The organism is Diaphorobacter sp. MNS-0, assembly GCF_019602835.1.
Taxonomy (GTDB): domain Bacteria; phylum Pseudomonadota; class Gammaproteobacteria; order Burkholderiales; family Burkholderiaceae_C; genus Diaphorobacter; species Diaphorobacter nitroreducens.
Genome location: NZ_CP080761.1, coordinates 2,726,400 through 2,836,385, shown reverse-complemented (window position 1 = coordinate 2,836,385; position 109,986 = coordinate 2,726,400). Strand labels below are relative to the sequence as shown.

The window sequence follows — 109,986 nt, the reverse complement described above, 5'->3', positions numbered from 1 at the left end:
TGCGGTTGCCCACGCGGAAGATGTGCGTGTCCACCGCCATGGTGGGCTGGCCGAACGCCACGTTCAGCACCACGTTGGCGGTCTTGCGGCCCACGCCGGGCAGGGCTTGCAGCGCCTCGCGCGTGCGCGGCACCTGGCCGCCGTGCTGCTCCACCAGGATGCGGCAGGTCTGCATCAGGTTCTTCGCCTTGGTGCGGTACAGGCCGATGGTCTTGATGTAACCCTCCAGGCCGTCCAGGCCCAGCTCCAGAACGGCCTGCGGCGTATTGGCGACGGGAAACAGCCGGCGCGTGGCCTTGTTCACACCCACGTCGGTGGCCTGCGCCGACAGCAGCACGGCGGCCAGCAGCTCGAATACGTTGGTGTATTCCAGCTCGGTGTTGGGCTGCGGGTTGGCGGCCTGCAGCGCCGCGAAGAAGGGCTCGATGTCCTGGGGCTTCATGGGCGGCGATTGTCGCCGGCTGAGGGGCGCGCCGCAGGAAAGCTGCGCGGCAATTGGCGACAATGGGGGCTACCGTCTTTCACCCATCCACCCGATTGCCGTCCATGCCGCTTGCCTTTGCCGACCGCCTGAATAACGTTGAAACCTCCGCCATCCGCGAACTGTTCAAGCTGCTGGGCAAGCCCGGCATCATCAGTTTTGCGGGCGGCTTCCCGGACAGCGCCATGTTCGACGTGGCCGGCATCCGCGCCGCCAGCGAGCGCGTGCTGGCCGAGGAGCCCGGCGCCGCGCTGCAGTACGGCGCCACCGAGGGCTACCAGCCGCTGCGCGAGCAACTGGCCACCTTCATGCAAGGCAAGGGCGTGGCGGGGCTGGCGCCCGAGCAGCTCATCGTCACCACGGGCAGCCAGCAGGCGCTGGACCTGCTCGGCAAGACCATGATCGACCCCGGTGACAAGGTGATCGTCGAGGGCCCCACCTTTCTTGCGACCATCCAGTGCTTTCGCCTCTATGGCGCCGAGGTGATCAGCGCGCCCGTGGACGGCGAGGGCGTGCAGCCCGATGCGCTGGAGCGGCTGATCGTCGAGCACCGCCCCAAGCTGGTCTACCTGATTCCTACCTTTGGCAACCCCAGCGGCGCCACCTTGAGCCTGGAGCGCCGCAAGCGCGTGCTGGAACTGGCTGCGCGGCACCAGGTGCTGGTGGTGGAGGACGACCCCTATGGCGACCTGTACTTCGGCGAGGCGCCGCCGGCCAGCCTGCTGGCGCTCTCGGCCCAGGTGCCGGGCAGTCGGGAGTGGCTGGCGCACTGCGGCAGCCTGAGCAAGGTGCTGTCCCCCGGCCTGCGCGTGGGCTGGCTGATCGCACCGCCCGAGCTGCTGGCGCGCGCCGTGATGTGCAAGCAGTTCAGCGATGCGCATACCAGCACCTTTGCCCAGGCCACGGCCGCGCAGTACCTCAAGAGCGGCGCCATGCCCGCGACGCTGGCCCATGTGCGCGCCGTGTATGCCGAGCGCGCGCAGGCCATGGGCGATGCGCTGCGTGCGGAACTGGGCGACGCGGTGGAGTTCGTGCAGCCGCGCGGCGGCCTGTTCCTGTGGGTGCGCCTGACAGGGGCGCGCGGGCTGGAGCGTGATGCCGGCGCATTGGCCAAACGCGCGATCGACAAGGGCGTGGCCTTCGTGCCCGGCACGCCGTTCTTCAGCCAGAACCCCGATGCGGCCACGCTGCGCCTGTCGTTCGCCACGGCCGATGTGGCCAAGATCCGCGAAGGCGTGGCGCGCCTCGGGCAGGCGCTCAAGGGTTGATGGCGATGGTGGACGCACGCACGCAGGAGCGGGTGGAGGCGCTGGAGGTCAAGGCCGCCTTCACCGAAGACCTGCTGGACCAGCTTAACCTGACCATCTACCGCCAGCAGCAACAGATCGACGAGTTGGCGCGCACCGTGGCGCAGTTGCGCCAGCAGGTGCCCGAGGGGGGCGGCGCCACCGTGCGCAGCCTGCGCGACGAACTGCCGCCGCATTACTGAGGTTTACGTCAAATTGGCCGCTAGCGCCCGTCCATCAAGCGCTAGCAGCTCTTATTTATATAGCGAAGGCTGCCCCATGCAATACCGCTTTCTTGGCAAGAGCCAGCTCCAGGTGTCCACGCTGTGCCTGGGCACGATGATGTTCGGCGACCAGACGGATAAGGCCGAGGCCGCTTCCATCGTGGCCCACGCGCGTGCGCATGGCGTGAACTACATGGACACGGCCGACGTGTACACCAAGGGCGCGTCCGAGCGCATGCTGGGCACGCTGCTGCAGGGCCAGCGCCACGACTGGGTGTTGGCCACCAAGCTGGGCAACAAGATGTCTGAACGGCCCAACGAGGGCCGCTACTCGCGCGCCTGGATGCTGCGCGAGGTGGAAGCCAGCCTGACGCGGCTGCAGACGGACCATGTGGACATCCTCTACCTGCACCGCGACTACGAGGGCATGGACCTGGAGGAGCCGCTGTTCGCCATCGATGCGCTGCTGCGCGCGGGCAAGATCCGCTACTGGGGCGTGTCCAATTTCCGCGGCTGGCGTATTGCCGAGCTGGTGCACGGTGCGCGCCGCATCGGCATGCCCGGCCCCGTGGTGTGCCAGCCGTACTACAACCTGCTCAACCGCATGCCCGAGGTGGAGATCCTGCCGGCCTGCCAGCATTACGGGCTGGGCGTGACGCCCTACAGCCCCGTGGCGCGCGGTGTGTTGACCGGCAAGTACCTGCCAGGCCAGGCACCCCAGCAAGGCACACGTGCCGGGCGCGGCGACCGCCGCATGGGCGAGACCGAGTTCCGCGAGGAGTCGCTCCAGATCGCCCAGCAGCTCAAGCTGCATGCCGAGGCCCGGGGCATCACGCTTGCGCAGTTCGCCACGGCCTGGGTGCTGGCGCACCGCGGCGTCAGCTCCGTCATCGCCGGGCCGCGCACGCTGGCGCAGTGGCAAGACTACCTGCCGGCGCTGGACTATGCGGTCACGCCCGAGGACGAGGCGCTCATCGACAGCCTGGTGGCCCCCGGCCATCCGTCGACGCCGGGCTTCACCGACCCGGCCTATCCGCTGCAGGCGCGCCGCGCCTGACGCCCGAGGACCGGCGCCATGTATCCCTACGTCTTTGCATTGCACCTGCTGGCCGCCACCGTCTGGACCGGCGGCCATCTGGTGCTGGCATTCACCGTGCTGCCGCGCGCGCTGCGCCAGCGGTCGCCCCAGGCGCTGCTGGACTTCGAGCAGGGCTACGAACACGTGGGCATGCCCGCGCTGCTCATCCAGGTCGCCACCGGGCTGTGGATGGCCTTGCAACTCGTGCCCGACTGGGGGCGGTGGTTCAGCCCTGATGCGCCACTGGAACGCGCCGTGTCGCTCAAGCTCGCGCTGCTGGCCGCCACGCTGTTGGTGGCCGCCCATGCGCGGTTGCGCGTCATTCCCACGCTGAGCGCACGCACGCTGCCGCTGATGGCGTGGCACGTGGCGGCCGTCACGCTGCTGTCGGTGGGCTTCGTGCTCACGGGCATCGCGTTCCGCTACGGTGGACTGGGGATGTGATGGAAGGGGCGGGTCCCGCGGTGCCGGGCTGCGATGCGCGGCGCCTGCAGTTGCTGCTGACGCGCGAGATGCCGTTTGGCAAACACCGTGGCACGGTGATCGCCGATCTGCCCGCCAACTACCTGCATTGGTTCGCCCGCGAGGGGTTTCCGCGCGGCGAGATCGGCCAGCTTCTCGCGCTGATGTACGAGCTGGACCATAACGGCTTGCGCGATCTGCTGGCCCCGCTGCGCGCTGCGCCAGGGCGGTGAGCGGCAGTCGCGGGCCGCTTTCACGCTTTTTACGCAAGGGCGCGGAGCGCCGCCATGCGGGCCCCGTCCGCGCCTACCGGCTCACGCCCGTTGGCGCGCGCCGCTGACGGGCATCAGCCGCCGCTGCACGAACATGCCGAGCCGCTGCCGCAGCCCTGCGAGGCGCCGGCCTCGAACTGCGGGAACAGCACGTTGTTCTCCAGGTGGATGTGGTTCACCAGGTCGTCGCTGAGCTGCGCGAGGCCCGCATACAGCGCGCGCCAGGTGTTGCAGGCGCCCATGGGCGGGGTGATGTCGTTGGTCAGGCGCGCGATCTGCTCCAGTGCCTCGCCGTGGTCCACGTGCTCGCTGCGCATCATGCCGATGGGTTGGGTCACGAAGGCGTTGCCGCCGCTGCGCAGCATGGGGAACAGGATGGCTTCCTCCTTGTGCATGTGGGTCAGCAGCTCCTGCTGCATCTCTTCCAGCGCGTCGGCCAGGCCGTGCGGCGTGTTGGGGTTGTCGCGGTGCACGGCTTCCACGCGGCGCGCCATGCGCACCAGCTCGGGCAACTGGGCGCGGTGCACCTCGTGGTAGCGCGCGACGATGTGGTCGATCAGTTCCGTGGGTGTGCCCGCGTCGGGCAGCTCGTTGGGGCGTTGCAGGGCGGAAAGCTCATCCACCACGGCCTGCAGGTCCAGGCCTTTGTCCGCGGCCGCCTGTTCCAGCGGCACTTGGCCGCCGCAGCAGAAGTCCAGCTTCAGGCGGCGGAACACGGCGGTCGCGCCAGGCAGTTCAACGGCAATCTGGCCGATGGCCTGACGGGGGTCGAGGGAGGGAGATGTGGCGGTATTCATGGGGCTTCCTTAAAGGTTCACTTGTGATGAATATTTTATTCATTAAAATCCACATAGAGTGAATCTTTGTGTGAACCCTTGGTGCAACCATGCGACTGACCCAGTGGACCGACTACACGCTGCGCGTGCTCATGTACTGCGCCGCCTGCCAGGAGCGCGAGCAGCCCGTGACCATCAGCGAGGTGGCCGAGGCACACGGCATCTCGCGCAGCCATCTCACGAAGATCGTGCAGCAACTCGCGGCCCAGGGGCTGCTGGACACCACGCGCGGGCGTGGTGGCGGCATGCGCCTGATGAAGCCCGCCAGCGAGATCAACCTGGGCCAGATCGTGCGCATGACGGAGACCGACTTCGACATGGTCGAGTGTTTCAATGCCGAGTTGAACCAATGCCGCATGAGCAGCCACTGCCGTCTGCAAGCCGTGCTGTCCGACGCCACGCGGGCCTACCTTGCAGTGCTGGACAGCTTCACCGTGGCCGATCTGGTCACCCCGTCCATCGCTGCGCAGCGGCAGGGCGGGGCGGCGCTGGTGCAGTCCATGCGCTGGGTGCCTGGGTTGCCCATCACCCGCCCCGAGACATTGGCATAGAAACAGGCTCCAGCGCTTTACCTGCAAGCGCGAAGCGCTCTACTTTTTGATGATTCAGGCCGCCAGCGGCGGCTCCAGCCACTGGCGCGCCGCCGCCATCACGCACTGGGTGAGGCGCTCCAGCGCCACCTGCGCCGTGCGCGGGTGGGCCCAGTACAGCGGCACGTCCATGGCGGTGTTCGGCAGCAACTGCACCAGACGGCCCTCGGCCAGTTGCTGGCCGATCAGCGTCAGCGGGTGCATGCCCCACCCCATGCCCACCTCGCAGGCGCGCACGTAGCCAAAGTTGGACGGCAGGAAGTGCCTGGGTGCATGCGTGCGCGACGTGAGGCCGTGCGCCTGCATCCATTGGTCTTGCAGCCGGTCCTTGCGGTCGAAGGTCATGATCGGCGCGCGCGCCAGCGTGGCCGCCGTCACACCGTCGGCAAAGTGCCGCGCAATGAATCCGGGGCTGGCGGCGGCCACATAGCGCATGGTGCCCAGCGGCCAGGTGTTGCAGCCGGCGATGGCCGTGCCCGTGGCGGTGACGGCGGCAATCACCTCGCCCTGGCGCAGCCGCTCGCCCGTGTGCTCCTGGTCGTCGATGCGCAGGTCCAGCAGTTCGTTGCCGCCCGCGGTGAAGGCGGCCATGGCGTCCATGAACCAGGTGGACAGCGAATCCGCGTTGACGGCCAGCTTGAGCGTTGGTGCCGGCGCGGGCATGTCGGGCAGCAGGTCGGGGTTGGTACGGCGCAACTGGTTTTCCAGCAGCGCCACCTGTTCCAGGTGCAGGCACAGCCGGCGTCCGGCGTCGGTGCCGGTGCAGGGGCTGCCGCGCTGCACCAGCACCTGTCCCACGCGCTCCTCCAACTGCTTGATGCGCTGCGACACGGCCGATGGCGTTACGTGCAGGCGGCGCGCCGCCCGCTCGAAGCTGCCTTCGCGCACCACGGCGGCCAAGGCTTCCAGTCCAGCGTAGTCCAGCATTCAGTTTTACTTAATATCGGTTAGAAGTTTGAAGTGTACTTAAATGAATGCGCGGCCTACCATCAGGCGCATGTTCACTCAACACGCCGCCGCTTCCTCCTGGCTCACGGGCTTCACCGTGTGCCTGTCGCTCATCGTCTCCATCGGAGCGCAGAACCTGTACGTGCTGCGCCAGGCGGTGCAGGGTCAACACGTGCGCGCCTGCGTGGCGTGGTGCGTGGCCAGCGACGCGCTGCTGGTGGCGCTGGGCGTGGCCGGCATGGCGCAGGTGCTGGGCCGTTCGCCCACGCTGGCGCATGCGCTGCAACTGGGCGGGGCGCTGTTCCTGCTGGCCTACGGCTTGTTTGCCTGGCATCGTGCTTTCTTCGCACCGGACGCGGGGCTGAACGCCTCGGGTGGCGAACGCGTGGCGCGCGGGGTGCTGGGCGTGCTCAGCGGCCTGGCCGTCATCACGCTGCTCAACCCGCATGTGTACCTGGACACGGTGGTGCTGATCGGCTCCATCGGTGCGCGCCAGGATGGTTGGCTCAAGTGGGTGTTCGTGCTGGGGGCGGCGTCGGCCAGCCTGACCTGGTTCGTGGTGCTGGCCTTCGCCGGGCGGCGCCTGCAGGGCGTGTTTGCCAACCCGCGCGCCTGGCGCGTGCTGGACACGCTGACGGGCGCGATGATGTTCGTGCTGGCCTGGTGGGTGTGGCAGGGTGCCTGACGTCGTGCCCCACCCATGAAAAAAGCGCTGCCGCGGCAGCGCTTTTCTTCGTACAGCGTTGCCGCTGCGCGGTGCGCGGTCAGAACGCGGGGACCACGGCGCCCTTGTACTTGTCCTGGATGAACTTCTTCACCTCGGGCGTGTGCAGCGCCTTGATCAGCTTGGCGATGTTGGGGTCGTTGGCGCGGTCGGCACGGGCCGCCACGATGTTGGTGTAGGGCGAGTCGGCGCCTTCGATGAACAGCGCATCCTTGGTGGGGTTGAGCTTGGCTTCGATCGCGTAGTTGGTGTTGATCAGGGCCAGGTCCACATCGGCCAGCGCACGCGGCAGCAGCGGGGCTTCGAGCTCCTTGAACTTGAGCTTCTTGGGGTTCTTCACCACGTCCAGCGGCGTGGGCGTGAGGCTCTTGGGATCCTTCAGCTCGATCAGGCCCTGCTTGGCCAGCAGGATCAGCGCGCGGCCGCCGTTGGAGGGATCGTTGGGAATGGCCACGGTGGCGCCGTCCTTCAAGTCCTTCACGTTCTTGATCTTGCTGGAGTAGGCGCCAAAGGGCTCCACGTGGATCTTGCCGTTGGGCACGGCCACCAGGCTGCTCTTGCGGTCCTTGTTGTAGCTGTCCAGGTAGGGCTGGTGCTGGAAGAAGTTGGCGTCCAGCTGCTTGTCCTCGACGGCGGCGTTGGGCTGCACGTAATCGCTGAATTCCTTGACCTGCAGGTCCAGGCCCTGGGCCTTGAGCTGGGGCTTCACGAAGTTCAGGATCTCCGCGTGCGGCACGGCCGTGGCGGCTACCTTGAGCACGTCGGCGGCTTGCGCGCCCAGCGCGGCAGCGGCCAGGGCAATGGCGGACAGGGTTTTCTTCAGCATGGAGAACGGTTTCCTTGTAGCGGTGACTTGAGAGCACCGCCCTGTGCAAGAGGGCGATGGCCAGGGTGTGAAGTGTAAGCGGGACGACTCAGCCGCAAGTCGTTTTTATTTTTATATTCATATATGGAATGGGTTCTTTATCCTATGAAATTTTGCCAAAAAACCATTCAAGCGCTTATTTAAAAAGCGCTAACAGCTATGAATATGAGAGCTTCAATGGGTTGCCGTATGAGACTCAGCGCAGCACTTCCAGCAGCCGGTCCAGTCCACCCTGGTTGATGGCCACGCGGGCCTGTGCGCGCACGGCGGGCTTGGCGTGGTAGGCCACGGACAGCCCGGCCGCGCCCATCATGGGCAGGTCGTTGGCCCCGTCGCCCACGGCGATGGTCTGGCGCGCGTCGATGCCCATCAGCGAGGCGACCTCCAGCAGGGTGCGCCGTTTTTCCGCGCCGTCGCAGATGTCGCCCCAGGGTTGGTCCACCATGCGGCCGGTGAGCAGGCCGTTCTCGATCTCCAGCACGTTGGAGCGTGCGAAGTCGATCCCCAGGTGCGCCTTCACGCGGTCGGAGAAGAAAGTGAATCCACCCGAAACGAGCAGCGTGGCCAGCCCCGCGGCCTTGGCGGCGGCGATGAGTTCGGCCGCGCCGGGGTTGAAGCGCAGGCGCTCGGTGAACACGCGCTCCAGGTGGTCCGTGCCCACGCCCTTGAGCAGCGCCACGCGCTGGCGCAGGCTTTCCTTGTAGTCGGCGATCAGGCCCTGCATGGCGGCCTCGGTGATGGCAGCCACCTCGGCCTTGCGGCCGGCGGCGTCGGCGATCTCGTCCACGCATTCGATGCTGATGAGCGTGGAGTCCATGTCGAAGGCGATGAGCTTGTAGTCGGCCAGCCGCAGCGGCGGCGTGATGCCCTGCACGACGAGACCTGGGGCAAATTCAAAAGGAGTCTGGGACATGGAAGCGGAGTAGAGCGGATGCGAAAAAGAGGGATTGTCGTTCAGGGCTTGGGCAGGTACAGCTGGTCGGACCAGGTGGCCAGCCACCCGGGCTTGAAGGCCACGAACACCGCGCACAGCATGCCCGTGACCATGCCATCGCCCCAGGCCATGAGCCAGCGCGCCACCAGCGACAACTGCTCGCCCACGCCCGGCAGCACATGGCCCGCCCATTGCGACAGCGAGCCTGCCACGAACACGCACAGCGCCGTGCCCAGGAAGCCCCGGCCCAGCACGTAGATGAAGATGCGCACGCCGGTGAGCGCACGCGCGCCCGCCAGGCGCCGCAGCAGCACGCCCACGAGCAGCGCGAGCGTGGCGGGGACGATGCCCTGCCACACGGCCAGGCCCAGCGCGTCGCCCCAGCCCAGGCTGGGCGAGACCAGCGCGGCGATCGTGCCGACGGCCAGCAGGGCCGGAACCGCCAGCGGCCAGCCCAGCATGAGCAGCACCAGGCAGGCGCCTGACCACTGCAGCTGCAGCGGCATGCGGTGCAGCGTAGGCAGGGCCCAGGCCCAGGGCAGCAGCACGAGCGTGGCGAGCAGCGGCGTCCACAGCGTGGCAGGTGCGCCATGGGCCTCGTGCGCCAACGGTTTGCGGCTGCCCAGCAGCCGCCAGGGCCGCGCGGCCAGCGCGAAGGCCAGTGCCAGCAGGGCGAGGGCGGCTTCCAGTGCCATGGATCTGCCTAGGCGGGGACGGCGGCCTGCGCCTCGGCCAGCGGCTGGCCCAGGCTGCGCAGCACGTCGCGCACCATCTGGGCGCGCGCGGCGGGGTCGGGCAGCTCGCGTTCGATGCGCAGCTTCTCATTGCCCGCCAGCTTGATGTGCTTGTTTTTCTGGATCAGGTGGATGATGGCCATCGGGTCCACCGGGGGCTGCGGCTTGAAGGTGATGGTGATCACGCCGGGGGCGGCATCCACCTTCACGACGCCGTAGGGCGCGGACAGCACGCGCAGACGGTGCACGTCGATCAGCGTCTGCGCCTGCGGCGGCAGCTTGCCGAAGCGGTCCACGATCTCTTCGAGCAGGCCATCGATCTGGTCGCCGGTCTTGGCCGTGGCCAGCTTCTTGTAGAACGACAGGCGCAGGTGCACATCGCCGCAATAGTCGTCGGGCAGCAGGGCCGGGGCGTGCAGGTTGATGTCGGTGGCGGCCTGCATGGGGGCGAGCAGGTCGGGCTCCTTGCCGGCCTTGAGCTGCTTCACGGCCTCGGCCAGCATCTCGTTGTAGAGCTGGAAGCCGATCTCCATCATGTTGCCGCTCTGGCTCTCGCCCAGCACCTCGCCCGCGCCGCGGATCTCCAGGTCGTGCATGGCCAGGTAGAAGCCGCTGCCCAGCTCCTCCATCTGCTGGATGGCGTCCAGGCGCTGCTGCGCCTGCTTGGTCAGGCCGTCGATGTCGGGCACCATCAGGTAGGCGTAGGCCTGGTGGTGGCTGCGCCCCACGCGCCCGCGCAACTGGTGCAGCTGCGCCAGGCCGAACTTGTCGGCGCGGCTGATGATGATGGTGTTGGCCGTGGGCACGTCGATGCCGGTCTCGATGATGGTCGAGCACAGCAGGATGTTGTAGCGCTGGGCCACGAAGTCGCGCATCACGCGCTCCAGCTCGCGCTCGGGCATCTGGCCGTGGGCCACGGCGATGTGCGCCTCGGGCAATATCTCTTCGAGCTTCTGGCGCCGGTTCTCGATGGTCTCGACCTCGTTGTGCAGGAAGTAGCACTGGCCGCCGCGCTTGAGCTCGCGCAGCACGGCCTCGCGGATCACGCCCGTGCCTTCGTTGCGCACGAAGGTCTTGATGGCCAGGCGCCGCTGCGGCGCGGTGGCGATCACGGACAGGTCGCGCAGCCCCTCCAGCGCCATGCCCATGGTGCGCGGGATCGGCGTGGCGGTGAGCGTGAGCACATCCACCTCGGCGCGGAACTGCTTCATCGCCTCCTTGTGGCGCACGCCGAAGCGGTGTTCCTCGTCGATGATGAGCAGGCCCAGGTTCTTGAACTGGGTCGATTCGCTGAGCAGCTTGTGCGTGCCCACGACGATGTCCACCGTGCCGTCGGCAATGCCTTTCACGGCGGCGGTGATCTCCTTGCCCGAGCGAAAGCGCGAGACCTCGGCCACCTTCACGGGCCACTTGCTGAAGCGGTCGCTCAGCGTGCGGTAGTGCTGCTCGGCCAGCAGCGTGGTGGGCGCCAGGAACGCCACCTGCTTGCCCCCGGCCACGGCCACGAAGCAGGCACGCAGTGCGACCTCGGTCTTGCCAAAGCCGACGTCGCCGCAGACCAGCCGGTCCATGGGGCGCGGGCTGATCATGTCCTGCACCACGGCGTGGATCGCGGCCTTCTGGTCCGCGGTCTCCTCGAAGCCGAAGTCGTTGGCGAACTGCTCGTAGTCGTTGGGCGAGTAGCGGAAGGCATGCCCCTCCCGCGCGGCGCGGCGGGCGTAGATGTTGAGCAGCTCGGCCGCGGCGTCGCGCACCTGCTCGGCGGCCTTGCGCTTGGCCTTTTCCCACTGGCCGCTGCCCAGCTTGTGCAGCGGGGCCTCGTCGGCAGACACGCCCGTGTAGCGGCCGATGAGTTGTAGCTGACTCACAGGCACGTAGAGCACGGCCTTGTCGGCGTATTCCAGGTGCAGGAACTCCTGCAGCGCGGGGCTGCCGTCGGGGTTCTTGTTGCCCACATCCATGTGGATGAGGCCGCGGTAGCGCCCGATGCCGTGCTGGTTGTGCACCACGGGGTCGCCCACCTTCAGCTCGGACAGGTCCTTGATCAGCGCTTCGACGTCGCTGGCCTGCTCCTGCTTCTTGCGCCGGCGCGTGGTGGAGCCAGCGGCGAACAGCTCGGTCTCGGTGACCAGGTCCAGGCCTTCTTCCATCCACGCGAAGCCCGAGGCCAGCGCCGCCGTGGCGATGCCCACACGTTCCTCGGGCGTGGACTGGAACTCAGCCAGCGAGTCGAAGGCCGGCGGGTTCAACCCCGAGGCCCGCAGGAAATCCAGCAGGCTCTCGCGCCGGCCGTCGCTTTCAGCCAGCAGCAGCACGCGCTGGCCGGTCTGCCCGGTGGCGCGGATGTGCGCCTGCAGCCGCGCCAGCGGGTCCTCGGCGCCGCGCACCACGGACAGGTCGGGCAGCTTCTGGAACTGCGCGTTGTCCGCCACGTCTTCCACACCGGGGCGCAGCGACAACTGGGCATGCTGGTTGGCCTGGGCGTAGAACTGCTCGGCGCCCAGGAACAGCGCCTCCGGCGGCAGGGTGGGGTGGTCCGGGTCGCCCTGGATCAGGCGGTAGCGGTCGCGCGTGTCCTGCCAGAAGCGCTGGAAGGCTGTCTCTAGGTCGCCGTGCAGCACCACGGTGGCTTCGTTGCCCAGGTAATCGAACACGGTGGCCGTCTCATCGAAGAACAGCGGCAGGTAGTACTCGATGCCCGCCGTGGCCACACCGTTGCCCATGTCCTTGTAGATGCGGCTGCGCGTGGGATCGCCCTCCAGCAGCTCGCGCCAGCGCTGGCGGAACTTGGCGCGCGCCGCGTCGTCCATGGGGAACTCGCGCCCGGGCAGCAGGCGCACCTCGGGCACCGGGTAGAGGCTGCGCTGGCTGTCGGGGTCGAACGTGCGGATGGAGTCGATCTCGTCGTCGAACAGGTCCACCCGGTACGGCACGGCCGAACCCATCGGGAACAGGTCGATCAACCCGCCGCGCACCGCGTATTCGCCATGGCCCACCACCTGGGACACATGCTGGTAGCCCGCGAGCGTGAGCTGGGCGCGCAGCTTGGCCTCGTCCAGCTTCTGCTTGACCTTGAAATGGAAGGTGTAGCCCGCGAGGAACGACGGCGGCGCCAGCCGGTACAGCGCCGTGGTGGCCGGCACCAGCACCACGTCGGCGCCCGTGTCCTTGTCGCGCTGCTGGATGCGCCAGAGTGTGGCCAGCCGCTCGCTGATCAGGTCCTGGTGCGGCGAGAAGCTGTCGTAGGGCAGCGTTTCCCAGTCGGGAAACAGCGCGCAGCGCAACTCGGGCGCGAAGAAGGCCATCTCGTCGATGAGGCGCTGGGCGTCGGTTGCATCGGCGGTGACGATGGCGGTGGTGCGGCCTGCGGCCTTTTCACGCTCGCCCAGGCGGGCCAGCAGCAAGGCGTCGGCGCTGCCCACGGGGCGGGGCAGGGTGAATCGTTTTCCGGGGGAGAGTTTGGGCAGCTGCATGCAGGTGGCGTCGCCCCATGGTGTGGGATAGGGCGCAGGACACGGAGCAGTGTGCGCCACGAGGCTCAAGACGACGACCGGGGATTTTAGAATGCCCGCCCATGACCGACCTGCTGCCGCCCACCACCCCTGCTCGCCCTGTGGCCGGGCGCTTCTGGGGGCTGGTGCCCTGCGCCGGCACCGGCACGCGCGCCGTGCGCAGGGGCGGGCAGGACGGCCCCCCCGTGCTGCCCAAGCAGTACCACACGGTGGCGGGTCACCCGATGGTGCTGCACACGCTGGCGGCCTTTGCGGGCGTGGCGCGCCTGGCGGGCACGCTGGTGGCCGTGGCCGCGGGCGACACCTTCTTCGACGGTCACCCCCACCCGGCCTTCTTTGCCGTGCCCTGCGGCGGGCCCGCGCGCGCCGACACGGTGCTGGGCGGCCTGAAGGCCCTGCAATCGCGCGGCGCGCAGGATGAGGACTGGGCGCTGGTGCACGATGCGGCGCGCTGCCTGGTGACGGCGCAGCAGATCGATGCGCTCATCGACGCCTGCCAGCACGACAGCGTGGGCGGGCTGCTGGCGCATAAGCTGGCGGACACGCTCAAGGTGGCGAGCGACGGCCCCGGTGGCGTGCGCGTGGCAGCCACCGTGGACCGCAGCGACAAATGGCTGGCGCAGACGCCGCAGATGTTCCGCATCGGTGCGCTGCGCCATGCGCTGGAGCGGGTGGGCGCCACCGCCACCGACGAGGCCAGTGCCATGGAGGCCATGGGCCTGCGCCCGCGCCTGGTGCCTGGCGGCGCGCAGAACTTCAAGGTGACCTACCCCGAGGACTTCGCGCTGGCCGAGGCCGTGCTGGCCCAGCGCATGCACGGCGCCACGCTGGAGCGCTTTGGCGGCGAACGCGGCGCCGCGGCGAGCGACCCGGTCAAGACTTTCTTTTCTTCCAAGGCATGAGGGCGGCGAACGCAATGGGCATGAATTTCAGAATCGGCGAAGGGTGGGACGTGCATGCGCTGGTGCCCGGGCGGCGCCTGGTCATCGGCGGGGTGGAGATCCCGCACGCCATGGGCTTGCTGGGCCATTCCGATGCCGATGTGCTGCTGCATGCCATCACCGATGCGCTGCTGGGCGCTGCGGCGCTGGGCGACATCGGCAGCCACTTCCCCGACACCGACGCGCGCTTCAAGGGCGCGGACTCGGTGGCGCTGCTGGAGGAGGCGGCGCGCCGCGTGGGCGACACGGGCTACGCCATCGGCAACATTGACAGCACAGTCGTTGCGCAGGCGCCGCGCCTGGCGGCGCACATCCCCGCCATGCGCGAGCGCATCGCCGGCGCGCTGGGCCTGGTGCTGGACCAAGTGAACGTGAAGGCCAAGACCGCCGAGCGCCTGGGCCCCGTGGGGCAGGGCCTGTCCATCGAGGCGCGCGCCGCCGTGTTGCTATTCAAAAAATAGCTGCTTGCGCTGGAAGAGTGCCGGTTTCCGGCAGGAAACGCTGTAAATCAGCCACGCAGCAAGCGCTGGCTGCTATCAATTTTGCTGAGATGGCGGCACACCGCTGCGCGGTGGCAGGTGGCGCTTGATCTGCGGGCGCTGCAGGCGCTGCTGGGGGTCCTGGCCCTGCCGTAGATTCATCGCGCGCTGCAACTGGATGTGGGCCACCAGCCCGCCCGAGCCCGAGTTGGCCAGCGCGAAGATGCCCCCCATGCGCTGCACGGTCTTGTCCACGATCGACAGGCCCAGGCCCGCGCCGGCCGCGGCCGTGCGCGCGGAGTCGCCGCGAAAGAACGGTTTGGTGAGGTTGGCCAGTTGCTCGGGTGGTGCGCCGGGCCCGTGGTCGCGCAGCTTCATCAGCACCCACTTCTCGCGCGCCTTGGCGGCGATGTCCACGGTGGTGATGCCGGTTTCGCGGTTCTTGCCGTAGCGACGGGCGTTCTCCAGCAGGTTGGAGATCACGCGCGCCAGCTCCACCTCGTCGGCCATCACGATCAGGTCCTCGGGCACGTTCATCGAGATCTGCAACTCGCGGTGGTCCTGCACCGCGTACACGCAGGACGACACCACGCCATGCAGGTTGACGGGGCTCAGGGCCACCGTGGTGTCGGGCCGCGCATAGTCCAGGAACTTGTCGATGGTGGCGTCCAACTGCACGATGTCGGCCACCATGTGCTCGCGCGCCACGTCGTCGGTGACGCTCATCTCGGTTTCCAGGCGCAGCCGCGCCAACGGCGTGCGCAGGTCGTGCGAGATGCCGGCCAGCATCACCGCGCGGTCCTGCTCCAGCTTGGCGAGCTTTTGCGCCATGCGGTTGAAGCCGATGTTGACCTCGCGGATCTCGCTGGTCACGGCCTCTTCGTCCAGGCGGCTGTTGGCAAAGTCGCCGTCGCGCACGCGGTTGGCCGCGTCGCTGAGCTGCTTGAGCGGACGGTTGATCAGCCGCGCGATGACGGCGGCACCCGCCAGCGACAGCGCGCCTGCGGTGATCAACCAGATCATCCAGGTCTTGCCGCCAGCGGCACTCAGGCGCGAACGGTCCATCAGCATCCAGTTGGGGTCGCCATTGATGGTGAAGCCCACCCACAGCCCCTTCTCGCCATTCACGCTGGCGGCCACGATGGTGCCGGGCCCCAGGCGCTGGGTGAGTTCTTCGGTCAGGCGCGAGCCGAGCGGGGAGGGCGAGAGCAGCTCGAACTTGTCACCCGGCTCGCGCGGCAGGATGCGCACGCCCTCCTGGTCGGCCATGGTCTTGAGCAGCGACACGCGCGCGATGGCGTCGGAGTGAATGAGCGCCGCGCGGCTCAGGTTGACCAACGATGCAATCTGCTGCGCCGTCTGCAGAGCGCGGGGCTCGAACTCCAGCGCGCGCAGCGTCTGCAGCCACGCCATGATGCTGCCGATCAGCAGCACCGCCAGCAGGAAGAAGGTGCGCCAGAAGAGGTTCAGCCCCACGCGCGCACGCTGGGCCCGCCGGCTGGCGGACGTTTCCAGCGGCGCGGGGCTGGTGGCATCGGAAGGCGCGTCGTGGGTGGCGCTCATGTCAAGGTGGCGTGCAAGCGGTCATGCAGGGCACGGCGTGCCGATGGAGTGGGCCGCCGTTCCTTTCGGATGGGATGCCCTGGTCAGTTCGTGCCGTCCGGCACGAACACGTAGCCCACACCCCAAACGGTCTGGATGTAGCGCGGCGCGGCGGCGTCCACCTCGACCAGCTTGCGCAGGCGCGAGATCTGCACGTCCAGGCTGCGGTCGAACGGCTCGAACTCGCGCCCGCGCGCCAGCAGCGCGAGCTTTTCGCGCGACAGCGGCTGGCGCGGGTGGCGCACCAGGGCTTTCAGCATGGCGAATTCGCCCGTGGTCAGCGGCAGTTCCTCGCCGTTCTTTTGCAGCGCGCGCGTGCCCAGGTCGAAGGTGAAGGGGCCGAAGGTCACCACTTCGTTGTCGCCCGACGGTGCGCCCGGGGCCTCCTGCGGCGGGCGGCGGCGCAGCACGGCGTGGATGCGGGCCAGCAGTTCGCGCGGGTTGAAGGGCTTGCCCAGGTAGTCGTCGGCGCCCACTTCCAGGCCCACGATGCGGTCCACGTCCTCGCCCTTGGCGGTCAGCATGATGATGGGCGTGCGGTCATTGGCCGCGCGCAGGCGCCGGCAGATCGACAGGCCGTCTTCACCCGGCATCATCAGGTCCAGCACGATCAGGTCCACGGTCTCGCGCAGCAGGATGCGGTTGAGGGCCTTGCCGTCTTCCGCGACCATAACTTCAAAGCCTTCCTGGGTGAGGTAGCGGCGCAGCAGGTCGCGGATGCGCGCATCGTCATCCACCACGAGAACTTTGTCGGTACGGTTGGTTGTTGAAGCCATGCTTTCTTTCCCAGTCCAATTTGTAACAGAGCCGATTCTGACCAGCTTGCGAACGGAAAGTCCGGTTTTACCCCGGGGTCTGACCAACTGTTACAGGTTTTGCGACACCTCGCAACGACATTACCCGGCATTCATGCCAGCGCTGCGCTGACGCGGTTAGCGTCGGTCCTGGGGCATGCTGCACATGCCCGTACAACGTCAACCCAAGAAAAGGAACACCATGCAAAGAACTATAAAAACAATAGCTGCTTGCGCACTGATGGCGGGCGCTGTGGCCGCTTACGCTCAGAATCCTTTGGCGCCGCCGCAGAACGTGCTGCAGCTCTCCGCATCGGGCACGGTGCAGGTGCAGCAGGACTTGCTGGTGCTGACGCTGGCCGCCACCAAGGAAGCCGCGGACGCCGCAGGCGTGCAAACGCAACTCAAACAGGCGCTGGACGCCGCGCTGGCCGAAGCCCGCCGCGCCGCCCAGCCGCAGCAGATGGACGTGCGCACGGGGGCCTTCGGCATGTACCCGCGCTACGGCAAGGACGGCAAGATCACCGGCTGGCAGGGCCGCGCCGAGCTGGTGCTGGAAGGGCGCGACTTCCCGCGCATCACGGCCACGGCGGGCAAGATCCAGAGCATGTCCATCAGCCAGATCGCATTCGACCTGTCGCGCGAGGCGCGGGCCAAGGTGGAGACCGAGGCCCAGGCACAGGCCATCGAGGCCTTCAAGGCACGCGCCTCCGAACTGGCGCGGGGCTTTGGTTTTGGCGGCTACTCGCTGCGCGAGGTGGCGGTGAACAGCAATGAGATGTCGCCCGGCCCGCGCCCGCGCATGATGGCCATGGAGGCCAAGGCAGCATCCTATGCGTCCGACGCTCCCGTGCCTGTGGAGGCCGGCAAGGCCCAGGTGGTGGTGACGGTGGCTGGCTCGGTGCAGCTCAAGTGACCCCAGCGGCCGCTATCAGCCATTTTGGACTGCAGCGCCCGCCAATCGGGCGTTACCAGCTATCTTGTTGATAGCGATCTTACTGCGCCACCCAGCCGCCGTCCATATTCCATGCCACGCCGCGCACGTTGTTGGCGGCGGCCGAGCAGAAGAACACGGCCAGTTCACCCAGCTCTTCGGGTGTGGTGAACTGCATGGAGGGCTCCTTCTCGCCCAGCAGCACTTTCTTGGCTTCTTCATTGGAGATGCCCAGCGCGGCGGCCTTGGCGTCCACCTGCTTTTGCACCAGCGGCGTGAGCACCCAGCCGGGGCAGATCGCGTTGCAGGTCACGCCCGTCGGGGCGGTCTCCAGCGCCGTCACCTTGGTCAGGCCCACGATGCCGTGCTTGGCCGCCACGTAGGCCGACTTCTGCGCCGATCCCACCAGGCCGTGTACCGACGCCACGTTGATGATGCGGCCCCAGTCATTGGCCAGCATGCCGGGCAGTGCCAGGCGCGTGGTGTGGAAGGCGCTGGTCAAGTTGATGGCGATGATGGCGTCCCACTTCTCCACGGGGAAGTCCTGCACGCTGGCCACGTGCTGGATGCCGGCGTTGTTGACCAGGATGTCCACGCGGCCGAACTGGGATGCGGCGTACTTGAGCATGTCCTCGATCTCCGCGGGGCGGCTCATGTCCGCGCCGTGGTAGGCCACGCGGGCGCCTGCGGCCTCGCCGGCGGCCAGCACCTCGGCGCGCGGACCGTCCACGTCGCCAAAGCCGTTGAGCACGATGTTCGCCCCCTGGCGCGCGAGCGCCTTGGCGATGCCCAGGCCGATGCCGCTGGTGGAGCCGGTGACGAGGGCGGTTTTGCCGTTCAACATGAGAGTCTCTCCGAATGAATTAGGATGCAGCGCAGGCATTATCGAGCGCTGCATGACGGTACCGTTTCCATGATTCAACCTACGCTGAAATACGTACCGTGCCCCGGCCCCGCGGCCGCCGGCCACCCGGAACAAGGCCATCGCATGGCCTACTGGGAGTGGAACGAGACGGGCGACGCGGCCCATCCCCATGTGATCATCTGCGTCCACGGGCTGGCACGCCAGGGGCGGGACTTCGACACCCTGGCACGCGCGCTGGCCCGCCATGCGCGCGTGGTCTGCCCCGATGTCGTGGGGCGCGGACGCAGCCATTGGCTGGCCGATCCGATGCAATACCAATTGCCGGTGTACGCGGCCGACATGCGGGCCTTGCTGGTCCAGCTGCATAGCCAGGGCCCCATCGCCACCCTGGATTGGGTGGGCACGAGCATGGGCGGGCTCATCGGCACGGGCCTGTGCGGCCAGCCGGGAGTGTTGCCGGTACCCGTGCGGCGCCTGGTGCTCAACGATGTGGGACCGCGGGTGGAGTGGCAGGCGCTCGCGCGCATCGGCCAGTACCTGGGCCAGCCCGCGCATTTCGCGACGCTGCAGCAGGCGGCCGACGCGCTGTGGGCGGTGTCGCGCAGCTTCGGGCCGCACACACCTGCGCAGTGGCTGGAACTGTCTCGCGCCATGGTGCGCGAGGCGCCCCAAGGGGGCTTGGCCCTGCACTACGACCCGGCGATCGCCGTGCCCTTTCGCGCCCTCACGCCCGAGGCCGCGCTGGCGGGTGAGCAGCAGCTATGGCAGCTGTACGACCAGATCCCGGCCCAGGTGCTGCTGCTGCGCGGCGCGGACTCGGACCTGTTGTCCAGCGCCACGGCGCGCGAGATGACCGCGCGCGGCCCGCGTGCGCGGCTGGTGGAGTTCGCCGGCGTGGGCCACGCGCCGACGCTGGTGCAGCCGGACCAGGTGGCCGTGGTCGCGCAGTTCCTGCTGGAGCGGCAGGAGGAGTTGACAGCATGAAGAGCAGTTCCATCGGCCATCTGCCCATGGGGCAGGGCGCGGCCGCCGGGCCCCGACCCGAGGCGGTGCCGCAGCTCATCGCAGCCACCGCGCAGGCGGGACCGGAGCATGCCGACGCCCTGGTGCGCGCCCGCGCCTTTGCCGAGCCGCTCTTGATCGGCGAAACGTTGGAAACCGGAGAGAACACCCTCGTCCATGCCGATGCGGTGTCCGCCATCCTCAAGCACCTGGGCGGCTCGGAAACCATGCAGGCGGCGGTCTATCTGGTGTATGCCTGCTCGCACCTGAACAAGCCCGAGGAAGTGATCACCAAGGCCTTCGGTAGCAATTTCGCCGCGCTGGCGCTGGAGACCACCAAGCTCATGCGCGTGCAACTGCAGGCGCGCGAGGCGCAGGTGACGGGCCAGCAGGTGGACGATGCGGCCACGCAGACCGAGAACGTGCGCAAGATGCTGCTGGCCTTCTCGCGCGACCTGCGCGTGGTGATGCTGCGCCTGGCGTCCCGCCTGCAGACGCTGCGCTTTTATGCCGCAGCCAAGCGCCCGGTATCGCCGGCCATCGCGCGCGAGGCGCTGCAGGTGTTCGCGCCGCTGGCCAACCGCCTGGGCATCTGGCAGATGAAGTGGGAGCTGGAAGATCTGGCCTTCCGCTTCCTGGAGCCCGAGACCTATAAGGAGGTGGCCCGCCTGCTCGACGAGAAGCGCGTGGAGCGCGAGCTGTACATGGAGCAGGTGCGCAGCCGTCTCGAATCCGAGCTGCGCGCGCGCAGCATCAGTGCCAGCGTGCAGGGCCGGCCCAAGCACATCTACAGCATCGTCAAGAAGATGCGCGGCAAGTCGCTGAACTTCGACCAGGTGTTCGACATCCGTGCGCTGCGTGTGGTGGTGCCGAGCGTCAAAGACTGCTATGCCGCTTTGAGCTGGGTGCACAGCCAGTTCAAGCCCATCGAGGCGGAGTTCGACGACTACATCGCCCGCCCCAAGCCCAATGGCTACCAGTCGCTGCACACCGTGGTGCGCGACGAGGCGGGCAAGGCCATCGAGATACAAATCCGCACCCAGGCCATGCACGACCATGCCGAGCATGGCGTGGCCGCGCACTGGGCCTACAAGGAGGCGGGCACCAAGGGCTACGCCGGCGTGTCGGCCAGCAGCGAGTACGACGCCAAGATCGCCGTACTGCGCCAGCTGCTGGCGTGGGAGCGCGACCTGGTGGGCTCCGCCAGCCGCAGCGGGTTGTTCGAAGACCGCATTTATGTGCTGACCCCGGACGCGGCCGTGGTGGAACTGCCCCAGGGCGCCACGCCCGTGGACTTCGCCTATGCCGTGCACACCAGCGTCGGCCACCGCTGCCGGGGCGCGCGTGTCGACGGCAACATGGTGCCGCTGAACACGCCGCTGCAGAACGGCCAGACGGTGGAGATCATCACCGTGAAGGAAGGGCGTCCTTCGCGCGACTGGCTCAACCCGGAACTGGGCTACCTCACCAGCAACCGCGCGAAGGCCAAGGTGCGCGCGTGGTTCAACGCACAGGCCACCCATGCCACGGTGGCGCGCGGCCGCGAGCTGGTGGAAAAGCTGCTACAGCGCGAGGGCAAGACGGCCCTCAAGCTTGACGACCTGGCGGTGCAGCTGGGCTTCAAGTCGGCCGAGGCCTTGTTCGAAGTGGTGGGCAAGGACGAATTCTCGCTGCGCAGCATCGAGACCCTGTTGCGCCCACCCGAGCCAGCGGTCGACGAGCCTGACGTGCTGCTCAAGAAGGCGCGCACACCCGACGGCGCGCCCAAGGGCGGCGTGCTGGTGGTGGGCGTGGATTCCCTCATGACGCAGTTGGCCAAGTGCTGCAAGCCCGCGCCGCCCGATGAGATCCGTGGTTTCGTCACGCGCGGCAAGGGCGTGAGCGTGCACCGCGCCGACTGCAGCAACTTCCGCGAGATGGCGGCGCGCAATGCGGAGCGCGTGATCGACGTGGAGTGGGGAAAGTCGCAGCGCGCTGCCGGAGAAGCCGCCGTCTACCCCGTGGACGTGGCGGTGGAAGCCTCGGACCGCCAGGGCCTGCTGCGCGACATCTCGGAAGTGTTCGCCCGTGAGAAGACCAACGTCATCGGCGTGCAAACACAGTCCGTCAAGGGAACGGCATGGATGACCTTCACCGTGGAGGTGTCCGATGCGGGGCGGCTCAACAAGGTGCTGGGTATCGTGGCCGCGGTGCAGGGGGTGCGGTCGGCGCGCCGGCGATGACGGCCGCCAGGGCCGAGGCGGCATTTTTTGCTGCTATACTCCCGCTTCTCGAACAAACACAGGCGCGTAGCTCAGCTGGTTAGAGCACCACCTTGACATGGTGGGGGTCGTTGGTTCGAGTCCAATCGCGCCTACCATTTCTCTCTGCTGAAGCCACCCAGACTTCAGCATGCAAAGAGAGAAATTCTGTACAAAACGCCGCTCGACAGAGCGGCTTTTTTGTTTCCGGATCCCCCGCATTCCGCCTGGAGCAGGCGGTCGTGCAAGCCATCAGGGTATTCCTGCGCGCTGCGCGGGTGCGGCCTGCCTAGAATCTGCTGCACTGCAATACAAGCCATGACGGGCCATGTACCCGAGGAGCCGCCTGTGCCAGACAAGAACCCAGCACCTGACCCAAAAACCGCCCAGCGCGTGATCAAGAAGTACCCCAACCGCCGGCTGTACGACACGTCCACCTCCACCTATGTCACGCTGGCCGAGGTCAAGCAGCTGGTGATGCAGGGCGAATCCGTCGTGGTGCGCGACGCCAAGACCAGCGAAGACCTCACGCGCAGCATCCTGCTGCAGATCATCCTAGAGGAGGAGGCAGGCGGCGCGCCGATGTTCAGCGAGGCGGCGCTGGCCAACATCATCCGCTTCTATGGCCACGCCATGCAGGGCTTCATGGGTGCGTACCTGGAAAAGAACGTGCAGATGTTCACCGAGATCCAGGCCAAGCTGGCCGAGCAGTCGCAAGGCCTCACGCCCGAGATGTGGACGCAATTCATGAATCTGCAGTCGCCCATGATGAAGGGGCTGATGGGCAACTACGTGGAGCAGTCGCAGAACATGTTCCTGCAGATGCAGGACCAGATGCAGAAGCAGACCGAGCAGATGCTGGGCGCGTTTGGCCTCAAAAAACGCTGAGCCTGGCAGAACTGGGAAAATGCGGGGATGAGCCAAGCACTCTCCCCCGCCAAGACCCCCAAGATCGGGTTCGTCAGCCTCGGCTGCCCCAAGAACCTCACCGACTCCGAACTCCTCCTCACGCAACTCAGCGCCGAGGGCTACGAAACCTCCAAGACCTTCGAGGGCGCAGACCTCGTCATCGTCAACACCTGCGGCTTCATCGATGAAGCCGTGAAGGAAAGCCTGGACACCATCGGCGAGGCCCTGGCCGAGAACGGCAAGGTGATCGTTACCGGTTGCCTGGGCGCGCGCGCCGGCGAGACGGGCGGCAATCTCGTGAAAGAGGTGCACCCCAGCGTGCTGGCCGTGACCGGGCCGCATGCAGCACAGGAAGTGATGGAGGTTGTTCACACGCATTGTCCCAAGCCGCACGACCCCTTCCTTGACCTGGTGCCGGGCAGCTTCGGCGAGGCGGGCATCAAGCTCACGCCGCGCCACTATGCCTACCTGAAGATCAGCGAGGGCTGCAACCACCGCTGCACCTTCTGCATCATCCCCTCGATGCGCGGCGACCTGGTGTCGCGCCCGGTGGGCGATGTGCTCAAGGAAGCCAAGGCGCTGTTCGAGGGCGGGGTGAAGGAACTGCTGGTCATCAGCCAGGACACATCGGCCTATGGCGTGGACGTGAAGTACCGCACGGGCTTCTGGGACGGCAAGCCCGTCAAGACGCGCACGCTGGAGCTGGTGCAGACGCTGGGCGAGATGGCCGCCACCTACGGCGCGTGGGTGCGCCTGCACTATGTCTACCCCTACCCGAGCGTGGACGACATCATTCCGCTGATGGCGCAGGGCTTGGTGCTGCCGTACCTGGATGTGCCCTTCCAGCACAGCCACCCCGACGTGCTCAAGCGCATGAAGCGCCCCGCCAGCGGCCAGAAGAATCTGGAGCGCATCCTGCGCTGGCGCGAGGCCTGCCCGGAGATCGTGATCCGCAGCACCTTCATCGCGGGCTTCCCCGGCGAGACGGAAGAAGAGTTCCAGCACCTGCTGGACTTCGTGCGCGAGGCGCAGATCGACCGTGCGGGCTGCTTTGCCTACAGCGACGTAGAGGGCGCCGCTGCCAACGAGCTGCCGGGCATGCTGCCCATGGAACTGCGCGAGGAGCGCCGTGCGCGCTTCATGGCGGTGGCGGAGGAAGTCTCCACCGCCAAGCTGCAGCGCCGCGTGGGCCAGACCATGCAGGTGCTGGTGGACCAGGCCGTGGGCCTGGGCAAGAAGGGCGGCGTGGGCCGCAGCTACGCCGATGCGCCCGAGATCGACGGCGTGGTGCACCTGCTGCCGCCCGAGAAATTCAGCAAGACCTACAAGGTGGGCGACTTCGTGAAGGCGCGCATCGTGGGAACGCAGGGGCATGACCTGGTGGGCGTGCCGGTGTAATCAACGGCGGCCATACAGCGCCCACAAAAAAGGGAACGTGCGAACCACGTTCCCTTTTTTTTCCGGGCGCCCCGCCAGCGGGGCGCGGAGTTCCGTCAGACGCCGACGGCCAGCAGCTCCACGTCGAACTTCAGCGTGGCGTTGGGCGGGATCACGCCGCCGGCGCCGCGTGCGCCGTAGCCCAGGGCTGCCGGGATGATCAGTGTGCGCTGGCCGCCGATCTGCATGCCTTGCACGCCCTCGTCCCAGCCCTTGATGACCATGCCCGCGCCCAGGGGAAACTCGAACGGGTCGTTGCGGTCGCGGCTGGAATCGAACTTGGCGCCTTGCTGGCCGTCGTTGTAGAGCCAGCCGGTGTAGTGCACGCGCACCGACTGGCCGCGCGTGGCCTGCGCGCCGGTGCCGACGACGGTGTCTTCATACTGCAGGCCGGAGGCGGTGGTGGTGAATGCCATGGTGAACGGTTCCTTGATTTGATTCAAAAAAGATAGCTGTTAGCGCTTATCCAATAAGCGCTAGGGGCCAAAAAGACCACAACCCGCACACGGCGGGCTGGTGGGGGCCGAAGGGCTTGCGGGGCGCTTTACTTCTTCACGCGCGCGGCGGACCAGCGGGTGGCAAAAGCCTGCACATCGGACAGGCGCTTGAGCAGATCCTGGCCCACGGGGGTGACGGTGTAGCCGTCGCTGCCGTGGTCCAGCAGCCCGCACTCGCGCAGTTCCTTGATGCGGGTGTTGAGCGTGTTGGGCGTGATGCCGCCTACGCTGTCTTGCAGCAGGCGGAACGTCTGCGGATGGCCGTCGCGCAGGGCCCACAGCACGCGCAGCGCATAACGGCATTCGAGTTTCTCGAACAGCTGGTTGACGGCGGCGTTTTCCTTGGAGCTCATGAACGCTTCTCCTTGCGCATAGGGTGGTGGGGTGCCGCGCCGCGCAGGGGCGGAGCGGCGGTGGTTGCAAAAAACGATAGCAATATAGCCTGGAAATGTACCTGCTACAAGTTTAGTAGCTCGTTGCGTCCGGCTGACATGTGCAAACCCTGAAAAATGGGGTAGCCATGCGGCTCACTCCGGCGCCCTGCGCACGAGGTGCTCCACCAGCAGCCGGGCGGCGGGTGACAGGCCATCCTCGCTGCGAAAGCAGATGGCAAAGCGCCGCCGTGCCCAGCCGTCGGCCAGCGGAATCACGCGCACGCCGGTGGCGGCGGCAAACGGCTCGGCCACTTCGCGTGGGATCACGCTGATGGCCAGGTTGGCGCGCACCACGCGCAGCGCAGCGTCGAAGTTGGACACCTGCACGCGGTGTGCCAGCATCTTGCCCTCCACGGCCGCGGCGCGCGCCAGCAGCACCTGTACGGCGCTCAGCGCCGGCATGCTGACGAACTCATGCCCCAGCACGTCGGCAAAGCGCACGCGCGCTGACTGGGCCACGGGGTGATCGGGGTGCGCGACGATGGCCAGATGGTCGTGGCGGTAGCTGCGGGTCTGCAGCCCCTGCAGGTCCGCCGCGTCCCAGCAGATGCCCACGGTGGCGCTGCCCTCGCGGATGCCGCGCACGACCTCGGGGCTCACGCGCTCCTCCATGCTCACCTGGATGTCGCGGTGCGCGGGGTCCTGCAGGAACGCTGCTACGTCGTCGGCCAGCGACTCGGCCATGACCGAGGCGGTGACCAGCATGCGCACCTGTCCGCGGATGCCGGTGTTGAACGCGGCCATGTCGCGCTCGATGCGCCCCACGCTGGCCAGCATCTCGCGCGCATGCTCCAGCAGCGCCTCACCCGCCGGGGTGGGCGCCACGCCATGCCGGCGGCGCACCAGCAGGCGCGCGCCCACGGTGTCTTCCAGTTGCGCCAGCCGTTTGCTGACGGCCGAGCCCACGATGGCCTCCTGCTGCGCGGCACGCGCAATGTTGCGGTGCTCGCACACGGCGACGAACAGCTTGAGCGAGAGCAGGTCGGGCAGACGCATGAAAATTTCCGTTTGGGAACGCTTGGGGTTCCTAAATTGAGGTTTCGTAGTGTGCTGGAATTTTTAAAATCCACAACGGCACTGACGCACATCAACCCTCCAGGCAATTCCATGGCTTCGCTACCCACCCTCTGCGACCCGTGTCCCGGCCACGCCACCGTGCGCGAGGTGGGCCTGCGCGATGGCCTGCAGAGCATCGCCACCACGCTGCCGACAGCACACAAGATCGCGTGGCTGGACGCCGCCTACGCCGCAGGCCAGCGCGAGATCGAGGTCGGCTCCTTCGTGCCCGCGCGCCTGCTGCCGCAACTGGCCGACACCGCCGAGGTGCTCGCGCATGCGCTCACGCTGCCGGGGGTGGTGGCCTCGGTGCTGGTGCCCAACCTCAAGGGGGCCGAGCGCGCCATCGACGCGGGTGCGCACTGGATGATCGTGCCGCTGTCGGCCAGCCATGCGCACAGCCTGGCCAACCTGCGCAAGACGCCCGACGAGGTGGTGGCGGAGGTGGCCCGCATCCGCGCCACCCGCGATGCAGCGGGCAGCGTGACGCGCATCGAGGGCGGCGTGGGCACGGCCTTTGGCTGCACGCTCCAGGGCGACGTGGCCGAGGACGAGGTGCTGCGCCTGCTGCAGGCGCTGCTGGATGCCGGCGCCGACCGCGTGAGCCTGGCCGACACCGTGGGCTATGCCGATCCGGCCGGCGTGCAGCGCCTCTTCGAGAAAGCGCGCGCGCTGGTGGGCGACCGCCTGGCCGCCGCGCATTTCCATGACACGCGCGGCATGGGGCTGGCCAACTGCTACGCGGCCTGGCAGGCGGGCATCACGCGCTTCGACGCCTGCCTGGCCGGCATTGGCGGCTGCCCGCATGCGCCCGGCGCCAGCGGCAACGTGACCACCGAAGACCTGGCTTTCATGCTGGAGCGCATGGGGCTGTTCACGGGGCTCGACGTGGCCGCGCTGCTCGCACTGCGCCAGCGCGTGCAGGGCTGGCTCGTGGGCGAGACACTGCATGGCACGCTGTGGCAGGCCGGTCTGCCGCGCCACACGGGCGCTTCTGTTTCCACCCTGGCGCAGCCTGCCTGAGCGGGCGCGCCTGTTTTTAGCTTCTTCTTTGGGACACCATGAATTCCAACGCTTCCTCTTCTCCCCGGCTGCCCCTGGAGGGCCTGCGCGTGGTGGAGTTCACCCACATGGTCATGGGCCCCACCTGCGGCATGGTGCTGGCCGACCTGGGCGCCGAGGTCATCAAGGTCGAGCCCGTGGATGGCGACCGCACACGCCACCTGCTGGGCGCGGGCGCGGGCTTCTTTCCCATGTTCAACCGCAACAAGAAGAGCATCGCCATCGATCTGCGCAGCCCCGCGGGACTGGAGGTGGCCATCCGCCTGGCCTCGTCGGCCGACGTGGTGGCGCAGAACTTCAAGCCCGGCGTGATGGCCAAGTACGGCCTGGACTATGCGGCCCTGTCGCGCCTGAACGAGCGCCTGGTGTATGTGAACCACACGGGTTTCCTGCCCGGCCCTTACGAGCACCGCACGGCGCTGGACGAGGTGGTGCAGATGATGGGGGGGCTGGCCTACATGACCGGCCGCCCGGGCGACCCGCTGCGCGCCGGCAGCAGCGTGAACGACATCATGGGCGGCATGTTCGGCGCCATCGGCGCCATGGCGGCGCTCATGCAGCGCCAGCAGACCGGGCGCGGCCAGGAGGTGGACTCGGCGCTGTTCGAGAACAACGTGTTCCTGGTCGGCCAGCACATGATGCAGTACGCCGTCACCGGCCAGCCCGCCGCGCCCATGCCCGACCGCATCTCGTCCTGGGCGGTGTACGACGTGTTCAGCGTCAAGGACGGCGGCCAGATCTTCCTGGCCGCGGTGAGCGACGCGCAGTGGCAGACCTTCTGCGACGCCATGGGCTATGCCGACCTCAAGGCCGACCCGCGCTATGCCACCAACAACGACCGCGTGCGCGCGCGGCCCACGCTGTTGCCCGAGCTGCGCCAGCGCCTGGCCGCCCACACGGCCGATGCACTGGCGGCGGTCTTCGAGCGCCATGGCCTGCCGTTCGCACCCATCCTGCGGCCCGAGCAATTGTTTGACGACCCGCACCTCAACGCCACGGGCGGCCTGGCCGAGATCACCCTGCCCGACGGGGAGCGCGCGGGCGGCACCGCACGCACCACGCTCATGCCGCTGCGCCTGGACGGCCAGCGCATGGGCGTGCGCCTGGACCCACCGCGGCTCGGCCAGCACACGCAGGATCTGCTGGCAGGCCTGGGCTACACGGCCGAGCAGGTGGTCGCGCTGCGCGCGTCCGCAGCCGTGGCCTGAGGGGTATCAATCGGGCCACGGCCTTGTGCATGCGTGGCCCGCCAATCCCTGAGTCCGCGCTTTCTGAGACCCCTATAAAAACCACCGGAGACACCCATGCCCCTTGATGCATTCCCCGCACCCCGCCGCCTCACGCGCCGCCAGGCGCTGGCCTGGAGTGCTGCCCTCTGTGCGCCCGCGCTGGCGCATGCGCAGGGCCCCGGTGCGGCCGACCGGCCGCTGCGCGTGATCCTGCCGCTGTCGGCCGGCTCGGGCGCGGACGGTGCCATCCGCGCCATTCAGGCCAGCCTGTCCAGGGCGCTGGGCCAGGCGGTGGTGATCGAGAACCTACCCGGCGCGGGCGGCATCACGGGCACCACGCAGCTCGTGCGCGCGCCCAAGGACGGCTCGGTGATCGGCCTGGTGTCCAACAACCACGTGGTGAACCCGCATGTGTACCCATCGGCGCCTTTCGATGCCATCGAGGACATCACGCCCATCACCGTGATCGGCGCCACGCCCTTCGTGCTCGTCGCCCATCCCTCGGTGCAGGCCCGGAACGCGCGCGAACTCATCGCGCTCGCCAAGGCCAAGCCCGGGGTGCTCAACTACGGCTCATCGGGCAACGGCACCATCCTGCACCTGGGCGCGGCCATGTTCGTGGACCAGGCGCAGCTGGACATCAAGCACATCCCCTACCGCGGCATGGGCCCGCTGATGAATGACATCCTGGGCGGGCAGGTGCAGCTGGGCGTGGTGGCCGTGGCGCCGGCGGCCGCGCACATCAAGTCCGGCAGCCTGCGCGCGCTGGGCGTGACCACGGCCGCCCGCGTCCCCTCGCTGCCCGGCGTGCCCACCCTCGCCGAACAGGGCCTGCCGCGCTATGAACTGGAGGGCTGGATCGCCGCCGTGGCGCCTGCCGGCGTGCCCCCGGCGGACGTGGCGCGGCTGTTCCACGGCTTCAAGGCCGCGCTGGCCATGCCCGAGGCGCGCGACGCGCTGGTGGCGCAGGGCTACGAGATCAAGCTCACGCCGCCCGATGTTTCGGCCGCGTTCTTTCGCAGCGAACTGGCGCGCATGGGGCAGGTGGTGAAGAGCGCCAGCGTGAAGATGGACTAACTTCGCTATCGTTCAAGGAGCTGTCAGCGCTTGCTGGATAAGCGCTACAGCCACCTGCGTACCCTGGATCGATAGGCGCCAAACTCCGGCCCGAACTTCTGCGCCAGCACCCGCTCTTCCGGAATGATCTGAAAGCGTGTGATGTAGGCCACGAACGCCGCCACGCCCAGCAGCGCCAGCGGCGCACCCAGGTACACCGTCCATGCGAGCAGCAGGAGGGCGAGGCCCACGTACATCGGGTTGCGCGTGACGCGGTACACGCCGCCCACCACCAGCGCCGAAGCACCGCCCGGCCGCAGCGGGTTGACGGTGGTGCGCGCGCGCCGAAACGCGTGCAGGCCGGCCACGTCGAACGCCAGGCCCACCAGCGCGAGCAGGACGGCCGCCGCGGTGCGCGGCGCGCTGTCCGTCACGCCGCCGCTGGCCTGCGCGGTGAACCACATCGCCACGCCGGCAAGGGCGGCGACGAGCGGCGGAGGGATCTTGTGTTCAAGCCAGTGCATGGGTGTGGGCCGCCGGACGCCCGGCGGCGGAAAAGGTGGAGGGTGCACGCGCAGCCAGTGTAGGCCGGTCCCGAGGCGGCGCCCAGCCCGCGGTGCGACGCGTCTGCGTTGTGGCGATTCAGGATGTTTTTGGCCTCCAGCGCTTACCTATCAAGCGCTGGCAGCTATGTTTTTTGATGGTCCTGGGGGCCATGCACGACACTGGCCTCGGCCATGCGTACCAGCACCAGCAGCGCGCGGTTGACCGGCGTGGCGACACCCAGCGCGGCGCCGCGCTGCACCACGTAGCCATTCAGGTGGCCGATCTCGGTGGGGCGGCCCCGTGCCAGGTCCTGCGCGGTGGAGGACCGTTGGCCCGCCATGCTCTGCGCGATGCCGCGCACGGTCGCGTGGATGTCTGCGGGAAGGTGCACCCCGTCCGCCTGCGCCACGGCCAGGCATTCGGCCACGACGTCGGCGATCACATCGGTCGCGCCGTCCTGCTGCACCACCCAGCCGTAGGGCTGCTGCACGATGGCCGACAGCGCGTTGTAGGCGCAGTTGATGACCAGCTTGGCCCACAGGGCGCTGCGCACGTTGTCCGACACCTCGGCGGGGATGCCCGCGTCGCACAGCTCCCGCGCCACGCGCGCGCTGGCGGGCGACGGGCCGATCACCAGCTCACCCCGCCCGAAGTGACGCACGTGCCCAGGCCCGGCCATGGCTGTGGCCACATACACCACGGCGGCCGCCACGGGGTGCGCCGCGCCCAGCACGGCGCGGGCGCGCTCGTCGTTGTCCACGCCGTTTTGCAGCGTGAGCACCAGCGCGCCCGGTGCCAGGTAGGGCTGCATCTGGCGCGCCGCTGCCTCGGTGTCGGTGGACTTCACGCACAGCAGCACCACGTCGGCGCCACGCACGGCGCTGGCATCGGTACTGGCCTCCAGTGGCACATGGGTGTCCTGCGTGGCGGTTTGCAGTCGCAGGCCGTGGGCCTGGATCGCCTGCACGTGGTCCGGGCGGCCGATGAGCGTGACCGCGTGGCCCGCACGCGCCAGCAGGGCGCCAAAGTAGGAGCCTACCGCGCCTGCGCCCATCACGGCGAAGCGCAGGCGGCCGGTGTGCGAAGGGGTGTTCAGAGGCATGGCGGGCAGCTTTCAGGAAGGACGGGACGGCCATTGTCCACCGATCGGGCGTTCCATGTTTTGCTATCAAAAATATAGCTGCTAGCGCCTGCTGCATAAGCGTGAAAGGCTGATTTGGCTTGAAATCCTGACGCGCAATAAAAAACGCCCCGGCCGAGCGGCGGGGGCGTTGGCAGCGCGAGGTGTGCGCGGAAGATGCGTGGCTTACAGCGAGTCGATGAAGCTGCGCAGCTTGTCCGAGCGGCTCGGGTGCTTGAGCTTGCGCAGCGCCTTGGCCTCGATCTGGCGGATGCGCTCGCGCGTCACGTCGAACTGCTTGCCCACTTCTTCCAGCGTGTGGTCGGTGGACATTTCGATGCCGAAGCGCATGCGCAGCACCTTGGCTTCGCGCGGGGTCAGGCCGTCGAGGATGTCCTTCACCACGTCGCGCAGGCCGGCCTGCATGGCGGCGTCCACGGGTGCGGTGTTGTTGCTGTCCTCGATGAAGTCGCCCAGGTGGCTGTCGTCGTCGTCGCCGATGGGGGTTTCCATCGAGATCGGCTCCTTGGCGATCTTCATGATCTTGCGGATCTTGTCCTCGGGGATCTCCATCTTCGCGGCCAGGATGGACGCATCGGGCTCGAAGCCGAACTCCTGCAGGTGCTGGCGGCTGATGCGGTTCATCTTGTTGATGGTCTCGATCATGTGCACCGGGATGCGGATGGTTCGAGCTTGATCCGCGATGGATCGTGTGATCGCCTGGCGGATCCACCACGTGGCGTAGGTCGAGAACTTGTAGCCGCGGCGGTATTCGAACTTGTCCACCGCCTTCATCAGGCCGATGTTGCCCTCCTGGATCAGATCCAGGAACTGCAGGCCGCGGTTGGTGTACTTCTTGGCGATCGAGATCACCAGGCGCAGGTTGGCCTCGATCATCTCCTTCTTGGCGTCGCGCGAGCTGGCTTCACCCGCGTTCATGCGCTTGTTGATCTCCTTGAGCTCGGACAGCGGCACCACCACGCGCGCCTGCAGGTCCATCAGCTTTTGCTGCAGTTCCTGGATCGGCGGGATGTTGCGCTGCATCACGGCGCTCCAGGGCTTGCCGGCGGCGGCCTGCTTCTCGACCCACTGCAGGTTCAGCAGGTTGGCCGGGAAGTCCTTGATGAAGGTCTCCTGGGGCATACCGCACTTGTCCACGATGATGCGGCGCAGCTCGCGCTCCATCTTGCGCACGTCGTCCACCTGGGCGCGCACCATGTCGCACAGCTTCTCGATGGTCTTGGCCGTGAAACGGATGGTCATCAGCTCTGCCGAGATCTCGTGCTGCACCTTCATGTACGCGGGACCGCCATAGCCGTCCTTGTCGTAGATCTTGTGCATCTTCTCGAACAGCGCGCGCAGCGTGTCGAAGCGGCGCAGGGCCTCGTTCTTGAGCTCTTCCAGCTTCTTGGTCAGCGCCTTGGAGCCGCCCTTGCCGTCGTCGTCGTCTTCCTCGTCGAACTCGTCGAAATCTTCCTCGGCCACGTAGTCGTCGGCCTCGTTGGGATTGGAGAAGCCGTCCACCACGGTGGAGATGACGACCTTGCCCTCGCGGATTTCCTCACCCATGTTGAGGATCTCGGCGATGGTGGCGGGCGAGGCGCTGATGGCCTCCATCATGTCCATCAGGCCGCCCTCGATGCGCTTGGCGATCTCGATCTCACCTTCGCGCGTGAGCAGCTCCACCGTACCCATCTCGCGCATGTACATGCGCACGGGGTCGGTGGTGCGGCCGAATTCCGAGTCCACGGTGGACAGGGCGGCCTCGGCTTCTTCCTCGGCCTCCTCCACGGTGGTGGCCGTGGGGGTCACGTTGTTCTGGAACAGGGTTTCCGCGTCGGGCGTTTGCTCGTACACGGCCACGCCCATGTCGCCCAGCATGGCGACCACGACTTCCATGGTTTCGGCGTCCACCAGCTTGTCGGGCAGGTGGTCGGAGATTTCCACCTGCGTGAGGTAGCCGCGCGTCTTGCCCAGCGTGATCAGCTTCTTGAGCTGCGAGCGGCGCTTGGCCATGTCCTCTTCGGACAGCACGGTCTCGTCCAGGCCGAACTCCTTCATCAAGGCGCGTTCCTTGGCCTTGCTGATCTTCATGCGCAGGGGCTTGGCCTTCTCGACCGGGGCGGCTTCGGCGGCCTCAACCACCTCGGCTTCGGGCTCGCCTTCGAGGTCGGACTCGATGTCGGACAGGTCGGCGTCGTCCTCCAGGCCTTCTTCCTTGGCCTTGGGCTTGCGGCCGCGCTTGGCAGGGGCCTTGGCGGCAGCGGTGGTGCCGGCGGCCTTGGCGGGGCGGCCGGGCTTCTTCTTGGGCGCCTCTTCGGCGACTTCGGGCTCGGCAGCAGCCGCCTTGGCGCGCGCGGGCTTCTTCTTCAACAGTTCATCAGCGGCTTTTTTCAGCTCGGCAGCAGTTTTCGGCGTGGACACAGTCTTGACTTTCGGCGCAGCCTTGGGCGCGGCGGCAGCGGCCTTGACAGGGGCGGCTTTCGCGGGCGCCTTGGCGGCGGCTTTCACAGTGGTTGCGGCTTTGGAAGCGGCCTTCGCGGGGGTGCCAGAGGCAGACTTGGGCGACTTCGCGGACTTTTGAACGGGCATGGACAACCTCAGGGTCAAAAACGGACACACAAAGAAAACACAAGCGCCAAGGAACCCGGCGCGGGCAGGCACGGCGAAGGCAGGGGCCTTCGCGGTTCGAGGGGCAAATCCTCAGGGGCAAGATGTCTGGGCGAACATTTGGTGTGCAGTCCTTGCGGTGGGGGAAGGCGGTGGTGCGCGTTTGTCACGGTTGCCTGGTCCGGAGGTGCTGCTGTCGCTCTTGCCGACAAACCGTACATTATACCGGCGCAGCAAAATTCAAGGGGCTTTGTCAAGCCCCCGAGGTCATTTTGTAAGCCCATCTTCCAGCGCGCGGCGGCGCTCCTGCAATTGCCGGTAGCGCTCGATGGCCGCCGGGTCCTGCGAGGCCGCGGCGATCAGGGCGTTCTGCTGCAGCTTGATGGCTTCGATGAGCATGCGGTTGAGCAAGCCACGCAGTTCGGCGCGCAACTCGGTCTCGTCCCCCTCGGTCTGGGCGTGGGAGCCAGTCATCACCCGCTCGGCCAGAGCCTGGCAGTCATGGCCTGCCAAGGCCTCGCGCAGCACCGCCCAGGACTGGGGTCCGTGCTCGTGCAATTGCCCTTCCAGCCAGACGAACAGCGCGCCGTGCGGCGCGGGCTGGTCGCACAGCAGCGTGTGATCTTCGTGCGACAGCTCTTCGAGGAATTCCATGTGCGACAGCAGCAGGCGCGCGGCATGGTCGGCGCGCCCCGTGAGGGGGCGGCGCGGCAGCGGCGGCTGTGGGGGGCGCTGCTCTTCGCGGCGCCAGCGCCCGCCCTTCCATTCGCCGCCCTTGCGCCAGCGGCGTGCGGGCTCGCCACCGGCGGGGCTGCCGTATTCCATGCCCGGCGGTTCCTGCCCCCAGGGCGGCTCGTCGCCGAAGGGGGCGCCGTCGTGCGCGGGCGGGTGCGCGGCGGAGCCGGAGCGCGGGCTCTCCTGCGCCCAGAGCTGGGCCAGATCCGGCGCGGGCAACTGGCCCAGTTCGCCCAGCTCGGCCAGCATCTGGCGCTTGAGGGCGCCGTCGGGCAGCTGGCTCCAGAGCGGGCGGGCGTTGGCCAGCATGTGGGCGCGGCCCTCGGCCGTGCCGAGATCGCAGCCCTCCCGCGCGGATTCGAGCAGGAAGCGCGACAGCGGCATGGCGTCGCCCACGTGGCGCGCGAACGCCTCGGGGCCGTGGGCGCGGATGAAGCTGTCGGGGTCGTGCTCGGGCGGCAGGAACAGGAACTTGATGCTGCGCGTGTCGCTGGCGTAAGGCAGGGCGCCGTCCAGCGCCTTGCGCGCCGCGCGCCGCCCGGCGGCGTCGCCGTCGAAGCTGAACACCACCGTGTCGGTGAAGCGGAACAGCTTGTGCACATGCTCGGGCGTACATGCCGTGCCCAGCGTGGCCACGGCATTGGGAAAGCCCAGTTGCGCCAGCGCCACCACGTCCATGTAGCCTTCGGTAACCAGGGCGTAGCCGTGTTCGCGGATGGCGTTGCGCGCCTCGTACAGGCCGTAGAGCTCGCGGCCCTTGTGGAACACCGGGGTTTCGGGGGAGTTGAGGTACTTGGGCTTGTCGTCGCCCAGCACGCGCCCGCCAAAGCCGATGCACTCGCCCTTGACGTTGCGAATGGGGAACATCACGCGGTCGCGGAAGCGGTCGTAGCGCTTGCCGTCTTCCTCGTTCACGATCACCAGGCCGCTTTCCTCCAGCAGCGGGCTGTCGTACTCGGGGAACACGCTGGCCAGGCCCCGCCAGCCCTCCGGCGCGTAGCCCAGGCCGTAGCGCTTGGCCACCTGGCCTGATACGCCCCGGCCCTTGAAATACTGGACGGCGCGCGGTGACTCGCGCAGGTGGCGTCGCCAGGCGTCGCCGGCCTTCTCCAGCACGTCGGTCAGCGTGGCCTGCTTCTGGCGCTGGGCGGCGGCGCGTTCGCGGTCCTGGGGCGAGGTGTTCTCGTCGTCGGGCACCTGCATACCGATCTGCTGGGCCAGGTCCTGCACGGCCTCGCGAAAGCCCATGCCCGCGTGGTCCATGAGAAACCCGATCGCATTGCCGTTCTTGCCACAGCCAAAGCAGTGGAAGAACTGCTTGGACGGGCTGACGCTGAATGAGGGCGATTTTTCCCCGTGGAAGGGGCACAGGCCCATGAAGTTGGCGCCGCTCTTCTTGAGCTGCACATAGCGGCCGACCACATCGACGACGTCAACGCGCGCAAGCAACTCCTGGATGAACGACTGGGGGATGGACACCGGGGTATTTTCCATCAGCCCGCCGCCAGCTGGCTTTGCTCTAATGAACGGGTCTTGCATTCCCGGCCTGAACAAGAAACAAAGGAGCCCCGCACGTGACCAGCATGTACGACCAGAATCTGCCGCGCACCGAAGCCAACCATGCGCCGCTGTCGCCCCTGTCCTTCATCGAACGCACGGCCGAGGTTTACCCCGACCGCCTGGCTATCGTGCATGGCGAGCTGCGCCAGACCTGGGGGCAGACCTACGCGCGCTGCCGCCGCCTGGCCAGCAGCCTGCGCCGCGCGGGCATCGGCAAGAACGACACCGTGGCCGTGATGCTGCCCAACACCCCGCCGATGGTGGAGGCGCATTTCGGCGTGCCCATGGCGGGTGCGGTGCTCAATGCGCTGAATACCCGGCTGGACCCGGAGACCATCGCCTTCATGCTGGACCACGGCGAGGCCAAGGCGGTGATCGTGGACCCCGAATTCGCCCCCGTGATGGCCAAGGCGCTGGCGCTGCGCCAGTCGCAGGCGCCGCTGCTGCTCATCGACGTGGAAGACGCCTTCTACGGCCCGGCCGCGCAGCGCCTGGGCACGCTGACGTACGAGGACTTCCTGGCCCAGGGTGACGCGCAGTTCGCCTGGGAACTGCCCGGCGACGAGTGGGACGCCATCGCACTCAACTACACCTCGGGCACCACGGGCAACCCCAAGGGCGTGGTCTACCACCACCGCGGCGCGCACACCAATGCCGTCAGCAACGTGCTGGAGTGGGACATGCCCAAGCATGCCGTCTACCTCTGGACGCTGCCCATGTTCCACTGCAACGGCTGGTGCTTTCCCTGGACGGTGGCGGCGCGCGCGGGCGTCAATGTGTGCCTGCGCCGGGTCGAGGCGCAGGCCATCTTCGACGCCATCCGCAACCACGGCGTCACACACTACTGCGGCGCGCCCATCGTGCATGGCCTGCTGGTCAACGCGCCAGCGGCGATGAAGGAGGGCGTTCCCGCGGGCGTGAAGGCCATGGTGGCCGGGGCAGCGCCGCCGGCCTCGATGATCGAGGGCATGGAGCAGATGGGGTTCGACCTGACCCATGTGTACGGCCTCACGGAGGTGTATGGCCCGGCCACCGTCTGCGCCAAGCACGCGGCCTGGGACGCGCTGGACATCGGCGAGCGTGCGCGCCTCAATGCCCGCCAGGGCGTGCGCTACCACCTGCAACGCGCGGCCATGGTGCTCAACCCAGACACCATGGAGCCCGTGCCGCACGACGGCGAGACCATGGGCGAGATCATGTTCCGCGGCAACATCGCCATGAAGGGTTACCTGAAGAACCCCAAGGCCACCGAGGAGGCCTTCCGTGGCGGCTGGTTCCACAGTGGTGACCTGGCGGTGCAGTACCCCGACGGCTACATCAAGATCAAGGACCGCAGCAAGGACATCATCATCTCGGGCGGCGAGAACATCTCCTCCATCGAGGTCGAGGACGTGCTCTACCGCCACCCCGACGTGCTGGCCGCCGCCGTGGTCGCCAAGCCCGACCCCAAGTGGGGTGAGACGCCCTGTGCCTTCGTGGAGCTGAAGGCGGGCGCGCAGGCCACGCCCGAGGACATCGTGGCGCACTGCAAGAAGCACCTGGCGGGCTTCAAGGTGCCGCGTGCCGTGGTGTTCGGCGAGTTGCCCAAGACCAGCACCGGCAAGATCCAGAAGTTCGAGCTGCGCAAGCAGGCGGGATCGGCCGCGGCCATCGACGTCTGACGTCCGCCGAGGGCCGGCGGCGGCGGCCAGCGCCACGGCCTGGCTGCTAACCTTCCGCGATGCGCGCGTCCCCTTCGCCTTCTGCCGGCGCACCCCCGCTGTGGCTGCTGGTGCTCATCACCCTGAGCGGCACCCTGGCCATGCACATGTTCGTGCCCGCGTTGCCGGACGCGGCGCGCGCGCTCGGCGTGGGGCCCGCGGCGGTGCAAGCCACGATCAGCATCTACATCGTCGGGCTGGCGCTCGGGCAGCTGGTCTACGGCCCCTTGTCCGATGCGTTGGGACGGCGTCCCCTGCTGCTGGGCGGGCTGGCGCTGTACGCGGCGGGCAGCATCGCCGCCATGCTGGCGCCGACCGCACCGGCCCTGATCGCTGCGCGGTTCATCCAGGCGCTGGGCGGCTGCGCCGGGCTGGCGCTGGGGCGCGCCATGGTGCGCGACACCAATGGCCCGGTGGAGGCCGTGCGCGCCCTGGCACTGCTCAACTTGATGATGATGGTCGGCCCCGGCATGGCGCCGCTGGCGGGTTCGGGCCTGGTGGCGCTGGGCGGCTGGCGGGCGGTGTTCGTGGCACTGGCCTTGGCCGGTGTGGCGACGCTGCTGCTTTCCTGGCGCAAGGTGCCCGAAACGGGTACGCCCACGGGCCGTGTGAGCCCGGGTCGGCTGGCACGCGCCTACGCCGCGCTCTTGCGCTCGCCCACCTTCGTGGCCTATGCGGTGGGCGGTGGTTGCGCGACCACGGCGGTGTATGCCTTCATCGCGGCGGCGCCGTTCATCATCACCGAGCAGTTGGGGCACCCGCTGCGCGACGTGGGCATTGCCCTGGGCGTGGTGATGGTGGGCATGGCGATCGGCAATGCGCTCACGCGGCGCCTGGCACTGAGCATGCGGCTGGGCCGGCTGCTGGTGTGGGGCAACGCGGTGAGTGTGGCCTGCGCGCTGGTCTTTCTGGCGCTGGAGCTGCTGGGCCATCTGACGCTGGAAGCCACCGTGGGGCTGATGCTGCTGTTCGTGCTGGGTGCCGGCATGGCCAGCCCGGCGGCGCTGTCCAAGGTGCTGACGGTGGATGCGCGCCACGTCGGCGCGGCTGCCGGGTTGTACGGTTTTGCGCAGATGGCGCTGGGCGCGCTGTTCACCCTGCTGGTGGGCTGGGGCTCCAACCCGGCGCTGGCCTCGTCCTGCGTGCTGCTGGGCGCGGCGCTGGTGGGGCAGGGGTGTCTGCAGTTCGCGCTGCGGCGCGAGAAGCGGGTGCGCGGCGAGCGGGTGCGCGGCGAGTAGACGGGGTTCCCGGAGTGAACCCTGAACGCTATTGTTTTAATAGCTGTTGGCGCACGTTGACTGGGCGCTGCAGGCCCATTTGACTCAATTTTCTAAATTGGCCCGTCGGCGAGGCGCTGCAGCTCGGCCCAGGTGGTGGCAGGCAGCGGTACGCCGTCCTTCAGCGACCGTGCGCGCTGGCGGTAGCGGCGCTCGCCGGGCTGGCGCGTCTGGCCCGCGGCCGCCATGGCCTGCACCAGGTCTTCGCAACGCTGCGCAAAGCTGCGGCCCGCGCTCTTGGCCGGGTCGATGGCGATGATCAGCTCGCCCGTCCAGGGCGTCTGTGCGCCGGGGTGGCCGCTCCAATCGAACTCGAACGAGAAGTTGCCACCCGTGAGCGCGGCCGCGAGCAGCTCCACCATCATCGACAGGGCCGAGCCCTTGTAGCTGCTGTGCACGCCGCCGAAAGGCAGCAGCGCGCCGCCGTCCAGGATGGCGCGCGGGTCGTTCGTGGGCTGGCCGTGGCGGTCCACGCCGTGGCCGTCGGGCAGCAGGCGGCCCTCGCGCGCGGCGATCTGCACGTCGCCGTGGGCGATGGCGCTGGTGGCCAGGTCGAACACCAGCGGCTCATGGCCCGCGCGGGGCGCGGCAAAGGCAATGGGGTTGGTGCCGAAGAGCGCCGTGGTGCCTCCACTGGGCACCACGCAGGCCATGCTGTTGACGAGCGCCAGCGCCACCAACCCGTCGTCAGCCAGCGGCTCCACGTCGGGCCACAGCGCCGCAAAGTGGTGCGAGTTGCGGATTTGCAGGGGCGCTTTGCTTCCAAAAGCATAGCTTCTCGCGCTCTCCCACTATGGGGTTAACGGTGTTTTTGCTTCAATCTTCGCATGATCCGCCCCGCTGGGGCGCGTGTGGTGCGCATGCCGCTAAATGCCGAGTGGGTCCTGCGTGCTGCGCCGCAGTAATTGCAGGGCCATACCCCACCACCATGCTTCGCAATTCGTAGCGTCCTGCGCCAGATATGCACGGCATTGCACAGGTGCGGTGCGCTGGAGCTGCGCAGGTGTGCACTGCGCAAAAAGCGGCGGAACGCCGTGGTGGGGTGCGCGATGCTTCGCGTAAACCCTCTTTGGCGTGCGTTTGCAACCCGCCAAAGATGCGGGTCTGGATTGTCCAGGCATCCCAATCAAGGAGTGAAGTAGATGACAGAGCAGACCAAGACCCCAGGCCGCCGAAACCTACTCAAGGGTGCTGCGGTTGCCGCGGGAGCCATGTCCGTGCCCATGATCAGCACGGCCCAGACCACGGTGTTCCGATTCCAGAGCACCTGGCCCGCCAAGGATATCTTTCACGAGTTCGCGGGAGACCTGGCCAAGAAGATCAACGACATGGCGGGCAGCCGCCTGAAGATCGAGGTGTTGCCCGCGGGTGCCGTGGTGCCGGCCTTCCAGTTGCTGGATGCCGTGGCCAAGGGCACGCTGGACGGTGGCCACGGCGTGGTGGCCTACTGGTACGGCAAGAACCAGGCCGTGGCGCTGTGGGGCTCGGGCCCGGCCTTTGGCCTGGATGCCAACGGTGTGCTCGCGTGGCATTACTACGGCGGCGGTAAGGAGCTGCTCGACGAGATCTACAAGAGCCTGAACCTGGACGTGGTCTCCAAGCTCTACGGCCCCATGCCCACGCAGCCGCTGGGCTGGTTCAAGAAGCCGGTGGCACGCGTGGAAGACCTCAAGGGCCTGAAGTTCCGCACCGTGGGGTTGGCCGTGGACGTGTTCACGGAGATGGGTGTGGCCGTGAACCCGCTGCCCGGCGGCGAGATCGTGCCCGCGCTGGACCGCGGCCTGCTGGATGCAGCCGAGTTCAACAACGCCTCCAGCGACCGCGTGCTGGGCTTTCCCGACGTGGCCAAGAACTGCATGCTGCACAGCTTCCACCAGTCCAGCGAGCAGTTCGAAGTGCTGTTCAACAAGAGCAAGTACGACGCGCTGTCGTCGGAGCTGAAGGCGGTCATCGACTACGCCGTGCAGGCCGCCAGCGCCGACATGAGCTGGAAGGCCGCCGACCGCTACGCCAAGGACTACGCCGAGATGCAATCCAAGCAGGGGGTGAAGTTCTACAAGACGCCGGACGCCATCCTGCGCGCGCAGTTGGCCGCCTGGGACAAGGTCACGGCCAAGAAAGCCGAAGAGAACGCCATGTTCAAGAAGGTGATGGACTCCATGCGCACCTTTGCGCAGAGGAGCGGCCGCTGGAAGAACGACACCGACGTCGACTTCAAGATGGCCTGGAACCACTACTTCGCGCAGCGCAAGAGCTGATGCCGCGGCAGGCCCGGCGGGCCTGCCTTTCATTCTGACGAGGGCCGGGGGCGCGCGCAGGCGGTGCCGCCCGGGCCAGCGTGTATCCGTTCATTGCCCCGCGGGGCCGCAGCGTTCTCTTCCAGCCATGCAAAAACTCTTACTCGGCATCGATGCCGTGTCCACCTTCATCGGCAAGGCGGCGGCCTGGGCCGTCGTGGGCCTGACGGCCCTGATCTGCTGGGAGGTCTTCTCGCGCTACGCGCTGAACAACCCCCATGCCTGGGTGCTGGACGCACAGATCATGCTGTACGGCACCATGTTCATGCTGGCGGGCGCCTACACCCTGGCCAAGAACGGCCACGTGCGCGGCGACGTGCTGTACGGATTCTTCAGCCCGCGCGTGCAGGCCGGGCTGGACCTGCTGCTCTACATCCTGTTCTTCCTGCCGGGTGTGCTGGCCATGACCTGGGCCGGCTGGACCTATGCGCAGGAATCGCTGGCCATCCGCGAGCAGACGTTCTCCGCCACGCCGCTGCCGCTGTACCCCTTCAAGTTCGTGATTCCCCTGGCGGGCGCCGTGCTGCTGCTGCAGGGGCTGGCGGAGATCGCGCGCTGCGTGATCTGCCTGCGCCAGGGCGCGTGGCCCCGGCGCGGCGAGGACGTGGAAGAGGTGGACGTCGAGAAGCTCAAGGAGATGGTGCACGTGAACGACAGCGACCTGCAGGTGCCGGCTCCCGCATCCGCCGCACAGGGGGGCAAGCCATGAAGATGCGCAAGGAACTGTGGTTCGGCTTTGCCATCATGGCGCTGGTGGTGGCCGGCGCCGTCGGGATGCTGCTGGGCGTGGAGACGATCACGCGCGGCCACCTGGGCTTGCTGATGCTGTCGCTGGTGGTGGTGGCCATCATGCTGGGTTTTCCCACCGCGTTCACGCTCATGGGCATGGGCATGATCTTCACCTGGCTGGCGTACGACCGCGACATCACGCGCACGCTGGACCTGATGGTGCAGGCGGCTTACAAGAGCATGGCCAACGACGTGCTCATCGCCATTCCGTTGTTCGTGTTCATGGGCTACCTGGTCGAGCGGGCCAACCTGATCGAAAAGCTTTTCAAGAGCCTGCATCTGGCCATGGCGCGCGTGCCGGGTTCGCTGGCCGTGGCCACGCTGATCACCTGCGCCATCTTCGCCACCGCCACGGGCATCGTGGGCGCGGTGGTCACGCTGATGGGCCTGCTGGCGCTGCCGGCCATGCTGCGCGCGGGCTACAGCACGCCCATGTCGGCCGGCGCGATCACGGCGGGCGGCTGCCTGGGCATCCTGATTCCGCCGTCGGTGCTGCTGATCCTGTATGGCGCCACGGCGGGCGTATCGGTGGTGCAGCTGTACGCGGGCGCCTTCTTCCCCGGCATCATGCTGGCGGGCCTGTATGTGATGTACGTGATCCTGATGGCCAAGCTCAAGCCGGCCTGGGCGCCGCCGCTGTCGGCCGAGGAGCGGCAGGTGGTGCTGCCGGCCATGACCGCCGCGCTGCCCGCCGAGACGCAGCAATATGCCCCCGTGCGCTTGCTGGATGCCCTCAAGGGCAAGCGCAATGCGCAGGTACCCACGGCCTATGTGCTGCGGCAACTGGCACTGGTGGTGATGCCGGGGCTGCTGTTCGTACTGCTGGCCACCAGCAGCTGGCGTGCGGTCACCACGGTGTCGGTGGAGGAGGCGTACAGCATCCAACCCATCGGCTTCAACGACAACTCGTCCCGGGTGGCGTCGGAGTTTGGCTTGCAGGAGCCGCCGGTGGAGGGCGGTCTGCAAGAACCGCCGCAGGAATCCACGGGCCTGCAGGAGCCTCCGGGCGCGGACAGTGGTGCGCTGGCCGAGCCCCCCGGCGCCGAGCCCGCGCAGTCCGCCCCATCCGCCCAATCTGCCCAATCTGCAGTGGGGGAGCCACCCGGCTCCACCGCAGGTGCCACGCCCCAGGCCGCCACGCAACCCGCGCCCACCTGGTGGTGGGTCATGTTTGGCGTGCTGGGTGCGGCCACCGCGCTCTTCTATCTGTTCCTGAGCTTCGCGCGGCTGGAAATCTTCAAGATGCTGCTGGGCTCGTTCTTCCCGCTGCTGACACTGATCATGGCCGTGCTGGGCTCCATCGTGTTCGGTCTGGCGACGCCGACCGAGGCGGCGGCCATGGGGGCGTTCGGCGGCTTCGTGCTGGCCGCGGCCTACAAGCGTCTGAGCATGGATGTGGTGCGCGAGTCGGTGTACCTCACGGCCAAGACCTCGGCCATGGTGTGCTGGCTGTTCGTGGGCTCGGCCATCTTCTCCGCGGCCTTCGCGCTGCTGGGGGGGCAGGAGCTCATCGAGCAGTGGGTGCTCTCCATGAACCTGAGCAAGATCGAGTTCATGGTGCTGTCGCAGGTGGTGATCTTCCTGCTGGGCTGGCCGCTGGAGTGGACGGAGATCATCGTGATCTTCATGCCCATCTTCATTCCGCTGCTGAGCCACTTCGGCGTGGACCCGCTGTTCTTCGGCCTGCTGGTGGCGCTGAACCTGCAGACCGCCTTCCTGTCGCCGCCCGTGGCCATGTCGGCGTTCTACCTGAAGGGCGTGGCGCCGCCGCATGTGACGCTCAACCAGATCTTCCTGGGCATGCTGCCGTTCATGGGCATCCAGGTGCTGGCGATCGTGCTGCTGTATGTGTGGCCGCAGATCGGTCTGTGGCTGCCGCAACTGCTCTACAAGTGATGCCGGGCCGGGGACTGCGGTCCCCGCCTCATGGCGTCAACGCGCCGCGGCCCTGCGGCGCGTGAAGTTCCACCACGGCAGCACGCGGCTCATGGCCAGCACTTCGCCGCAGTGCATGGGTGCATAGCCGGGCATGGCAGCCATGCGCCGTTGCCAGGCAGGGGTCTGCAGCAGTTCGCGCAGCGCGCGCGTGGCCGGCTGCTCCAGTGAGGACTTCAGGCAGGCCAGGTGGTAGCGCTCGTACACCAGCGGCACGAAGTCCAGCCCGCGCGCACGCGCCGCCAGCTCGATGCCCATGCCCACGTCGGCACTGCCAGCGGCGATGGCCTGCGCCAGCGCGGCGTGCGAGGGCTCATCGCGGTCGTAGCCCTCGATCTCTGCGGGTTCCAGGCCCGCCTGCGCGAGCAGGTCGGTCAGCAGCACCCGCGTGCCCGTGCCCAGCGGGCGGTTGACGAAGCGCGCGCCCGTGCGCGCCACGTCCGCCAGCGAGGTCAGGCCCAGCGGGTTGCCGCGCGCCACGATCAGGCCCTGCGCGCGGCGCGCGAAGCCGATCACCTTGTGCAACCCCGGCTGCAGCAGCGGGCGGTAGGTCTGCGCGGCCAGGGTATCCATGCCCGGCTCCTCCAGCGTGTGAAAGCCGGCGATGGTGCACCGCCCTTCGTTGAGTGCGCGGATCGCGTCCACGCTGCCGGTGAAGCGGATGTCCAGATGCAGCGCGCCGCCCTGGCCCGCGTGGGCGGGCGCGGTGGCGAACGCACGCAGCACGGACAGCGCATCGTCGTGGCTGGCATACAGCGTGAGCACGTGGGCATGTTCGTCGAACGCCACGGCAAACGCGCGCTCCAGATCGGCGCGCAGCGCCTCGATCTGCGGCGCGAGCCGCGCCTGCGCCTGGCGCTCGGCCCACAGCAGCTTGGTGCCGAATTCGCTGAGCTGGGCGGACTGGCCCTTGCCCCAGACGATGAGCTCGCTGCCCAGTTGTTCTTCCCAGCGCTTGAGTGCGCCCCACACGTGGCGGTACGACAGGTCCAGCGCGCGCGCCGCGCCCGAGATGGAGCCCTGCTGCGCCACGGCCTGCAGCATGTCGAGCAGGGGATTGCGGATCAGCGCGTCGTCCGCGTCGCGGTCGAGCGTGTAGTGGAGTTGGATCCTATGCACAAGTTTTCATATCGCCGGGTATTGGATTGCTGCATACGATAGCCCAACCCATGTCCACAATGACCCAGAGCGTCGCCACGGCGCTGCACCTCATCACCTCCGCCGATGCCGCCTTGTGGACCATCGTCGTGCGTTCGCTCGCCGTGAGTGCCACGGCCTGCCTGCTCGCCTGCGGCGCGGGCGTGGTGCTGGGGGCATGGCTGGGCGTGGCGCGCTTTGCCGGGCGCGACGCGGTGCTCGCGGTGCTCAATACCCTGCTGGCCGTGCCCTCGGTGGTGGTGGGCCTGGGCGTGTACCTGCTGCTGTCGCGCACCGGCCCGCTGGGCAGCCTGGGCTGGCTGTTTTCTTTCAAGGCGATGGTGCTGGCGCAGGCGCTGCTGGTGTTGCCCGTGGTCACCGCGCTTACGCGCCAGGTGGTCGAGGACGTGGACCGCCTGCATGGCGAGCAGTTGCGCTCGCTGGGCGCCGGCACCCTGTTGCGTGCCCTGTTGGTGGCCTGGGACGAGCGCTATGCGCTGCTCACGGTGCTGATCGCCGCATTCGGCCGCGCCATCTCGGAGGTGGGCGCGGTGATGATCGTGGGCGGCAACATCGACGGCTTCACGCGCGTCATGACCACCGCCATCGCGCTGGAGACCAGCAAGGGCGACCTGCCGCTGGCGCTGGCGCTGGGCCTCGTGCTGCTGGGCGTCGTGTTGTTGCTCAACGTGGGCATTGCGCTGCTGCGCCGCTGGCGTGAACGCGTGGATGGTGCCGCCGTGGGCGGCCTGGCCGGGGTGGCCGCATGAGCGCGCTGCCGTCGCCTGCCTTGCGCCAGGCGCAAAGCCCTGAAGGCGCGTCCGTTATCGATCCGCCGCTGTTTGCGCTGCGCGACCTGACCGTGCGCTACGGCGCGGTGCAGGCGCTGGCCGGTGTCAACCTGCGCGTGCTGCCCGGCGAGCGCGTGGCCTTGGTGGGCGCCAACGGCAGCGGCAAAAGCACGCTGCTGCGCACGCTGCACGGCCTGGTGCGCCCCAGCGCGGGGCAGCTGCGCAGCGATGGCGCGCCGCGCGTGGCCATGGTGTTCCAGCGGCCCTTCGTGCTGCGCACCAGCGCGCTGAACAACGTGGCGCTGGGCCTGTGGCTGCGCCGCGTGCGATGGCAAGAGGCGCGTGCGCAGGCGGCCGCCGCACTGCAGCGCGTGGAATTGCAGGCCATTGCCCGACAGAACGCGCGCACCTTGTCGGGCGGGCAGCAGCAGCGCCTGGCCTTTGCGCGCGCTTGGGCACTGCGGCCCGACGTGCTGCTGCTGGACGAGCCCACCGCCAGCCTGGACCCGCACGCCAAGCGCGAGATCGAGGCCCTGATGGCCGACTTTGCCGCCAGCTACGGCAGCGCCGGCCCGCAGCAGCCGCTGACCATGCTGTTCAGCAGCCACAACCTGGGCCAGGTCAAACGCCTGGCCAGTCGCGTCATTTACCTGGAGCACGGCCGCATCCTGGCCGATCTGCCGGTGCACGACTTTTTCAACGGCCCCCTGCCGGAGGCCGCCCGTCTGTTCGTCAAAGGAGAAATAGCATGAAAAATCACAAGCGTTTTTGGCCTCTAGCGCTTACACAGACTGCGGTAGCAGCTATTGCTTTGGTAGCGTATGGCAGCGCTGCGGCGCAGGCCATCACCCTGGCATCGACCACCTCCACCGAGCAATCGGGCCTGTTCACCCACCTACTGCCGGCCTTCAAGCAGGCCACCGGCATCGACGTGAAGGTGGTGGCCGTGGGCACCGGCCAGGCGCTGGACATGGCGCGCCGCGGCGACGCCGACGTGCTGTTCGTGCATGACCAGGTGGCCGAAGAAAAGTTTGTGGCTGACGGCTGGGGCGTGAAGCGCTACCCGGTCATGTACAACGACTTCATCCTCGTGGGCGGCAAGGGCGACCCGGCCGCCACCAAGGGCAACGACATCGCCGCCGCACTCAAGAAGGTTGCCACGGTCAATGCCGAGTTTGTCTCGCGCGGCGACAAGAGCGGCACCCACGCCGCCGAGCTGCGCTACTGGAAGATCGCCACCGACGGCGTCAAGGGCAACGGCTACAAAGAGTGCGGCTGCGGCATGGGCCCGGCGCTGAACATCGCGGCGTCCAGCGGCGCATACGTGCTATCGGACCGCGGCACCTGGCTCAACTTCAAGAACCGCGACAACCTGGCGGTGCTGGTGGAGGGCGACAAGCGCCTGTTCAATCAGTATGGCGTGATGGTGGTGAACCCCGCCAAGCATCCCCACGTCAAGCAGGCCGAGGCGCAAAAGTTTGTGGACTGGGTGATCTCGCCCGCCGGCCAGAACGTCATTGCCAGCTACAAGATCAACGGCGAGCAGCTGTTCTTCCCGAATGCCAACCAGTGAGTAAGGCCGCGCTTTGGTTTGCGGGCGTTACTGCGGGTTAATGGGGGTTAGATTCCAATTCTTTTTTGGCTTTTGGGTCTGAAAGTGGCTTTGGCGCTTGCTCTGTGGGCGTGAGTAGCTATTGTTTTTGAGTCGATGTGGGGTGTTTTCATGTCGCTGGCCGGGATATGCGCCCGGCCAACAACATCAAAAACAATAGCTACCCGCGCTCATCCCACAAGCGCTGCAGCCACTTTTGACCAATCAACTCCAATTTAATTGGAATCTGACCCCCATTAACCCCCGGGTCGCACGAAGCAGGTTGCCGCATTGACGGCGCAACCGCCTCAATCCACCAGAGCTACACCCTTGACCTGCGCAAACACCTCATCGCCCACGACTAGCGCCAGCGTGCGGCAGGAGCGCAGCGTGATGCGCGCCAGCAGCGTGGTGCCCGCCACGTCCAGCGCCACCAGCACCTGGCCGGGGCCGTCGCCCGCCAGTTGCGTGATGCGCGCGGGCAGCAGGTTCAGGATGCTGCTGTCCGCTGCGCGGGTGCGCGCCAGGCTCACGTCGCGCGCCAGCATGCGCAGGCGCACGGTCTCGCCCACGGCGCGGGGGCGGCCGCTGGCCAGCTGGATTTGACCGCCGGCTATGGCCACTGTGAGTAGCTGGTCGCGCGCGTCGTGCGCCAGCACACGGCCTTGCACCAGTGCGGCGGCCGCGTCGCCGTGCGCCAGGGGCAGATCCAGGCGCGCCATCAGCTCGGCCGTGGGGCCCTGGGCGGTCACGCGGCCGGCCTGCAGCAGCACCATGTGCGATGCCAGCCGGGCCACTTCGTCGGGCGAGTGGCTGACATAGATCACGGGAATGTCCAGGCTGCGCTGCAGGCGCTCAAGGTAGGGCATGACCTCGGCCTTGCGCGCCGCGTCCAGCGCGGCCAGGGGTTCGTCCATCAGCAGTACGCGGGGGCTGGTGGCCAGGGCGCGGGCGATGGCCACGCGCTGGCGCTCGCCGCCCGACAGGGTGTGGGGCATGCGTTGCAGCAGCGCGCCCAGGCCCAGTAGCTCTACGGCTTGCTCCAGCGATACGCGGCGGCGCGCCGGGGGCTGGCGGCGCAGGCCGTATTCCATGTTGCTGCGCACGTCCAGGTGCGCAAACAGGCTGGCTTCTTGAAACACGTAGCCCAGCGCGCGCCGGTGCGTGGGCAACCATTGGCGCGTGGCGTCGTCCTGCCAGGCCTGGCCGTTGACCTGCACGCTGCCGCGTGCGCGCTCCAGCCCGGCCAGCGCGCGCAGGCAGGTGGTCTTGCCGCAACCCGAAGGGCCGAACAGCGCCGTTACGCCGTGGCCCGGCAGCTGCAGGTGCACGTCCAGCGTGAAGTCAGGGCGCTGCAACATCAGTTGGGCCTGAATGCCTTGAATGCCTGGCGCTGGTGTCATCGCGCCCCCTTGGGCTGCAGCCAGTGCAGCAGCATCAGCACGATGAATGAGAACGCCACCATGCCGCCCGCCAGCCAGTGCGCCTGGGCGTATTGCATGGCCTCCACATGGTCATAGATTTGCACCGACACCACACGCGTCACGCCGGGGATGTTGCCGCCCAGCATGAGCACCACGCCAAATTCGCCCACCGTGTGGGCAAAGCTCAGGATGGCCGCGGTGACAAAGCCTGGCAGCGCCAAGGGCAGAGCGACGGTGAAGAACCGGTCCAGCGGGCTGGCGCCCAGGGTGGCAGCGACTTCCAGCGGCCTGCGCCCCAGCGTCTCGAACGCCCGTTGCAGGGGCTGCACGGCAAATGGCAGTGAATACACCAGGGAGCCGACCACCAGCCCCGGGAAGGTGAACGGCAGCCGCCCCAGGCCCAGCGTCTCGGTCAGTTGCCCGATGGCGCCGCCCGGCCCCATGCTGACCAGCAGGTAAAAGCCAATCACTGTCGGCGGCAGCACCAGCGGCAGCGCCACCACGGCGCCCACCGGGCCGCGCCAGCGCGATGGTGTGTGCGCCAGCCACCAGGCCAGCGGCGTGCACAGCACCAGCAGCAGCACGGTGGTGGTGCCGGCCAGCTTCAGCGTGAGCCAGATGGCGGCCCAGTCTTCGGGGGACAGTGGCAGAAGGTGCATTGCTGCTGGACTAAAGGGTTGCTTGGGTTTAAGGGAAAAACGGCTCTAACCCTTGTCGGATGGGCGCAAGCTGCTTCAAAAAGAATAGCCGTAAGACTGAATGATGGCGCGCACCTTGTCGCCGCGCAGGTAGTCCATCAGCGCAGCGGCGGCGGCGTTGCCCTGGCCGGGCTTTAGCACGATGGCGTCCTGGCGGATGGGCGCGTGCATGCTGGCGGGCACCACCCAGGCCGAGCCCTCGCGCAGCCGGCCGCCTTCCATGACTTGCGACAGCGCCACAAAGCCCAGCTGTGCATTGCCCGACGCGGCGAACTGGTAGGTCTGGCCGATGTTCTCGCCGGTGACCATACGCGGCTGCACCTGCGCCGTAAGGCCCAGCTTGTCCAACGTCTGCACGGCCGCCAGGCCGTAAGGGGCCAGCTTGGGGTTGGCGACGGCGATGTGCCGCCAGTCGCTTTGCTGCAGTACCTTGCCCTCGGCATCCACGTAGCCGGCCTGTTTGCTCCACAGCACCAGCCGGCCGATGGCGTAGGTGAAGCGCGTGGCGCCATTGCCCAGGCCTTCGCGGGCGATCTTTTCGGGCGTGGCGTCGTCGCCTGCCAGCAGCACGCCAAACGGCGCACCGTTGGCGATCTGCGCATAAAACTTGCCCGTGGCGCCAAACGACAGCACGGCCTTGTGGCCCGTGTCGCGCTGAAACTGCATGGCAATCTGTTGCATGGGCGCGGCAAAGTTGGCCGCCACGGCCACCGATACCTCTGCGCCGTGGGCCGCCGAGGCCGCCAGCAGCACTACGCCTGCAAGGGCTTTGCCCATCGATGAAACCGCCATCAGCACCACCTCGCTATTCCATTGATGAATAGCGGGCAGTATAGCCAGCGCCCTGTGGCGGGCGGCATGATGCAGGCATGCACCAACATCCCTCCTTTCTGGATGCCTTGCGCCACGACATGGCCGACAAGCGCATCGACATCCTGCGCCAGATCGGGCAGGGCGGCTCCATCTCTCAGGCCGCGCGCGCCGTGGGCGTGAGCTACAAGGCCGCGTGGCAGGCGCTGGACACGCTCACCAACCTGGCCGGCGCGCCGCTGGTGGAGCGCGTGGTGGGCGGCGTGGGCGGCGGCGGCGCGCGGCTTACCGCCGCCGGCGATCAGCTGCTGGCAGCGGCCGATGCCATGCAGCAGGCGCGCACCGTGGTGCTGCAGCGGCTCGATGGCAGCGAGGTGGCGCAGGCGGTTGCCGCGCGCCTGGCCTTGCGCACCAGCATGCGCAACCAATGGCCTTGCATCGTTCAGGGGATGCATGCCAGCGGGCAGATCGTGCGCGTGCACTTGCGCGGTGCGGGTGAACTGGCTGCGTCGGCCGACGGCCTGGCGGTGTATTCGCGCATCACCCGCGAGAGCGCCGAGCTGCTGGGCCTGCGCCCCGGCGTGCCCGTACAGGCCCTGTGCAAGGCCACTGCGGTGCGCGTGCTGCCGGCAGCCGTCGCGCCAGCGGCGCCCGGTGCCAATCACTGGCCTGCGCGGGCCACGCGCGTGTCACGTGGCGAGCTGGGCGACGAGGTGTCTGCGCAACTGGATGCGGGCGTGCAGATGGTCGGATTTGCGGCGCCGCAATCGCGTCTGCGCGTGCGCTCGCGCGTCGTAATGGCGGCGGATGAGTCGGCTATCGTCCTGGCGTTTGAGGGCGCATGAATGTCCCGCACAACCCCGCGTATGACGGGGTGATGACGTGTTGTTACGTAGGTGTTGCTACATAGGCATTTGTCCCAGTTATGTCGCAAGGTGTGTCCCCTTAGGATGCGATGCAACATAAACACGGAGTCGGACTGTGTCGCACACCTTGTGCGGTAAGGGTCTGGTGGCAATGAGCGACGTCATACTGAAAACTTCTCGCCTCACCAAGGAATTCAAGGGCTTCACCGCGGTCAGCGACGTGAGCCTGAGCGTGCGCCGTGGTTCCATCCACGCACTGATCGGCCCCAACGGCGCAGGCAAGACCACCTGCTTCAACCTGCTGACCAAGTTCCTGGAGCCCACCTCGGGCACCATTCATTTCAACGGCAACGACATCACCCGTGAGCAGCCTGCGCAGATCGCGCGGCGCGGCGTGATTCGCTCGTTCCAGATCTCGGCGGTGTTCCCGCACCTCACGCTGATGGAGAACGTGCGCCTGGGCCTGCAGCGCAAGCTGGGCACCAGCTACCACTTCTGGCGCAGCGAGCGCAGCCTCGGCCAGCTCAACGACCGCGCCATCGAACTGCTGACCGAGGTGGGCCTGCAGGAGCTGGCCGACGAGGTCACCGTCAACCTGCCCTATGGCCGCAAGCGCGCGCTGGAGATCGCCACCACGCTGGCCATGGAGCCCGAGCTCATGCTGCTCGACGAGCCCACGCAGGGCATGGGCCACGAGGACGTGGACCGCGTCACGCAGCTCATCAAAAAGGTGTCGGCCGGCCGCACCATCCTCATGGTGGAGCACAACATGAAGGTCATCGCGACCATCGCCGACCGCATCACGGTGCTGCAGCGCGGCGCCGTCCTGGCCGAAGGGCCCTACGAAGAAGTCTCGAAGAATCCACAAGTCATGGAAGCGTACATGGGCACGACCGACGGCCAACTGCAGGGAGCGCACTGAAATGGCCGGCACCCCCGCACTGGAAATCAAGAACCTCGAAGCCTGGTACGGCGAGTCGCACGTGCTGCACGGCGTGGACATGGTCGTGCAGCCCGGCGAGGTGGTCACCCTGCTCGGGCGTAACGGCGCGGGGCGCACGTCCACGCTGCGCGCCATCATGGGCCTGACCGGCGCACGCAAGGGCTCGGTCAAGATCAACGGCGTGGAAACCATCAACATGCCCACGCACCGCATCGCGCACCTGGGCGTGGGCTACTGCCCCGAGGAGCGCGGCATCTTCTCCAGCCTGTCGTGCGAGGAGAACCTGCTGCTGCCTCCCGTGCTCAAGACCGGCACGCAAGGCATGCCGGTCGACGAGATCTATGCCATGTTCCCCAACCTGGCCGAGCGCAGGAACAGCCAGGGCACGCGCCTGTCGGGCGGCGAGCAGCAGATGCTGGCCGTGGCGCGCATCCTGCGCACCGGCGCCAAGCTGCTGCTGCTCGACGAAATCTCCGAGGGCCTGGCGCCCGTGATCGTGCAGGCGCTGGCCCGCATGATCACCATGCTGCGCGAGAAGGGCTACACGGTGGTGATGGTGGAGCAGAACTTCCGCTTCGCCGCGCCGCTGGCCGACCGCTTCTACGTCATGGAGCACGGCCAGATCGCCCTGCAGTTCGGCGCCGACGAGCTGCAGGCCAAGATGCCCGTGCTCAACCAGCTGCTGGGCGTCTGACCGACCCCTTTCCCATTCGTTTCGCACCCACCAAGGAGACAACAATGCAAAAGACACTCAAGACACTGGTCGCAGTGATGGGGGCCGCCGGCCTGGCGGTATCCGCCATGCAGGCCCATGCACAGGACAAGGTCAAGATCGGTTTCATCACCGACATGTCCAGCCTCTACGCCGACGTGGAAGGCAAGAACGGCGTGGTAGCGATCCAGATGGCCATCGACGACTTTGGCGGCAAGGTGCTCGGCAAGCCCATCGAGCTGATTTCCGCCGACCACCAGAACAAGGCCGACATCGCCGCCAGCAAGGCGCGCGAATGGATCGACACGCAGAACCTGACCATGCTGTTTGGCGGCACCAACTCCGGCACCGCGCTGGCCATGGCCGAGGTGGCGAAGGATAAGAAGCGCGTCTATTTCAACAACGGCGCGGGCTCCTCGGCGCTGACCAACGCCCAGTGCAGCCCCTACACCGTGCACTACGCCTACGACACCGTGGCACTGGCCAAGGGCACCGGCGGCGCCGTGGTCAAGCAAGGCGGCAAGGACTGGTTCTTCCTGACGGCCGACTACGCCTTCGGCCAGGCGCTGGAGAACGACACGGCCGCGGTCGTGAAGGACAACGGCGGCCGCGTGCTGGGCAGCGTCAGGCACCCGCTGAACGCATCCGACTTCTCTTCGTTCCTGCTGCAGGCGCAAAGCTCCAAGGCGCAGATCCTGGGCCTGGCCAACGCGGGCGGCGACACCATCAATTCCATCAAGGCCGCCAAGGAATTCGGCATCACCAAGACCATGAAGCTGGCCGGTCTGCTCGTGTTCCTGACCGACATCCACAGCCTGGGCCTGCGCAACACCGAGGGCCTGCTGCTGACCACCAGCTGGGACTGGAACCTGAACGACCAGACGCGCGAGTTCGGCAAGAAGTTCTTCGCCAAGACCAAGCGCATGCCCACGGACATCCACGCGGCCGACTACTCCGCCACCATGAACTACCTGAAGGCCGTGCAAGCCGCCGGCACTACCGATGCCGACAAGGTCATGGAGAAGCTCAAGTCCACGCCGATCGACGACTTCTACGCCAAGGGCACGATCCGCGCCGACGGCCGCTTCGTGCACGACATGTACCTCATGCAGGTGAAGTCGCCCTCCGAATCCAAGGAACCCTGGGACTACTACAAGGTCGTGGCCAAGCTGCCCGGCGACCAGGTGTTCACCACCAAGGCCGAGAGCAAGTGCGCCCTGTGGAAGTGAGTTGAGCCACGGCCCCGGGCACTGCCCGGGACCGCGCGCGTCGACGTTGCAAACCAAAGCATGAAAGACAAAGGAGACACCACATGAAAGCGAAGCTCACGACATTGGCGTTCGTGCTCGGGGCCGCGGGGCTCATGGCGTCGACCGCGCACGCGCAGGACAAGGTCAAGATCGGCTTCATCACCGACATGTCCAGCCTCTACGCCGACGTGGAAGGCAAGAACGGTGGCGTGGCCATCCAGATGGCCATCGACGACTTTGGCGGCAAGGTGCTGGGCAAACCCATCGAGCTGCTGACGGCCGACCACCAGAACAAGGCCGACATCGCCGCCAGCAAGGCGCGCGAGTGGATCGACACCCAGGGCCTGACCATGATCTTCAGCGGCACCAACTCCGGCACTGCGCTGGCGCTGGCCAAGGTCGCGGAAGAGAAAAAGCGCGTGATGATCAACAACGGCGCGGCGTCCTCTGCGCTGACCAACGACCAGTGCACGCCCTATACCGTGCACTACGCCTACGACACCGTGGCCCTGGCCAAGGGCACGGGCGGTGCCATCGTCGACGGTGGCGGCAAGAGCTGGTTCTTCCTGACGGCGGACTATGCCTTCGGCCACGCGCTCGAGGCGGACACGTCCAGGGTCGTCAAGGAAAAGGGCGGCACGGTGGTGGGCGCGGTGCGCCACCCGCTGAATGCCTCCGACTTCTCGTCCTTCCTGCTGCAGGCGCAGAACTCCAAGGCGCAGATCCTGGGCCTGGCCAACGCCGGTGGCGACACGATCAACTCGATCAAGGCGGCCAAGGAATTCGGCATCGGCAACAGCATGAAGCTGGCCGGCCTGCTGATCTTCTTCAGCGACATCCACAGCCTGGGCCTGCGCAATACCGAAGGCCTGCAGTTCACCACCAGCTGGTACTGGGACCTGAACGACGAGACGCGCAAGTTCGCCGACAAGTTCATGGCCAAGACCAAGCGCCGCCCCACCGAGATCCAGGCTGCCGACTACTCGGCCACGATGAACTACCTGAAGGCCGTCGAGGCCGCCAAGACCACCGACGCCGACAAGGTGATGGAGGCCTGGCGCGCCATGAAGATGAACGACTTCTTCGGTTCCGGCTACCTGCGTGCCGACGGCCGCTACGTGCACGACATGTACCTCATGCAGGTGAAGTCGCCGTCCGAGTCCAAGGGCACCTGGGACTACTACAAGCTCATCAAGAAACTGCCGGGTGAACAGGTGTTCACCACCAAGGCCGAGAGCAAGTGCGCGCTGTGGAAGTGATCGCGCTGCTCTCCTGATCCGACTCCCCTACATCAGCGTTCAGTTCCCATGGAAATTTTTGGTGTTTCATTGCCGGCCATGCTGAGTCAGCTCCTCCTGGGGCTGGTCAATGGCTCGTTCTACGCGATCCTCAGTTTGGGGCTGGCCGTCATCTTCGGCCTGCTCAACGTGATCAACTTCGCGCACGGCGCACTGTTCATGCTGGGGGCGCTGATCACCTGGATGGCCATGAACTACTTTGGCATCAACTACTGGGTGATGCTGGTTGCCGCTCCGCTGATCGTGGGGGTGGTTGGCGTGATCATCGAGAAAACGATGCTGCGCTGGATCTACAAGCTCGACCACCTCTACGGCCTGCTGCTCACGCTGGGCCTGGCGATGATCATCGAGGGCGTGTTCCGCTCCATGTATGGCGTTTCCGGTCTCGGGTATGACACCCCCGAGCTGCTGGAGGGCGCCAGCAACCTCGGCTTCATGATCATGCCCAACTACCGCGCCTGGGTGGTGGTGGCCTCCATCGTGGTCTGCGTGGCCACCTGGTACGTGATCGAGAAGACCAAGCTGGGCGCCTACCTGCGCGCGGGCACCGAAAACCCGCGCCTGGTGGAAGCCTTCGGCGTCAACGTGCCGGTGATGATCACGCTCACCTACGCATTCGGCGCGGCGCTGGCGGCCTTTGCCGGCGTGCTGGCGGCGCCCGTGTACCAGGTCACGCCGCTGATGGGCCAGAACCTCATCATCGTCGTGTTCGCGGTGGTGGTGATCGGCGGCATGGGCTCCATCATGGGCTCCATCCTCACCGGCCTGGGCCTGGGCGTGATCGAGGGCTTCACCAAGGTGTTCTACCCCGAAGCCTCGTCCACCGTGGTGTTCGTCATCATGGCCATCGTTCTCCTCATTCGCCCCGCCGGCCTGTTCGGCAAAGAGAAGTGATTCCAGGGGCTGCACGCATGAACTCGAAACAACTCGCCCCCATTGGCTATGGCCTGCTCCTGCTGGGCCTGATCGCCGCACCCTTCCTGGGTGCCTACCCGGTCTTCGTGATGAAGCTGCTGTGCTTCGCACTGTTTGCCTCGGCCTTCAACCTGCTGCTGGGCTACACGGGCCTGCTGTCGTTCGGCCACGCCGCCTTCCTGGGCGGTGCGGCCTACGTGACGGGGCACTCCATCAAGGTCTGGGGCGCCACGCCCGAGATCGGGCTGCTGCTGGGCCTGCTGAGCGGCGCGCTGCTGGGCCTGGTGATGGGCTTCTTCGCCATTCGCCGCCAGGGCATCTACGCCACCATGATCACGATGGCGCTGGCGCAGATGCTGTTCTTCGCCGCGCTGCAGGCGCCCTTCACCGGCGGTGAGGACGGCCTGCAGGGCGTGCCGCGCGGCAAGCTGTTCGGCGTGCTCGACCTGTCCAGCGACCTGACCATGTACTACGTGTGCCTGATCGTGGTGGTGGTGGCCTTCCTGCTGATCGTGCGCACCATCCACTCGCCGTTCGGGCAGGTGCTCAAGGGCATCAAGGAAAACGAGCCGCGCGCCATCTCGCTGGGCTACGACACCAACCGCTTCAAGCTGCTGGCCTTCGTGATCTCGGCCGCCATTGCGGGCCTGGCCGGCGCGCTCAAGACCCTGGTGCTGGGCTTCGCCACGCTGTCCGACGTGCACTGGAGCGCCTCCGGCCACGTGGTTCTGATGACGCTGGTGGGCGGCCTGGGCACGCTGAGCGGCCCGCTGGTAGGCTCCGCCGTGGTGGTGCTGCTGGAGAACAAGATCGGCGAGCTGGGCACGCTGCTCGCGCAGCTCACGACCATTGATTGGTTCAACACCCTGGGCGAGTCGGTGACCATCGTCACGGGCCTGATCTTCGTGGTCTGCGTGCTGGCCTTCCGTCGCGGCATCATGGGAGAGATCATCGCCTGGCTGGAGCGCCGCCGCACAGGGGGCAGCGGCAGCCACTGACGCCCTCGTCACCGCATGCCGGCTGGGCCAAGCCCCAGGCCGGCGGCACCCTCGGCCATGCGCGGCAACCGCCCTGCATGGCCGCTTTGTTTTTGATAGCTGGCGACGCTTGTTGTGTCTAGGTTTTAGATACAAACCGGGTGGAAATGCCCAAAAGCAAAGCGCTGGCAGCTATCACATGCATAGCGACAGGCCGCGCCGTCAGCCCAGCCGCAGGCGCTGCGCATAGCCCGTCATTTCCAGATAGCCGCGCCCCACCTCGGGGCAGGCCGGTTCGCCCGCATCGCCCCGCGCCCGCGCTGCATGCAGCGTGCACAGCCCTTCCCAGTAGATCGCGCCGGTGGAGCTGCGGCTGTCCAGCTCCTGCGCGTCCAGCAGCGCACGCACGATGAAGCCGCCCGCGGGCGTGTCCACGCGCCACTGCACTGGGTAGCGCGCGCCGCTGGCCGGGCTGTGCCAGTGGCGCAGCGGGGAGAACACCACGGCCTCGGACGCGAACACCTGCGCGGCGTCCGCTCCTGCGGGCCGCCAGGAACCCCCGGTCCAGAGCGTGCTGCCGTCGGCGCGCCGCAGGCGGAACGCGGTGAGTGCGGCGCCGTCGTGCAGGTTCATGCCGATCCAGTCCCAGCCCACGGCCTCGGGGTGCATCAGCGCCTCGCTCCACTCATGGTCCATCCAGGCGCGGTTGGCGGGCGCGGCCAGTGGTTGCACCGGCATGCGCCGGCCCGCGAGGGTGATGGCGCCCGTCACGGCCAACTGGGGCTGGCTGTAGTAGTAGCTGGCCTGCGCCGCGTCGGGCCCTTTGCGCGACAGGCCTGCCTGGCCCTGCAGCAGCACGGGCTGGGTGCTGGCGCAGTCCAGCTCCAGCGCAAATCCTTCTGCCTGCGCGCGCACCTCGTAGCGGCTGCCGCCCGGCGCGCTGCTGGCATGGCGCGTGAGCGACCAGTCGCGCAGGCGCACCTGCGTGTCGCCCTCCAGCGCCTCGGCAATGCCGAAGCCCGCGCGGGCAATGCGCTGGTCGTGCAATTGGCGACGGCCTTGCACGTCGGTCAGCGCCGCGTGCGCAAACACGAGCTGGCGCGCGGCGAAGGCCGACTGCATGCCCTGCGTGGCCTCCACGCGCGTGCGAAAGAAGGTGATCTGAAAGCCCCACAGCCGCTCGTCGGCCTGCGCATGGCCGGTGATGTACCACCACTCGGTGCGCAGATCGGGGTGGCTGCCGTGGTCGCGCGGGAAGGCCAGCGTGCGCGGCGCCAGGGCCCATGCAGGAGAGCCCCAGCCGGTGGCACTCCAGCCCAGGGTGCTCTGGGCTGTGAGCACCAGCAGCGCGCGGCGCCCGACCATCAGGCCAGCAGCGCCTGCAGCCGCCCGTGCGCGGCCGCGCAGTCGCCCAGGCAGCGCTGCACCCAGGCGTCGTCGTGGTAGGTGGGCAGGTAGCGCTCGCCCGCGTCGCACAGCAGCGAGAGGATCGACCCCTGCTGCCCCTGCGTGCGCATCTCCTGCGCCAGCCGCAGCATGGCGACGAAGTTGGTGCCCGTGGATGGGCCGACGCGCCGCCCCAGCAGGGTGGACAGCGCGCGCATGGCGGCGACGGAGTCGTCGTCGGCCACTTCCTCCATGCGGTCCACCAGCGTGCGGATGAAGCTCGGCTCCACGCGCGGGCGGCCAATGCCTTCGATGCGCGAGCCCGGCGCGGTGAGCGTGGCATCGCCCGTGCGGTGGTAGGCGCTGAACACCGAACCCGCCGGGTCGGCCACGCACACCTGCGTGGCGTGGCGCTGGTAGCGCACGTAGCGGGCGATGGTGGCGCTGGTGCCGCCCGTGCCCGCACCCACCACGATCCAGCGCGGCACCGGGTGGCGCTCGCGCTGCATCTGGGTGAACATGCTCTCGGCGATGTTGTTGTTGCCGCGCCAGTCGGTGGCGCGCTCGGCGTAGGTGAACTGGTCCATGTAGTGGCCGCCCGTGTCGGCGGCGATGGCGCGCGCAGCGTCGTACACGTCGCCCGCACGCTCCACGAAGTGGCAGCGTCCGCCGTAGAACTCGATCAGCGCGATCTTCTCGGCGGAGGTGCTGCGCGGCATCACCGCCACGAAGGGCAGGCCCAGCAGCCGCGCGAAATACGCCTCGCTCACGGCGGTGGAGCCGCTCGATGCCTCCACGATGGTGGAACCCTCGCGCACCCAGCCATTGCATAGCGCATACAGGAACAGCGAGCGCGCCAACCGGTGCTTGAGGCTGCCCGTGGGATGGGTGGATTCGTCCTTCAAATACAGGTCGATGCCGGCGCTGGCGAACGCCGGCAGCGGCAGCGGGATCAGGTGGGTGTCGGCGCTGCGCTGGTAGTCGGCCTCGATGCGGGCGATGGCCTCGTGCAGCCAGCCGCTGCCGGCCGCCGGGGCGGAAAGAGAGGAGGGGGACAACATGGCCCGCATTGTCGGCGACTACCAGTCTTCCTTGACCGCCATCACCGCGTCCCGCCCCGCGGCCAGGCGGCCTGCCAGCCAGGCGGTCAGCGTGCCTACCGCCACCACGGCCAGGGCCAACGCGCCCAGGCGCGGCCAGGGAACGGCCAGGTCCATGGTCCAGTGAAAGCTCTGCGGGTTCACCACATGCACCAGCACCGCCGCCACGGCCAGGCCCAGCAACGTGCCGGCCACTGCGCCCACGGCCGTCCAGGCCGCGCCCTCGCCGGCGACCACCGCCAGGATCTGCCGCCGCGTGAGCCCCAGGTGGGCCAGCAGCCCGAACTCCTTGCGCCGCGCCAGTACCTGCGCGCTGAAGCTGGCCGCCACGCCGAACAGCCCGATGCCGATGGCCACCGCCTGCAGCCAGTAGGTGACGGCGAAGCTGCGGTCGAAGATCGCAAGCGACCGTGCGCGGATCGCATCGGCCGAGGTGAATTCCAGTGCATCCGCCGCCGAGGCGCCCAGACTCTCGCGGGCCTGCTCCAGCACCTCGCTGCGCAGCGCGCCGGCCTCGCGGCCCGGCGCGGGCCACAGCGCCAGGTCGCTGGCGCGCGCGTCACCCGTCAGGCGCGCGAAGTCCTGCAGGTCCAGCGCGATGGCGCCGTGCTGGCGCACATAGTCGCGCCACACACCAGCTACGAAAAATATAGCTGCTGACGCTTTTCCAGACTGCGCTGCAGGCCTGAAAACCTCTGAAAGCCGCGGCCAGTCCGCGCCTGGGCGGGCGCCGTACAGGTCCACCACCGCCTCGCTCACATACACGCCGACGCGCCCTGGCGGCACGGGGCGCGCAGGGTCCACCAGTGGCAGAGCGCGGGCCGGATCGCCCTCCAGCGGCCGGGCCAGCAGCGCGACGGGGGCGCGGTCGGGTGCCAGTTGCAGGCTGCTGGTGCGCAGCGCCTGCACGCGCGCCACGGCGGGCAGGCGCGCCACGGCATGGACGAAATCCGGGGGAAGCACCGCGGCCTCGTCGCCGCTGACGCCGCCGGCCGCGCGCAGGTACAGCGGCGCGGGCAGCACGCTGTCCAGCCACTGGCTGACCGAGCCGCGAAAGCTGCCCACCATCACCGTCAGCGCCACGGCCAGGCTCAGCGCCGCCACCACGCCGCCCACGGCCACGGCGGCGCTGGCGCGCATGCGGCGGGCGCGCTCCAGCGCCAGCAGGGCCAGGGCATGGCCCGCCGCCAGCGGCTGCAGCCGCGCCAGCAGCGCCTGCACCAGCCAGGGCAGCAGGGCAATGCCGCCGATCAGCAGCAGGCCTACCGCCACGTAGGCCGCCAGCGGTATGCCAAAAATGGGCGGAAGCTTTGCCAGTAAAGCGCTAGCAGCTATCAAAACAAGACCGATCCAGGCGCGCGCGCCGCGCCCGGCCTGCGCACCCAGGCCCTTGAGGGTCTGCGCCGGCGGCAACTGCTGCGCATGGCGCGCGGGCCACCAGCCGCCGATCAGTGCGGCCGCTACGCCCAGCAGGCCGTAGAGGAGCGCTGCAGGCGTACTCCACTGCAGCGCAGGCTGTGCACCGGTGAAGTAACCGCCGCCCAGGTCGCCACCCAGCAGGGTGAGCGCCAGCGCCGCCAGCGCCGTGCCCAGGGCGATGCCGGCCACGCTGCCGATGAGGCCCAGCGCGCAGGATTCCAGCAGCACCAGCGCCTGGCGCTCGCGCGGCGTGGTGCCCAGCACGGCCAGCAGCGCGAACTGCGGCGCACGCTGCGCCACGCTGAGCGCCAGCACCGAATACACCAGGAAGCCCCCGGTGAACAGCGCCACCAGCGCCAGCACCGTGAGGTTGACGCGGTACGCGCGCGAGAGGCTGTCCACCCGCTGCACATCGTCCTGCGGCGCGGCGAACTGCACGCCCGCCGGCCAGCCGGGCAGGGCGGCCAGCGCCTGCTGCACGCTGGCGGGCGTGCTGCCGGGGTGCAGCCGCAGGTCGATGCGGGTGAGCTGCCCCGTGCGGCCGAACAGATCCTGCGCCGCACCGATGTCCATCACCGCCAGGGGCGCGCCGCCCGCAGCCACCGTGCCCGCCACGCGCACGGGGTGCGTCGCCAGGCCTGCCTGCAGTGTGATGGCCGGGGTGTGCGCGTCGATGGCGCCCAGGCCCAGCGCCTGTTGCGCCGCAGGGTTGAGGAACACGCTGGCGGGCGCCAGCATGGCCAGGCGGTCGGCGCCGTCGTAGGCACGCGGCGCCAGGGCCGGCGCCATGGCGGGCAGCAGCAGCGCATCGGCGCCCAGCACGCGCAGCGCCACGGGTGTCTGGCCGCGGGTCGCGGACGCCCGTACCGGCACTTCCAGCCACGGGCTGGCCAGGCGCACCTGCGGCTGGCGGGCAACCTCGCCATAGAGCGATTCGGGCAGCGCGCCGCGTGTGGCGCGCAGTTCCAGGTCGGGCTGGCCGTTCACCGCGCGCACGGCCTGGGCGAATTCGTCCAGCGCCGACGCATTGATCACATGCACTGCGAACCCCAGCGCCACGCCCAGCATGACGGCGGCCACGGCGGCTGCGCTGCGCCAGGGGTGGTGGCGCAGCGCACGCCAGGAGAAGGTGCGCAGCAGGGCGGTCAGCATGCCGCGATTGTGCGGCCCGCGGCGCGTGGAGTTGCGCTGCATCAAATTCAAACGTGCGGGGGTTCTTGAACCGCGGCGCGACAGCGCCTATATAGCCTGAAGACGGCGGGGGATGACCTCGCCGGACGGATGGCCCGTGCGGGCCGCTTCACCTTGTTCTCGAAAGAAGGAGTTTCATCATGAATTCACTGGTCACCCGTGGCAGCTTGTTTGACGATTTCTTCAAGGACTTTGCGCCGGGCTTCTATGTCCGCCCGTTGCACGGCGATGGGCTGCCCACGCCGTCGCAGATCAAGATCGATGTGAAGGAGGATGACGCCGCCTACACCGTGCAGGCGGAAGTGCCGGGCGTACCCAAGGAAGACATCAATGTCTCCATCGACGGCAACGTGGTCAGCCTGCGTGCCGAAGTGCGCCAGCATGACGAGAAGAAGGAGGGCGAAAAGGTGCTGCGCAGCGAGCGCTACTATGGTGCCGTGGCTCGCAGCTTCCAATTGCCTGTGGATGTGGATGCGACCCAGGCCAAGGCCAAATACGACAACGGCGTGCTCACGCTCACCTTGCCCAAGAAGCAGGGCAACAAGACGCAGCGCCTGATGATCGACTAAGCAGTTCCTGCCGGGCGGATGCCCTGTGCCGTGAGGCGCAGCGCCCGGTTCGCCCGCGCCGCGGCGGCCTGCGAATGGGTCACCAGCACCAATGCGGCGCCGTGCTCGCGGGTCTGGGCGATGAGCAGATCCATGACCAGCGCCGCCGTGGTGGGGTCCAGGTTGCCCGTCGGCTCATCGGCCAGCAGCAGAGCGGGGCGGTGCACCAGCGCGCGGGCAATGGCCACGCGCTGCAGCTGCCCCCCGCTGAGTTGCTGCGGCAGCCGCTCGCCCAGGCCTTCCAGGCCCACGGCGGCCAGCATCTGCTGCACGCGCTGCGCATCTGGGCGGTTGAGCAACATCAGCGGCAGGCCCACGTTCTGCGCCACGTCCAGATGCGGCAACACATGGAAGGCCTGGAACACGAACCCCACGTGGGCGCGACGCCACAGGGCGCGCTGCGCGTCGTCCAACTGCCCCAGGTCCACGCCCTCGTGCAGCACCTGGCCGGCATCCCAGTGGTCCAGTCCCGCCAGGCAGTTGAGCAACGTGGACTTGCCCACGCCCGAGTCGCCAACGATGGCGACGAACTCTCCGCGCTGCACCTGCAGATCCACGCCTTCGAACACCGCCTGCCCGCCGTAGCGCTTGGCAAGGCCGCGCACCTGCAGCAGGGACGTGGGTTGGGGGCTCATGCGCTGCCACCCCACACGCGCGCGCGCACGGCCTGCACCAGTTGCGCAGTGGCGTCGGGCGCGTCGCAGGCGATCGAATGGCGCTGGGGCATGCTGCGCAGCCAGGTGATCTGGCGCTTGGCCAACTGGCGCGTGGCGGCAATGCCGCGCTCGGGCAGGCTGGCCATGGGATGCAGGCCGTCCAGCGATTCCCAGGCCTGGCGGTAGCCCACGCAGCGCATGCTGGGCAGCTCGGCGTGCAGGTCGCCGCGCGCACGCAGGCGCAGGACTTCGTCCAGAAAGCCGGCGGCCAGCATGGCGTGAAAGCGCTCGGCAATGCGCCCATGCAGCCAAGCGCGGTCGTGTGGTTCCAAGGAAAAAAGGCTTGCAGCGCTCATCGGGCGGTCGCTGGCTGCTACGGTTTTGGTCGTGTGAAAGCTCGACAGCGGCCGGCCCGAGACATGCCACACCTCCAGTGCGCGCTGGATGCGCTGGCTGTCGCCGGGTGCCAGGCGCGCGGCGGTCGGCGGGTCCACGCGCGCCAGTTCGGCATGCATGCCGCTCCAGCCGATGGCGGCGGCCTGGGCCTCCAGGCGCGCGCGCACGGCGGCGTCGGCGGGCGGCATGTCGTCGATGCCGTCAAACAGCGCCTTGAAGTACAGCATGGTGCCGCCCACCAGCAGCGGTAGCGCGCCGCGCGCGCGGATCTCGCCGATCAGGCGCGTGGCGTCCTGCACGAACTCGGCCGCGCTGTAGGCCTGCAGCGGGTCGCGGATGTCGATCAGGTGGTGCGGCACGCGCGCCTGCTCGGCGGGCGTGGGCTTGGCGGTGCCGATGTCCATGCCGCGGTACACCAGGGCCGAGTCCACGCTGATGATCTCCACCGGCAGGCGGGGCGCGAGCGCGTCGGCAATGGCAAACGCCGCCGCCGTCTTGCCCGAGGCCGTGGGCCCGGCCAGTGCGAGCGCGGGGATGTGGTCAGCGGGCATGGGCAACCTCCTGCGGGGCATGGCGCTGCACCAGCGTCCAGGCAATGGCGGCCAGCAGCAGCGACCACAGGGCCACGCCTTGCACCAGCGGCCACACGCTGCCGTCCAGCGCCCCGCCCAGCCACTGGCCGATGGCGAAGCCCGCCAGCATCATCATGAAACCATTGAGCGCCGAGGCCATGCCCGCCGCCTGCGGGAACGGTCCCACCGCGCCCGACTGCCCGCAGGGCTGGTGGATGCCGTGGCCCACCATGTAGAGGTAGAACGGCGGCAGCAGCGCGGCCACGCTGTGCCAGCCCAGCGCGGCGGCCAGCAACATCAGCAGGCCGCCGCTGGCCGACAGCGCGCCGGCGATGGCGACCGTGCGCTTGAGGCCCTGGCGCGCCAACAGCCGCCGGCACAGCAGCGTGCCCAGCAGGTACGCCACGGCCGTGGACAGCAGCGCCAGCCCGTACTGCGTGCGCGAAATGCCCAGCACGTCGAGATAGACAAAGGACGAAGCAGCCAGGAAGGTGAACAGCCCGCCATAGCTGGCCGTGGTGAGCAGCGAGAACGCCCAGAACGCGGGCGTGCGCAGTATCTGCGCCGCGGTGCCTGCCAGCATGGCGGGGCGCAGGGCGTGCGGGTTGCGCTGGTGCAGCGTCTCGGGCATGCGCATCGCCACCAGCGCCAGCGTGCCCATGGCGTAGCCGGTGAGCGCCAGCAGTGCCGCGCGCCAGTTGAACCATTCGGTCAGCAGCCCGCCCAGCGGCGCGCACAGGCAGGCCACGAACCCCAAGCCGGTCAGCGCCTTGGACATGGCGCGTGCGCCCGCCAGCGGCGTGTACAGGTCGCGCACGATGGCGCGCGCGCACATCACCACGGCGCCCATGGCGACGCCCTGGGCCGTGCGCCAGGCAATGAGCACCGCCATGGACGGCGCCAGCGCCGCGCCCACCGCCGCCAGCGTGTACATCGCCAGCCCGGCGAGCAGCACCGGCCGGCGGCCGAATCGGTCGGACAGCGGCCCCCATGCCAGTTGCGAGCAGCCAAAGGCCAGCAGCAGCGCGGACAGCGTGAGTTGGCCTGCGGCCACGGGTGCGTTCAGGCTGCGCGTGAGCGCGGGCAGGGCGGGCAGGTACAGATCGGTGGTGACGGGCTGGATGCTCAGCAGCAGGGCCAGCACCAGGATGGCCAGGCCGGGAGGCACAGGCACGGGTACCGGAGGCGCCTGCTGCGGGCCGATGGCGGCGGACGGGACGGACATGATGCGCGCGAGGGTAGCAGAGTCGATGGCGCGGCAGACCCAAGGCCCCGCACCCCCGCCGGGGCTTGGATCGGTGCGCAGGGCAGGCCCAACGCATTTGGATGAAAATGGCCTGTACCGCCCTATGGACAAGCGCGAGCAGCTATGAAAAACATAGTCCACTGCGCGCATTCAGCTTCGAGCAACGCCGTGACCTCCACCACCCGCATTCCCTTGCTTATCCTCAACGGCATGACGCCGCAGCACCTGGACCAGATCGGCCAGCGTTTTGACGTCTGCTATGCCCCCACGCCCGACGCGCGCGCCCAGGCCATCGCACAGCAGGGCGCGCGCTTCAGGGCGGTGCTGACCATCGGCGCCGTCGGTCTCACGGCGCAGGAGATCGCCGCCATGCCCGCGCTGGAGCTGGTGTGTGCCCTCGGCGCGGGCTACGAGAACGTGGCGCTGGACGCCGCCCGCGCGCGCGGCATTGCGTTGGCCAACGGCGCGGGCACCAACGACGACTGCGTGGCCGACCATGCGTTCGGGCTGCTGATTGCCATCGTGCGCGGCATGCGCACCCTGGACCAGCAGTGCCGCGCCGGCGTGTGGCGCGACGCGATCGGCCTGCCGCCCAATGTCTCGCGCAAGCGGCTGGGCATCTTCGGGCTGGGCACCATCGGCCACAAGATCGCGCGCCGCGCCGCAGGCTTTGACATGGAGATCGGCTACCACAACCGCAGCCCGCGCGCGGAGGTGCCGCACCGCTACTTCCCCAGCCTGCAGGAGCTGGCCGCCTGGTGCGACGTGCTGGTGTGCGCCACGCCGGGCGGGGCGTCCACGCGCCACCGCGTCAATGCCGAGGTGCTGCAGGCGCTGGGCCCGCAGGGCTACCTGGTGAACATCGCGCGGGGCAGCGTGGTGGACACGCAGGCCCTGGCGGCTGCGCTGCGCGAGCGCCGCATTGCCGGCGCGGGGCTGGATGTGTACGAGAGCGAGCCCGCGCCGCCGCAGGAGCTGGTGGGCCTGGACAACGTGCTGCTCACCCCGCACGTGGCCGGTTGGTCGCCCGAGGCCGTGCAGGCCAGCGTGGACCGCTTCCTGGCCAACGCCGAGGGCCACTTTGCGGGCCGCGGCGTGGTCTCGCCGATCTGACCGCGGACTACAGCGCCGCGCGCAGGCGCTCGGCATAACCGGCCAGCACGGCGGCTGGCGGCTCCTGGCGTGGCCAGGTGAAGGTGATGCCGTCGTCCTCGTGGCGCGGCACCACGTGCAGGTGCACATGCGCCACGGTCTGCCCGCCCAGCGCGCCATTGGCCTGCAGCAGCGTGAGCCCGGGCGGGTCGAAGGCGGTGCGCACCGCCAGCGCGACGCGGCGCGCGGTCTGCATCAGCGCCGCGGCCTCTTCGGGGGTCGTGTCGAGCAAGGTGGCCGCATGCCGTTTGGTAGCGACGAGGACATGGCCCGGCGTGACCTGGCCGATGTCCATGAAGGCGATCGTGAGCGCGTCCTCATAGACCTTGGCACTGGGGATCTCGCCGGCCACCAGCCGGCAGAAGATGCATTGGCCGGGCGGCGAGGTGTCAACGAACATGGGCACGGGCGGTCTCTCCTGTAGGTTGGAATATCCAGGTTGGCCGCGGATGGGGATGCGGCGACCCTGTCGCGCTGGAGTGTAAGGACCTAGGGCCTGTTCACACTATTTTTGCCAGATGCGTTGCGATCAAAAAGGGCCAGGCGCAAGGCGCCAAACGAAGCTGGGGTGCTACCCCAGCGAGGCTTGGCAACGCCGCGAATGGCCCTTTTTGATCGCAACCCGGAGGGAACGGAGTGAAAACCGCGCCATTCGTCGTTGCCCTCCTAGCCAAGGCCCCGGCCTTGGCGTCGTCACGCGCCTAGATTGGCGCGGTTTTCACGCCATTCGCACTGGCAAAAATAGTGTGAACAGGCCCTAGTGCACGCCGGCCCGGGCCCGCGGCGCGGCGCGCGCCGCATCGATGGTCGTCAAGGGCGATTGCAGTCAGACCAGCCCGCCTGGGCCGGCGTCGCGCCAGGCGATGCCCGCGTGCGACTGCTTGGCATCGCGCTTGGCCAGCGCCGCGAGGTTGGCCACCTCTTCGGCATGCTCCATGCTGCCCGGCGACACGCGCACCGCGCCGATCGACAGCGTGGTGCAGCGAAAGAAACGGTTCACGCCATGCCGGTCCTCGGCCCAGATGCCGCCTTCCTGGCGCGCAGATTCATCGAACAGGGCGATGGCCTCGCGCGCGAACGAGTCCACGATGCGCTGGCAGCGCGCCAGCCAGTCGCTGCTCTGGAACAGCAGCATGAAGTCGTCACCGCCCACATGGCCCACGAAGTCGGCCCGCGGGTCGCAGTGCGTCAGCGCCAGCCGCGCCACCAGGCGGATCATCTGGTCGCCGCGCCAATAGCCGTAGTGGTCGTTGAAGGGCTTGAAGTGGTTCAGGTCGGCGTAGCAGGCGACGAAGGCCGCGCGGTGGTCCAGCAGGCGCTGCATGTGCAGGCTGATGGGGATGTTGCCGGGCAGGAAGGTGAGGGGGTTGGCGTGGCGCGCGGCCTCGATGCGCGCTTCGGTCACGCCGCGCACCAGTTGCTCGCCGGTGCCCAGGCCCGCGTAGCGCCCGTTGTCGGTGACGATGAAACCGTCGTTGAGGTAGCGCTGGTCCTGCGAGGTGAGGATGCCCACCAGATGCTCCACGTCGCAGTCCATCTCCACCACGCGCGGCGACGTACTGGCGAACGCCATGCAGGGCTTGCGGCCGTGCACCTCGCGAAAGTACAGCGTGGCGTAGTGGTTCATGAACTCTTGGCGGTTGATGAGCGCCACGGGGCGTTCGCCCTCCAGCACCGCAATGGCGTGCAGATCGCCATGCGTGCGAAACAGCTCGGCCACCGCGTCGTTGCTGGTGCAGGGCGTGACGGTGGGCGCCTGCGCCATGAGCAGGTTGCGCAGGATGCCCGGGCGCATGGGCTGGCCGCCGTGCGGCAGCACGGCCACGCGGCGGTCCCGCAGCACGGCCAGCGCGGGCGGCTCGATCGCCAGGCGAGCGGTATGCGCGGGCCGGCCCAGCAGGTAGCCCTGGCCGTAGGAAATATCGAGGTCGCGCAGCGCGCGCAGCTCGTCGCTGGTCTCGATGCCTTCGGCCACCAGCGTGGTGCCGAACACTTCGGCAATGCCGCGGATCGCCTGCAGCATCTGCAGCTTCTCGGGGTGCTGGCCGATGTCGCGCGTGAAGTACTTGTCGATCTTCACGAAGTCGGGGCGCACCTCCGACCACAGGCGCAGGCTGGAATGGCCGTCGCCGAAGTCGTCCAGCGCCAGGCGCATGCCACTGGCGTGCACCTGGCGCAGTGCGTCGCGCAGCGGCACCAGGTCGTGCACGCGCTCGTGCTCGGTGATCTCCAGCACCACCATGTGCGGGGACACGCCCAGCCGGCGCACCACGTGGGCCAGAGGCTCCGCGCCGCACAGCCCGACGCCCCAGACCAGCGCGTCGGCGCTGATGTTCACGAACAGCCGGCCCGGCGTGGCCTGCTGGCCCCATTGGGTGAGTGCCTGCGCGACGCACAGCAGTTCGAAGTCGTGCAGCAGGTCTTCGGCGCGTGCCTGGGCCAGCAAGGCGTCGGGCGACTGCAGCGGCGAGTTTTCCGGGCCGCGGATCAGCGCCTCGTGTGAATAGATGTTCCCCTCGCGCAGGTCGGCCAGGGGCTGGAATACGCAGTGCAGCCCACCCGCGCGCAGCAGCCGCGCCAGCGGCCCTTCGCCCCGCCGCACCCTGGGTGACAGCGAAGGCAGCAGTGCGCGCAGAGACAGCCGCGGAGCATCAGGCATCGGTAGCAATTGGTAACTGTTAAAAGGGGAGCGTAGGCCTTCCGGGTGACAGGCCCGTGACGCGCATGCGCCTGGCAAGGGCGATGGCTGGTATTGAATTAATAGCTGCTGGCGCTTTGTCCGTAAGCGTCAGGGCTACTTTTCATTGGTATTTGCAGGCGAAAAAAAGCACGCGGCGCCATGCGCCGCGTGCCGTGCAGTGGCCGACAGGGCCGGCTTCGTCAGAACCGGTGGCGGATGCCCACGCCGAAGCTGTTGCCCGTGGACTGGTTGGTGATCTTGTCGTTCATGTACATCGCGTACACGTCCGTGCGCTTGGACAGGTTGTAGTCATAGCCCAGCGTGAAGGTCTTGCGGTCCAGGTCCGAGTCCGTCAGCTCGGTCTTGACCCAGGAAGCCAACAGGCTGCCGCCGCCCAGCGGGGCCGATGCGCCGACCTGCATCGTCTTGGCCTTGCCGGGGCTGTTGTCGGCCTTGGTCTGGCCGTAGCTCAGGTACGGCTTCACGACGTTGAAATCGTAGGCCGCGGCCAGCATCCAGTCCTTCTTGGTCGTGCCCAGGTAGGTGCCCTGGCCGGGGTTGCTGATCTGGTCGCGCTCGTATTAGCCAGTCAGCGTCAGCGGGCCGCCGAAGTAGAAGAAATTAGCGCCGACGTTCTTCTTGCCGTTATCGCCCGGCAGTTCGCCGAACTGGTACTGCAGGTTGGCCTTGAAGCCGCCGATGTCGGGCGTGCTGTAGGCGATCTGGTTGCTCCAGCCTGTGTCGGACGGGGTGGTGGCCTGCCAGCCGGAGGCGTTGAACAGCGGCACGTTCTTGTGCAGGATCAGCGGCGAGAACGTGAACGAGTCGCCCAGCGGGTTGCCCACCACGGACGGCAGGAAGTTGGGTGCCATCCAGCGGCCCAGCAGCACGGAGCCAAAACTGCCCGACAGGCTCACGTTGGCGTCGCGCGAGAAAAACGTATCGCCCGGAAAGCGGCCCTGCGTGCCGGCATCCACCTGGATGAACGAGGTGAGCTGGAAGTTGGCCTTCAAGCCGCCGCCCAGGTCTTCGGAGCCGGTGAAGCCGAACCACGAGGTAGTCATGCCACCGCTATTGACCACCGAGCGGCGGTCGGCGTCGCCGGCCATCTTCATGGAGCCGACGTAGACGTCGGTCAGACCCGAAAGCGTGACGGAGGTTTGGGCGTGCGCCGTGGCCGCGCACAGCGTGGCGGCGGCAATAGCGATCAAATGGCGGTACATGGGTTCTCCTCTGTAGGGCGAGGATGCGCGGCTGGCGCAGGGGTTGTTATGACGGTTTCGTGTCAGGCAGCGATTGTGGTCAAGCAAACATCATGCCGCCAGCCTTTTTCGTGTTTTTGCAACACTGCGAACGCAAGTTGTTGCGCCCGGACCCGCCGGAACGGCGCGTGAGGCGGCCCGGCACGCCGGCGGTTGCACGTTCACTTTTGATTTCGCTCAAAGCAGGACGGGCGGTGCGCCGGCACAGTGGCGGTCATGTTCCCCCTACCGTCCTCCGACCAGTCCGCACAGATCGAGGTGGCCACCGCGGGCGAGGTGCTGCGTGAGCGCCACCAACAACCTGCGTCCGTGCTCTACCTTGACAGTGGCCGCGTGCTGCTGGGCGTGCGCGAGGACGGCGTGATGCGCCACCAGCTTGGCGTGGTCGAAGGGCCGTTCTGGCTCGACGCCGCCACCGCGCTGCTGGAGCAGCCCTGCGCCGTTGACATGGTGGCGGACACCCGCGTGCAGTTGCGCCGGCTGCCGCTGGAGGACTTCAAGCGCACCTTTGATGAGTTGCCCGTGGGCGCACAGGCGCTGCTGCGCGACATGGCCACCGGTTACTGCCAACAGACGGAACTGGCCGTGAGCCGCCTGGCCCAGGACGCAGAAGCCCGCTGCGCCCAGTGGCTGCTGCGCCATGCGCAAAACAGCGAAGACGGCGGCTTGCGCGTCACGCTGCACCAGCGCAAGCGCCTGATTGCGGCGCAGTTGGGCATTGCGCCCGAGACGCTCTCGCGTGTGCTGCGCCATCTGCGCGAGCACGGCCTGATCGTTGGCACGGGCAACGTGCTGAGCCTGCCGCAGCCCCGCGCGCTGCAGCTGGTGGCCGGCGCCTGAGCACACGCTGGGCACTCCGCCCGATGGGGCCGCTGCGGCGGCCCTTTTGCATCCAGTTGTTACCACCCTCTACCTGAAGGCCTGAGGCGTCAGGGTTTTTCCCGCGCCGTCACAGGGTTCCACCCAGTCTGGAGCCGAGGGTGCCTGCGTATATTGGTTCGAGCCTCTGGTGAGGCAGTCCCCCTACGACCATGGTCCGCGCCTTCCTCGATCCTCTCGTTTCAGGCGCTTCGAACGCGGAGCGCCCATGACACCGCCCGAGCATGTTGCCGCGTGGGAAGACGTGGCGCCCGAGCGGGAGCCTGAAGGCTTCGCATGGCTGCCCGGTCCGCTGGTGGGCAAGCTGCTGGCGGTGGCGGCGCTGGCCATCGTGCTCTCCGCAATGCTCACCGTGTGGGTGCTGTCGCGCGCCGCGGGCCAGGAGGTCATGCAGCGCCTGGTCAGCCAGCAGAACGACGAGGTGGAACTGGTGGCGCGGTTGCTGGCCAGCAAGATCGAGCAGAGCCAGAAGGTGCTTGCCACCGTGGCCGAGGGCATCACCCCCGAGCTGTTGGAGTCCCCCGCGTCGCTGGAATGGCTGCTGCAGCAGGGCCTGCCGGCCGTGCGCTTCTTCGACGCCATCCAGGTTGCGCGCAAGGACGGCAACCTCGCCATCAACCTGCGCTATGGCAAGCTGGAAAAGGCTTCGGGTCTGGACCCGGGCGAGCGCGATTACCTCGTGCGCACGCTGCTGGACGGCAAGCCGCTGGTGTCGGGCCTCATCGGCGCCACGCCGGCCGAGGCGCGTGTGATGTTCACCATGCCGCTGCTGCGGGGGGAGGGGCGCGTCATCGGGGCCGTGGCGGGTGTGCTGCGGCTGCAATCGCAGGGACTGCTGCCGCATTCCCTGGCGCTGCCTGCCCGCAGCGACTCGCAGCTGGTGGTGTTCACGCGCGATGGGGTGATCCTGGCGCACCCCAATATGGAGCGCGTGCTGGGCCAGGTGGCCGATGAGCCCGGCCTGGGCGAGGCCTATGCGCGCTGGCGCCGTGCGGACGATGCGCCGCTGGCCGGCCGCGCGCAAACCACCGTGCAGGCGGACCACGTGGTGAGCTTGGCCAGCGTGCCCATGCCGCAATGGGTGGTGGCCCGGGTGAGCGCTTCGCAGGCCGTGCTGGCGCCAATGCAGGGTGTCCAGCGCCGGGCCTGGGCGCTCGCGGCCGCGGCCACGGCGCTGGTGGCCCTGTTGGCGCTGGGCGCCATGCTGTGGATCGCGCGCCCGCTGATCCTGCTACGCCAGCGTGCCCGAGCGCTGATGGACGCAGAGGCCGCTGGTGCGCCGGCGAGCGGGTCCGCCGGGCATGACGGCCCATGGCCGCACAGCCCTGGCGAGGTGGACGATGTGGTGCGCGTCTGCACCCGGCTGCTGGAACACCGGCGGCTGCAACAGCGCGGGTCGGAAGCGTCGGCGCGCCAGCTGCGTGCGGTGCTGGCGCACGTGCCGCTGGGCATCGTCGTCAGCCGCGACGAGCAGGTGGAGGTCGTGAGCCAGCAGGCCGGCCGCATGCTGGGCTATGCGCCGGCGCAGCTCCAGGGGCGCCGGCTGACGGATCTGCTGGCTTCGCCGCCCGGCGCAGTGGATGTGGCCCAGCAGGTGCGTGCGCGGTTTGCGGCCCACGGCAGCTTCGATGGCGAACTGCCGCTGCTGCGCAAGGACGGCAGCACGCTGTGGGTGCGCGCGCAGGGGCAACTGGTGGAGCCCGGCGTGCCGGCCAGCGGCCTGGTGTGGACGCTGGAGGACTTCACTGCGGAGCGTGCAGCGCGCCAGCAGCAGTCCTGGGAGCGCGCCCACGACCCCTTGACCCAACTGCTCAACCGCACGGAGTTTGAGTTGCGCCTGCAGATGCTGCTGGACGCGCGTGCTGCGCGGGGCCCGCGGGGTGTGCCGGAGGAAGACGGCGGGGTGCTGCTGTTCATGGACCTGGACCATTTCACCGTGGTCAACGACGTTGCCGGCCATGATGCGGGCGATGACGTACTGCGCCATCTGGCACGTCTGCTCGAATCGGAAGTGCGGCACAACGGCTGGGCTGCGCGCGTGGGCGGCGACGAGTTCGCCATCGTACTGCCGGGCAGCTCCTTGGCGCGCGGGCAGGCCGTAGCCGAGCAGTTGCGTGCCGCCGTGCAGGCGTGGGAGCCCGCATATGGCGGGCGCAGCTTCACCCTGGGCCTGAGCGTGGGGCTGGTCCCGCTGGCGCCTGGTGCGCACGGTGTGGCGGCGCTGCTCTACGCCGCCGACATGGCCTGCTACCAGGCCAAGCGCGCCGGGCGCAACCGCATCGCCGTAGGCAGCGTGCAGGTACCGGCCTGAACGGCTCGGCTGGCATGGCCTCACACGGCGGCGGGTTACTCCAGCCGGCCTATCGCGCGCAGCACGTTTTCTGCCGTGGCGGGCGCGGTCAGTTGCACGGGCGTGCGCGCATCGGCGCCGCCGTCCCCCCGGGCCGCAGCGACTGCATTGCGCAGTGCTTCGTACACGCTGATGGCCAGCATGAACGGGGGCTCGCCCACGGCCTTGCTGCCGCCCACGTTGTCCTCGCGGTTGGGCTGGTGCCACAGCTGCACGCGCAGGTGCTCGGGCACGTCGCCCGTGGCGGGGATCTTGTAGGTGCTGGGGGCGTGCGTGGCCAGGCGCCCTTCGTCGTTCCACACCAACTGCTCGGTGGTAAGCCACCCCATGCCCTGCACGAAACCGCCCTCGATCTGGCCGAGGTCGATGGCCGGGTTGATGCTGTGGCCCACGTCGTGCAGGATGTCCACGGCCAGCACGCGGCTCTCGCCGGTGTGGGTGTCGATGGCCACCTCGGTGCAGGCGGCGCCATAGGCGAAGTAGTAGAAGGGCCGGCCGGTGAGCGTGGTCTTGTCGTAGTGGATCTTGGGCGTGCGGTAAAAGCCGTCGCTCCACAGCTGGATGCGGTTGGCGTAGGCCTCCTTCACCACGTCCTCCCAGCGCCGCGTGCGCTTGGGGGATATGACCTGTCCACCCGCGAAGCGGATGGCGCCCGCGCCGCAGCCGTCCAGCCCGCAGACGAACGCCGCCAGGTTGTCGCGCACATGGCGCGCCGCGAACTGCGCGGCGCGGCCGTTCAGGTCGGTGCCGCTGCTGGCAGCGGTGGCGCTGGCGTTGGGCACCTTGGCAGTGTCGCTGGCGGTGACCAGCACGCGGGAGAGGGGCACGCCCAGCTCATCGGCCACGATCTGCGCCACCTTGGTGTGCAGGCCCTGGCCCATCTCGGTGCCACCGTGGTTCACCTGCACGCTGCCGTCGGTGTACACGTGCACCAGCGCTCCAGCTTGGTTGAACAGCGTGGCCGTGAAGCTGATGCCGAACTTCACCGGCGTCAGGCCCAAGCCGCGCTTGAGCACGGGGTTCGCGGCATTCCATGCCGAAACGGCCTCCTGCCTTTGCCTGTAGAGCGCGGACTGCTCCAATTGCGGTAGCAAATCGTGCAGGATGTTGTCCTCCACGGTCATCTGGTAGTGGGTCACGTTGCGCTCATGCAGCCCGTAGAGGTTGGCCATGCGCACGTCCAGCGCGTCCCGGCCCAGGGCGCGGGCGATGTCGCCCAGAATGGTTTCGATGGCGATCACCCCCTGCGGCCCGCCAAAGCCGCGGAACGCGGTATGGCTTTGGGTGTGCGTCTTGCAGCGGTACGAGGCGATCTCCACATGTTCCAGGAAGTACGCGTTGTCGCAGTGGAACACCGCGCGGTCGGCCACGGGGCCCGACAGGTCGGCGCTGAAGCCGCAGTTGGCGGCCATCATCAGTTTGAGGCCGGTGATGCGCCCGGCGTCGTCAAAGCCCACGTCCCATTCGTAGGCGAAGGGGTGGCGCTTGCCGGTGACCATGAAGTCGTCGTCGCGGTCCAGGCGCAGCTTGACGGGCCGGCCGAACTTGTGCGCCGCCAGCGCCGCCCACACGGCCAGGTGGCCGGCCTGCGTTTCCTTGCCGCCAAAGCCGCCGCCCATGCGCCGGCACTCCACGCGCACCGCGTGGCTGTCGATGCCCAGCGCATGCGCCACCCAGTGCTGCACCTCGCCGGGGTGCTGGGTGCTGGAGTGGATCAGCCACTGTCCCTGTTCCTGCGGCAGGGCATAGGCGATCTGACCCTCCAGATAGAAATGCTCCTGCCCGCCGACTTCCAGACGCCCCTGCAGGCGGTGCGGCGCCTGCGCCAGCGCCTGGGCCGCGTCGCCCCGGCGCACGTGCACGGGCGGTAGAACATAGCTCTCGGCGGCCAAGGCGTCCTGTACGGTGAGGATGGCGGGCAGGGCGGTGATGCTCAGCTTCACCTGCCGCGCCGCGCGCCGCGCCTGCATCACCGAATCGGCCACCACCAGGCCGATCACCTGGCCGATGTGTTGCACCGTAGCCTGCGCGAACACCGGCTCATCATGGGCGAACGCTGCCAGTACCGGATCGCCCGGAATGTCCTGTGCCAGCACCACGCCGTGCACGCCCGCGAGCTGCAGCGCGGCTTGCGTGTCCACGCTTTCCAGCCGCCCGTGCGCCACGGTGCTGAGGATGGGGGCGGCGTAGAACGTGCCCTTTACCTCGGGCAGGTCGTCGATGTAGTGGGCGCTGCCCGCCACCTGTGCGCGTGCGCTCTCGTGCGCGTGGGGCTGGCCCATGGCGGGCTGGCCCATGGCGGGCTGGCCCATCGCGGGTTGGGTCATGGCCGGTGGGTTGCCAGCGGCCGCGCGGCCAGCGGTCGTGCGCGCAGTGGGAGCGTGGTCGTCATCGCGCTTCATGGCGTGGCCTCCAGCGTCAAAGGTTGCAGGCGTTCCAGCGCTGGTGTCTCCGCACCGTCGCGGGTCTCGCGCCAAAAGCGGCGCACCAGCGCGCCCAGTACCTCGCGGCGGTAGGTGCCGCTGGCGCGCATGTCGCTGATGGGGTTGAATTCGGCCTGCAGCACGGCGGCGGCGCGCTCCGCCGTTGCGACGGTCCAGGGCTGGCCGGTGAGCGCAGCCTCGGTCTGGCGGGCGCGCGCCGGGGTGGCGGCCACGCCGCCCGCGCCGATGCGCGCCTGGGTGATGGTCTGCCCTTCGATGCGCAGCTGGATGGCCAGGCACACGGCAGAGATGTCGTCGTCGAAGCGTTTGGAGACTTTGTACGCCGCCAGCCGCTGGTCCGCCAGCCGCTGGTCCGGCGTGGGCAGAGGTAGGTGGATGAAGGTGAGCAGCTCGTCTGCCGCCAACTGGTTCTGCCGGTAGCCGGTGTAGAAATCCTCCAACGGCATGCGCCGGCTGACGCGCGTGCTGGCCAGCTCCACCTGCGCCCCCAGCGCGATCAGCAGCGGCATCGAGTCGCCAATGGGCGAGCCGTTGGCCACGTTGCCCCCCAGCGTGCCGCTGTTGCGCACCGGCAGGCCCGCAAAGCGTGCGGCAAAGTGGTGCAGTTGCGGCCAGCGGGCCTGCAGCGCAGAGAAGGCATCGGTGAGCGATACGGCAGCGCCCAGCGTGAGCAGGCCGTCGTGCTCGACCACGCCGGTCAGTTCCGCGGCGCGCGTTACGTCCAGCAGGCGCGGGAAGCGGCGGTGCTGCTTGGTGATCCACAGGCCCAGGTCGGTGGCGCCGGCCACCAGTTGCGCGTCGGGGTGGGCGGCGCGCGCGGCCAGCAGATCAGGGAGCGTGGCGGGCGAGATATAAGAGAAATCGGCCTCTAGCGCTTGCGGGGTAAGCGCGAGTAGCTCCAATTGTTGTAGCAATGCGGTTTCATCCACCTGCACGCGCGGCAGTTGCTGCATCTGCTGTGCGGCATCCAGGATGGGGCGGTAGCCCGTGCAGCGGCACAGGTTGCCCGACAGCGCCTCGGCCGCCTGTGTGCGCGTGATGCCCCGGCCCTGGCAGACCTCGTTCTGGTACAGGCCGAACAGGCTCATGGCAAAACCCGGCGTGCAAAACCCGCACTGCGAGCCGTGGCATTGGACCAGCGCCTCCTGCACGGGGTGCAGTGCGCTGCCCTTTGGGTCGGACGCGGGCCGGATCAGCGGGTCGTGCGTCAGGTCCTCCACCGTCCACAGCGCCATGCCGTCGATGGAATGGGCCAGGCGGATGCAGCTGTTGACGGCCTGGTAGTGCATGCGGCCCTGGCGCGCCTCGCCCAGCACCACGGTGCAGGCGCCGCAGTCGCCTTCGCCGCAGCCCTCCTTGGTGCCGGTGGCGCCCAGGTCCTCGCGCAGAATCTCCAGCAGGGTGCGGTCGGGCGCGATGCCGTGCAACTGCACGGTCCGGCCGCGGCGGACGAAGCGTATGGGGCGGGGCATTGTCATGTACCCAAGGGTATGTCGCAGGCGCCGGCTTGACCATAGGGCGGTACACATAACCCCGCCGGCGTGGTTGGTGGCCGACGGTTTGCTATAAAAAAAGTAGCTGCTTGCGCCCGGTGGGTCGGCGCCGCATGCTGTTTTGATTCCAGGCAGCCGTCCAAAAAACTAGGAGACAATCGCAGGATGAATCCCTCACCCCCTTCTGCCCCCGCCACCGGCGCGCCGCGGCTGCAGCTGACGGGCATCACCAAGCGATACCCGGCCGTGGTGGCCAACGATGGCGTATCGCTCACGGTGCAGCCCGGCGAGGTGCATGCGGTGCTGGGCGAGAACGGCGCCGGCAAGTCCACGCTGATGAAGATCATCTACGGCGCCGTGAAGCCCGACGAGGGCCAGATGCTGTTCGACGGCCGCCCGGTGCAGGTGCGCAATCCGCAGGAGGCGCGCCAGCTGGGCATTGCCATGGTGTTCCAGCATTTCAGCCTGTTCGACACCCTGACCGTGGCCGAGAACGTCTGGCTGGGCCAGGACAAGAGCGTGCCGCTGGCCGAGGTGGAGCGCCGCATCCGTGCCACGGCCTCCGAGTACGGCCTGGGTATTGACCCGCTGCGGCCCGTGCACACGCTCTCCGTGGGCGAGATGCAGCGCGTGGAGATCATCCGCGCGCTGCTCACGCAGCCCAAGCTACTGATCTTGGACGAGCCCACCTCGGTGCTCACGCCGCAGGCGGTGGACAAGCTCTTCGTGGTACTCAAGCAATTGGCCAGCGAGGGCTGCAGCATTCTCTACATCAGCCACAAGCTGCATGAAATCCGCGCGCTGTGCACGGCCTGCACGGTGATGCGCGGCGGGGTGGTCACCGGCGTGTGCGACCCTTCGCAGGAGTCCAACGCGTCGCTGTCGCGCATGATGATCGGCGCCGAGCCGCCGGCCCTGGCGCACCGTGAGGTGACCACGGGCGGGGTGGTGCTGCGCGCCAGTTCCTTGAGCCTGCCGGCGGCCGACCCCTTCGGCGTGCCGCTCATCGACATCGACCTGGAGGTGCGTGCGGGCGAGGTGGTGGGCATTGCCGGCATCTCGGGCAATGGGCAGAAAGAGTTGCTCTACGCCCTGTCGGGCGAGGACCAGCGCGCCGCGCCCGCCATGGTGCAGGTGGCGGGGCCGCAGGGGCTGGTGCCCGTCGGCCGCATGAACCCGCGCCAGCGCCGCGCGCTGGGCCTGCACTTCGTGCCCGAAGAGCGCCTGGGCCGCGGCGCCGTGCCCAGCATGGGGCTGGCGCACAACCTGCTGCTGACCCGCACCGATGCGGTGGGCGCTTTCGGCTGGCTGCGCATGGGGCAACTGCAGGCGCAGGCGCGCGCCATCATCGCGCGCTTTCAGGTCAAGGCGGGCGGGCCGAATGCGGCGGCCAAGTCGCTGTCGGGCGGCAACCTGCAGAAATTCATCGTGGGGCGCGAGATCGACGCCGGCCCGCGTCTGCTCATCGTCTCGCAGCCCACCTGGGGCGTGGACGTGGGCGCGGCCGCGCAGATCCGCGGCGAGATATTGAAGCTGCGCGACCAGGGCTGTGGCGTGCTGGTGCTCAGCGAGGAGTTGGACGAATTGTTTGAAATCTGTGACCGGCTGCACGTGCTGGCCAAGGGGCATCTGTCGCCGTCGGTGCCACGCGCCGAGGCGACGGTGGAGCGCATCGGCGAATGGATGAGCGGCCTGTGGCACGCCGAGGTGCAGGCGCACCTGCGCGCGACCAGCGCACCCGAGGAGGCCGGCCATGCTCAAGCTTGAGGCGCGCCCCGAGGCGTCGCGCCTGTTCGTTTTTGGCTCGCCGCTGCTTGCGCTGGCGATCACGGTGCTGATCGGCGTGCTGCTGTTTGCGGCCCTGGGCAAGGACCCGGTGCGCGGGCTGCAGGTGTTCTTCTGGGAGCCGATCAAGTCGCCCTATGCGTTGGGCGAATTGGCGGTGAAAGCCACCCCGTTGCTGCTCATCGCGCTGGGACTGGCGGTGTGTTTTCGCTCCAATGTCTGGAACATTGGCGCGGAGGGGCAGTTCGTGATCGGCGCCGTGGCTGCGGGCGGCGTGGCACTGCTGGCCGACAAGGCCACCGGTCCGTGGATCGTGCCGGCCATCCTGGTTGCCGGAGTGCTGGGGGGCATGGCGTGGGCGGGCATCACGGCGCTGCTGCGCGACCGCTTCAATGCCAACGAGATCCTGGTCAGCCTGATGCTGGTGTACGTGGCGACGCTGGTGCTGGGCTATCTGGTGTACGGCCCGTGGAAGGACCCGATGGGCTTCAATTTCCCGCAGACCAAGATGTTCGAGCCCGTCACGCAGATGCCCAAGCTGTTCACGGGGTCGCGCTTGACCATAGGGCTGCCGCTGGCGCTGCTGGGTGCGGCGCTGCTGTGGGTGTTTCTGTTCCGCATGCGCGCGGGCTTCGCGCTGCAGGTGGGCGGGCTGGCGCCGGCGGCGGCGCGCTACGCGGGCTTTTCGTCGCGGCGCGCGCTGTGGACGGCGCTGCTGATCTCCGGCGGCCTGGCGGGCCTGGCGGGGGCGCTGGAAGTGGCCGGACCCATTGGCCAGCTCACGCCGTATGTCCCGGCGGGCTATGGCTTTGCGGCCATCATCGTGGCCTTCGTAGGGCGGCTGCATCCGGTGGGCATGGTGCTGTCGGCGCTGCTGATGAGCATGTTCTACATCGGCGGCGAACTGGCGCAGTCGCGCATGGGGTTGCCGAAGTCGCTCACGGGCGTGTTCCAGGGCCTGCTGCTGTTCACGCTGCTGGCATGTGACACCTTGATTGCCTACCGCGTGCGGTGGGTGGGTGCCAGGGGAGGGCGCGCGTGATGGAATCGTACGCATTGCTGCTGGGCAGCACGCTGAGCGCAGGCACGGTGCTGGCCATCGCCGCGCTGGGCCTGCTGATCAACGAGAAGGCCGGCATCGTCAACCTGGGGGCCGAGGGCATGATGCTGTGCGCGGCCATCGCCGCGTTTGCCACCGTGGTGCACACGGGCAGCTTCACGCTGGGGCTGCTCGCGGGCATGGCGGCCGGCGCGGTGCTGGCGGCGCTGTTCGGCGTGCTGGTGATCTGGTTCAACACCAACCAGTACGCCACCGGCCTGGCCCTGAGCCTGTTCGGCGTGGGCTTCTCGGCCTTCGTGGGCATCGGCTATGTGCAGGCCAAGCTGCCGGACACGCCCAAGTTCGCCTGGCCGGTGTTGGGCGATCTGCCGGTGGTGGGCCAGGCGCTGTTCAGGTTGCACCCGCTGGTCTATCTGACCGTGGTGCTGGTCGCGCTCATGGTGTGGTTCCTCTACCGCACGCGCGCCGGCCTGGTGCTGCGCTCGGTCGGCGAGTCGCCCGAATCCGCCCACGCGCTGGGCTACCCCGTGCGCGGCATTCGCCTGGGAGCCGTGGCGGCGGGCGGTGCGCTGTGCGGGCTGGCGGGCGCCTTCATCTCCACCGTGTACACGCCGCTGTGGGTGGAGGGCATGGTGGCCGGGCGCGGCTGGATCGCGCTGGCGCTGACCACTTTCGCCACCTGGCGGCCCGCGCGCGTGCTGCTGGGCGCCTACCTGTTCGGCGGCGTGACCATGCTGCAGTTCCACCTGCAGGCCACGGGCGTGCAGGTGGCCAGCCAGTTGCTGTCCATGCTGCCCTACGTGGCGACCATCGTGGTACTGGTCCTCATTTCGCGCAACCCGGCCTGGATTCGTGCGAACATGCCGGCCGCGCTCGGAAAGCCGTTCCATCCGGGCAGCTGACCCCGTTTTCCATCCATAAAACCCATCGCAATGAACGTACTGAACAAACGATCCCTTTTAAAGGCTGTGGCCCTGTCGGCTGTGGCCCTCGCCACGCTGGCGGCCTGCGGTAAGAAGGAAGAGGCGCCTGCCGCCGCACCGGCACCGGCCGCCGCCCCCGCGGCCGACAAGCTGAAGATCGGTTTCATGTACGTGAGCCCCATCGGCGATGGCGGCTGGACCTACCAGCATGAGCTGGGCCGCAAGGCGATCCAGGAGAAGTTCGGCGACCGCATCGAGACCTCGTTCGTCGAGAGCGTGCCCGAGAGCGCCGACGCCGAGCGCGTGATGCGCGACATGGCAGGCCAGGGCAACAAGCTGATCTTTGCCACGAGCTTCGGCTACCAGGAGTTCGTGCAGAAAGTTGCGGCCGACCTGAAGGACGTGAAGTTCGAGCACGCCACTGGCTACAAACAGGCCGACAACGTCGCCACCTACGACACCAAGACCTTTGAAGGTGCATACCTGGCCGGCATCGTGGCGGGCGGCATGAGCAAGACCAAGACCGTGGGGGTGGTGGCCTCGGTGCCGATCCCCGAAGTGGTGCGCAACATCAACAGCTTCGTGCTGGGCGCGCAGAGCGTGGACCCGTCGATCAAGGCCAAGGTGGTGTGGGTCAATGAATGGTTCAGCCCGCCCAAGGAGGCCGAGGCCGCCGCATCGCTGCTCAACGGCGGCGTGGACGTGATGTACCAGAACACCAACTCGCCGGCAGTGCTCAAGGCGGCAGAGGAGCGCGGCGCGCGCGCCTTCGGCAAGGACGGCGACATGAGCGCCTATGCGCCCAAGGCGCACCTGGGCTCGGCCGTGATCGATTGGGCGCCCTACTACACCAAGGTGGTCGAGGACACGCTGGCCGGCAAGTGGCAGGGCGGCGCGCACTGGTGGGGCGTGAAGGAGGGGGCGATCGACCTCTTGAAGATTGCTGACGACGTGCCGCAGGAGATCAAGGACCGCGTGGCCAAGGCCAAGGCAGGCATGCAGGACGGCAGCTTTGCCGTCTGGACCGGTCCCATCAAGGACAACGCTGGCAAGGAAGTGCTGGCCGCCGGCACGGTGGGCGATCTGAAGTTCCTCTCCGGCATCAATTTCTACGTGGCCGGCGTGGAGGGCAAGGTGCCCGGCACCGACGGCAAGTGACAAACACGGGCGCGCCCCTCAAGATGGGCGCGCCTTTTGCTTTGAAACCTGGGTCCGCTTTCACATTCCGACGAAAGAAAAACCATGACTGATCTGCGCAAACGTTCCCTGTTCCAGATGGCTGCACTGACGGCCGTCGCCGCCACCGCTTTGGTGGCCTGCGGCAAGAAGGAGGAGCCGGCTCCGGCGGCCCCCGCGCCGGCTGCGGCACCAGCGGCTGCGGCCGGCCCGCTGAAGATCGCCTTCGCCTACGTGGGGCCTGTGGGCGATGGCGGCTGGTCCTACGCGCATGACCAGGCGCGCAAGAAGCTGGAGGCCGAGTTCGGCGACAAGATCCAGACGTCGTACGTCGAAAGCGTGCCCGAAGGCCCAGATGCCGAGCGCGTGCTGCGCGACATGGTCACGCAGGGCAACAAGCTGATCTTCGGCACCACGTTCGGCTACATGGACGTGATCCAGAAGCTGGGCGCCGAGTTCAAGGACGTGAAGTTCGAGCACGCCACCGGCTACAAGACCAGCGACAACACGCGCATCTACGACAGCCGCACCTACGAGGGCGCGTACCTCGCGGGCATCATCGCGGGCGCCATGACCAAGACCAATACGCTGGGCGTAGTGGGCTCGGTGCCGATTCCCGAGGTGATCCGCAACATCAACAGCTTCACGCTGGGCGCGCAGAGCGTGAACCCGCAGATCAAGACCAAGGTGGTCTGGGTCAACGAGTGGTTCAGCCCGCCGAAGGAGACCGAAGCCGCCACTTCGCTGATCAATGGCGGCGCCGACGTGCTGTTCCAGAACACCGACTCGCCCGCCGTGCTCAAGACCGCACAGGAAAAGGGCAAGCGCGCCTTCGGCTGGGACAGCGACATGACAGCGTACGGCCCCAAGGCCCACCTGGCGTCGGCCATCATCAACTGGGCTCCGTACTACACCAAGGCCACCAAGGACGTGCTGGAAGGCACCTGGACCACCGGTCAGCACTGGTGGGGTGTGAAGGAAGGCGCGATCGACCTCGTCTCCATCGCCGAGGACGTGCCCGCCGAGGCCAAGGCCAAGGTCGATGCGGCCAAGAACGGCCTGAAGGATGGCAGCTTCGTGATCTGGAAGGGCCCCATCGTGGACAACGCGGGCAAGACCGTCCTCGACCAGGGCGCAGTGGCTGATGACAAGTTCCTCACCAGCATCAGCTTCTACGTCAAGGGCGTGGAGGGCCAGGTGCCCGGCGGCGACAAGAAATAAGCGGCCATTGCCGCACCAGGCGGCTTTCTTTGCGGAGATCGTCCGCCCGGTACAACGAGCCACCCTTCGGGGTGGCTTTTTTGTCGGTATGGCCATGCCCGCCGTTGCGGGCCGGGAGGTGTTGCACATGGGCGCCGACAAGGCATCATCGGCCTACCGCCGCGACGTCCCGTAGGTTGCGGCCTCATTTTTTGGAGCCTGCCGATGTTCAAGGTCCCGCCCATTCCCGCCGAACGCCTGCCCGGCCTGCTGAGGGCCATGCCCAAGGCCGAACTGCACATCCACATCGAGGGCTCGCTCGAGCCCGAGATGATCTTCGCGCTGGCGCAACGCAACGGTGTCCCGCTGCCCTACGCCAGCGTGGAAGAACTGCGCCGTGCCTACGCCTTCACCGATCTGCAGAGCTTCCTGGACATCTATTACGCAGGCGCCAGCGTGCTGCTGCATGAGCAGGATTTTTACGACATGGCCCGCGCCTATCTTGCGCGAGCAGCTATGGATAACGTAGCGCATGCGGAAATCTTCTTCGACCCGCAGACGCACACCGCGCGGGGCGTGCACATCGAGACCGTGATCAACGGTCTGCACCGTGCCTGCGCGGACGCGCGCAGCAGCCACGGCCTGTCTGCGTCGCTCATCCTGTGCTTTCTGCGGCACCTGAGCGAGGAGGATGCCCTCGCCACGCTGGAGCAGGCCCTGCCGCTGCTGGACCGCATCGTCGGCGTGGGGCTGGACAGTAGCGAGCGAGGCCACCCGCCCGAGAAGTTCGCCCGCGTGTTCGAGCGCTGCCGCGCCCTGGGCCTGCATGTGGTGGCCCATGCGGGTGAAGAGGGTCCGCCGGCCTATATCTGGAGCGCGTTGGACGTGCTGCAGGCCGAGCGTATCGACCACGGCGTGCAGGCCGTTCACGACCCGGCGCTGATGCGCCGACTGGCCGATGAGCGCATACCGCTCACCGTGTGCCCCTTGTCCAACCTGAAGCTGTGCGTGTTCCCGCGCCTGGCCGATCACAACCTGCTGCAGCTGCTGGAGGCGGGGCTGGCGGTGACCGTGAACTCCGACGATCCCGCGTACTTCGGCGGTTACGTCAACGACAACTTCACGCAGCTCTTCGCGGCGGTGCCCGGGCTCACGGCGCGCCATGCCTACCAGTTGGCGTGGAACAGCTTCGAGGCCAGCTTTGCCGCCGAAGCCGACAAGCGCGCATGGCACCACCGGCTCAAGGAGTGCTTCGAGCAGTTCACGGAGAACGACTGAGGTACCGCAGGGCGTGTCGCTCGCGCGCAGCCGGGTGCTAGGCATTCCGCTGCGTTGCGTCTATCCTGCGTTGGCCCGGGCCGGGGGACCGGCAGGGGTGCACCACAACAAAGGAGACAACGCATGCAAGAGAGAGTCACTCGTGCTGCGGCGCCACGCGCGCTGTTGGCGACGGCGGTCCTGGCCCTGCTGGCCGGCTGCGGGGGCAACGACGATGCGGACGACGCGCCGCTGGCGTACCAGGCGGAGATCCGCCGCACCGCGATGGGCGTGCCGCACATCAAGGCCTCCAACTGGGCCGGCGGTGGCTTCGGTATGGGGTATGTCCAGGCGCAGGACAACCTGTGCACGCTGGCGGATGCGTTCCTCACCTACCGGGGCGAGCGCTCGCGCTACTTTGGCGGCAGCGCTCAGCTGGTCTACAACAGCACCATCGGACGCCCGCGCAACATCGACTCGGACTTCTTCCACCGCCATGTGATCTCCGCCGACGTGGTGCAGAAGATGGCCGCGGCGCAGCCCGAGAATCTGCGGCAGATGGTCGAGGGCTTCGTGGCCGGCTACAACCAGTACGTGGACGTTGCCAAGAAAGGGACGGCCCACGCCGCCTGCCGCAGCGAGGCATGGGTGCAGCCCATCACGCAGGAGGACGTCTGGCGCCGCATGTACGCGGCCAACCTGGCGGGGGGGTACAGCAATTTCGTGGAGGCCATCGCCAATGCCGTCGCCCCTGCCGCAGCCAAGGCCGGCGCGGCGCAAGACGCGCAGACCGCCCCGTCCCTGGACCAGCGCCTGACCACACCTCCCGCCCTGCAGGTGGGCGGTGACGCGGGCATCGGCAGCAACATGTATGGCTTTGCGCCGGCGGCCACGGGCGAGTCCAGCGGCGTGATGTTCGGCAACCCCCACTGGTACTGGAAGGGGCCGGACCGGTTCTACCAGGCCCAGGTCACGATCGCCAATCAGGTGAACGTCAGCGGCGTCGGATTCCTGGGCGTGCCGCTGGTGCTGATCGGCTTCAACGACAACGTCGCCTGGAGCCACACGGTCTCCACGGCGCGGCGCTTTGGCTTCTTCCAGCTGCAGCTGCAGTCGGGCGACCCCACCACCTACCTGCGTGACGGCCAGCCGGTCAAGATGGCGCCGCACAGCATCACCGTGGCCAGCCGCAATGCCGACGGCACGCTGAGCGATGTGACGCGCACGCTGTACACCTCCGAGTACGGGCCGTTGGTCAACCTGGCGGGGCTCAACCCCGCTCTGGCCTGGAGCCAGAGCACGGCCTTCGCCATCCGTGACATCAACGGCGAGAACTTCCGCACATTCCGCAACTGGATGCGCTGGAACCAGGCGCGTTCGCTGGAAGAGTTCATGGCCATCCAGAAGGAAGAGTCCGCGATTCCATGGGTCAACACGGTGGCCGTGGGGCGTGGCAGCGCGCGGGTCTGGTACGCGGACATCGGCGCGGTGCCCAACGTGTCGCCCGAGCAGGTGGCCGCGTGCACCACGCCGTTCGGCGCGGCCGTGGGCGCGGCGCTGCCCAACGTGCCGTTCTTCGACGGCTCGCGCAGCGCCTGCGACTGGCAGACCGATGCGGACTCCAAGCAAAAGGGCGCCATCGGCCCGTCGCGCATGCCCAGCCTGTTGCGCGAGGACTATGTGGGCAACATGAACGACAGCTACTGGCTGTCCAACGCGAATGCCCCGCTCACGGGATACCCGGCCATCTTCGGTCCCGCGGGCACGGCGGCGTTGACGCTGCGCACGCGCCTGGGCCACACCATGGCCCTGGAGCGGCTGGCCGGCACCGACGGCTACACCGGCAACAAGGCCAGCGCCGCCATCGTGCGCGACATGGTGCTGAACAGCCGCGTGTTCTCGGCCGAGCGGTTCAAGGACGAAATCCTGACGCTGATCTGCACGCCCTCGCAATGGATGGTGAACGGTGCCACGGTGGACGCCACGCAGGCCTGCGCCACGCTGCGTGCGTGGGACAACCGCGGGAACAAGGAGTCCCGGGGCTCCCATCTGTGGGACGAGTTCTGGACCCGCGTGCCCACCACCGGGCTGTACTCGGTGCCCTTTGACGCGGCCGACCCGCTGAATACCCCGCGCGGGATCAACGTGGCGGCCGTGACCGCGCTGCGCCAGGCCATGGCCACGGCCATCAGCCGCGTGGGCCAGAGCGGGTTTGCGCTGGATGCACCGCGCGGCGAAGTGCTGTTTGCCACCAAGGGCGGTGCCAAATTGCCGCTGTACGGCGGCTGTGGCGGCGTGGGCTACTTCACCATCACCTGTTCCGAGAACGACATCACGGCGGGCGGCTACAGCATGGACGGGCAGCCGCATGGCAACTCATACGTGCAGGTGGTGAGCTTCCCCTCCGGCGGCGTGCAGGCCCACACCTTCCTGACGTTCTCGCTGTCCGACGACCCGGCATCGCCGCATTTCGGCGACTACACCAAGGCCTACAGCGCCAAGCAGTGGGTGCGCATGCCGTTCTCGGAGTCCGAGATCACGGGCCACCCGGACTACCGGACGACCACCGTCTCCGCCAGCGCCAAGTAACGGCGCGCAACGGCGCGCAACGGCGCGCCGGTGCCATGCGCACCGGCCGGGACGACCCTCCGTGCAAAGGCCCCGCCATGCGGGGCCTTTGTTCATGGAGCGCCGGGGAGGCGGCAGTTCACAGCGCGGTGCGCAGCCGCCAGATCTCGGGGAACAGCACCACGTCCAGCATCTTGCGCAGGTAGCTCACGCCGCCGGTGCCGCCGGTGCCACGCTTGAACCCGATCACGCGTTCCACCGTGGTCACGTGGCGAAAGCGCCAGAGGCGGAAGGCATCTTCCAGGTCGGTGAGCTCCTCGCCCAGCTGGTACAGGTCCCAATACCTTTGTGGATCGCGGTACACGGTCAACCAGGCCTGCTCCACGGCTTCGCTGGCCTCGTAGGGCTGGCGCCAGTCGCGCGCGGTATGGCTGGCCGGCACGGGCAGGCCGCGGCGCGCCAGCAGGCGCAGTGCTTCGTCGTAGAGCGAGGGCGCCTCGTAGGCCGCCTGCACCTGGGCCAGGCGCTCGGGGTGGTGGGCATGGGGCTGCAGCATGGCGCGGTTCTTGTTGCCCATGGCGAACTCGATGCACCGGTACTGGTAGCTCTGGAAACCGCTGGACTGGCCCAGGTACGGGCGCATGGCGGTGTACTCGGGCGGCGTCATGGTGGCCAGCACATCCCAGGCGTGCACCAGCTGCTCGAGGATCTTGGACACGCGCGCCAGCATCTTGAAAGCGGGTGGCAACTCGTCACGCGCGATATGGGCGATGGCCGCGTGCAGCTCATGCAGCATGAGCTTCATCCACAGCTCGCTGGTCTGGTGCTGCACGATGAACAGCATCTCGTCGTGCGCGGGCGACAGGGGCTTTTGCGCGCCCAGCACGCTGTCCAGCTGCAGGTAGTCGCCATAGCTCATGCTGTGGCTGAAGTCGAGCTGTGCGCCCTCCTGGCGCACGATGGCTTCGGTGGCGCCGGAGGATGCGCTGGGGTGGTGGGGGCAGGTCATGGTCAGGTCACGGCGTTGAGGTGATTGAACTCGGGCTTGCGCCATTCGCCGGATTCCAGCACCTGGCGCAGGTGCTGCACGGCATTCCACACGTCTTCAAATCCGACATGCAGCGGCGTGAAGCCAAAGCGCAGGATGTCCAGGTGCTTGCCGCCGTCACCCTTGCGGAAGTCGCCGACCACGCCGCGCGCGATCAGGGCCTGCACGATGGCGTAGGCCCCGCTGCCGACGCCCTGAACGCCCAGGCCCTCGCCACGTGTCAGGCACACCTGCGAACCGCGCGCCGCATGATCGCGCGGCGTCGCCAGTCCCAGGCCGTGGCCGGCGCAGTGCTCCTCGACCAGCGCGATGAATAGATCGGTCAGTGCGAGCGACTTGGCGCGCAGCGCCGCCATGCCGCCCAGAGGCTCGGCGGCGGTAAAGATGTCCAGCCCGCACTGCAGGGCCGACAGGCTCACGATGGGCTGCGTGCCGCAGAGGTAGCGTGCGATACCCGGTGCGGGCTGGTAGTCGGGCGTGAAGGCGAAGGGCGCGGCATGGCCGAACCAGCCCGACAGCGGCTGCGCAAATGTCGCACCCGGGCGGTCCGCCAGGCGCGGGTGCACCCACACGAAGGCGGGCGCGCCAGGGCCGCCGTTGAGGTACTTGTAGCTGCAGCCCACCGCATAGTCGGCATTCGCGTCCAGCAGGTGCACGGGCACGGCGCCCGCGCTGTGGCACAGGTCCCAGACGCACAGAATGCCGTGGGCGTGCGCCTGCGCGGTCACGGCCGCCATGTCGTGCATGGCACCGGTGCGGTAGTTCACGTGGGTGAGCAGCAGGACGGCGACCTGGGGCGTCAGCCGCGTGGCGATTTCCTCGGGCTCCACCAGCACCAACTCCAGTCCGTACTCCTGGCACACGGACTGGGCGATGTACAGGTCGGTGGGGAAGTTGCTGCGCTCGCTGACGAGCTGGGTGCGACCGGGATGGTCCGCGCGGGCCACGCGCGCGGCAGCCGACAGCACCTTGTACAGGTTGACCGAGGTGGTGTCGGTGAACACCACCTGGTCCGGCCCCGCGCCGATCCAGGGAGCGAACTGGTTGCCCAGCCGCTGCGGCAGGCTGACCCAGCCAGCCTTGTTCCACGAGGTGATGAGGTCCTGTCCCCATTCCTGCTGCACTACATGGGCCACGCGCGCCGGCGTGGCGCGGGGCATAGCGCCCAGGGAATTGCCGTCCAGGTAGATCACGCCCTCGGGCAGGCTGAAATGGTCGCGCAGGCTGCGCAGCGGGTCCTGCGCATCGCGTGTGCGGCACTCTTGCAAGGTAGTCATGTGGTTTTTGCTATTAATAAAGTAGCTATTGGCGCTTGCTGCATGAGCGTTAGAGGTCAAAACGGCTTAATGGTCATGCGCGCGGCGGCAGCGCACGCAGCACGGCGCGCACGGGCGATGCGTCGGCCGTGGTGAGCTTGAGCGGCAGTGCGATGAGTTCGTAGTCGCCCTCGGGCACATCGTCCAGCACCAGGTTCTCCAGCACGCGCAGGCCACGCCGGCGGATCACCTGGTGGCTGGGCAGCGGCTTGCTGTCGGCGGGGTCGATGCTGGCGGTGTCGATGCCCACGAGCACTACGCCGGCGTCGGCCAGGCGCTCGATGGTGTCGGGCGCGTAGGCCGTGAGGCCCGCGTCCCAGCGGTCCACGGGCATGCGGGCGTAGGTGCGCACCAGCACCCGCGGCGGCAAAGTGCCCGTCATTGCATGGGCAATGTGGGTCCATTCGATGAGCGGCCCACAGTCCAGCGCATGCACCACGCGGCAGGGGCCGATGAAGGCTTCCAGCGGCAGGGCGCCGATGGCTGCGCCGTCCGCTGCGTAGTGCAGGGGCGCGTCAGCGTGCGTGCCCACGTGGGGCGAGAGCGTGAGTGCACTCACGTTCACCGGGCAGCCGGGGCCCAGTGTGGCGCTCCACTGCTGCTGGTAGGGTGTATCGCCCGGGAACACCGGGCTACCCGCATGCACGGGGGCAGAGATGTCCCACAGCGCGGGCGATGGCGTGGAGGTGGCGGTCATGGCGCGCATGCTATGCGCGGCGGAGGGGCGGGTAAATGGTTTATCCCTGATGGGTGACTCATTTGGATAATCCATTCTCACAGAGACATTTTTGGGTTAAATCATGCAAGCCGAGATCGACCGTACCGACCGCCAGCTGCTGCGCGCGCTGCAGGACAACGCCCGCCTGACCTCCGGCGAACTGGCCGAAATGGCGCACCTGTCGCAGTCGCCCTGCTGGCGGCGCGTGAAGCGGCTGGAGGACGCCGGTGTAGTGCGCGGCTACCACGCGCAGCTGGACCGGCGTGCGGTGGGGCTGGGTGTGATGGCTTTCGTGATGGTGGGCATCGACCACCAGACGGAGGCGCTGTCCGTGGCGTTCGAGGAGGCGGTGTGCGCCATTCCCGAAGTGGTGCTGTTCCACGGCATCTCGGGCCCCGCGGACTTCCTGCTGGTGGTCGTGACGACCGACCTGGACGCGTATTCCGAGCTGCTGCAGCGGCGCCTGCACCGCCTGCCGGGCGTGCGCCAGGTACAGACCTATTTTTCGCTGCAGGAGTTCAAGGGGCGCATCGGCGGATTGCCCGTGTGAAAGCGGGTCCTGCGGCGTTCAGAGCACCAGCCCGTCCAGTGCCGGCAGATGGTGGCGCTGGCGGGCGCGGTTGCAGGCAGCGCTGCCGGCTTCGAATTCGCGGCAGGGGGAAGGGCGCCACTCGTAGATGCCGCAGGCCGCGCGCTGGCCCACCTGGCCCGTGAGGGCCGCGCAGCGCGGCTGCGCATGGTCCGTGCCGCGCATGCGTGCAGTGTGGTCCGTGACCGGCACCACCAGCCCATCGGGAACGCAGCCGCCCAGCTCCTCCGTCTCGTGCACCGAGAAGTCCACGCGAAAGCTGGCGCAGCAGGCGCCACAGGTCAGGCAGGGGTGAAGAGTGGTCATGGCGTGCGTCGCAGGGGGTTGTCATTGTGACGCGCTACAGGTCCTGATGTGCATCAATCCAGCAGCGTGCAGTTCCATTAGAATGAGAATTGCTTTTATTCATTGACTGCAATACAACATGCTTCACACGGGGAATGACGCCGCGCAGCCGCGGGGGCTGGACACCTTGCCGCATGGCGTGCCGGCCACGGTTGCCGGGCTGCTGCCGGCGCAGGATGGCCGGTCGCAGGCCATGGTGCTGCGCCTGATGGAGATTGGTTTCCTGCCCGGCGAGCCCGTGCGCGTGATTGCCCGGGGCTTTCCCGCGGCCGACCCCCTGGCCGTTCGCGTGGGCCAGGCCACTTTTGCCCTGCGCCGCCATGAGGCGGCCCTGGTGCAGGTGCGCGTGGATGCGCTGGAGGCCGCGGCATGAGCACGGCGGCATCTCCCCTGCACATCGCGCTGCTGGGCAACCCCAACTGCGGCAAGACGGCGCTGTTCAACGTGCTGACCGGCGCACGCCAGAAGGTGGCGAACTACGCGGGCGTCACCGTGGAGCGCAAGGAAGGCCTGTTCACCACCGCCAGCGGCCGGCGCGTGCGCGTGCTGGACCTGCCCGGCGCCTACAGCCTGCACGCGCAGAGCCTGGACGAGGCCGTCACCCGCGATGTGGTCACCGGCCGCCGCCCAGGAGAGGCCATGCCCGAACTGCTGGTCTGCGTGACCGATGCCACGCACCTGCGCCTGAACCTGCGCCTGGTGTTGGAGGCGCGCGACCTGGGCCTGCCCATGGTGCTGGTGCTGAACATGAGTGATATGGCGCAGCAGCAGGGCATCCAGATCGACCGCGAAGTCCTGGCGCGCGAACTGGGCCTGCCCGTGGTGACCACCGTGGGCGTGCGCGCCGACGGGGCGCGCGAGCTGCTGCAGTGGCTGGACACGGCCACCCCGCAGGCCACCCCGCAGGCCGCCCGCGGCGCCGCCGTGGGCACGCAGGCGCCACCGCCCGTCAATGCGCTGGAGGAAGACCGCCCGCAGCGCGTGCAGCAATTGCACCAGGAAGTGCGCCGCATCATGGGGCTGGCCGTGCGCGAGCCCGCGCTGCGCCTGCAGCGCGACGACCGCATCGACGCCGTGGTGCTGCACCCGCTGTGGGGCATGCTGCTGCTGGCGGTGACGCTGTTCCTGATGTTCCAGGCCGTGTTCAGTTGGGCAGAGGTGCCCATGGGCTGGATCGAAGGCGCCACGGCCGCCGTGGCCGAATGGCTGAACGCCCACATGGCCGAGGGGCCGCTGCGCAGCCTGCTGGCCGACGGCGTGATCGCCGGCGCAGGCGGGGTGCTGGTGTTCCTGCCGCAGATCCTGATCCTGTTCTTCTTCATCCTGGCGCTGGAGGAATCCGGCTACCTGCCGCGCGCGGCCTTCCTGCTGGACCGCGTGATGGGCACCGTGGGCCTGTCGGGACGCTCGTTCATCCCGCTGCTGTCCAGCTTCGCCTGCGCGGTGCCGGGCATCATGGCCACGCGCTCCATTCCGGACTGGCGCGACCGGCTCGTCACCATCCTCATCGCGCCGCTGATGACCTGTTCGGCCCGTCTGCCGGTGTACGCGCTGCTCATCGCGGCCTTCATTCCTGATCGCACGGTGGCGGGGCTGTTCAACCTGCAGGGGCTGGTGCTGTTCGCGTTGTACCTGGGCGGCATCGTGAGCGCCATGGCCGTGGCGGCCGTTGCGCGGCTGGCGCGGCGCGGCGACGGCGCCACGCCGCTGCTGATGGAGCTGCCCGCCTACCGCTGGCCCAGCGTTCGCAACCTGGCGCTGGGGCTGTGGGAGCGCGCGGGCATCTTCCTGCGCCGCGTGGGCGGCATCATCCTGCTGGTCACCATCCTGCTGTGGTTCCTGTCGTCGTACCCTGCGCCGCCGGCGGACGCCACGGGGCCGGCCATCGAATACAGCTTTGCCGGGCGCATCGGCGCCGCGCTGGAGGTGATCTTTGCGCCCATCGGCTTCAACTGGCAGATCAGCATCGCCCTGGTGCCCGGCATGGCCGCGCGCGAGGTGGCGGTGAGCGCCCTGGGCACGGTGTACGCGATTGCCGCTTCGGCCGACGACACCGCCGCGCAGCTCGCGCCCATGCTGGCGGCGCAATGGTCGCTGGCCACGGCGCTGTCGCTGCTGGTGTGGTTCATCTTCGCGCCGCAGTGCGTCTCCACCATCGCCGCCGTGCGCCGCGAGACCAACGGCTGGCGCTGGCCGCTCGTCATGACGGGCTATCTCTTCGCACTGGCCTATGCGGCCAGCTTCATCACCTACCGCGTGGCCCTGGCGCTGGGCGGTGGTTGAAAACCGTCACCAAGGAGCAGAACCATGTGGCAAGACATTCTCACCGCCGTGATCGTGGCCGTGGCCGCCCTGGCGCTGCTGTGGCGCTGGCTGCCACAGCGCTGGCGCGCCCGCGCCGCGCGCGTGCACCCGGCACTGGCGCCCATGGCCAAGACCGGCAGCAGTTGCGGGGGCTGCAATGCCTGCGCCGGAGACCGCTGCGCGCCGGCACGCAAGCCCTGAAGCCGGGATAGCCCTGGTCGCGGGCCCAAAAGCATAGCTGCCGGCGCTTGCCAGGCAAAGGTTTCAGTATCAAAACTATCTGAAATCATTGCCTGGAAAGCGCCAGCAGCTCTTCTTTTTGAAGAACCACTTCAAGCGGCCTGCGGCCACTCCTGCGTGTCGCCCTCCGTCAACGGCGGCAGGCCCAGCTTGGCGCGCGTGTCGTGGCAACCGTAGGAGGCGAACGGAAAGTCGCGGCACGGCTGGGGACGCTGGTCGTAGATGCCGCAGCCGATGCAGCCGTTGTCCAGGTCGGCCAGTGCCACGCAGCGCACGGGGTGGCGCTCGGTGCCGTTCATGCGGTAGCGGTTGCCTCCGGCCTCATGGGCCAGGGCGTCGGGCACGCGCCCGCCCATGGACTGCAGTTCATAGACGGAGAACTCCACGCGGTAGTTCTGGCAGCATGCACCGCAGTGCAGGCAGGGGTGGACGGGGACGGACATGCAGGTTCCTCGGGTTCTGGTGCATCGGCAACAGGCCCCATCCCAGGTGCGACGCGCAGCCGGCACCGGGGATCGCGGGCGATCAGGGGGAGCGATGGGAGGGCGGGCATGCGCTGGGGCGCCTGCCGCGCAGAACCGGGCCGCTAGGTGTGGCCCTGGAGGAACTTCAGGTAGAAGGTATGAATGCGCACCTGCAGCGCATGCACGCGTGCCGCCATGCGTCGGGCGGCCGCGTGCAGTTCAGGCGCCAGCGGGCGCTGGCGGGCGGGGCAGGGCGGATGGCCCGGGCGCGTGGGGTGGAGTTGCGCGGGGGCCATGGGTGGGATGCGGGATGGGTTTAGACGCGACCGAGCAGCAGGTACTCCATGAGTGCCTTCTGCACGTGCATCCTGTTTTCCGCCTCGTCCCAGACGACGGACTGGGGGCCGTCGATCACGTCGGCCATCACTTCCTCGCCGCGGTGCGCGGGCAGGCAGTGCATGAACAGCGCGTCGGGCTTGGCCACGGCCATCATCTCGGCGTCCACGCACCAGTCGGCAAAGGCCTTGCGGCGCGCTTCGTTCTCGGCCTCGTAGCCCATGCTGGTCCACACGTCGGTGGTCACCAGGTCGGCGCCGCGGCAGGCATCCATGGGATCGGCAAAGACCTTGTAGCAGCCCGCGCGGTGGGGCTTGCCGCCGAAGGCGAGCTTCTCGTCCACCTCGTAGCCGCCGGGGGTGCTCACGTGCACGGTGAAGCCCAGCAGATCGGCCGCCTGCAGCCAGGTGTTGGCCATGTTGTTGCCGTCGCCCACCCAGGCGACGACCTTGCCCGCGATCGAGCCGCGGTGCTCGATGTAGGTGAACAGGTCCGCCATGATCTGGCAAGGATGGAACTCGTTGGTCAGGCCGTTGATGACGGGCACGCGCGAGTATTCGGCGAAGCGCTCGATCTTGTCGTGGCCGAAGGTGCGGATCATCACCAGGTCGGTCATGCGGCTGATCACGCGCGCGCTGTCCTCGATGGGCTCGGCGCGGCCCAACTGGCTGTCGCCCGTGGTCAGATGCACCACGCTGCCGCCCAGCTGGTACATGCCGGCCTCGAAGCTCACACGCGTGCGGGTGCTGGCCTTCTCGAAGATCATGGCCAGGGTGCGGTCGGCTAGCGGGTGGTACTTCTCGTAGCTCTTGAACTTGCCCTTGATGATGGCGGCGCGCGAGAACAGGTAGTTGTATTCGTCGGCGGTGAAGTCGGTGAATTGCAGGTAGTGCTTCATACGCGGTCGATCTTCTTCATTCAGACAGGAAGGTCTGCACCAGGGGTGTGAGCAGGGCGACGATCTCGTCGGCCTCTGCGCGCGTGAGGGTGAGCGCGGGCACCAGGCGGATCACGCGCTCGGCGGTCACCGACAGCAGCAGGCCGGCCTCGGCCGCGCGATCGATCAGCACGCCGCAGGGGCGGTCCAGCTCCATCCCGATGATCAGGCCCTGGCCGCGGACTTCGTTCACGCCAGCGGTCTCACCCAGTGCGCGCTGCAACTCGGCCTTCAGGTGGGCGCCCACGTCCGCGGCGTTCTGCAGCAGGCCGTCTTCTTCCATGATGCGGATGGTCTCCACACCCGCGCGCATGGCGAGCGGGTTGCCGCCGAAGGTGGAGCCGTGGTTGCCCGGCTTGAGCACCTGCGCGGCGGCGCCGTGCGCCAGCACTGCGCCCACGGGAACGCCCGAGCCCAGGCCCTTGGCCAGCGTCATCACATCCGGGACAATGCCGGCCCACTGGTGGGCAAACCACTTGCCGGTGCGGCCCATGCCGGCCTGCACCTCGTCAAGCATCAGCAGCCAGCCGTTGGCGTCGCACAGTGCGCGCACCTGCTGCAGGTAGTCGGCGCGCATGGGATGCAGGCCACCTTCGCCCTGGATGGGCTCCATCATCACGGCGACGATGTTGGCGTTGCCTTCGGTGGCCTCCTGCAGCGCCTCGATGTCATTGGGCGCTACGCGCAAAAAGCCCTCCAGCAGCGGGCCGAAGCCGTTGCGCACCTTGGGGTTGCCTGTGGCGGTCATGGTGGCGATGGAGCGCCCGTGGAAGGCATGGTCGTAGACCACGATCACGGGTTTTTCGATGCCCTTGTCCACGCCGTACTTGCGCGCGATCTTGATGGCAGCCTCGTTGGCCTCCAGGCCGGTGCTGCAGAAGAACACATTGGTCATGTGCGCGCGCTCGGTCAGCAGCTGGGCCAGCTTTTCCTGTCCCGGCACATGGTAGTAGTTGGAGGTGTGGATCAGCTTGGCGATCTGGTCCTGCAGCGCCGGCACCAGCTTGGGATGGTTGTGGCCCAGCGTATTCACGGCGATGCCGCCCAGTCCGTCGAGGTACTGCTTGCCGTTCACGTCCCACACACGCACGCCCTGGCCTCGCTCCAGCGCGATGGGTACGCGGCCATAGGTGTTCATCACGTGGGGCGAGGCAGCCTCGACAAATGCGGTCATGCGGACATCTCCTGACAAGAGAGGGAAACGGGGAACAGCCCCAAAAAGGGAAATGCGATTCTAGGGGCTGCCCCCGCGCGCACCATTGAAGATTGCGCATCACAGTCATGCGCTGCGCTTGCATTCAATGCTGGCAGGCGGTGCTGGGGCATTGGAGGGTAGCTCTTATATAAGAGTTAGAATCCGTGCCACGCCGACGCACAAGGTCGGCGCCCCTTACACGACCCGAACCCGATGGTTGCTCCCTCCTCCAAAGAAGTCTTCATCCAAGGCATTACCCTCGAAGGGAGGACCTTTCGGCCCAGCGACTGGGCCGAGCGCCTGGCGGGGGTCATGAGCCAGTTCCGCCCCGGCGGTGCCGTGCCTGGCAGCCACCTGAACTACTCCCCCTGGTGCATTCCTACCAGCATGAACGGAGTGAAGTGCGTGGTGGTCCACCGCGACCTGCAGGCGCACGAGCCCATGGCGTGGGACTTCGTGCTCAACTTTGCCAGAGACAACAACTTGCAGGTCGTCGAAGCCTGCCTGCTCCCCGATCCCAAGGCCTGACAACACAGGCCTTTTCTTTTGGGTGGGCGTGTGTGCCCCCGGGGTGCTGTGCCGAGCAGCGCCGGGCACAAAAAAACCGCCCGGAGGCGGTTTCTCTGCTTTGCTGACAGCGCACCCGTTACAAACGGCGGGTGGCGAGCCACCCGGGCTGTTGGCCTGCGCGGGGCAGGCGGTGAATTTAGGCGGCTGCCAGAGCCAAGGCTTTCACCTTGGCGGACAGGCGGCTCTTGTCGCGAGCTGCCTTGTTCTTGTGGAAGATGCCCTTGTCGGCGATGGTGTCCAGCACGGACTGGGCCTTGGCGAACAACTCGGTTGCCTTGGTCTTGTCACCGGCCAGAACAGCCTTCTCGACGTTCTTGACGGCGGTGCGGTACTTGGAGCGCAGCGAGGTGTTGGCTGCGTTCAGCTTGAGGCCTTGGCGGGCGCGCTTGCGGCCCGATGCCAGGCGGGGGTTCTTTTTCTTTGGCTTTCCAGATGCCATGGTATGTGTTCCTTGTGTCTGAGGATGTTGTCAGCAAAGCCGGCCATTATAGCGCAGCCGCCATTTCGGGCGTGGCGCGACGCCAAACGCATACACTTGCGCCGGTGTCCCTGTTCAAAGCCGCTTCCACCGTATCGCTGTTGACCCTGGCCTCCCGCGTGACGGGCCTGGTGCGTGATCTGCTCATGGCCTCGATGTTCGGCGCCAACGTTCTGACAGACGCTTTCAACGTCGCTTTTCGCATTCCCAACCTGTTTCGCCGCTTGTTCGCCGAAGGGGCGTTCAGCCAGGCCTTCGTGCCCGTCCTGGCCGCGCACAAGGCGCAGCATGGCGATGAGGACACCCATGCACTTGTGAACGCCGTGGCCACGGCGCTGTTCTGGGCGCTGCTACTGACCTGCGTGCTGGGGGTGGTAGGAGCGCCGCTGCTCGTGTGGGCGCTGGCCAGCGGGTTGCGCCAGAGTCCGGAGGGGTTCGACGCCGCCGTGTTCATGACGCGCTGGATGTTCCCCTATATTGGATTCATGTCGCTGGTGGCCCTTTCGGCGGGCGTGCTCAACACCTGGAAGCGCTTTGGCGTGCCGGCCGCCACACCCGTGCTGCTGAACCTGTGCATGATCGCGGCCGCTTGGCTGGGCGCGCCACAACTGGCGGCGCGGGGCATAGAGCCCATCTACGCCATGGTGGGCGGGGTGATGGGCGGCGGGGTGCTGCAACTGGCGGTGCAACTGCCCGCATTGCGCCGCCTGGGGCTGCTGCCCCGCATCGGCATGACCTGGGGCAGGGTACGCAGTGCCTGGCAGGACCCAGGCGTGCGCCGCATTCTTACCCTGATGGCGCCGGCGTTGCTGGGCGTGGGGGTGGCGCAGATCTCGCTGATGATCAACACGCAGATCGCGTCCTATCTCACGCCGGGCAGCGTGACATGGCTGTTTTATGCCGACCGCCTCATGGAATTTCCCACGGCCCTGCTGGGCGTGGCGCTGGGCGTGGTGCTCACGCCGCAGTTGTCGGCCGCCAAGGCTGCGGGGGATGGTGAACGCTACTCGGCCATGCTGGACTGGGGGCTGCGCATCGTGGTGCTGCTGGCCGTACCCTGCGCCGTGGGACTGCTGACCTTCGCAACGCCGCTGGTGGCCACGCTGTTCCACCATGGTGCGCTGAACGACGGCGACGTACGGCAGATCTCCGTGGCGCTGGCAGGCTATGGAGCGGGGTTGCTGGGCCTGGTGGCCATCAAGGTGCTGGCGCCGGGTTACTACGCCAGCCAGGATATCCGCACGCCCGTGCGCATCGCCATCGTGGTGCTGGTGGCCACGCAGATCATGAATGCCGCGCTGGTGCCCCTGCTGGCGCACGCGGGGCTGGCGCTGTCCATTGGCCTGGGTGCGCTCATCAACGCCCTGTGGCTGCTCACGGGGCTGCTGCGGCGGGGAAGCTTTCGCCCCCGCGAAGGCTGGGGCCGGTTTGCGCTACAGGTGATTGCCGCTAGTGCGCTGCTGGCCGTGTTCCTGCTCTGGGCCTCCCACCACTTCGACTGGCTGGCGCTGCGAGCGCACAGCTTGCAGCGTGCGGGACTGCTGGCGCTGCTGCTCGCCGCATCGGCCGCGCTGTACTTTGGCGCGCTGTGGGCCTGCGGGCTCAAGCTGCGCCAGCTGTTGCGCCGCTGAAGGGAGAGGGCGCATGGCGTTGAGCTATTCCGTTCCCACGCCGCTGGAGTATTTCGCGTCGCTGGTCCAGGTGCCGCAGGGCGGCGCCATCGCGTTGCTGGAGTCGGCGGCCTGCATCGCGCAGGACGAATATCCGCGCCTGGATGTGCAGCAGTTCCTGGACGAGATGGACCGCCTGCAGGCGCGGCTGCAGCGGCGCATTGCGCAGGATGCCGAACCGCTGCTGCGGCTCAATCTGCTCAACCAGTTTTTCTTTGGCGAACTGGGCTTCGCGGGCAATCTCAACGACTACTACGCGCCGGGCAACAGCTATTTGCACGTCGTGCTGGAGAAGCGGCGCGGCATTCCCATCTCGCTGGCGGTGCTGTGGCTGGAGCTGGCGCAGGGCGTGGGCCTGCGTGCGCACGGGGTGGCCTTTCCCGGGCATTTCCTGGTCAAGGTGCTCATGCCCACGGGCCAGGTCGTGATGGACCCGATGACGGGGCTTTCCCTCTCGCGCGAAGCGCTGGGCGAGCGGCTGGAACCTTTTCGCCGCGGACACGGACCGCTGGAGGACGAAGCTCCGCTGGGCCTGTATCTGCAGGCCGCCACGGAGCGGGACATTCTTGCGCGCATGCTGCGCAATCTGAAGGAAATCCACCGCGCGCGCCAGGACTGGAGTCGCCTGGTGGCGGTGCAGGACCGGCTCATCGTGTTGCTGCCCGATGCCTGGAGCGAGTGGCGCGACCGCGGCCTGGCGTATGCGGAGAGCGGCGCATCCCTGCAAGCGCTGGAGAACCTGGAGACCTATCTGGCCCACGCTGCGGGTGCCGAAGATGCCCCTGCGATCGCACAGCGCGTGAAAGAATTGCGCCGTTTCTGATCCAGGCCAAGCGTGCCATGTGACAAAAACATGGCAAAAGCGCACCATGTCATGTGCTGGACACGAAGAGTTGTCACCATCTTCTGCCTGCTGAGAAGGTACCAGTCATGCCGCATATATCCGAGATCAATTCCCACGAACTCATGGAACGCATCGCCGACGATCTGGCCGACGGCTATGACGAGGAGTTGGAGCTGGAGATCGAGGACCGCGCCTTCGATGAGCACGGACTGCAGGCGCCCGTGGACCGGCTGGCACGCCAGCAATATTTCCGGGAGCTGTTCCGCCTGCAGGGCGAGCTGGTCAAGCTGCAGGACTGGGTGCAGCACTCAAGGCAGAGGGTGGTGGTGATCTTCGAGGGGCGCGACGCCGCCGGCAAGGGCGGGGTGATCAAGCGCATTACCCAACGGTTGAACCCGCGCGTGGTGCGCGTGGCGGCGCTACCTGCGCCCAATGACCGCGAGCGCACGCAGTGGTACTTCCAGCGCTATGTGGCGCACCTGCCTGCGGCAGGCGAGATCGTGCTCTTTGACCGCAGCTGGTACAACCGCGCGGGCGTCGAGAAAGTGATGGGCTTTTGCACGGAGGAGGAGTACGAGGAGTTCTTCCGCAGCGTGCCGGAGTTCGAGAAGATGCTCGTGCGCTCAGGCATCCGGCTCATCAAGTACTGGTTCTCGATCTCCGACGAGGAGCAGCACTTGCGGTTCCTGGGGCGCATCCACGACCCGCTCAAGCAGTGGAAACTGAGCCCCATGGACCTGGAGAGCCGCGTGCGCTGGGAGGAATACACCAAGGCCAAGGAGGCGATGCTGGAGCGCACCCACATCCCCGAGGCCCCATGGTGGGTGGTGCAGGCCGTGGACAAGAAGAAAGCGCGCCTCAACTGCATCGCCCACTTGCTGGAGCAGCTGCCGTATGCCGATGTGCCGCATACCGAGGTGGTGCTGCCCGACCGCGTGCGCCACCCGGACTACCTGCGCCAGCCCACACCCGGCAGCATGATCGTGCCCGAGCGGTACTGACGATTGGCGATTGGGCGGGTGATCCTGTCCACGCCAAGGCAAGCGGAGGCCGGGGGAGCCGAGCGCCTTGGGGCGCTCGGACGTGCCTTTAACAGGCCGTTGAAAAAGTGCTTTTCGAACGCATCAGGGACGCTGAGTGCGAAGACACGAGCTGCCCAGACGCGTCTGCGCAGCGATTGCAACGGCCCATCTGGCCGGTTTGCAGGCCCTCCCGCCCATTTCGGGCGCACGTATCCCTGGGCTCACGCATGATGCGCGTCCCACCAGCCGCCGATGCTGCCCATTCGCACAAGGTTGTAGGTGGCAAAGCACAGCAGCGCCTGGCCCGTGAGCTTGGCCTGACCGATCAGCTTGGTCTTTGCCAGACCACCGACGGTCTTGATCCAGCCAAAGGCCTCTTCGATGCGCTTGCGCACCTTCAGGCTGGTCTTGTAGCCCTCGTGCCGTGTCACTCGCGCATCCACCGCCGAGTGTTTGTCCTTGGCCGCCACGTGGGGCGTGACTTTGAGCTTTCTGCAGCCTTTGATGAAGGCCTTGCTGTCGTAGCCCTTGTCGGCACCGACCGTGGCCCGTTTGTTCCTGTTGCCCCGACGCTCCAACATGGCCAGCGCCGCCTCGCGCTCGGCCGTGCCGCTGGCGTGGGTGATCTCGACATCCACGATCAGCCCGTTGCGGTTCTCCATGAGGATGTGCCCCATGTGGCACAGGCGGGATTTGTCGCCCTGGCTCTTCTTGAACAGCCGGGCATCGGCGTCCGTGGTGCTCTCGTGGGTGTCGTTGCAGCGCTCCTGCCCCTTGAAGTCCACCTCGGGGTTGCGCCCAGGCGGCGTGCCGCTGTCGTCGTCTTTGCGCTTGAAGCTCTTGTGCGAGGCCCAGGCGTCAATGAGCGTGCCGTCCACGCTGAAGTGCTCGTCGCTGGCGAGCTTGCCCCACTGGGCACTGAGCTTGACGCGCTCGAAGAAGGCGCGGGCGAGGTCTTCGTTGAACAGACGTTCGCGGTTGGCGCTGAAAGTGGAGTGGTCCCAGACCTTGTCTTCGATGTTCAGGCCCACGAACCAGCGGTACAGCAGGTTGTAGTTGATCGCTTCGACCAACTGGCGCTCGCTGCGGATGGAGAACAGGATCTGCAGCAGCAAGGCCTTGAGCAGCATCTCCGGTGGCACCGATGGGCGGCCACGGCGGGCGTACACCGCTTCGAACTCGCGGTTCATGGTTGCCAGCAGCGCATCAACCACCGCGCGCAACTTGCGCAGCGGGTGTGCCTGCGGCACGCGCTCTTCAAGGCTGATGTAGCTGAACATCGCCCCCTGGAAATCTTGACTGCCTCTCATCGTCCTCGTCTGGGTCGTTCACCGATGGCTTCAGATCGTAGCGGCCAACGCGGGCGTCGGCGGGGGATTTTTCAACGGCCTGTTAAGCGGCCTTGACGGCCAATACCGGGCAATCGACGTTGAGCAAAATCTCCTGAGCCATGCTGCCCAGCAGCAGCTTGCCGACGGGCGAGCGTTTGCGCAGGCCGATCACCAGCACGGATACCTGCAGCGCCGCGACCATTTCCTCGATCTCCTCGATGGTGCTCTTGCCGCGCACGAACTGCTTGAACTCGGCCTCGATCGGCAGCGTGGCCAGGCGCTCCTCCACACGTTCGGCCTCGTAGCCGTTGACGATGCTGGGGTCTTCCTGGCGCCCGCCGGGGCCGGCGTTGACGACGACCAGGCGTTCATTGCGACGAGTGGCGATTTCGATGCCCTTGTCCAGCGCGGCCCGGCCTTCGGGGCGTGGAACGTAGGCGACGAGAATGGTCATGCAAAGTCTCCCTTATGGCTGTGATGACGATGTGTCTGGCGCACTGCGCGCCAGCCGCCAGAATAGCCCAACATCGCAGGCGTTGGCGAGTGTCATCCCGGGTGCGGGGCGCGCGATGGGGGCCAGGCGCCGCGCCGGACGCGGGAAGAGGTTTTGGGGGTGAAAAAGCCCTGCAGCGCTTGCTGGACAAGCGCGAGCAGCTATGGTTTTTGCGGCGCGGCGGTTATACCAGCCGCGCGGCTTCCAGCTCTTTCTTCAGGTAGGCGTAGAACAGCGGTGCCGCCACCAGCCCCGCGGGGCCGAAGACGGCTTCGGCCACGAACATCACCGACAGCAGCTCCCACACGCCCATGTGGGTGCGCCGCCCCACGACCTTGGCGTTGATCACGTACTCGGCCTTGTGGATCAGGATCAGGAAGGCCAGGCAGGCCACGGCCGCAACGGGCGATACCGACAGCCCCACCAGCGTGATGACTGCGTTGCACAGCAGGTTGCCCACGATGGGCACCAGGCCGGCCACGAAGGTCAGGGTGATCAAAGCGGGGGTGTAGGGCAGTTCCAAGTCCCACAGGGGCAGCACCAGCAACAGGAACAGGGCGGTGAGCAGCGTGTTGAAGGCGGCAATCCAGAACTGCGCCGCGACGATCTGGCGGAAGGCCTCTCCCATACGCGCGATGCGCAGCACCAGCTCTTGTGCCAAGGGGCCGCGTGAAGCGCCCACGCTGCGTACGGCGGCCAGTGCCCCGATCAGCAGGCCCACATAGGCATACAGCAGGCCCGTGAGCCAGGCGCGCCCCGCCATGGCCAGGGCGCCAGCCTTGGCGGCCAGATAGGCGGCGATGGTGCGCTGGATTTCGGCGGCGCCTTCGGGCAACTGGGCCGCGATGTCGGTGGGCAGCTTCAGCCGCAGTTCCAGCACGGTGCGGGCCAGGAAGTCCAGCAGTTCGCGGTATTGCTGGGGGGCGTCGACGATATAGGTGCGCGAATGCGACAGCGCCAGCGCCAGCAGCACCAAGGGAGACAGCATGACCAGCGTGGCGGCTGCCGTCTGGCCGCGGGTTGCCATGCTGTTCGCCGTGCGCGACGGGAACCACGCCAGGCGTGGCGCCAGCCAACGCGTGAGCAGAAAACCCAGGCACACGCACAGCAGCCCGGGCAGCAGCCCGCGCAGCATCACGAGCAGCAGCGCGGCGCCCATCAGCACGTAGCTGGCGATCACCACGCCCCGCGTGGCGGGCGCGAATGGCGGCCTCAGGGCGGCAGGCGTGGCGGCGGAGCCTTGCGGCGGCTGACCCGAAGGCATCGTGCCAATCGCGCTGGATCAGCCCACGACGACGGCGGCGCCGTCGCCACGCTCGGCAATGGCGCCGATGGCGTACACCGCCTCGCCCAGCGCGCGCAGCGTGGCGGCCGTGGCATCGGCGGCCTCCGCCGGCACGACCACCACCATGCCGATGCCGTTGTTGAACGTGCGGTTCATCTCGATGTCGTCGATGCCGGCGGTCTCTTGCAGCCAGGCGAACAGTTCGGTCTGCGGCCAGCTGCCGGCCTTCAGGTGGGCGGCCGTGCCTTCGGGCAGTACCCGCGGAATGTTCTCCAGCAGGCCACCACCGGTGATGTGGGCCAGGGCCTTGATCGGATGCTGTGCCAGCGCGGCCAGCACGTTCTTCACGTACAGGCGCGTGGGCTCCATGACGGCGGCCTTGAAGGGCTTGCCGTCCAGCGTGTCGGGCAGCGTGCCGGCGGCCGCGGCGCGCTCGATGCACTTGCGCACCAGCGAAAAACCGTTGGAATGCACGCCGCTGGAGGCCAGGCCCAGCACCACGTCGCCGGGTTTCACCGTCTGGCCGGTGAGGATCTTCGACTTCTCGACCGCGCCCACGGCAAAGCCGGCCAGGTCGTATTCACCGTCGGGGTACATGCCGGGCATCTCGGCCGTCTCGCCGCCGATCAGTGCGCAGCCGCTCAGCTCACAGCCACGGGCGATGCCCCCCACCACTGCGGCGGCGGTGTCCACGTCCAGCTTGCCGCAGGCGAAGTAGTCCAGGAAGAACAGAGGCTCGGCGCCCTGTACCAGCACGTCGTTGACGCTCATGGCCACCAGGTCGATGCCCACGGTGTCGTGCATGTTCCACTCGAACGCCAGCTTGAGCTTGGTGCCCACGCCGTCGGTGCCCGAGACCAGCACCGGCTCCTGGTAGCGCTTGGGCACCTCGAACAGCGCGCCAAAGCCGCCGATGCCCGCCATCACCCCCTCGCGCAGGGTCTTCTTGGCCAGCGGCTTGATGCGCTCGACCAGCGCGTCGCCTGCGTCGATGTCGACGCCGGCGTCTTTGTAGGAGATGGGAGTGGAGGGGACAGAGGAACTCATGGGATGTGCGTCAGTGCTGAGGGCCGCGGTCGGCGGGCCGGAAAGCGGGGATTTTAAGGGTCCGCCCGGGCGGGTCGCGAATGCCCCCGCGCGGCGGGCTGCGCCGCACGCGGCCCGGGCTCGGGTCGTCTGGGCCATCGACGCACTAAAATCGCGGGTTGCACGCCCTGCGTGCCACCCGCTTTCCGGGTGCCTCCGTGGTTTCGCGGCGGTGAACCGCGACGCGTCCCCTACCTTGCCTCCCATGCCATCCACTCCATCCCGTTACGGCCCGGCCAGGCTCCGCATTGCGCGCGGAGGCCGGGGCGCGCCGCATTTGCGCGGGTGGCGCTCGCCATGAAGCAGCTGGCCCTGGACATTGGCCTGGTGACCGGCCCCACGCTCGACAACTTCCATGCCGGCCCCAACGCGCAGGCACTGCAGCACCTGCGGCTGGCGGTGGCCGGTGGCGCCGCGCCGCGCTCGCCCGTGCCCACCTACCTGTGGGGCGAAACGGGCACCGGCAAGTCGCATCTGCTGCGGGCCACGTACGAGGCGCTGCGCGGGCAGGGCGCCAGCGTGGGCTGGCTCGACGCCTCCGTGGCGCTGCCCTCGGCCTTCGACGAGCGCTGGAGCGCGGTGCTGCTCGAGGAAGTGCACCTATACACCACGGCGCAGCAGGCGGCGGCTTTCAACTGGTTCGTCAACGCCATCAACCCCACCGAAGGAGCACCCCGCTGGGTACTGGCCGCGGGCGACCTGCCGCCGGCCGACCTGCCGCTGCGCGACGACCTGCGCACACGGCTGGGCTGGGGCCACGTGTTCCAGCTCCAGCTGCTGGATGAGCAGGAGCGCCGCGCCGTGCTGCGCCAGCAGGCCGATGCGCGCGGCATCTTCCTGGCCGATGAGGTCATGAACTACATGCTGGGCCGCTTTTCGCGCGACCTGGGCAGCCTCATGCAGCTGCTGGACCGGCTCGACAGCTTTGCGCTGCGCACGCAGCGCGCCGTCACCGTCCCGCTGCTCAAGACCATGCTGGAGACCGAGTAGCGCGAGGCCATCGGTGCAGGGCGCTTTCATCCACCCATTGCAATCAACGCATGACCTTTGACACGCAGGTACAACGCCGCCGACTGGCCCTGTTCGACCTGGACCACACCCTGCTGCCCCTGGATTCGGACTACGAGTGGGGCGAATTCACCATCCGCCTCGGCTGGGCCGACCGCGAAGAGTTCGGCCGGCGCAACAAGGCGTTCTACGACGACTACGTCGCCGGGCGGCTGGACGTGCACGACTACGTGCGCTTCGCCACCGACGCCATTCGCCAGCGCGGCGCCGAGGCGGCGGCCCTGGCGCACGCGCAGTTCATGCGCGAGGTGATCCAGCCCGCGCTGCGCGAGGAAGCGCGCGCGCTGGTGCAGCGCCACCGCGACGCGGGCGACGAGGTGCTCATCATCACCGCCACCAACGAGTTCGTCACCCGCCCCATCGCCCTGGCGTTGGGCGTGGATCAGCTGGTCGCCGTGGAGCTGGAGCGCGGCGACGACGGCTGGATCACCGGCGGCATTCGCGGCGTGCCCTCCATGCGCGAGGGCAAGGTGCAGCGCATGGAGCAATGGCTGGCCGAGCGCGGCCTGCGCTGGACGGACGTGGACAGCACGTTCTACAGTGACTCCATGAACGATGTGCCGCTGCTGGAAAAGGTGGATCATCCCGTCGCCACCAACCCCGATCCACGCCTGCGCGCACTGGCTTCCCAGCGCGGCTGGCGCATTCTGGACCTGTTTCCCCCACACCCATGATCAAGACCTTCATCGACAAACTGCTGGGCAAGGGCGCCGCCGGTGCGGGCCGTGGCACACGCGGCCGCTTTGGCAAGCGTGCGGAAGTGCCCGCCGCGGTGCACGGCATCAACCCCGAACTGGTGGACCGCCGCGCCAGCGACGTGGTGCGCACACTCAAGCAGGCGGGCTACGAGGCCTACATCGTCGGCGGCGCGGTGCGCGACCTGCTGCTGGGCCTCAAGCCCAAGGACTTCGACGTGGCCACCAACGCCACGCCCGAGCAGGTCAAGGGCCTGTTCCGGCGCGCCTTCATCATCGGTAAGCGCTTTCGCATCGTGCACGTGGTGCACGGCCGCGGGCGCGAGCATGAGGTGATCGAGGTCTCCACTTTCCGTGCCTACATGGACAACGCGGCAGCCGAGCAGGTGGGGGGCAACGAAAAGACCAGCAAGGCCCAGCTGGCCGGCATGCACCATGCCGTGGACGCCAGCGGCCGCGTGCTGCGCGACAACGTCTGGGGACCGCAGGACGAGGACGCCACGCGGCGCGACTTCACCGTCAACGCCATGTACTACGACCCAGAGACCGAGGTCGTGGTGGACTTCCACAAGGGCATCGAGGACGCCAAGAAACGCGTGCTGCGCATGATCGGCGACCCGGCCACGCGCTACCGCGAGGACCCCGTGCGCATCATCCGCGCCGTGCGCTTTGCGGCCAAGCTCAGCCCGCTGGGCTTTGCCCTGGAGCCCAAGACCGCCAAGCCCCTGGTGGAGTGCGAGCCGCTGCTGCGGGAGGTGCCGCAAAGCCGCCTGTTCGACGAGATGCTGAAGCTGCTGCAGACCGGCCACGCACTGGCCTCGATCGCGCAGCTCAAGTCCCTGGGGCTGGCCACGGGCATCTACCCGCTGCTGGACGTGGTGGTGGACCGTTCCAGCCACCCGTTCGTGCAGGCCGCGCTGGCCGACACCGACCGCCGCGTGGGCGAGGGCAAGCCCGTTGCGCCCAGCTTCCTGCTGGCCTGTGTGCTGTGGCAGGACGTGAAGGCCGGCTGGGAGCAGCGCCTGGGGCGCCAGCAGCCCTTCCCGGCGCTGCAGGATGCGATCGACGATGTGTTCGACAAGCGCATCGGCGATGTCTCCGGCCGCGGCAAGCTGGCGGCGGACATGCGCGAGATCTGGGTCATGCAGCCGCGCTTCGAGAAACGCTCGGGCAGCACGCCCTTCGGCATGGTGGCGCACCTGCGTTTTCGCGCGGGCTTCGACTTCCTGCGCCTGCGCGCGGACGTGGGCGAGGTGGAGGAGGCGCTGGCCGAGTGGTGGCAGGAATTTTCGCTGGCCGACGATGCGCGCCGTGAGGACATGATCGAGCAGGCGCGCGAGGAGCAGCGCGCGCGCCAGCGCAAGGCCCAGCCCACGGTACGGCGCGTGCCCAAGGCCGCGCCAGTCGCCACGGACGACGCCGAGCCCCCGCGCAGGGCCAGCGATGCCGGTGATTCCCTGGCCGAGCCAGCGGCAGAGGACGCTGCTGCGCCCAAGAAGCGCCGCCGCCGTCGCCGCAAGCCCACGGGCAGCGGTGCATCCGAGGGTGGCGCGCCCGCGGGCGAGGCGTGACCCCGCCTTCCGTGGCGGCCAGCGCCTGGGTGGGCCTGGGCGCTAATCTGGGGGATGCGCGCGGCGCGCTGCGCGACGCGGTGCGGGCGATGGGCGCGTTGCCCGGCACCCAGG

At 68.0% G+C, this 109,986-nt stretch carries 100 protein-coding genes, 1 tRNA gene and 1 pseudogene (2 of these 102 running past the window's edge); 56 read left to right on the top strand and 46 right to left on the bottom strand.

Features of this window, described 5'->3' with window-relative positions; genetic code table 11:
- Positions 1-442 carry the 5' portion of an endonuclease III gene (nth, locus tag K2L43_RS13530; RefSeq protein ID WP_047349476.1) on the bottom strand. Its footprint begins 209 nt before the window's first position, so only the first 442 of its 651 coding nucleotides appear in the window; its start codon is at positions 440-442; its stop codon lies off the left edge, out of view.
- Positions 443-546: 104 nt separating this feature from the next.
- Here nth and K2L43_RS13525 point away from each other — a divergent pair, with 104 nt between their 5' ends.
- The 5 genes from K2L43_RS13525 (at position 547) to K2L43_RS13505 (ending at position 3,764) form a co-directional block, all read left to right on the top strand.
- Entirely contained in the window at positions 547-1,749 is a 1,203-nt protein-coding gene (locus K2L43_RS13525) for a PLP-dependent aminotransferase family protein (RefSeq protein ID WP_103737483.1), read from the top strand.
- Between the two features lie 5 nt (positions 1,750-1,754).
- The gene (locus K2L43_RS13520; protein WP_011806292.1) at positions 1,755-1,970 is read left to right on the top strand and encodes a SlyX family protein; all 216 of its coding nucleotides are present in this window, start codon (positions 1,755-1,757) and stop codon (positions 1,968-1,970) included.
- Between the two features lie 76 nt (positions 1,971-2,046).
- Complete coding sequence (locus K2L43_RS13515) at positions 2,047-3,048, top strand: aldo/keto reductase (protein WP_041836072.1); 1,002 nt, start codon at positions 2,047-2,049, stop codon at positions 3,046-3,048.
- Positions 3,049-3,066: 18 nt separating this feature from the next.
- Entirely contained in the window at positions 3,067-3,513 is a 447-nt protein-coding gene (locus K2L43_RS13510; RefSeq protein WP_220637762.1) for a CopD family protein, read from the top strand.
- On the top strand, positions 3,513-3,764 hold the full coding sequence (locus K2L43_RS13505; RefSeq protein ID WP_015913885.1) for a DUF3820 family protein: 252 nt from the start codon (positions 3,513-3,515) through the stop codon (positions 3,762-3,764). The genes K2L43_RS13510 and K2L43_RS13505 overlap by 1 nt, the downstream gene beginning before the upstream one ends.
- Before the next feature lie 113 nt (positions 3,765-3,877).
- Here the strand turns inward: K2L43_RS13505 and ytfE are convergent, their stop codons facing one another.
- Positions 3,878-4,600: an iron-sulfur cluster repair protein YtfE gene (gene ytfE / locus K2L43_RS13500; RefSeq protein ID WP_015913884.1), complete on the bottom strand. Its 723-nt coding sequence runs from the start codon at positions 4,598-4,600 to the stop codon at positions 3,878-3,880.
- Between the two features lie 89 nt (positions 4,601-4,689).
- Between ytfE and K2L43_RS13495 the strand changes: the two genes are divergently transcribed.
- Complete coding sequence (locus K2L43_RS13495; protein WP_011806287.1) at positions 4,690-5,190, top strand: Rrf2 family transcriptional regulator; 501 nt, start codon at positions 4,690-4,692, stop codon at positions 5,188-5,190.
- 54 nt (positions 5,191-5,244) lie between these two features.
- On the opposite strand, the gene K2L43_RS13490 is transcribed toward K2L43_RS13495, so the two are convergent.
- Positions 5,245-6,156 carry an HTH-type transcriptional regulator ArgP gene (locus tag K2L43_RS13490; RefSeq protein ID WP_047349479.1) on the bottom strand — a complete coding sequence of 304 codons (912 nt, stop codon included), beginning with the start codon at positions 6,154-6,156 and terminating at the stop codon, positions 5,245-5,247.
- Positions 6,157-6,226: 70 nt separating this feature from the next.
- Between K2L43_RS13490 and K2L43_RS13485 the strand changes: the two genes are divergently transcribed.
- Positions 6,227-6,862: a LysE/ArgO family amino acid transporter gene (locus tag K2L43_RS13485; RefSeq protein ID WP_015913881.1), complete on the top strand. Its 636-nt coding sequence runs from the start codon at positions 6,227-6,229 to the stop codon at positions 6,860-6,862.
- Positions 6,863-6,941: 79 nt separating this feature from the next.
- On the opposite strand, the gene K2L43_RS13480 is transcribed toward K2L43_RS13485, so the two are convergent.
- From K2L43_RS13480 to mfd, 4 genes are all read right to left on the bottom strand, one after another.
- The gene (locus K2L43_RS13480; protein WP_103737489.1) at positions 6,942-7,727 is read right to left on the bottom strand and encodes a MetQ/NlpA family ABC transporter substrate-binding protein; all 786 of its coding nucleotides are present in this window, start codon (positions 7,725-7,727) and stop codon (positions 6,942-6,944) included.
- Positions 7,728-7,962: 235 nt separating this feature from the next.
- Positions 7,963-8,679, bottom strand: coding sequence for a phosphoserine phosphatase SerB (gene serB, locus K2L43_RS13475; protein WP_011806283.1), 717 nt, complete (start codon positions 8,677-8,679; stop codon positions 7,963-7,965).
- Positions 8,680-8,720: 41 nt separating this feature from the next.
- Positions 8,721-9,395, bottom strand: coding sequence for a hypothetical protein (locus K2L43_RS13470; RefSeq protein WP_220637761.1), 675 nt, complete (start codon positions 9,393-9,395; stop codon positions 8,721-8,723).
- 8 nt (positions 9,396-9,403) lie between these two features.
- Positions 9,404-12,907: a transcription-repair coupling factor gene (mfd, locus tag K2L43_RS13465; protein WP_220637760.1), complete on the bottom strand. Its 3,504-nt coding sequence runs from the start codon at positions 12,905-12,907 to the stop codon at positions 9,404-9,406.
- Positions 12,908-13,008: 101 nt separating this feature from the next.
- Between mfd and K2L43_RS13460 the strand changes: the two genes are divergently transcribed.
- On the top strand, positions 13,009-13,848 hold the full coding sequence (locus K2L43_RS13460) for a 2-C-methyl-D-erythritol 4-phosphate cytidylyltransferase (RefSeq protein ID WP_015913878.1): 840 nt from the start codon (positions 13,009-13,011) through the stop codon (positions 13,846-13,848).
- Between the two features lie 20 nt (positions 13,849-13,868).
- Positions 13,869-14,348: a 2-C-methyl-D-erythritol 2,4-cyclodiphosphate synthase gene (gene ispF / locus K2L43_RS13455; RefSeq protein ID WP_220637759.1), complete on the top strand. Its 480-nt coding sequence runs from the start codon at positions 13,869-13,871 to the stop codon at positions 14,346-14,348.
- A gap of 75 nt (positions 14,349-14,423) precedes the next feature.
- Here the strand turns inward: ispF and K2L43_RS13450 are convergent, their stop codons facing one another.
- Both K2L43_RS13450 and ompR read right to left on the bottom strand, forming a co-directional pair.
- Positions 14,424-15,929, bottom strand: a complete 1,506-nt coding sequence (locus tag K2L43_RS13450; protein ID WP_220637758.1) for an ATP-binding protein — start codon at positions 15,927-15,929, stop codon at positions 14,424-14,426.
- An 83-nt stretch (positions 15,930-16,012) separates the two neighbouring features.
- The gene (gene ompR, locus K2L43_RS13445; protein ID WP_011806277.1) at positions 16,013-16,744 is read right to left on the bottom strand and encodes a two-component system response regulator OmpR; all 732 of its coding nucleotides are present in this window, start codon (positions 16,742-16,744) and stop codon (positions 16,013-16,015) included.
- A gap of 220 nt (positions 16,745-16,964) precedes the next feature.
- On the opposite strand from ompR, the gene K2L43_RS13440 reads away from it, so the two are divergent.
- Entirely contained in the window at positions 16,965-17,678 is a 714-nt protein-coding gene (locus K2L43_RS13440) for an SIMPL domain-containing protein (RefSeq protein WP_220637757.1), read from the top strand.
- Between the two features lie 79 nt (positions 17,679-17,757).
- Here K2L43_RS13440 and K2L43_RS13435 read toward each other — a convergent pair whose 3' ends face one another.
- The gene (locus K2L43_RS13435) at positions 17,758-18,540 is read right to left on the bottom strand and encodes a 3-hydroxybutyrate dehydrogenase (RefSeq protein WP_011806275.1); all 783 of its coding nucleotides are present in this window, start codon (positions 18,538-18,540) and stop codon (positions 17,758-17,760) included.
- A gap of 69 nt (positions 18,541-18,609) precedes the next feature.
- On the opposite strand from K2L43_RS13435, the gene K2L43_RS13430 reads away from it, so the two are divergent.
- From K2L43_RS13430 to rimO, 5 genes are all read left to right on the top strand, one after another.
- On the top strand, positions 18,610-19,545 hold the full coding sequence (locus K2L43_RS13430) for an alpha/beta fold hydrolase (protein ID WP_220637756.1): 936 nt from the start codon (positions 18,610-18,612) through the stop codon (positions 19,543-19,545).
- A gap of 26 nt (positions 19,546-19,571) precedes the next feature.
- Entirely contained in the window at positions 19,572-21,785 is a 2,214-nt protein-coding gene (locus K2L43_RS13425; protein WP_238526600.1) for a bifunctional (p)ppGpp synthetase/guanosine-3',5'-bis(diphosphate) 3'-pyrophosphohydrolase, read from the top strand.
- Between the two features lie 60 nt (positions 21,786-21,845).
- A tRNA-Val gene (locus K2L43_RS13420) sits at positions 21,846-21,922 on the top strand.
- 199 nt (positions 21,923-22,121) lie between these two features.
- Positions 22,122-22,691, top strand: coding sequence for a polyhydroxyalkanoate synthesis repressor PhaR (gene phaR / locus K2L43_RS13415; RefSeq protein WP_011806272.1), 570 nt, complete (start codon positions 22,122-22,124; stop codon positions 22,689-22,691).
- A gap of 27 nt (positions 22,692-22,718) precedes the next feature.
- Positions 22,719-24,110, top strand: coding sequence for a 30S ribosomal protein S12 methylthiotransferase RimO (rimO, locus tag K2L43_RS13410; protein ID WP_220637755.1), 1,392 nt, complete (start codon positions 22,719-22,721; stop codon positions 24,108-24,110).
- Between the two features lie 95 nt (positions 24,111-24,205).
- Here rimO and K2L43_RS13405 read toward each other — a convergent pair whose 3' ends face one another.
- The 3 genes from K2L43_RS13405 to K2L43_RS13395 form a co-directional block, all read right to left on the bottom strand.
- Positions 24,206-24,565 carry an FKBP-type peptidyl-prolyl cis-trans isomerase gene (locus K2L43_RS13405; RefSeq protein ID WP_011806270.1) on the bottom strand — a complete coding sequence of 120 codons (360 nt, stop codon included), beginning with the start codon at positions 24,563-24,565 and terminating at the stop codon, positions 24,206-24,208.
- Between the two features lie 128 nt (positions 24,566-24,693).
- Positions 24,694-24,999 (bottom strand): helix-turn-helix domain-containing protein, encoded by a 306-nt coding sequence (locus K2L43_RS13400; RefSeq protein WP_011806269.1) that lies wholly within the window; start codon positions 24,997-24,999, stop codon positions 24,694-24,696.
- Positions 25,000-25,173: 174 nt separating this feature from the next.
- Positions 25,174-26,076: a LysR family transcriptional regulator gene (locus K2L43_RS13395; protein ID WP_011806268.1), complete on the bottom strand. Its 903-nt coding sequence runs from the start codon at positions 26,074-26,076 to the stop codon at positions 25,174-25,176.
- A gap of 111 nt (positions 26,077-26,187) precedes the next feature.
- Here K2L43_RS13395 and K2L43_RS13390 point away from each other — a divergent pair, with 111 nt between their 5' ends.
- The 3 genes from K2L43_RS13390 (at position 26,188) to K2L43_RS13380 (ending at position 29,504) form a co-directional block, all read left to right on the top strand.
- Positions 26,188-27,159 carry a hydroxymethylglutaryl-CoA lyase gene (locus K2L43_RS13390; RefSeq protein WP_220637754.1) on the top strand — a complete coding sequence of 324 codons (972 nt, stop codon included), beginning with the start codon at positions 26,188-26,190 and terminating at the stop codon, positions 27,157-27,159.
- A gap of 38 nt (positions 27,160-27,197) precedes the next feature.
- Positions 27,198-28,406, top strand: coding sequence for a CaiB/BaiF CoA-transferase family protein (locus K2L43_RS13385; protein WP_220637753.1), 1,209 nt, complete (start codon positions 27,198-27,200; stop codon positions 28,404-28,406).
- A 96-nt stretch (positions 28,407-28,502) separates the two neighbouring features.
- Positions 28,503-29,504, top strand: coding sequence for a tripartite tricarboxylate transporter substrate binding protein (locus K2L43_RS13380; protein ID WP_220637752.1), 1,002 nt, complete (start codon positions 28,503-28,505; stop codon positions 29,502-29,504).
- Positions 29,505-29,548: 44 nt separating this feature from the next.
- Here K2L43_RS13380 and K2L43_RS13375 read toward each other — a convergent pair whose 3' ends face one another.
- From K2L43_RS13375 to dnaG, 4 genes are all read right to left on the bottom strand, one after another.
- Positions 29,549-30,007 (bottom strand): isoprenylcysteine carboxylmethyltransferase family protein, encoded by a 459-nt coding sequence (locus K2L43_RS13375; RefSeq protein ID WP_011806264.1) that lies wholly within the window; start codon positions 30,005-30,007, stop codon positions 29,549-29,551.
- 164 nt (positions 30,008-30,171) lie between these two features.
- Positions 30,172-31,131: a ketopantoate reductase family protein gene (locus K2L43_RS13370; protein ID WP_220637751.1), complete on the bottom strand. Its 960-nt coding sequence runs from the start codon at positions 31,129-31,131 to the stop codon at positions 30,172-30,174.
- 204 nt (positions 31,132-31,335) lie between these two features.
- Positions 31,336-33,741 carry an RNA polymerase sigma factor RpoD gene (rpoD, locus tag K2L43_RS13365; RefSeq protein WP_220637750.1) on the bottom strand — a complete coding sequence of 802 codons (2,406 nt, stop codon included), beginning with the start codon at positions 33,739-33,741 and terminating at the stop codon, positions 31,336-31,338.
- A gap of 285 nt (positions 33,742-34,026) precedes the next feature.
- On the bottom strand, positions 34,027-35,973 hold the full coding sequence (dnaG, locus tag K2L43_RS13360) for a DNA primase (RefSeq protein WP_220639008.1): 1,947 nt from the start codon (positions 35,971-35,973) through the stop codon (positions 34,027-34,029).
- A 95-nt stretch (positions 35,974-36,068) separates the two neighbouring features.
- Between dnaG and K2L43_RS13355 the strand changes: the two genes are divergently transcribed.
- Together K2L43_RS13355 and K2L43_RS13350 are read left to right on the top strand one after the other, a co-directional pair.
- Positions 36,069-37,715 (top strand): acyl-CoA synthetase, encoded by a 1,647-nt coding sequence (locus K2L43_RS13355; RefSeq protein ID WP_220637749.1) that lies wholly within the window; start codon positions 36,069-36,071, stop codon positions 37,713-37,715.
- 59 nt (positions 37,716-37,774) lie between these two features.
- The gene (locus K2L43_RS13350) at positions 37,775-38,992 is read left to right on the top strand and encodes a multidrug effflux MFS transporter (RefSeq protein ID WP_220637748.1); all 1,218 of its coding nucleotides are present in this window, start codon (positions 37,775-37,777) and stop codon (positions 38,990-38,992) included.
- A 92-nt stretch (positions 38,993-39,084) separates the two neighbouring features.
- Here the strand turns inward: K2L43_RS13350 and K2L43_RS13345 are convergent, their stop codons facing one another.
- Entirely contained in the window at positions 39,085-39,774 is a 690-nt protein-coding gene (locus K2L43_RS13345) for an Ldh family oxidoreductase (RefSeq protein ID WP_255580603.1), read from the bottom strand.
- 399 nt (positions 39,775-40,173) lie between these two features.
- Here K2L43_RS13345 and K2L43_RS13340 point away from each other — a divergent pair, with 399 nt between their 5' ends.
- From K2L43_RS13340 to K2L43_RS13330, 3 genes are all read left to right on the top strand, one after another.
- Positions 40,174-41,289: a TRAP transporter substrate-binding protein gene (locus tag K2L43_RS13340; RefSeq protein ID WP_011806257.1), complete on the top strand. Its 1,116-nt coding sequence runs from the start codon at positions 40,174-40,176 to the stop codon at positions 41,287-41,289.
- Positions 41,290-41,416: 127 nt separating this feature from the next.
- Positions 41,417-42,037, top strand: a complete 621-nt coding sequence (locus tag K2L43_RS13335) for a TRAP transporter small permease subunit (protein ID WP_011806256.1) — start codon at positions 41,417-41,419, stop codon at positions 42,035-42,037.
- Entirely contained in the window at positions 42,034-44,013 is a 1,980-nt protein-coding gene (locus K2L43_RS13330) for a TRAP transporter large permease subunit (RefSeq protein ID WP_220637747.1), read from the top strand. Before K2L43_RS13335 ends, K2L43_RS13330 begins: the two co-directional genes overlap by 4 nt.
- A 36-nt stretch (positions 44,014-44,049) precedes the next feature.
- On the opposite strand, the gene K2L43_RS13325 is transcribed toward K2L43_RS13330, so the two are convergent.
- Positions 44,050-45,171 carry a substrate-binding domain-containing protein gene (locus tag K2L43_RS13325; RefSeq protein WP_172207770.1) on the bottom strand — a complete coding sequence of 374 codons (1,122 nt, stop codon included), beginning with the start codon at positions 45,169-45,171 and terminating at the stop codon, positions 44,050-44,052.
- A 50-nt stretch (positions 45,172-45,221) separates the two neighbouring features.
- Between K2L43_RS13325 and K2L43_RS13320 the strand changes: the two genes are divergently transcribed.
- The 3 genes from K2L43_RS13320 to K2L43_RS13310 are packed head-to-tail and all read left to right on the top strand — an operon-like array spanning position 45,222 to position 47,553.
- The gene (locus K2L43_RS13320; protein ID WP_220637746.1) at positions 45,222-45,959 is read left to right on the top strand and encodes an ABC transporter permease; all 738 of its coding nucleotides are present in this window, start codon (positions 45,222-45,224) and stop codon (positions 45,957-45,959) included.
- Positions 45,956-46,732: a phosphate ABC transporter ATP-binding protein gene (locus tag K2L43_RS13315; protein ID WP_255580451.1), complete on the top strand. Its 777-nt coding sequence runs from the start codon at positions 45,956-45,958 to the stop codon at positions 46,730-46,732. Before K2L43_RS13320 ends, K2L43_RS13315 begins: the two co-directional genes overlap by 4 nt.
- The gene (locus K2L43_RS13310; RefSeq protein ID WP_011806251.1) at positions 46,729-47,553 is read left to right on the top strand and encodes a substrate-binding domain-containing protein; all 825 of its coding nucleotides are present in this window, start codon (positions 46,729-46,731) and stop codon (positions 47,551-47,553) included. Before K2L43_RS13315 ends, K2L43_RS13310 begins: the two co-directional genes overlap by 4 nt.
- Positions 47,554-47,879: 326 nt before the next feature.
- Here the strand turns inward: K2L43_RS13310 and modC are convergent, their stop codons facing one another.
- From modC to modA, 3 genes are all read right to left on the bottom strand, one after another.
- Positions 47,880-48,974, bottom strand: a complete 1,095-nt coding sequence (gene modC, locus K2L43_RS13305) for a molybdenum ABC transporter ATP-binding protein (protein ID WP_220637745.1) — start codon at positions 48,972-48,974, stop codon at positions 47,880-47,882.
- The gene (gene modB, locus K2L43_RS13300) at positions 48,971-49,654 is read right to left on the bottom strand and encodes a molybdate ABC transporter permease subunit (RefSeq protein ID WP_370632958.1); all 684 of its coding nucleotides are present in this window, start codon (positions 49,652-49,654) and stop codon (positions 48,971-48,973) included. The genes modC and modB overlap by 4 nt, the downstream gene beginning before the upstream one ends.
- A gap of 75 nt (positions 49,655-49,729) precedes the next feature.
- Positions 49,730-50,470 carry a molybdate ABC transporter substrate-binding protein gene (modA, locus tag K2L43_RS13295; RefSeq protein WP_255580450.1) on the bottom strand — a complete coding sequence of 247 codons (741 nt, stop codon included), beginning with the start codon at positions 50,468-50,470 and terminating at the stop codon, positions 49,730-49,732.
- Between the two features lie 92 nt (positions 50,471-50,562).
- On the opposite strand from modA, the gene K2L43_RS13290 reads away from it, so the two are divergent.
- The 7 genes from K2L43_RS13290 to K2L43_RS13260 all read left to right on the top strand — a co-directional run bounded on the left by K2L43_RS13290 (position 50,563) and on the right by K2L43_RS13260 (position 57,485).
- Positions 50,563-51,348 carry a TOBE domain-containing protein gene (locus tag K2L43_RS13290; RefSeq protein ID WP_220637743.1) on the top strand — a complete coding sequence of 262 codons (786 nt, stop codon included), beginning with the start codon at positions 50,563-50,565 and terminating at the stop codon, positions 51,346-51,348.
- Positions 51,349-51,520: 172 nt separating this feature from the next.
- Positions 51,521-52,291, top strand: coding sequence for an ABC transporter ATP-binding protein (locus K2L43_RS13285; protein ID WP_103738990.1), 771 nt, complete (start codon positions 51,521-51,523; stop codon positions 52,289-52,291).
- Between the two features lies 1 nt (position 52,292).
- Positions 52,293-53,006, top strand: coding sequence for an ABC transporter ATP-binding protein (locus K2L43_RS13280; protein WP_220637742.1), 714 nt, complete (start codon positions 52,293-52,295; stop codon positions 53,004-53,006).
- A gap of 44 nt (positions 53,007-53,050) precedes the next feature.
- On the top strand, positions 53,051-54,253 hold the full coding sequence (locus K2L43_RS13275; RefSeq protein ID WP_220637741.1) for an ABC transporter substrate-binding protein: 1,203 nt from the start codon (positions 53,051-53,053) through the stop codon (positions 54,251-54,253).
- An 83-nt stretch (positions 54,254-54,336) separates the two neighbouring features.
- Positions 54,337-55,533 (top strand): ABC transporter substrate-binding protein, encoded by a 1,197-nt coding sequence (locus K2L43_RS13270; protein WP_220637740.1) that lies wholly within the window; start codon positions 54,337-54,339, stop codon positions 55,531-55,533.
- A gap of 48 nt (positions 55,534-55,581) precedes the next feature.
- Positions 55,582-56,466: a branched-chain amino acid ABC transporter permease gene (locus tag K2L43_RS13265; protein WP_047351055.1), complete on the top strand. Its 885-nt coding sequence runs from the start codon at positions 55,582-55,584 to the stop codon at positions 56,464-56,466.
- A gap of 17 nt (positions 56,467-56,483) precedes the next feature.
- A complete protein-coding gene (locus K2L43_RS13260; RefSeq protein WP_220637739.1) occupies positions 56,484-57,485 on the top strand; it encodes a branched-chain amino acid ABC transporter permease in 1,002 nt (333 codons plus the stop codon).
- 201 nt (positions 57,486-57,686) lie between these two features.
- Here K2L43_RS13260 and K2L43_RS13255 read toward each other — a convergent pair whose 3' ends face one another.
- Genes K2L43_RS13255 through K2L43_RS13245 form a run of 3 tightly spaced genes read right to left on the bottom strand, consistent with a single transcriptional unit; the run spans position 57,687 to position 62,563 of the window.
- Positions 57,687-58,829: a carotenoid 1,2-hydratase gene (locus tag K2L43_RS13255; protein WP_220637738.1), complete on the bottom strand. Its 1,143-nt coding sequence runs from the start codon at positions 58,827-58,829 to the stop codon at positions 57,687-57,689.
- Positions 58,829-59,920: a PLP-dependent cysteine synthase family protein gene (locus K2L43_RS13250; protein ID WP_220637737.1), complete on the bottom strand. Its 1,092-nt coding sequence runs from the start codon at positions 59,918-59,920 to the stop codon at positions 58,829-58,831. Before K2L43_RS13250 ends, K2L43_RS13255 begins: the two co-directional genes overlap by 1 nt.
- A 9-nt stretch (positions 59,921-59,929) precedes the next feature.
- Positions 59,930-62,563 carry an ABC transporter permease gene (locus K2L43_RS13245; RefSeq protein WP_220637736.1) on the bottom strand — a complete coding sequence of 878 codons (2,634 nt, stop codon included), beginning with the start codon at positions 62,561-62,563 and terminating at the stop codon, positions 59,930-59,932.
- A 137-nt stretch (positions 62,564-62,700) separates the two neighbouring features.
- Here K2L43_RS13245 and K2L43_RS13240 point away from each other — a divergent pair, with 137 nt between their 5' ends.
- Positions 62,701-63,129, top strand: coding sequence for an Hsp20/alpha crystallin family protein (locus K2L43_RS13240; protein WP_047351059.1), 429 nt, complete (start codon positions 62,701-62,703; stop codon positions 63,127-63,129).
- On the opposite strand, the gene K2L43_RS13235 is transcribed toward K2L43_RS13240, so the two are convergent.
- Genes K2L43_RS13235 through K2L43_RS13225 form a run of 3 tightly spaced genes read right to left on the bottom strand, consistent with a single transcriptional unit; the run spans position 63,126 to position 66,017 of the window.
- On the bottom strand, positions 63,126-63,803 hold the full coding sequence (locus K2L43_RS13235; RefSeq protein ID WP_220637735.1) for an ABC transporter ATP-binding protein: 678 nt from the start codon (positions 63,801-63,803) through the stop codon (positions 63,126-63,128). The two genes, K2L43_RS13240 and K2L43_RS13235, sit on opposite strands and share 4 nt — an antisense overlap.
- On the bottom strand, positions 63,800-64,771 hold the full coding sequence (miaA, locus tag K2L43_RS13230; protein WP_220637734.1) for a tRNA (adenosine(37)-N6)-dimethylallyltransferase MiaA: 972 nt from the start codon (positions 64,769-64,771) through the stop codon (positions 63,800-63,802). Before miaA ends, K2L43_RS13235 begins: the two co-directional genes overlap by 4 nt.
- A complete protein-coding gene (locus tag K2L43_RS13225) occupies positions 64,761-66,017 on the bottom strand; it encodes a multidrug effflux MFS transporter (protein ID WP_220637733.1) in 1,257 nt (418 codons plus the stop codon). The genes miaA and K2L43_RS13225 overlap by 11 nt, the downstream gene beginning before the upstream one ends.
- A 144-nt stretch (positions 66,018-66,161) precedes the next feature.
- Here K2L43_RS13225 and K2L43_RS13220 point away from each other — a divergent pair, with 144 nt between their 5' ends.
- Positions 66,162-67,151, top strand: a complete 990-nt coding sequence (locus K2L43_RS13220) for a 2-hydroxyacid dehydrogenase (RefSeq protein WP_196995245.1) — start codon at positions 66,162-66,164, stop codon at positions 67,149-67,151.
- Between the two features lie 7 nt (positions 67,152-67,158).
- Here the strand turns inward: K2L43_RS13220 and K2L43_RS13215 are convergent, their stop codons facing one another.
- The 3 genes and pseudogenes from K2L43_RS13215 to K2L43_RS13205 form a co-directional block, all read right to left on the bottom strand.
- Positions 67,159-67,596 (bottom strand): HIT family protein, encoded by a 438-nt coding sequence (locus K2L43_RS13215; protein ID WP_015913835.1) that lies wholly within the window; start codon positions 67,594-67,596, stop codon positions 67,159-67,161.
- Between the two features lie 420 nt (positions 67,597-68,016).
- A complete protein-coding gene (locus tag K2L43_RS13210; RefSeq protein WP_220637732.1) occupies positions 68,017-69,849 on the bottom strand; it encodes a phosphodiesterase in 1,833 nt (610 codons plus the stop codon).
- Positions 69,850-70,070: 221 nt separating this feature from the next.
- Positions 70,071-71,093 (bottom strand): annotated as a pseudogene (locus K2L43_RS13205) (porin).
- A gap of 255 nt (positions 71,094-71,348) precedes the next feature.
- Between K2L43_RS13205 and K2L43_RS13200 the strand changes: the two are divergent.
- Positions 71,349-71,972 (top strand): Crp/Fnr family transcriptional regulator, encoded by a 624-nt coding sequence (locus K2L43_RS13200; RefSeq protein ID WP_135148883.1) that lies wholly within the window; start codon positions 71,349-71,351, stop codon positions 71,970-71,972.
- 247 nt (positions 71,973-72,219) lie between these two features.
- The gene (locus tag K2L43_RS13195) at positions 72,220-74,322 is read left to right on the top strand and encodes a diguanylate cyclase (RefSeq protein WP_220637731.1); all 2,103 of its coding nucleotides are present in this window, start codon (positions 72,220-72,222) and stop codon (positions 74,320-74,322) included.
- Between the two features lie 35 nt (positions 74,323-74,357).
- On the opposite strand, the gene xdhB is transcribed toward K2L43_RS13195, so the two are convergent.
- Both xdhB and xdhA read right to left on the bottom strand, forming a co-directional pair.
- A complete protein-coding gene (xdhB, locus tag K2L43_RS13190; protein ID WP_220637730.1) occupies positions 74,358-76,763 on the bottom strand; it encodes a xanthine dehydrogenase molybdopterin binding subunit in 2,406 nt (801 codons plus the stop codon).
- On the bottom strand, positions 76,760-78,283 hold the full coding sequence (xdhA, locus tag K2L43_RS13185) for a xanthine dehydrogenase small subunit (protein ID WP_220637729.1): 1,524 nt from the start codon (positions 78,281-78,283) through the stop codon (positions 76,760-76,762). The genes xdhB and xdhA overlap by 4 nt, the downstream gene beginning before the upstream one ends.
- Before the next feature lie 180 nt (positions 78,284-78,463).
- On the opposite strand from xdhA, the gene K2L43_RS13180 reads away from it, so the two are divergent.
- From K2L43_RS13180 to K2L43_RS13150, 7 genes are all read left to right on the top strand, one after another.
- Entirely contained in the window at positions 78,464-80,065 is a 1,602-nt protein-coding gene (locus K2L43_RS13180; RefSeq protein ID WP_047351068.1) for an ABC transporter ATP-binding protein, read from the top strand.
- Positions 80,052-81,125, top strand: a complete 1,074-nt coding sequence (locus K2L43_RS13175; RefSeq protein WP_220637728.1) for an ABC transporter permease — start codon at positions 80,052-80,054, stop codon at positions 81,123-81,125. The genes K2L43_RS13180 and K2L43_RS13175 overlap by 14 nt, the downstream gene beginning before the upstream one ends.
- Entirely contained in the window at positions 81,125-82,045 is a 921-nt protein-coding gene (locus K2L43_RS13170) for an ABC transporter permease (protein ID WP_220639005.1), read from the top strand. The genes K2L43_RS13175 and K2L43_RS13170 overlap by 1 nt, the downstream gene beginning before the upstream one ends.
- A gap of 30 nt (positions 82,046-82,075) precedes the next feature.
- A complete protein-coding gene (locus K2L43_RS13165; protein ID WP_047351070.1) occupies positions 82,076-83,224 on the top strand; it encodes a BMP family ABC transporter substrate-binding protein in 1,149 nt (382 codons plus the stop codon).
- An 84-nt stretch (positions 83,225-83,308) separates the two neighbouring features.
- Positions 83,309-84,463 carry a BMP family ABC transporter substrate-binding protein gene (locus K2L43_RS13160; protein WP_047351071.1) on the top strand — a complete coding sequence of 385 codons (1,155 nt, stop codon included), beginning with the start codon at positions 83,309-83,311 and terminating at the stop codon, positions 84,461-84,463.
- A gap of 204 nt (positions 84,464-84,667) precedes the next feature.
- Positions 84,668-85,720, top strand: a complete 1,053-nt coding sequence (locus tag K2L43_RS13155) for an adenosine deaminase (RefSeq protein WP_220637727.1) — start codon at positions 84,668-84,670, stop codon at positions 85,718-85,720.
- Positions 85,721-85,843: 123 nt separating this feature from the next.
- Entirely contained in the window at positions 85,844-88,288 is a 2,445-nt protein-coding gene (locus K2L43_RS13150) for a penicillin acylase family protein (RefSeq protein WP_220637726.1), read from the top strand.
- A gap of 118 nt (positions 88,289-88,406) precedes the next feature.
- On the opposite strand, the gene kynA is transcribed toward K2L43_RS13150, so the two are convergent.
- The 3 genes from kynA to kynB all read right to left on the bottom strand — a co-directional run bounded on the left by kynA (position 88,407) and on the right by kynB (position 91,337).
- Positions 88,407-89,276: a tryptophan 2,3-dioxygenase gene (gene kynA, locus K2L43_RS13145; RefSeq protein ID WP_220637725.1), complete on the bottom strand. Its 870-nt coding sequence runs from the start codon at positions 89,274-89,276 to the stop codon at positions 88,407-88,409.
- A 2-nt stretch (positions 89,277-89,278) separates the two neighbouring features.
- Positions 89,279-90,592 carry a kynureninase gene (gene kynU, locus K2L43_RS13140; protein ID WP_220637724.1) on the bottom strand — a complete coding sequence of 438 codons (1,314 nt, stop codon included), beginning with the start codon at positions 90,590-90,592 and terminating at the stop codon, positions 89,279-89,281.
- Positions 90,593-90,665: 73 nt separating this feature from the next.
- Positions 90,666-91,337: an arylformamidase gene (gene kynB, locus K2L43_RS13135; RefSeq protein ID WP_370632957.1), complete on the bottom strand. Its 672-nt coding sequence runs from the start codon at positions 91,335-91,337 to the stop codon at positions 90,666-90,668.
- A gap of 94 nt (positions 91,338-91,431) precedes the next feature.
- Between kynB and K2L43_RS13130 the strand changes: the two genes are divergently transcribed.
- Positions 91,432-91,899, top strand: a complete 468-nt coding sequence (locus K2L43_RS13130) for an Lrp/AsnC family transcriptional regulator (RefSeq protein ID WP_015913819.1) — start codon at positions 91,432-91,434, stop codon at positions 91,897-91,899.
- A gap of 18 nt (positions 91,900-91,917) precedes the next feature.
- Here the strand turns inward: K2L43_RS13130 and K2L43_RS13125 are convergent, their stop codons facing one another.
- Positions 91,918-92,244 carry a YkgJ family cysteine cluster protein gene (locus K2L43_RS13125; protein WP_220637723.1) on the bottom strand — a complete coding sequence of 109 codons (327 nt, stop codon included), beginning with the start codon at positions 92,242-92,244 and terminating at the stop codon, positions 91,918-91,920.
- Between the two features lie 118 nt (positions 92,245-92,362).
- Here K2L43_RS13125 and K2L43_RS13120 point away from each other — a divergent pair, with 118 nt between their 5' ends.
- Genes K2L43_RS13120 through K2L43_RS13110 form a run of 3 tightly spaced genes read left to right on the top strand, consistent with a single transcriptional unit; the run spans position 92,363 to position 94,788 of the window.
- Positions 92,363-92,656, top strand: coding sequence for a FeoA family protein (locus K2L43_RS13120; RefSeq protein WP_015913817.1), 294 nt, complete (start codon positions 92,363-92,365; stop codon positions 92,654-92,656).
- Entirely contained in the window at positions 92,653-94,566 is a 1,914-nt protein-coding gene (gene feoB, locus K2L43_RS13115) for a ferrous iron transport protein B (RefSeq protein ID WP_220637722.1), read from the top strand. Before K2L43_RS13120 ends, feoB begins: the two co-directional genes overlap by 4 nt.
- Before the next feature lie 24 nt (positions 94,567-94,590).
- Positions 94,591-94,788 carry a hypothetical protein gene (locus K2L43_RS13110; protein WP_011806146.1) on the top strand — a complete coding sequence of 66 codons (198 nt, stop codon included), beginning with the start codon at positions 94,591-94,593 and terminating at the stop codon, positions 94,786-94,788.
- 131 nt (positions 94,789-94,919) lie between these two features.
- Here the strand turns inward: K2L43_RS13110 and K2L43_RS13105 are convergent, their stop codons facing one another.
- From K2L43_RS13105 to K2L43_RS13090, 4 genes are all read right to left on the bottom strand, one after another.
- On the bottom strand, positions 94,920-95,270 hold the full coding sequence (locus K2L43_RS13105; RefSeq protein ID WP_220637721.1) for a YkgJ family cysteine cluster protein: 351 nt from the start codon (positions 95,268-95,270) through the stop codon (positions 94,920-94,922).
- Positions 95,271-95,413: 143 nt separating this feature from the next.
- Entirely contained in the window at positions 95,414-95,587 is a 174-nt protein-coding gene (locus K2L43_RS13100) for a hypothetical protein (protein WP_220637720.1), read from the bottom strand.
- Positions 95,588-95,607: 20 nt separating this feature from the next.
- Positions 95,608-96,525 (bottom strand): ornithine carbamoyltransferase, encoded by a 918-nt coding sequence (gene argF / locus K2L43_RS13095; protein ID WP_011806144.1) that lies wholly within the window; start codon positions 96,523-96,525, stop codon positions 95,608-95,610.
- Positions 96,526-96,541: 16 nt separating this feature from the next.
- Positions 96,542-97,738 (bottom strand): aspartate aminotransferase family protein, encoded by a 1,197-nt coding sequence (locus tag K2L43_RS13090; RefSeq protein ID WP_088886356.1) that lies wholly within the window; start codon positions 97,736-97,738, stop codon positions 96,542-96,544.
- Between the two features lie 234 nt (positions 97,739-97,972).
- Between K2L43_RS13090 and K2L43_RS13085 the strand changes: the two genes are divergently transcribed.
- Positions 97,973-98,287, top strand: a complete 315-nt coding sequence (locus tag K2L43_RS13085; protein ID WP_011806142.1) for a DUF3579 domain-containing protein — start codon at positions 97,973-97,975, stop codon at positions 98,285-98,287.
- A 178-nt stretch (positions 98,288-98,465) separates the two neighbouring features.
- Here K2L43_RS13085 and rpsT read toward each other — a convergent pair whose 3' ends face one another.
- On the bottom strand, positions 98,466-98,768 hold the full coding sequence (gene rpsT, locus K2L43_RS13080; RefSeq protein ID WP_011806141.1) for a 30S ribosomal protein S20: 303 nt from the start codon (positions 98,766-98,768) through the stop codon (positions 98,466-98,468).
- Positions 98,769-98,872: 104 nt separating this feature from the next.
- Between rpsT and murJ the strand changes: the two genes are divergently transcribed.
- From murJ to ppk2, 3 genes are all read left to right on the top strand, one after another.
- The gene (murJ, locus tag K2L43_RS13075) at positions 98,873-100,438 is read left to right on the top strand and encodes a murein biosynthesis integral membrane protein MurJ (RefSeq protein WP_047350742.1); all 1,566 of its coding nucleotides are present in this window, start codon (positions 98,873-98,875) and stop codon (positions 100,436-100,438) included.
- Between the two features lie 13 nt (positions 100,439-100,451).
- Entirely contained in the window at positions 100,452-101,300 is an 849-nt protein-coding gene (locus K2L43_RS13070) for a SirB1 family protein (protein WP_047350733.1), read from the top strand.
- Positions 101,301-101,407: 107 nt separating this feature from the next.
- Positions 101,408-102,322 carry a polyphosphate kinase 2 gene (ppk2, locus tag K2L43_RS13065; RefSeq protein WP_220637719.1) on the top strand — a complete coding sequence of 305 codons (915 nt, stop codon included), beginning with the start codon at positions 101,408-101,410 and terminating at the stop codon, positions 102,320-102,322.
- 242 nt (positions 102,323-102,564) lie between these two features.
- Here ppk2 and K2L43_RS13060 read toward each other — a convergent pair whose 3' ends face one another.
- The 4 genes from K2L43_RS13060 to purM all read right to left on the bottom strand — a co-directional run bounded on the left by K2L43_RS13060 (position 102,565) and on the right by purM (position 106,499).
- A complete protein-coding gene (locus K2L43_RS13060; protein ID WP_011803559.1) occupies positions 102,565-103,653 on the bottom strand; it encodes an IS5-like element ISDisp1 family transposase in 1,089 nt (362 codons plus the stop codon).
- Positions 103,654-103,735: 82 nt separating this feature from the next.
- Positions 103,736-104,128, bottom strand: a complete 393-nt coding sequence (locus K2L43_RS13055) for a universal stress protein (RefSeq protein ID WP_011806137.1) — start codon at positions 104,126-104,128, stop codon at positions 103,736-103,738.
- A gap of 223 nt (positions 104,129-104,351) precedes the next feature.
- The gene (locus K2L43_RS13050) at positions 104,352-105,431 is read right to left on the bottom strand and encodes an AI-2E family transporter (RefSeq protein ID WP_220637718.1); all 1,080 of its coding nucleotides are present in this window, start codon (positions 105,429-105,431) and stop codon (positions 104,352-104,354) included.
- A gap of 18 nt (positions 105,432-105,449) precedes the next feature.
- On the bottom strand, positions 105,450-106,499 hold the full coding sequence (gene purM, locus K2L43_RS13045) for a phosphoribosylformylglycinamidine cyclo-ligase (RefSeq protein ID WP_220637717.1): 1,050 nt from the start codon (positions 106,497-106,499) through the stop codon (positions 105,450-105,452).
- Positions 106,500-106,835: 336 nt separating this feature from the next.
- Between purM and hda the strand changes: the two genes are divergently transcribed.
- The 4 genes in view from hda to folK are tightly spaced (at most 50 nt apart) and all read left to right on the top strand, a layout consistent with a single transcriptional unit that may run on beyond the window.
- Positions 106,836-107,528 (top strand): DnaA regulatory inactivator Hda, encoded by a 693-nt coding sequence (gene hda / locus K2L43_RS13040; RefSeq protein ID WP_220637716.1) that lies wholly within the window; start codon positions 106,836-106,838, stop codon positions 107,526-107,528.
- Positions 107,529-107,578: 50 nt separating this feature from the next.
- The gene (locus tag K2L43_RS13035) at positions 107,579-108,280 is read left to right on the top strand and encodes an HAD family phosphatase (protein ID WP_220637715.1); all 702 of its coding nucleotides are present in this window, start codon (positions 107,579-107,581) and stop codon (positions 108,278-108,280) included.
- Complete coding sequence (gene pcnB, locus K2L43_RS13030) at positions 108,277-109,872, top strand: polynucleotide adenylyltransferase PcnB (protein WP_103738815.1); 1,596 nt, start codon at positions 108,277-108,279, stop codon at positions 109,870-109,872. Before K2L43_RS13035 ends, pcnB begins: the two co-directional genes overlap by 4 nt.
- Positions 109,869-109,986 carry the 5' end (the start) of a 2-amino-4-hydroxy-6-hydroxymethyldihydropteridine diphosphokinase gene (folK, locus tag K2L43_RS13025; RefSeq protein ID WP_253940027.1) on the top strand. It continues 401 nt past the right edge of the window, so only the first 118 of its 519 coding nucleotides appear in the window; its start codon is at positions 109,869-109,871; its stop codon lies beyond the right edge, outside the window. Before pcnB ends, folK begins: the two co-directional genes overlap by 4 nt.

What these genes read in the sequence shown, in the direction of transcription:
- K2L43_RS13525 (WP_103737483.1), top strand. Translation starts at nt 547, where the DNA reads ATGCCGCTTGCCTTTGCCGACCGCCTGAATAACGTTGAAACCTCCGCC.
- K2L43_RS13520 (WP_011806292.1), top strand. Translation starts at nt 1,755, where the DNA reads ATGGTGGACGCACGCACGCAGGAGCGGGTGGAGGCGCTGGAGGTCAAG.
- K2L43_RS13515 (WP_041836072.1), top strand. Translation starts at nt 2,047, where the DNA reads ATGCAATACCGCTTTCTTGGCAAGAGCCAGCTCCAGGTGTCCACGCTG.
- K2L43_RS13510 (WP_220637762.1), top strand. Translation starts at nt 3,067, where the DNA reads ATGTATCCCTACGTCTTTGCATTGCACCTGCTGGCCGCCACCGTCTGG.
- K2L43_RS13505 (WP_015913885.1), top strand. Translation starts at nt 3,513, where the DNA reads ATGGAAGGGGCGGGTCCCGCGGTGCCGGGCTGCGATGCGCGGCGCCTG.
- ytfE (WP_015913884.1), bottom strand. Translation starts at nt 4,600, where the DNA reads ATGAATACCGCCACATCTCCCTCCCTCGACCCCCGTCAGGCCATCGGC.
- K2L43_RS13495 (WP_011806287.1), top strand. Translation starts at nt 4,690, where the DNA reads ATGCGACTGACCCAGTGGACCGACTACACGCTGCGCGTGCTCATGTAC.
- K2L43_RS13490 (WP_047349479.1), bottom strand. Translation starts at nt 6,156, where the DNA reads ATGCTGGACTACGCTGGACTGGAAGCCTTGGCCGCCGTGGTGCGCGAA.
- K2L43_RS13485 (WP_015913881.1), top strand. Translation starts at nt 6,227, where the DNA reads ATGTTCACTCAACACGCCGCCGCTTCCTCCTGGCTCACGGGCTTCACC.
- K2L43_RS13480 (WP_103737489.1), bottom strand. Translation starts at nt 7,727, where the DNA reads ATGCTGAAGAAAACCCTGTCCGCCATTGCCCTGGCCGCTGCCGCGCTG.
- serB (WP_011806283.1), bottom strand. Translation starts at nt 8,679, where the DNA reads ATGTCCCAGACTCCTTTTGAATTTGCCCCAGGTCTCGTCGTGCAGGGC.
- K2L43_RS13470 (WP_220637761.1), bottom strand. Translation starts at nt 9,395, where the DNA reads ATGGCACTGGAAGCCGCCCTCGCCCTGCTGGCACTGGCCTTCGCGCTG.
- mfd (WP_220637760.1), bottom strand. Translation starts at nt 12,907, where the DNA reads ATGCAGCTGCCCAAACTCTCCCCCGGAAAACGATTCACCCTGCCCCGC.
- K2L43_RS13460 (WP_015913878.1), top strand. Translation starts at nt 13,009, where the DNA reads ATGACCGACCTGCTGCCGCCCACCACCCCTGCTCGCCCTGTGGCCGGG.
- ispF (WP_220637759.1), top strand. Translation starts at nt 13,869, where the DNA reads ATGAATTTCAGAATCGGCGAAGGGTGGGACGTGCATGCGCTGGTGCCC.
- K2L43_RS13450 (WP_220637758.1), bottom strand. Translation starts at nt 15,929, where the DNA reads ATGAGCGCCACCCACGACGCGCCTTCCGATGCCACCAGCCCCGCGCCG.
- ompR (WP_011806277.1), bottom strand. Translation starts at nt 16,744, where the DNA reads ATGGCTTCAACAACCAACCGTACCGACAAAGTTCTCGTGGTGGATGAC.
- K2L43_RS13440 (WP_220637757.1), top strand. Translation starts at nt 16,965, where the DNA reads ATGCAAAGAACTATAAAAACAATAGCTGCTTGCGCACTGATGGCGGGC.
- K2L43_RS13435 (WP_011806275.1), bottom strand. Translation starts at nt 18,540, where the DNA reads ATGTTGAACGGCAAAACCGCCCTCGTCACCGGCTCCACCAGCGGCATC.
- K2L43_RS13430 (WP_220637756.1), top strand. Translation starts at nt 18,610, where the DNA reads ATGATTCAACCTACGCTGAAATACGTACCGTGCCCCGGCCCCGCGGCC.
- K2L43_RS13425 (WP_238526600.1), top strand. Translation starts at nt 19,572, where the DNA reads ATGGGGCAGGGCGCGGCCGCCGGGCCCCGACCCGAGGCGGTGCCGCAG.
- phaR (WP_011806272.1), top strand. Translation starts at nt 22,122, where the DNA reads ATGACGGGCCATGTACCCGAGGAGCCGCCTGTGCCAGACAAGAACCCA.
- rimO (WP_220637755.1), top strand. Translation starts at nt 22,719, where the DNA reads ATGAGCCAAGCACTCTCCCCCGCCAAGACCCCCAAGATCGGGTTCGTC.
- K2L43_RS13405 (WP_011806270.1), bottom strand. Translation starts at nt 24,565, where the DNA reads ATGGCATTCACCACCACCGCCTCCGGCCTGCAGTATGAAGACACCGTC.
- K2L43_RS13400 (WP_011806269.1), bottom strand. Translation starts at nt 24,999, where the DNA reads ATGAGCTCCAAGGAAAACGCCGCCGTCAACCAGCTGTTCGAGAAACTC.
- K2L43_RS13395 (WP_011806268.1), bottom strand. Translation starts at nt 26,076, where the DNA reads ATGCGTCTGCCCGACCTGCTCTCGCTCAAGCTGTTCGTCGCCGTGTGC.
- K2L43_RS13390 (WP_220637754.1), top strand. Translation starts at nt 26,188, where the DNA reads ATGGCTTCGCTACCCACCCTCTGCGACCCGTGTCCCGGCCACGCCACC.
- K2L43_RS13385 (WP_220637753.1), top strand. Translation starts at nt 27,198, where the DNA reads ATGAATTCCAACGCTTCCTCTTCTCCCCGGCTGCCCCTGGAGGGCCTG.
- K2L43_RS13380 (WP_220637752.1), top strand. Translation starts at nt 28,503, where the DNA reads ATGCCCCTTGATGCATTCCCCGCACCCCGCCGCCTCACGCGCCGCCAG.
- K2L43_RS13375 (WP_011806264.1), bottom strand. Translation starts at nt 30,007, where the DNA reads ATGCACTGGCTTGAACACAAGATCCCTCCGCCGCTCGTCGCCGCCCTT.
- K2L43_RS13370 (WP_220637751.1), bottom strand. Translation starts at nt 31,131, where the DNA reads ATGCCTCTGAACACCCCTTCGCACACCGGCCGCCTGCGCTTCGCCGTG.
- rpoD (WP_220637750.1), bottom strand. Translation starts at nt 33,741, where the DNA reads ATGCCCGTTCAAAAGTCCGCGAAGTCGCCCAAGTCTGCCTCTGGCACC.
- K2L43_RS13350 (WP_220637748.1), top strand. Translation starts at nt 37,775, where the DNA reads ATGCGCGCGTCCCCTTCGCCTTCTGCCGGCGCACCCCCGCTGTGGCTG.
- K2L43_RS13340 (WP_011806257.1), top strand. Translation starts at nt 40,174, where the DNA reads ATGACAGAGCAGACCAAGACCCCAGGCCGCCGAAACCTACTCAAGGGT.
- K2L43_RS13335 (WP_011806256.1), top strand. Translation starts at nt 41,417, where the DNA reads ATGCAAAAACTCTTACTCGGCATCGATGCCGTGTCCACCTTCATCGGC.
- K2L43_RS13330 (WP_220637747.1), top strand. Translation starts at nt 42,034, where the DNA reads ATGAAGATGCGCAAGGAACTGTGGTTCGGCTTTGCCATCATGGCGCTG.
- K2L43_RS13320 (WP_220637746.1), top strand. Translation starts at nt 45,222, where the DNA reads ATGTCCACAATGACCCAGAGCGTCGCCACGGCGCTGCACCTCATCACC.
- K2L43_RS13315 (WP_255580451.1), top strand. Translation starts at nt 45,956, where the DNA reads ATGAGCGCGCTGCCGTCGCCTGCCTTGCGCCAGGCGCAAAGCCCTGAA.
- K2L43_RS13310 (WP_011806251.1), top strand. Translation starts at nt 46,729, where the DNA reads ATGAAAAATCACAAGCGTTTTTGGCCTCTAGCGCTTACACAGACTGCG.
- modC (WP_220637745.1), bottom strand. Translation starts at nt 48,974, where the DNA reads ATGACACCAGCGCCAGGCATTCAAGGCATTCAGGCCCAACTGATGTTG.
- modB (WP_370632958.1), bottom strand. Translation starts at nt 49,654, where the DNA reads ATGCACCTTCTGCCACTGTCCCCCGAAGACTGGGCCGCCATCTGGCTC.
- modA (WP_255580450.1), bottom strand. Translation starts at nt 50,470, where the DNA reads ATGGGCAAAGCCCTTGCAGGCGTAGTGCTGCTGGCGGCCTCGGCGGCC.
- K2L43_RS13290 (WP_220637743.1), top strand. Translation starts at nt 50,563, where the DNA reads ATGCACCAACATCCCTCCTTTCTGGATGCCTTGCGCCACGACATGGCC.
- K2L43_RS13285 (WP_103738990.1), top strand. Translation starts at nt 51,521, where the DNA reads ATGAGCGACGTCATACTGAAAACTTCTCGCCTCACCAAGGAATTCAAG.
- K2L43_RS13280 (WP_220637742.1), top strand. Translation starts at nt 52,293, where the DNA reads ATGGCCGGCACCCCCGCACTGGAAATCAAGAACCTCGAAGCCTGGTAC.
- K2L43_RS13275 (WP_220637741.1), top strand. Translation starts at nt 53,051, where the DNA reads ATGCAAAAGACACTCAAGACACTGGTCGCAGTGATGGGGGCCGCCGGC.
- K2L43_RS13270 (WP_220637740.1), top strand. Translation starts at nt 54,337, where the DNA reads ATGAAAGCGAAGCTCACGACATTGGCGTTCGTGCTCGGGGCCGCGGGG.
- K2L43_RS13265 (WP_047351055.1), top strand. Translation starts at nt 55,582, where the DNA reads ATGGAAATTTTTGGTGTTTCATTGCCGGCCATGCTGAGTCAGCTCCTC.
- K2L43_RS13260 (WP_220637739.1), top strand. Translation starts at nt 56,484, where the DNA reads ATGAACTCGAAACAACTCGCCCCCATTGGCTATGGCCTGCTCCTGCTG.
- K2L43_RS13255 (WP_220637738.1), bottom strand. Translation starts at nt 58,829, where the DNA reads ATGGTCGGGCGCCGCGCGCTGCTGGTGCTCACAGCCCAGAGCACCCTG.
- K2L43_RS13250 (WP_220637737.1), bottom strand. Translation starts at nt 59,920, where the DNA reads ATGCGGGCCATGTTGTCCCCCTCCTCTCTTTCCGCCCCGGCGGCCGGC.
- K2L43_RS13245 (WP_220637736.1), bottom strand. Translation starts at nt 62,563, where the DNA reads ATGCAGCGCAACTCCACGCGCCGCGGGCCGCACAATCGCGGCATGCTG.
- K2L43_RS13240 (WP_047351059.1), top strand. Translation starts at nt 62,701, where the DNA reads ATGAATTCACTGGTCACCCGTGGCAGCTTGTTTGACGATTTCTTCAAG.
- K2L43_RS13235 (WP_220637735.1), bottom strand. Translation starts at nt 63,803, where the DNA reads ATGAGCCCCCAACCCACGTCCCTGCTGCAGGTGCGCGGCCTTGCCAAG.
- miaA (WP_220637734.1), bottom strand. Translation starts at nt 64,771, where the DNA reads ATGCCCGCTGACCACATCCCCGCGCTCGCACTGGCCGGGCCCACGGCC.
- K2L43_RS13225 (WP_220637733.1), bottom strand. Translation starts at nt 66,017, where the DNA reads ATGTCCGTCCCGTCCGCCGCCATCGGCCCGCAGCAGGCGCCTCCGGTA.
- K2L43_RS13220 (WP_196995245.1), top strand. Translation starts at nt 66,162, where the DNA reads ATGAAAAACATAGTCCACTGCGCGCATTCAGCTTCGAGCAACGCCGTG.
- K2L43_RS13210 (WP_220637732.1), bottom strand. Translation starts at nt 69,849, where the DNA reads ATGCCTGATGCTCCGCGGCTGTCTCTGCGCGCACTGCTGCCTTCGCTG.
- K2L43_RS13200 (WP_135148883.1), top strand. Translation starts at nt 71,349, where the DNA reads ATGTTCCCCCTACCGTCCTCCGACCAGTCCGCACAGATCGAGGTGGCC.
- K2L43_RS13195 (WP_220637731.1), top strand. Translation starts at nt 72,220, where the DNA reads ATGACACCGCCCGAGCATGTTGCCGCGTGGGAAGACGTGGCGCCCGAG.
- xdhB (WP_220637730.1), bottom strand. Translation starts at nt 76,763, where the DNA reads ATGAAGCGCGATGACGACCACGCTCCCACTGCGCGCACGACCGCTGGC.
- xdhA (WP_220637729.1), bottom strand. Translation starts at nt 78,283, where the DNA reads ATGACAATGCCCCGCCCCATACGCTTCGTCCGCCGCGGCCGGACCGTG.
- K2L43_RS13180 (WP_047351068.1), top strand. Translation starts at nt 78,464, where the DNA reads ATGAATCCCTCACCCCCTTCTGCCCCCGCCACCGGCGCGCCGCGGCTG.
- K2L43_RS13175 (WP_220637728.1), top strand. Translation starts at nt 80,052, where the DNA reads ATGCTCAAGCTTGAGGCGCGCCCCGAGGCGTCGCGCCTGTTCGTTTTT.
- K2L43_RS13170 (WP_220639005.1), top strand. Translation starts at nt 81,125, where the DNA reads ATGGAATCGTACGCATTGCTGCTGGGCAGCACGCTGAGCGCAGGCACG.
- K2L43_RS13165 (WP_047351070.1), top strand. Translation starts at nt 82,076, where the DNA reads ATGAACGTACTGAACAAACGATCCCTTTTAAAGGCTGTGGCCCTGTCG.
- K2L43_RS13160 (WP_047351071.1), top strand. Translation starts at nt 83,309, where the DNA reads ATGACTGATCTGCGCAAACGTTCCCTGTTCCAGATGGCTGCACTGACG.
- K2L43_RS13155 (WP_220637727.1), top strand. Translation starts at nt 84,668, where the DNA reads ATGTTCAAGGTCCCGCCCATTCCCGCCGAACGCCTGCCCGGCCTGCTG.
- K2L43_RS13150 (WP_220637726.1), top strand. Translation starts at nt 85,844, where the DNA reads ATGCAAGAGAGAGTCACTCGTGCTGCGGCGCCACGCGCGCTGTTGGCG.
- kynA (WP_220637725.1), bottom strand. Translation starts at nt 89,276, where the DNA reads ATGACCTGCCCCCACCACCCCAGCGCATCCTCCGGCGCCACCGAAGCC.
- kynU (WP_220637724.1), bottom strand. Translation starts at nt 90,592, where the DNA reads ATGACTACCTTGCAAGAGTGCCGCACACGCGATGCGCAGGACCCGCTG.
- kynB (WP_370632957.1), bottom strand. Translation starts at nt 91,337, where the DNA reads ATGCGCGCCATGACCGCCACCTCCACGCCATCGCCCGCGCTGTGGGAC.
- K2L43_RS13130 (WP_015913819.1), top strand. Translation starts at nt 91,432, where the DNA reads ATGCAAGCCGAGATCGACCGTACCGACCGCCAGCTGCTGCGCGCGCTG.
- K2L43_RS13125 (WP_220637723.1), bottom strand. Translation starts at nt 92,244, where the DNA reads ATGACCACTCTTCACCCCTGCCTGACCTGTGGCGCCTGCTGCGCCAGC.
- K2L43_RS13120 (WP_015913817.1), top strand. Translation starts at nt 92,363, where the DNA reads ATGCTTCACACGGGGAATGACGCCGCGCAGCCGCGGGGGCTGGACACC.
- feoB (WP_220637722.1), top strand. Translation starts at nt 92,653, where the DNA reads ATGAGCACGGCGGCATCTCCCCTGCACATCGCGCTGCTGGGCAACCCC.
- K2L43_RS13110 (WP_011806146.1), top strand. Translation starts at nt 94,591, where the DNA reads ATGTGGCAAGACATTCTCACCGCCGTGATCGTGGCCGTGGCCGCCCTG.
- K2L43_RS13105 (WP_220637721.1), bottom strand. Translation starts at nt 95,270, where the DNA reads ATGTCCGTCCCCGTCCACCCCTGCCTGCACTGCGGTGCATGCTGCCAG.
- K2L43_RS13100 (WP_220637720.1), bottom strand. Translation starts at nt 95,587, where the DNA reads ATGGCCCCCGCGCAACTCCACCCCACGCGCCCGGGCCATCCGCCCTGC.
- argF (WP_011806144.1), bottom strand. Translation starts at nt 96,525, where the DNA reads ATGAAGCACTACCTGCAATTCACCGACTTCACCGCCGACGAATACAAC.
- K2L43_RS13090 (WP_088886356.1), bottom strand. Translation starts at nt 97,738, where the DNA reads ATGACCGCATTTGTCGAGGCTGCCTCGCCCCACGTGATGAACACCTAT.
- K2L43_RS13085 (WP_011806142.1), top strand. Translation starts at nt 97,973, where the DNA reads ATGGTTGCTCCCTCCTCCAAAGAAGTCTTCATCCAAGGCATTACCCTC.
- rpsT (WP_011806141.1), bottom strand. Translation starts at nt 98,768, where the DNA reads ATGGCATCTGGAAAGCCAAAGAAAAAGAACCCCCGCCTGGCATCGGGC.
- K2L43_RS13070 (WP_047350733.1), top strand. Translation starts at nt 100,452, where the DNA reads ATGGCGTTGAGCTATTCCGTTCCCACGCCGCTGGAGTATTTCGCGTCG.
- ppk2 (WP_220637719.1), top strand. Translation starts at nt 101,408, where the DNA reads ATGCCGCATATATCCGAGATCAATTCCCACGAACTCATGGAACGCATC.
- K2L43_RS13060 (WP_011803559.1), bottom strand. Translation starts at nt 103,653, where the DNA reads ATGAGAGGCAGTCAAGATTTCCAGGGGGCGATGTTCAGCTACATCAGC.
- K2L43_RS13055 (WP_011806137.1), bottom strand. Translation starts at nt 104,128, where the DNA reads ATGACCATTCTCGTCGCCTACGTTCCACGCCCCGAAGGCCGGGCCGCG.
- K2L43_RS13050 (WP_220637718.1), bottom strand. Translation starts at nt 105,431, where the DNA reads ATGCCTTCGGGTCAGCCGCCGCAAGGCTCCGCCGCCACGCCTGCCGCC.
- purM (WP_220637717.1), bottom strand. Translation starts at nt 106,499, where the DNA reads ATGAGTTCCTCTGTCCCCTCCACTCCCATCTCCTACAAAGACGCCGGC.
- hda (WP_220637716.1), top strand. Translation starts at nt 106,836, where the DNA reads ATGAAGCAGCTGGCCCTGGACATTGGCCTGGTGACCGGCCCCACGCTC.
- K2L43_RS13035 (WP_220637715.1), top strand. Translation starts at nt 107,579, where the DNA reads ATGACCTTTGACACGCAGGTACAACGCCGCCGACTGGCCCTGTTCGAC.
- pcnB (WP_103738815.1), top strand. Translation starts at nt 108,277, where the DNA reads ATGATCAAGACCTTCATCGACAAACTGCTGGGCAAGGGCGCCGCCGGT.